General features: G+C 67.8%; 89 protein-coding genes, 2 tRNA genes, 4 pseudogenes and 1 riboswitch (1 of these 96 only partly in view). Of the genes and pseudogenes, 28 read left to right on the top strand and 67 right to left on the bottom strand.

The features are described 5' to 3' along the window. Together HMPREF1008_RS04445 and HMPREF1008_RS04440 are read left to right on the top strand one after the other, a co-directional pair. A protein-coding gene (locus HMPREF1008_RS04445; RefSeq protein ID WP_009278644.1) for an RNA polymerase sigma factor crosses the window boundary here: on the top strand, positions 1-79 show its final stretch. Its footprint begins 449 nt before the window's first position; the window shows 79 of its 528 coding nt (coding positions 450-528); its start codon lies off the left edge, out of view; the stop codon is at positions 77-79. Beyond that, positions 60-1,184 carry a DUF4179 domain-containing protein gene (locus HMPREF1008_RS04440; RefSeq protein ID WP_083823480.1) on the top strand — a complete coding sequence of 375 codons (1,125 nt, stop codon included), beginning with the start codon at positions 60-62 and terminating at the stop codon, positions 1,182-1,184. The genes HMPREF1008_RS04445 and HMPREF1008_RS04440 overlap by 20 nt, the downstream gene beginning before the upstream one ends. 127 nt (positions 1,185-1,311) lie before the next feature. Here HMPREF1008_RS04440 and HMPREF1008_RS04435 read toward each other — a convergent pair whose 3' ends face one another. The 4 genes and pseudogenes from HMPREF1008_RS04435 to HMPREF1008_RS04425 all read right to left on the bottom strand — a co-directional run bounded on the left by HMPREF1008_RS04435 (position 1,312) and on the right by HMPREF1008_RS04425 (position 3,891). After that, the gene (locus HMPREF1008_RS04435) at positions 1,312-2,547 is read right to left on the bottom strand and encodes a cell wall metabolism sensor histidine kinase WalK (RefSeq protein WP_009278642.1); all 1,236 of its coding nucleotides are present in this window, start codon (positions 2,545-2,547) and stop codon (positions 1,312-1,314) included. Between the two features lie 13 nt (positions 2,548-2,560). Beyond that, positions 2,561-2,887: a helix-turn-helix domain-containing protein gene (locus HMPREF1008_RS11065; RefSeq protein ID WP_369750398.1), complete on the bottom strand. Its 327-nt coding sequence runs from the start codon at positions 2,885-2,887 to the stop codon at positions 2,561-2,563. A gap of 15 nt (positions 2,888-2,902) precedes the next feature. Continuing rightward, positions 2,903-3,229 (bottom strand): annotated as a pseudogene (locus HMPREF1008_RS11060) (response regulator transcription factor); the annotation flags it as partial. Beyond that, on the bottom strand, positions 3,226-3,891 hold the full coding sequence (locus HMPREF1008_RS04425; RefSeq protein ID WP_009278640.1) for a GTP pyrophosphokinase family protein: 666 nt from the start codon (positions 3,889-3,891) through the stop codon (positions 3,226-3,228). The pseudogene HMPREF1008_RS11060 and the gene HMPREF1008_RS04425, both read right to left, overlap by 4 nt. A gap of 235 nt (positions 3,892-4,126) precedes the next feature. On the opposite strand from HMPREF1008_RS04425, the gene HMPREF1008_RS04420 reads away from it, so the two are divergent. After that, positions 4,127-4,399, top strand: a complete 273-nt coding sequence (locus HMPREF1008_RS04420; protein ID WP_009278639.1) for a hypothetical protein — start codon at positions 4,127-4,129, stop codon at positions 4,397-4,399. Here HMPREF1008_RS04420 and HMPREF1008_RS04415 read toward each other — a convergent pair. From HMPREF1008_RS04415 to HMPREF1008_RS04385, 7 genes are all read right to left on the bottom strand, one after another. After that, entirely contained in the window at positions 4,396-5,739 is a 1,344-nt protein-coding gene (locus HMPREF1008_RS04415) for an ATP-binding protein (RefSeq protein ID WP_009278638.1), read from the bottom strand. The genes HMPREF1008_RS04420 and HMPREF1008_RS04415 overlap by 4 nt on opposite strands. A 172-nt stretch (positions 5,740-5,911) precedes the next feature. Beyond that, positions 5,912-6,964, bottom strand: a complete 1,053-nt coding sequence (locus HMPREF1008_RS04410) for a Gfo/Idh/MocA family protein (protein WP_009278637.1) — start codon at positions 6,962-6,964, stop codon at positions 5,912-5,914. Positions 6,965-7,037: 73 nt separating this feature from the next. Further along, complete coding sequence (locus tag HMPREF1008_RS04405; RefSeq protein WP_009278636.1) at positions 7,038-7,703, bottom strand: phosphoribosylanthranilate isomerase; 666 nt, start codon at positions 7,701-7,703, stop codon at positions 7,038-7,040. A gap of 88 nt (positions 7,704-7,791) precedes the next feature. After that, complete coding sequence (nudC, locus tag HMPREF1008_RS04400; protein WP_009278635.1) at positions 7,792-8,655, bottom strand: NAD(+) diphosphatase; 864 nt, start codon at positions 8,653-8,655, stop codon at positions 7,792-7,794. A 287-nt stretch (positions 8,656-8,942) separates the two neighbouring features. Next, positions 8,943-10,421 (bottom strand): xylulokinase, encoded by a 1,479-nt coding sequence (gene xylB / locus HMPREF1008_RS04395; protein WP_009278634.1) that lies wholly within the window; start codon positions 10,419-10,421, stop codon positions 8,943-8,945. Between the two features lie 223 nt (positions 10,422-10,644). Then, entirely contained in the window at positions 10,645-11,163 is a 519-nt protein-coding gene (locus HMPREF1008_RS04390; protein ID WP_009278633.1) for a PTS glucose transporter subunit IIA, read from the bottom strand. A 377-nt stretch (positions 11,164-11,540) separates the two neighbouring features. Further along, complete coding sequence (locus tag HMPREF1008_RS04385; RefSeq protein WP_009278632.1) at positions 11,541-13,052, bottom strand: flotillin family protein; 1,512 nt, start codon at positions 13,050-13,052, stop codon at positions 11,541-11,543. 404 nt (positions 13,053-13,456) lie between these two features. Here HMPREF1008_RS04385 and HMPREF1008_RS04380 point away from each other — a divergent pair, with 404 nt between their 5' ends. Beyond that, complete coding sequence (locus tag HMPREF1008_RS04380; protein ID WP_009278631.1) at positions 13,457-14,455, top strand: LacI family DNA-binding transcriptional regulator; 999 nt, start codon at positions 13,457-13,459, stop codon at positions 14,453-14,455. A 78-nt stretch (positions 14,456-14,533) separates the two neighbouring features. Next, a complete protein-coding gene (locus HMPREF1008_RS04375) occupies positions 14,534-15,673 on the top strand; it encodes a toxic anion resistance protein (RefSeq protein WP_009278630.1) in 1,140 nt (379 codons plus the stop codon). A gap of 155 nt (positions 15,674-15,828) precedes the next feature. Here the strand turns inward: HMPREF1008_RS04375 and HMPREF1008_RS04370 are convergent, their stop codons facing one another. From HMPREF1008_RS04370 to HMPREF1008_RS04335, 8 genes and pseudogenes are all read right to left on the bottom strand, one after another. Beyond that, entirely contained in the window at positions 15,829-17,022 is a 1,194-nt protein-coding gene (locus HMPREF1008_RS04370; protein ID WP_009278629.1) for a 5-bromo-4-chloroindolyl phosphate hydrolysis family protein, read from the bottom strand. 171 nt (positions 17,023-17,193) lie between these two features. Then, positions 17,194-18,603 carry a hypothetical protein gene (locus HMPREF1008_RS04365; protein WP_009278628.1) on the bottom strand — a complete coding sequence of 470 codons (1,410 nt, stop codon included), beginning with the start codon at positions 18,601-18,603 and terminating at the stop codon, positions 17,194-17,196. A gap of 322 nt (positions 18,604-18,925) precedes the next feature. After that, a pseudogene (locus tag HMPREF1008_RS04360) lies at positions 18,926-19,258 on the bottom strand (heme-binding protein); the annotation flags it as partial. Positions 19,259-19,276: 18 nt separating this feature from the next. Continuing rightward, a complete protein-coding gene (locus HMPREF1008_RS04355; RefSeq protein ID WP_009278626.1) occupies positions 19,277-20,467 on the bottom strand; it encodes a Gfo/Idh/MocA family protein in 1,191 nt (396 codons plus the stop codon). A gap of 16 nt (positions 20,468-20,483) precedes the next feature. Next, positions 20,484-21,518, bottom strand: a complete 1,035-nt coding sequence (locus HMPREF1008_RS04350) for a Gfo/Idh/MocA family oxidoreductase (protein ID WP_009278625.1) — start codon at positions 21,516-21,518, stop codon at positions 20,484-20,486. A 181-nt stretch (positions 21,519-21,699) separates the two neighbouring features. After that, on the bottom strand, positions 21,700-22,086 hold the full coding sequence (locus HMPREF1008_RS09840) for a cupin domain-containing protein (RefSeq protein WP_009278624.1): 387 nt from the start codon (positions 22,084-22,086) through the stop codon (positions 21,700-21,702). Between the two features lie 153 nt (positions 22,087-22,239). After that, on the bottom strand, positions 22,240-22,485 hold the full coding sequence (locus tag HMPREF1008_RS04340) for a hypothetical protein (RefSeq protein ID WP_009278623.1): 246 nt from the start codon (positions 22,483-22,485) through the stop codon (positions 22,240-22,242). A 402-nt stretch (positions 22,486-22,887) separates the two neighbouring features. Then, positions 22,888-25,398, bottom strand: a complete 2,511-nt coding sequence (locus HMPREF1008_RS04335) for a phosphoketolase (protein WP_009278622.1) — start codon at positions 25,396-25,398, stop codon at positions 22,888-22,890. A 330-nt stretch (positions 25,399-25,728) separates the two neighbouring features. On the opposite strand from HMPREF1008_RS04335, the gene HMPREF1008_RS04330 reads away from it, so the two are divergent. Continuing rightward, positions 25,729-26,775, top strand: coding sequence for an aldose epimerase family protein (locus HMPREF1008_RS04330; protein ID WP_009278621.1), 1,047 nt, complete (start codon positions 25,729-25,731; stop codon positions 26,773-26,775). A 365-nt stretch (positions 26,776-27,140) separates the two neighbouring features. Here the strand turns inward: HMPREF1008_RS04330 and HMPREF1008_RS04325 are convergent, their stop codons facing one another. From HMPREF1008_RS04325 to HMPREF1008_RS04285, 8 genes are all read right to left on the bottom strand, one after another. Then, on the bottom strand, positions 27,141-28,136 hold the full coding sequence (locus HMPREF1008_RS04325; RefSeq protein ID WP_009278620.1) for a 2-keto-3-deoxygluconate permease: 996 nt from the start codon (positions 28,134-28,136) through the stop codon (positions 27,141-27,143). A gap of 90 nt (positions 28,137-28,226) precedes the next feature. Next, positions 28,227-28,982: an SDR family NAD(P)-dependent oxidoreductase gene (locus HMPREF1008_RS04320; RefSeq protein ID WP_009278619.1), complete on the bottom strand. Its 756-nt coding sequence runs from the start codon at positions 28,980-28,982 to the stop codon at positions 28,227-28,229. Between the two features lie 671 nt (positions 28,983-29,653). Continuing rightward, entirely contained in the window at positions 29,654-31,261 is a 1,608-nt protein-coding gene (locus HMPREF1008_RS04310) for a xylulokinase (protein ID WP_009278618.1), read from the bottom strand. Between the two features lie 100 nt (positions 31,262-31,361). Next, complete coding sequence (gene araA / locus HMPREF1008_RS04305; protein ID WP_009278617.1) at positions 31,362-32,858, bottom strand: L-arabinose isomerase; 1,497 nt, start codon at positions 32,856-32,858, stop codon at positions 31,362-31,364. Between the two features lie 82 nt (positions 32,859-32,940). After that, positions 32,941-33,930, bottom strand: coding sequence for an ABC transporter permease (locus HMPREF1008_RS04300; RefSeq protein ID WP_009278616.1), 990 nt, complete (start codon positions 33,928-33,930; stop codon positions 32,941-32,943). Positions 33,931-33,942: 12 nt separating this feature from the next. Further along, positions 33,943-35,436 (bottom strand): sugar ABC transporter ATP-binding protein, encoded by a 1,494-nt coding sequence (locus HMPREF1008_RS04295; protein WP_009278615.1) that lies wholly within the window; start codon positions 35,434-35,436, stop codon positions 33,943-33,945. Between the two features lie 16 nt (positions 35,437-35,452). After that, positions 35,453-36,403 (bottom strand): ABC transporter permease, encoded by a 951-nt coding sequence (locus tag HMPREF1008_RS04290; RefSeq protein ID WP_009278614.1) that lies wholly within the window; start codon positions 36,401-36,403, stop codon positions 35,453-35,455. A gap of 155 nt (positions 36,404-36,558) precedes the next feature. After that, entirely contained in the window at positions 36,559-37,755 is a 1,197-nt protein-coding gene (locus tag HMPREF1008_RS04285) for a substrate-binding domain-containing protein (protein ID WP_009278613.1), read from the bottom strand. A 524-nt stretch (positions 37,756-38,279) separates the two neighbouring features. Between HMPREF1008_RS04285 and HMPREF1008_RS04280 the strand changes: the two genes are divergently transcribed. Both HMPREF1008_RS04280 and HMPREF1008_RS04275 read left to right on the top strand, forming a co-directional pair. Beyond that, on the top strand, positions 38,280-39,644 hold the full coding sequence (locus HMPREF1008_RS04280; RefSeq protein ID WP_009278612.1) for a PFL family protein: 1,365 nt from the start codon (positions 38,280-38,282) through the stop codon (positions 39,642-39,644). A 12-nt stretch (positions 39,645-39,656) separates the two neighbouring features. Further along, entirely contained in the window at positions 39,657-40,637 is a 981-nt protein-coding gene (locus tag HMPREF1008_RS04275) for a serine hydrolase (protein ID WP_009278611.1), read from the top strand. 88 nt (positions 40,638-40,725) lie between these two features. Here HMPREF1008_RS04275 and murB read toward each other — a convergent pair whose 3' ends face one another. Further along, positions 40,726-41,649, bottom strand: a complete 924-nt coding sequence (gene murB, locus HMPREF1008_RS04270) for a UDP-N-acetylmuramate dehydrogenase (RefSeq protein WP_009278610.1) — start codon at positions 41,647-41,649, stop codon at positions 40,726-40,728. A 279-nt stretch (positions 41,650-41,928) separates the two neighbouring features. Then, a riboswitch (FMN riboswitch) is annotated at positions 41,929-42,072 on the top strand. Between the two features lie 4 nt (positions 42,073-42,076). Between murB and HMPREF1008_RS04265 the strand changes: the two genes are divergently transcribed. From HMPREF1008_RS04265 to HMPREF1008_RS04205, 13 genes are all read left to right on the top strand, one after another. Continuing rightward, positions 42,077-42,655, top strand: coding sequence for an ECF transporter S component (locus tag HMPREF1008_RS04265; protein ID WP_009278609.1), 579 nt, complete (start codon positions 42,077-42,079; stop codon positions 42,653-42,655). Between the two features lie 8 nt (positions 42,656-42,663). Next, positions 42,664-44,484, top strand: coding sequence for an ABC transporter ATP-binding protein (locus tag HMPREF1008_RS04260; RefSeq protein ID WP_009278608.1), 1,821 nt, complete (start codon positions 42,664-42,666; stop codon positions 44,482-44,484). After that, positions 44,484-45,290: an energy-coupling factor transporter transmembrane protein EcfT gene (locus tag HMPREF1008_RS04255; protein WP_009278607.1), complete on the top strand. Its 807-nt coding sequence runs from the start codon at positions 44,484-44,486 to the stop codon at positions 45,288-45,290. The genes HMPREF1008_RS04260 and HMPREF1008_RS04255 overlap by 1 nt, the downstream gene beginning before the upstream one ends. Before the next feature lie 490 nt (positions 45,291-45,780). Beyond that, the gene (locus HMPREF1008_RS04250; protein ID WP_009278606.1) at positions 45,781-49,512 is read left to right on the top strand and encodes a phosphoribosylformylglycinamidine synthase; all 3,732 of its coding nucleotides are present in this window, start codon (positions 45,781-45,783) and stop codon (positions 49,510-49,512) included. A 481-nt stretch (positions 49,513-49,993) separates the two neighbouring features. Beyond that, on the top strand, positions 49,994-52,027 hold the full coding sequence (locus HMPREF1008_RS04245; RefSeq protein ID WP_009278605.1) for a TerB N-terminal domain-containing protein: 2,034 nt from the start codon (positions 49,994-49,996) through the stop codon (positions 52,025-52,027). Continuing rightward, the gene (locus HMPREF1008_RS04240) at positions 52,024-53,457 is read left to right on the top strand and encodes an ATP-binding protein (protein ID WP_009278604.1); all 1,434 of its coding nucleotides are present in this window, start codon (positions 52,024-52,026) and stop codon (positions 53,455-53,457) included. The genes HMPREF1008_RS04245 and HMPREF1008_RS04240 overlap by 4 nt, the downstream gene beginning before the upstream one ends. Before the next feature lie 12 nt (positions 53,458-53,469). Next, positions 53,470-55,929, top strand: a complete 2,460-nt coding sequence (locus HMPREF1008_RS04235) for a DEAD/DEAH box helicase (RefSeq protein WP_009278603.1) — start codon at positions 53,470-53,472, stop codon at positions 55,927-55,929. Positions 55,930-56,256: 327 nt separating this feature from the next. Next, a complete protein-coding gene (locus tag HMPREF1008_RS04230) occupies positions 56,257-56,772 on the top strand; it encodes a nitroreductase family protein (protein WP_009278602.1) in 516 nt (171 codons plus the stop codon). A 70-nt stretch (positions 56,773-56,842) separates the two neighbouring features. After that, a complete protein-coding gene (locus HMPREF1008_RS04225; RefSeq protein ID WP_009278601.1) occupies positions 56,843-57,061 on the top strand; it encodes a hypothetical protein in 219 nt (72 codons plus the stop codon). A 141-nt stretch (positions 57,062-57,202) separates the two neighbouring features. Further along, positions 57,203-58,060 (top strand): TIGR00730 family Rossman fold protein, encoded by an 858-nt coding sequence (locus HMPREF1008_RS04220; protein WP_009278600.1) that lies wholly within the window; start codon positions 57,203-57,205, stop codon positions 58,058-58,060. A gap of 399 nt (positions 58,061-58,459) precedes the next feature. After that, positions 58,460-59,515: a UDP-glucose 4-epimerase GalE gene (galE, locus tag HMPREF1008_RS04215; protein WP_009278599.1), complete on the top strand. Its 1,056-nt coding sequence runs from the start codon at positions 58,460-58,462 to the stop codon at positions 59,513-59,515. Positions 59,516-59,527: 12 nt separating this feature from the next. Further along, positions 59,528-60,565: a polyprenyl synthetase family protein gene (locus tag HMPREF1008_RS04210; RefSeq protein ID WP_009278598.1), complete on the top strand. Its 1,038-nt coding sequence runs from the start codon at positions 59,528-59,530 to the stop codon at positions 60,563-60,565. A gap of 68 nt (positions 60,566-60,633) precedes the next feature. After that, complete coding sequence (locus HMPREF1008_RS04205) at positions 60,634-61,545, top strand: peptidoglycan-binding protein (RefSeq protein WP_009278597.1); 912 nt, start codon at positions 60,634-60,636, stop codon at positions 61,543-61,545. A gap of 58 nt (positions 61,546-61,603) precedes the next feature. On the opposite strand, the gene HMPREF1008_RS04200 is transcribed toward HMPREF1008_RS04205, so the two are convergent. The 9 genes and pseudogenes from HMPREF1008_RS04200 to HMPREF1008_RS04165 form a co-directional block, all read right to left on the bottom strand. After that, positions 61,604-62,626 carry a sensor histidine kinase KdpD gene (locus HMPREF1008_RS04200; RefSeq protein WP_009278596.1) on the bottom strand — a complete coding sequence of 341 codons (1,023 nt, stop codon included), beginning with the start codon at positions 62,624-62,626 and terminating at the stop codon, positions 61,604-61,606. A gap of 5 nt (positions 62,627-62,631) precedes the next feature. After that, positions 62,632-63,369, bottom strand: coding sequence for a response regulator transcription factor (locus HMPREF1008_RS04195; protein ID WP_009278595.1), 738 nt, complete (start codon positions 63,367-63,369; stop codon positions 62,632-62,634). Between the two features lie 73 nt (positions 63,370-63,442). Further along, positions 63,443-64,408: a DUF975 family protein gene (locus HMPREF1008_RS10615; RefSeq protein WP_009278594.1), complete on the bottom strand. Its 966-nt coding sequence runs from the start codon at positions 64,406-64,408 to the stop codon at positions 63,443-63,445. Positions 64,409-64,884: 476 nt separating this feature from the next. Then, entirely contained in the window at positions 64,885-65,388 is a 504-nt protein-coding gene (locus HMPREF1008_RS10975; RefSeq protein WP_255348650.1) for a 4-alpha-glucanotransferase, read from the bottom strand. Further along, a pseudogene (locus HMPREF1008_RS10405) lies at positions 65,282-66,394 on the bottom strand (4-alpha-glucanotransferase). The gene HMPREF1008_RS10975 and the pseudogene HMPREF1008_RS10405 overlap by 107 nt, the downstream one beginning before the upstream one ends. A gap of 139 nt (positions 66,395-66,533) precedes the next feature. After that, a complete protein-coding gene (locus HMPREF1008_RS04180; protein ID WP_009278590.1) occupies positions 66,534-67,733 on the bottom strand; it encodes an ABC transporter ATP-binding protein in 1,200 nt (399 codons plus the stop codon). A 55-nt stretch (positions 67,734-67,788) separates the two neighbouring features. Beyond that, entirely contained in the window at positions 67,789-68,628 is an 840-nt protein-coding gene (locus tag HMPREF1008_RS04175; RefSeq protein ID WP_009278589.1) for a carbohydrate ABC transporter permease, read from the bottom strand. Beyond that, positions 68,628-69,482 carry a carbohydrate ABC transporter permease gene (locus HMPREF1008_RS04170; RefSeq protein WP_009278588.1) on the bottom strand — a complete coding sequence of 285 codons (855 nt, stop codon included), beginning with the start codon at positions 69,480-69,482 and terminating at the stop codon, positions 68,628-68,630. The genes HMPREF1008_RS04175 and HMPREF1008_RS04170 overlap by 1 nt, the downstream gene beginning before the upstream one ends. An 88-nt stretch (positions 69,483-69,570) precedes the next feature. Further along, positions 69,571-70,890 (bottom strand): ABC transporter substrate-binding protein, encoded by a 1,320-nt coding sequence (locus tag HMPREF1008_RS04165; protein WP_009278587.1) that lies wholly within the window; start codon positions 70,888-70,890, stop codon positions 69,571-69,573. Positions 70,891-71,236: 346 nt separating this feature from the next. Between HMPREF1008_RS04165 and HMPREF1008_RS04160 the strand changes: the two genes are divergently transcribed. After that, complete coding sequence (locus tag HMPREF1008_RS04160; protein WP_009278586.1) at positions 71,237-71,956, top strand: GntR family transcriptional regulator; 720 nt, start codon at positions 71,237-71,239, stop codon at positions 71,954-71,956. A gap of 258 nt (positions 71,957-72,214) precedes the next feature. Here HMPREF1008_RS04160 and HMPREF1008_RS10780 read toward each other — a convergent pair whose 3' ends face one another. Further along, entirely contained in the window at positions 72,215-72,487 is a 273-nt protein-coding gene (locus tag HMPREF1008_RS10780) for a PTS transporter subunit EIIB (protein WP_232202877.1), read from the bottom strand. 282 nt (positions 72,488-72,769) lie between these two features. Further along, a pseudogene (locus HMPREF1008_RS10775) lies at positions 72,770-73,759 on the bottom strand (PTS transporter subunit EIIC); the annotation flags it as partial. A 318-nt stretch (positions 73,760-74,077) separates the two neighbouring features. On the opposite strand from HMPREF1008_RS10775, the gene HMPREF1008_RS04150 reads away from it, so the two are divergent. Together HMPREF1008_RS04150 and HMPREF1008_RS04145 are read left to right on the top strand one after the other, a co-directional pair. Then, positions 74,078-74,152 (top strand) — tRNA-Gln (locus HMPREF1008_RS04150). Between the two features lie 147 nt (positions 74,153-74,299). Next, entirely contained in the window at positions 74,300-75,349 is a 1,050-nt protein-coding gene (locus HMPREF1008_RS04145; RefSeq protein WP_009278583.1) for a low specificity L-threonine aldolase, read from the top strand. A 501-nt stretch (positions 75,350-75,850) separates the two neighbouring features. Here HMPREF1008_RS04145 and HMPREF1008_RS04140 read toward each other — a convergent pair. From HMPREF1008_RS04140 to cysK, 10 genes are all read right to left on the bottom strand, one after another. Continuing rightward, positions 75,851-77,614, bottom strand: coding sequence for an ABC transporter ATP-binding protein (locus tag HMPREF1008_RS04140; RefSeq protein WP_009278581.1), 1,764 nt, complete (start codon positions 77,612-77,614; stop codon positions 75,851-75,853). Further along, a complete protein-coding gene (locus HMPREF1008_RS04135; RefSeq protein ID WP_009278580.1) occupies positions 77,608-79,479 on the bottom strand; it encodes an ABC transporter ATP-binding protein in 1,872 nt (623 codons plus the stop codon). Before HMPREF1008_RS04135 ends, HMPREF1008_RS04140 begins: the two co-directional genes overlap by 7 nt. 166 nt (positions 79,480-79,645) lie before the next feature. Beyond that, the gene (locus tag HMPREF1008_RS04130) at positions 79,646-80,596 is read right to left on the bottom strand and encodes an AraC family transcriptional regulator (RefSeq protein WP_040656946.1); all 951 of its coding nucleotides are present in this window, start codon (positions 80,594-80,596) and stop codon (positions 79,646-79,648) included. A gap of 13 nt (positions 80,597-80,609) precedes the next feature. Then, positions 80,610-82,070, bottom strand: a complete 1,461-nt coding sequence (locus HMPREF1008_RS04125; protein ID WP_009278578.1) for an ABC transporter ATP-binding protein — start codon at positions 82,068-82,070, stop codon at positions 80,610-80,612. Next, positions 82,067-82,792: an energy-coupling factor transporter transmembrane component T gene (locus HMPREF1008_RS04120; RefSeq protein ID WP_009278577.1), complete on the bottom strand. Its 726-nt coding sequence runs from the start codon at positions 82,790-82,792 to the stop codon at positions 82,067-82,069. The genes HMPREF1008_RS04125 and HMPREF1008_RS04120 overlap by 4 nt, the downstream gene beginning before the upstream one ends. Continuing rightward, entirely contained in the window at positions 82,792-83,442 is a 651-nt protein-coding gene (locus HMPREF1008_RS04115; protein ID WP_009278576.1) for an MptD family putative ECF transporter S component, read from the bottom strand. Before HMPREF1008_RS04115 ends, HMPREF1008_RS04120 begins: the two co-directional genes overlap by 1 nt. 688 nt (positions 83,443-84,130) lie before the next feature. Further along, complete coding sequence (locus tag HMPREF1008_RS04110) at positions 84,131-84,763, bottom strand: DUF47 domain-containing protein (protein WP_009278574.1); 633 nt, start codon at positions 84,761-84,763, stop codon at positions 84,131-84,133. 78 nt (positions 84,764-84,841) lie between these two features. Further along, positions 84,842-85,891 (bottom strand): inorganic phosphate transporter, encoded by a 1,050-nt coding sequence (locus tag HMPREF1008_RS04105; RefSeq protein WP_009278573.1) that lies wholly within the window; start codon positions 85,889-85,891, stop codon positions 84,842-84,844. A gap of 172 nt (positions 85,892-86,063) precedes the next feature. After that, positions 86,064-86,756 carry a serine O-acetyltransferase gene (gene cysE, locus HMPREF1008_RS04100; RefSeq protein WP_009278571.1) on the bottom strand — a complete coding sequence of 231 codons (693 nt, stop codon included), beginning with the start codon at positions 86,754-86,756 and terminating at the stop codon, positions 86,064-86,066. 141 nt (positions 86,757-86,897) lie between these two features. Beyond that, on the bottom strand, positions 86,898-87,809 hold the full coding sequence (cysK, locus tag HMPREF1008_RS04095; protein ID WP_009278570.1) for a cysteine synthase A: 912 nt from the start codon (positions 87,807-87,809) through the stop codon (positions 86,898-86,900). Positions 87,810-88,675: 866 nt separating this feature from the next. On the opposite strand from cysK, the gene HMPREF1008_RS04090 reads away from it, so the two are divergent. Beyond that, complete coding sequence (locus HMPREF1008_RS04090; protein ID WP_009278569.1) at positions 88,676-89,497, top strand: HAD-IIB family hydrolase; 822 nt, start codon at positions 88,676-88,678, stop codon at positions 89,495-89,497. Positions 89,498-89,510: 13 nt separating this feature from the next. On the opposite strand, the gene HMPREF1008_RS04085 is transcribed toward HMPREF1008_RS04090, so the two are convergent. From HMPREF1008_RS04085 to HMPREF1008_RS04010, 16 genes are all read right to left on the bottom strand, one after another. After that, positions 89,511-90,545, bottom strand: a complete 1,035-nt coding sequence (locus HMPREF1008_RS04085; protein ID WP_009278568.1) for a YeiH family protein — start codon at positions 90,543-90,545, stop codon at positions 89,511-89,513. A gap of 236 nt (positions 90,546-90,781) precedes the next feature. Next, on the bottom strand, positions 90,782-92,593 hold the full coding sequence (locus HMPREF1008_RS04080) for an ABC transporter ATP-binding protein (protein WP_009278567.1): 1,812 nt from the start codon (positions 92,591-92,593) through the stop codon (positions 90,782-90,784). 518 nt (positions 92,594-93,111) lie between these two features. Next, positions 93,112-93,187: transfer RNA gene (locus tag HMPREF1008_RS04075), tRNA-Thr, on the bottom strand. 122 nt (positions 93,188-93,309) lie between these two features. Further along, positions 93,310-94,533: a purine-nucleoside phosphorylase gene (locus HMPREF1008_RS04070; RefSeq protein WP_009278566.1), complete on the bottom strand. Its 1,224-nt coding sequence runs from the start codon at positions 94,531-94,533 to the stop codon at positions 93,310-93,312. A 94-nt stretch (positions 94,534-94,627) separates the two neighbouring features. Then, complete coding sequence (locus HMPREF1008_RS04065; RefSeq protein ID WP_009278565.1) at positions 94,628-95,617, bottom strand: hypothetical protein; 990 nt, start codon at positions 95,615-95,617, stop codon at positions 94,628-94,630. Between the two features lie 69 nt (positions 95,618-95,686). Then, the gene (locus HMPREF1008_RS04060) at positions 95,687-96,268 is read right to left on the bottom strand and encodes a hypothetical protein (RefSeq protein ID WP_009278564.1); all 582 of its coding nucleotides are present in this window, start codon (positions 96,266-96,268) and stop codon (positions 95,687-95,689) included. Between the two features lie 16 nt (positions 96,269-96,284). Then, positions 96,285-97,061 carry an NYN domain-containing protein gene (locus HMPREF1008_RS04055; RefSeq protein WP_009278563.1) on the bottom strand — a complete coding sequence of 259 codons (777 nt, stop codon included), beginning with the start codon at positions 97,059-97,061 and terminating at the stop codon, positions 96,285-96,287. Between the two features lie 206 nt (positions 97,062-97,267). After that, a complete protein-coding gene (locus HMPREF1008_RS04050; RefSeq protein ID WP_009278562.1) occupies positions 97,268-98,308 on the bottom strand; it encodes an NAD(P)-dependent oxidoreductase in 1,041 nt (346 codons plus the stop codon). Positions 98,309-98,385: 77 nt separating this feature from the next. Further along, complete coding sequence (locus HMPREF1008_RS04045; protein WP_009278561.1) at positions 98,386-99,432, bottom strand: DegV family protein; 1,047 nt, start codon at positions 99,430-99,432, stop codon at positions 98,386-98,388. Between the two features lie 10 nt (positions 99,433-99,442). Then, positions 99,443-100,030 carry a ribosome hibernation-promoting factor, HPF/YfiA family gene (gene hpf, locus HMPREF1008_RS04040; protein ID WP_009278560.1) on the bottom strand — a complete coding sequence of 196 codons (588 nt, stop codon included), beginning with the start codon at positions 100,028-100,030 and terminating at the stop codon, positions 99,443-99,445. Positions 100,031-100,171: 141 nt separating this feature from the next. After that, on the bottom strand, positions 100,172-101,164 hold the full coding sequence (locus tag HMPREF1008_RS04035; protein ID WP_009278559.1) for an ABC transporter substrate-binding protein: 993 nt from the start codon (positions 101,162-101,164) through the stop codon (positions 100,172-100,174). 521 nt (positions 101,165-101,685) lie between these two features. Beyond that, positions 101,686-102,468, bottom strand: a complete 783-nt coding sequence (locus tag HMPREF1008_RS04030) for a ComF family protein (protein ID WP_009278558.1) — start codon at positions 102,466-102,468, stop codon at positions 101,686-101,688. A 98-nt stretch (positions 102,469-102,566) separates the two neighbouring features. Continuing rightward, positions 102,567-103,595, bottom strand: a complete 1,029-nt coding sequence (locus tag HMPREF1008_RS04025; protein WP_009278557.1) for a TatD family hydrolase — start codon at positions 103,593-103,595, stop codon at positions 102,567-102,569. 217 nt (positions 103,596-103,812) lie between these two features. Then, positions 103,813-104,823, bottom strand: coding sequence for a 16S rRNA (adenine(1518)-N(6)/adenine(1519)-N(6))-dimethyltransferase RsmA (gene rsmA / locus HMPREF1008_RS04020; protein WP_009278556.1), 1,011 nt, complete (start codon positions 104,821-104,823; stop codon positions 103,813-103,815). A 9-nt stretch (positions 104,824-104,832) separates the two neighbouring features. Further along, positions 104,833-106,437 carry a methionine--tRNA ligase gene (metG, locus tag HMPREF1008_RS04015; protein ID WP_009278555.1) on the bottom strand — a complete coding sequence of 535 codons (1,605 nt, stop codon included), beginning with the start codon at positions 106,435-106,437 and terminating at the stop codon, positions 104,833-104,835. Between the two features lie 238 nt (positions 106,438-106,675). Beyond that, positions 106,676-108,334 carry a helicase HerA-like domain-containing protein gene (locus HMPREF1008_RS04010; RefSeq protein ID WP_009278554.1) on the bottom strand — a complete coding sequence of 553 codons (1,659 nt, stop codon included), beginning with the start codon at positions 108,332-108,334 and terminating at the stop codon, positions 106,676-106,678. A gap of 418 nt (positions 108,335-108,752) precedes the next feature. Here HMPREF1008_RS04010 and HMPREF1008_RS04005 point away from each other — a divergent pair, with 418 nt between their 5' ends. Next, complete coding sequence (locus HMPREF1008_RS04005; RefSeq protein WP_009278553.1) at positions 108,753-109,880, top strand: 5-methyltetrahydropteroyltriglutamate--homocysteine S-methyltransferase; 1,128 nt, start codon at positions 108,753-108,755, stop codon at positions 109,878-109,880. Positions 109,881-109,941: 61 nt separating this feature from the next. Here HMPREF1008_RS04005 and rsmI read toward each other — a convergent pair whose 3' ends face one another. Together rsmI and HMPREF1008_RS03995 are read right to left on the bottom strand one after the other, a co-directional pair. Next, positions 109,942-110,940 (bottom strand): 16S rRNA (cytidine(1402)-2'-O)-methyltransferase, encoded by a 999-nt coding sequence (rsmI, locus tag HMPREF1008_RS04000; protein WP_009278552.1) that lies wholly within the window; start codon positions 110,938-110,940, stop codon positions 109,942-109,944. After that, positions 110,940-111,983, bottom strand: coding sequence for a glycoside hydrolase family 5 protein (locus HMPREF1008_RS03995; RefSeq protein ID WP_009278551.1), 1,044 nt, complete (start codon positions 111,981-111,983; stop codon positions 110,940-110,942). The genes rsmI and HMPREF1008_RS03995 overlap by 1 nt, the downstream gene beginning before the upstream one ends. 553 nt (positions 111,984-112,536) lie before the next feature. Between HMPREF1008_RS03995 and HMPREF1008_RS03990 the strand changes: the two genes are divergently transcribed. Together HMPREF1008_RS03990 and HMPREF1008_RS10160 are read left to right on the top strand one after the other, a co-directional pair. After that, positions 112,537-113,313 (top strand): SDR family NAD(P)-dependent oxidoreductase, encoded by a 777-nt coding sequence (locus HMPREF1008_RS03990; protein WP_009278550.1) that lies wholly within the window; start codon positions 112,537-112,539, stop codon positions 113,311-113,313. 454 nt (positions 113,314-113,767) lie between these two features. Next, complete coding sequence (locus HMPREF1008_RS10160) at positions 113,768-115,159, top strand: glycoside hydrolase family 25 protein (protein WP_009278549.1); 1,392 nt, start codon at positions 113,768-113,770, stop codon at positions 115,157-115,159. Positions 115,160-115,343 lie beyond the last annotated feature (184 nt).

Below are 115,343 nucleotides of genomic sequence, written 5' to 3'. Positions count from 1 at the left end.
AGCCGTGACCAAGCGTCTGAGCCGCGCCCGCCAGATGCTGAGGACCAGATTGGGGGAGCATGATGAACGAGCTGTTTGACGACTACGCCAAGGGAATGGGCAAGTACTCGCTCTCTGAGGACCAGAAGGACCAGATGGCACGGCGTCTGGCAGATGCGGTGCTGGCAAGGGAGAGGGACAGCGCGAGCGCGGTGGGGACCGCATCCGGCGTCACGCGTCCTGCCACCCGCAGGCACGCCTGGTGGCGCGCCGCCGCGGCGGCCGCGGCGCTGACGGCGGCCCTGGGGCTGGGCGGGGTGGCCTATGCCACCGGCACCCTCACAGACGTCCAGGGGATCTTCGACGACATCTTTGCCGGCGCCCCTGCCGCGACCGAGGTCGTGAACAAGGTGGGACACCCCCTCGACGCAACGAGCTCGGGCGGCGGCATCACCGTCACCGCCGACGCGGTCATAGGCGACCGCTCCAACTACGTCGTCGTGCTGAGCCTCGCCAAGGACGACGGCACACCCTTCGAGGGTCTGAGCGCCACCAAAGACGGCAAGCTCAACCTCATGTTCGGCACGGAGGACGTGATGGTGGACGGGGTCCGCGGCGCCTACGGCAGCAGCTACTTCTACGACCGCGACCCCAGTGACAACTCCATCCAGTTCGTGCGCCAGATCTCGCTCGTGGACAGCCAGAGCCTCGTGGGCAAGACCATGCGCGTGAGCCTGGGCGACCTGCGCCTCCTCGACGACTTGGGTTCCGTCAGCACGCTCGCCGACGGCAGCTGGAAGCTCAAGTTCAAGATGGACTACGAGGACAGCAGCATCGACCTGCCCGCAGGCCAGGGCATCGAGGTCGGTGGCATCAAGGGGCAGCTCAAGAGCGCGTCCCTCTCGTCCATCGCGCTCAAGCTGGGCTACGAGCTCGACGAGGCGGCCAACGTCCCCGAGGGTCCCAGCGGCAGGATGGGCGACCAGATGTCCGCGCGCATGGACCAGCTCCTCGACCTGGGCACCGTGACGCTCAACATGAGGGACGGCACGACGGTCGAGGTCTCCGACGACGGCGGCGGGAGCTTCGACGGCAACTCCGCGACGTCGACCACGGTGGAGAAGAGCATCTTCCTCCCCCAGGCCATAGACCCCACGCAGGTTGAGTCCGTATCCCTGGCGGGAGCCACCATCCCCGTGACGTAGGGACACAGGAGACAGGCGGCAGCGTGGCAACGAACGATGACGCAGCGCCACGCAAGTGCAAAGAACAGGCGAGAGGGACCGCGCGTCCCTCTCGCCTTCCCCTTGCCCCAGATTCGGTGGCCTCTCCCTAGAAGATGACGGCAGTGAGGCTGACCACGCCATCCTTCCAGCCCGCCCGGATGCCGCCCTCGTACTGCTCGCAGATGCGCTGCGCGATGGAGAGGCCGATCCCGTAGCCCTGTTGGTTGCTGTGGGCCTCGTCCGCACGGTAGAAACGCTCGAAGAGGCGCGACCAGTCGTGACCCTCCCCCCGGGCAAAGCTGTTGGAGACCACGATCCTCGCGCCCCGCCTCCTGCGACCCGAGAGCGCGGCGCGCCTCACGGGGGACACCGACACCTGGATGCTGCCGCCCTCGTCGCAGTACTTGCAGGCGTTGTCCACCAGGAGGCGGACGAGCTGCACCACGCGCTCCACGTCCGCGAGGGCCATGACCCCGGGCTCGAGCTCGCTCGCCAGGCTCACGCCGCGCCGCTGCGCCACCGACTCGAAGGGCTCCAGCGCCTCGCGTGCGGCGGCGGAGACGTCCACCTCGCAGAGCTCCTGGGAGTCCGCCCACTCGTCGGCGCGTGCGGTGTCAACCAGGTCCCTCACCAGACCGTCCAGGTAGTCGACCTGCCTCAGGGTCGAGCTGGTCCACTCTCCCTCGCCACCCAGGGCCTCGAGTATCTCGGTGTTGGCGCGGATCACGGCAAGCGGCGTCTTGAGCTCGTGGCTCGCATTGGTCACGAACTCGCTCTGGCGACGGGCCGCCTCGAGCTCGGGCTGGATGGCGCGACGCGAGAGGAACCACACGATCACGAACGAGAGCAAAAGCCCCGCCGCCAGGAAGTCCAGGGTGAGCGAGAGGACCTCCCTGCCCTCCCCCAGCTCCACGCTGCCGTCCACGAAGGCCACGACGTGCCCGCCGCCGTCGGCCTCGGCCACCTTGTAGTAGTAGTCGCCAATCGAGCCGGAGCGCAGGAGCGAGGGGATGACCGCCTGGGCGAGCTCCTGGGCTTTCTGGACGTCCATGTCCTCGTCGTAGCCCCCCACCAGCGAGCTCAGCCTGCCGTCGGCGTCAACGGTCACGAGCAAGTAGCGCAGGACACGCTGCGACTCAACGAGCGAGCGGCCGTCCACGGGCTCCTCGATCACGCCCCCGCCCTGGATGATGGCGTCGAGCACGCGGTCCATGCGCGACTGCGCGAGCACGATGTGGGCGCCGTTGACCAGCACGGCGATGAGGAGCATGGCCACGAAGAAGGCGGCGAGCATGATGGCGATGATCTTGATCCTGAGCCGCTGTATGGCACGTGCGCCCATCGATCGCTGCCCCCTACTCCGCGCTGAGCCTGTAAGAGCCGTCCTCGTCGCGCACGATGGTGGCCTTGGACGCCACCGAGGCGAGCTTCGCGCGCAGGTACGAGACATAGAGCGCCAGGGTGTCCTCGTCCGCCTCGTCCTCCCCCTCCCAGACGCGTCCCAGGATGAAGCCGGGTCCCAGCGGTCGGTCGGCATTGAGCACGAGCAGCTGCAGGAGCTCCATCTCCTTCACGGAGAGGCGCACCGTGTTCTCGGCTGACAGCTCGAAGCTGTCAGCCCTGAGGCGCAGGTCGGCGTAGCTGAGGTCACGCGAGGAGTAGTCCGAGCGACGCTTGGTCATGGCGCGCACTCGGGCGAGGAGCTCGCGCATGGCGAAGGGCTTGGGCAGGTAGTCGTCCGCGCCTGCGTCGAGCCCCGCCACGCGGTCGTCCACCTGGGCCTTCGCCGTGAGCAGGAGGACCGGCGCCACCACGCCGCGACGGCGCATCTCGGCCAGTGCGGCAAGCCCGTCCATGCGCGGCATCATGATGTCCAGGATGATCGCATCGAAGCTCTGGGACATGACCAGGTCGAGCGCCTCCTGCCCGTCGTAGGCGGGGACCACCTCGTAGCCGTTCTGTTCCAGGATCGCCTGGAGCGCGCGGTTGAGGTCGCGCGTGTCGTCCGCAACCAGGAGCCTCATCGCCCCTCCCCTCCCGTGGCGCGCTCGCCGCGGATCATGTCGCGTATGGCCTGCATCGAGAGGTCCGTCGAGGCGAGCTCGTCGGCGCAGCGCTTGAGCTCGCTGGTTATGAGCCTGAGGTCCCCGTCCAAGTCACGCTTGTACTTGAGCTGGTGCTCCAGCGAGGCCCAGGTGTCCATCGAGACGGTCCTGACCTGGACCTCGGCGAAGAGGCCCGATTCGAGCCTCAGCAGCAGATGGTAGCTGCGGTAGCCGTTGGGCTTGACGTGGCGGATGTAGTCCTTCTCGCCCACGACCTCCGCTCCCGGGAGGCGCGCGATGGCGTCGCGCATGAGGTAGACGTCGCTCAGGAAGGCACAGACGACGCGCACGCCGATGATGTCCCTCACGTGGGCGAATGCAGACTCCGCGCTTGGCTCGAGGCCCTTGCGCAGGCACTTCTCGCGTATGCTCTGGGGCGTCTTGACGCGGCCCAGGCAATGCACCACCGGGTCCTCCCCACGGGAGTCCCTGAGCTCCGCGCGCAGGCGGTCGATGCGTTGGATGAGGGAGGCGAGCTCTGACTCCAGCTCGCCCAGGCGACCCCCGTAGATGGGGTCCTCCGCGGTCGTGGCCACGGCGTCGGCTTGCGTCGGGCCCTGGCCCGTGTTGGTCTGCGTCATGAATCAGCCCCTTGCGCTTGAGGTGTGAGAAGAACATACCCAAGGTCCTTGCGCCCGTGTCGGGCCAGCCGGCGAGCGATGCAATCGCCACAAGGGATAGACTGGTTGGACCCGCACCCATAGTCCGTTGGGGTCGCACCAAGAGACCATCAGGAGCCGCACCCAAGAACCGCCGGGTCCCTCACCCAGGACGCCGGGCACGCGGCCCGGCGGCATGCTTCGCAAGGAGACGCGCATGAGAATCACGCTCGCCATAGGACTTCTGCTCGCGGCCATAGGCGCCTACCTGCTGGTCACCGCCAAGAACCCACTCGCCCGCCAACGCGAGGGGGCCCTTGCCCGACAGGACCGCATCGGCGCGCGCACCAGCGGGATCATCGACCTCTCCGCTGCGGCGGGCCTCGTCGTGCTGGGAGTCTTTCCGCACGCGACGATAGCCGCCTCCGCCGTGATAATCGCCGGCTTCGCGGTGGCCTTCGTCTACCAGTCCCAGGCCCGCCGGGGCTAGGCCTCGAGGAACCACTTCCACGCGGGGACCTGTCGTATCCTCCGGTTCCCCTGGACGTAGGACGCCTCGTCGCCCCCCGCGACGACGAGCGTGGCCTCCTCGAGCCCCGTCTCCTCCAGCGCCTCCCAGAGCGCGCGAAGCTCCCTCGTGCGCGTCGTCTCGTCCTCGACGCCCACGCTGACCTGCACGAGCTCCAGCGCATCCTGGAACATCACGTCCCCCACCACGAAATCGACCTCGTAGCCGTGCCCCCTCGTGACGAAGGAGGAGACCGACTCCGCACGCGTGCCCACGTTCCTACGCCTCAGCTCGAGGTACACGGCGTCCTCCAGGCGCTGCCCGAGCTCGTTGGAGTTGGCACGCCCATTGGCGAGCGCCAGGCCCGGGTCGATCGCATAGACCTTGGGGGGCTTTCTCGTGCCCTCGGCCAGGGCATACGAGAACTCCTGAACGCGAAAGACCAGATAGGCCTGCTCGAGGTAGTCCAGCAGGGTGGCGAGGAGGGCACGACTCGTAGGAAGCCCAAGCGCTCTGAGGTCGCCCTCGGCGCGGCGGACCGAGAGCGTCTTGGCATTGGTCCCCAGCACCCGACGCGCGAACACGCTCGCCACGCGCGGACGGGCGAGGGCATGGCGGTCGACGACATCCCTCACCACGACGCGCTGCACGTAGCCCTGCAGCAGCGACACGCGCTGCGCCGTGGGCAGCCCCAAGGCGGCCGGGAACCCGCCCTCCTCAAGATAGGCATCGAAGAGCCGCCGCAGGCTCAGCCGCTCGAGAGTCGAATGCGCCGGACCAAGCGAGAGCCCCGGCTCCTTCGCCCCGACGTATTCCCTGAACGAGAGGGGAAGCAGCTCGAAATCGATGGCCCGGCCCCTGAACTCCGTCGATATCTCCTGCGAGAGCATCTTGGACGACGAGCCGCTGACGTAGATGGTCGCCTTGGTCGTATCCACGACGCGTCGCAGCCACGCGCCCCAGCCATCCATCTCCTGCAGCTCGTCCAAGAAGAGGTAGGCCCCCTCCTCCAAGGCCGAGGGGCAGGTCGAATAGAACGTCTCGAGGACCTCGTCGCCTATGGCGGGCGTGACGGGGTCGAGCCTGTCATCCTCGAAGTTGAAGTAGCAGATGCGATCCCATGGCACGCCGGACTCGTGGACCCGAAGCATCTCCTGGAAGAGGCGATAGCTCTTCCCGCTGCATCGCATGCCCACGACGACCTTGACGAGGTTTCCCCTGCGTGGCGGCAGCGGATCGCCCAGGTCGAGCATGCGTTCGTGGATGGGCAGGTAGTCTGCTATGTCGAAGCCCCTGATCTGCTCGGCTATGAGTTCGTTCATGTTCATCCCTCCCTATCTGGCAATATAATCTTACCAGTTAGATTTTAAACTGGTAACTTCATCTTGCCAGTTAGGTATTGTTGCAGGTAGAGATGGGCAAAAGCCGGCGTGGCGAGAGTCGCTTCGGCCCGCCGCCCGGAACCGCCGCCCACATGCGCCGAGCGCGCGGCCCCTACTCGTCGTCCGGGAAGCGCACGCCCGCCTGCCTGCGCGCCTCGTCCATTACGGCGAGCGAGTCCAGGGTCACCCGCTCGAAGCGGGCCACCCGTGCGAGTGCCGCCTCCTCGCCCCGCGCTGCCGCGGCAAAGAGCTCCAGCTCGCAGACCATGTCGTTCTGGGGCACGTCCGCACGCACCAACTCCTCGCTCCCGCCCACCGTCGAGTAGGCCATGCCCACGTCCTCGTGGTGGACGAGCCTGAGGTCGCGGGGGCAGCTCGTCTCGTCCCAGAGGAGGGTCGCCTCGTCGCCCATGACCTGGGATCCCAGGAGGTCGTCCCCCACCTTGCTGTAGCTGAGCTCTACCACCTTGTCCGCGTACTCCAGGGCAATGCTGCCCGCCAGGTCAACGCGCTGATAGGGGGACTCCGACCCCCAGGGCACGTCGATGGTGACCAGCGAGGCCCGCACCGCCTCCGGGCGACCGAAGAGGGCCACCGCCGGCTCGACGCAGTAGACGCCTATGTCTACGAGGGCGCCCTCGCCGAGCGCCGGGTCGAACTGGTTCACGTGCTCGCCGGCGCGCAGCCTTCCGATGCGCGAGGTGACCTTGCCGAAGCGCAGGCTTGCCTGGGTCACCCTGCCCAGTCGCCCCAGCGCGCCCTCGATGTTGTCGAAGCCCTGGGTGTGCAGGTTGCGCATGGCCTCCAGGCATACCGCGCCGTTGGTATGCGCGGCGTCGAAGAGCTCCTTGGCACGTCGCTGGTTGGGGGCCAGGGACTTCTCCACCAGGACGTGCTTCCCGGCGGAGGCGAGGACGAGTGTCTGCGGGACGTGCAGGCCGTTGGGAGAGGCGACGTAGACAGCGTCCACCTCGTCCGACGCCGCAAGCGCCTCCAGGTCGTCGAAGAAGAGGCGCGCGCCGCGAGGGCGACCGAAGCCCTCGGCCCGCGAGAGCTCGCGGGAAAAGGCAGCGACGTACTCGACGTCCGCCACCTCACCCACGGCCTCGACGAGCCGCTGAGCGATGGCGGACGTTCCGATGGTGGCTATGCGTAGGGCTGGCATGGTGGCTCCTCTCGCTTGGGTGGATGGGAACGCAGCCGGGACGCGGCGAGTGCCAGCCCGGCCCGTGGCGTCACTACTTGGATGCGCCGCGGGCGGCAGCGACGGCCGCGGCCATCTTTGCCGGGTCGTTGAGACGGTCGGTCTCTATGCCCGTGTTGAGGGCGACGCCCCAGGGCGCAAGCCGGCCGATCGCGCCACCCAGGTTCTGGGGCGTGAGGGCGCCGGCCAGGATGTAGGGACGGCACACGCCCCCGGCAAGCTCCCAGTCGAAGGCGACCCCTGCCTGCCATCCGCCATAGAGCATGACCAGGTCGGCCTTGCTCTGGTTGGCGCGCTCCACGTCCTCGGGGCCGGCCATGCGGATGGCCTGCACGATGGGAATGTCCACCAGCTCCCGCAGGAAGGTGATGTAGGGGTTGCCTTCGTTTCCGTGCAGCTGCACCACGTCCAGGACCTCGTCCGCGAGCTCGCTCACGTAGCCCAGGGGCTGGTCGACGAAGATGCCCACGGCGGGGATGGTGGGGTCCAGCTTGCCCACGAGCTCGCGCAGGCGGTCGCGGTCCACGTGTCGGTGGGAGCTAGGGTAGTTGACCACGAAGCCACAGAGGTCGGGCCTGAGTTCGTTGACCGTGGCGACGTCCTCGTCGCGGAAGATGCCGCAGAGCTCGACCCTCGTGTAGGGGTCGGGGTTGTAGAGGATGTCGTGCGTGACGATGGTGGTGATCCTGCGGCCCAGCATGCAAAGCCCCTCTCGCCAAGAACGAAGCGTGCGCACCCCTGCATCATCGCACGAGAGGGAGCCCGGACGGGCGAGAGGGGCGGGCGGCCTAGGCGCGCGGCTCCCCTCCCCTGGCGAAGAGCGCGATCATCTCGTTGGTGAGGCTCGAGTCGTCGGCGGGATCGAGGGGGACGTCGGCGCGGCGGACCCAGCCACCCAGCTGGAGCTCGTCGTGGTCGACGTGGATGGTGGGGTCTCCGTCGACGTCGCAGAAGAAACCGGCGAGGAGGGTGTCGGTGAAGGGCCATGGCTGGCTCTTGTAGTAGCGGACGTTCTTGACCCTGAGACCCACCTCCTCCCTGACCTCGCGCGCAACGCACTGCTCCAGAGTCTCGCCCACCTCGACGAAGCCGGCCACCAGCGCGTAGTGGTTGTAGGCGCGGCCGGCGTACTTGGTCATGACCAGCTCGTCGCCGTTGGTGATGCCCACGATCACGGCGGGGCAGATCTTGGGGTAGAGAACGTTGCCGCAGGCGGGACAGGCGAGCTCCCGGCTGGTGGCGACGTGGCCCAGCTCGCTGCCGCAGTGCCCACAGTAGCGGTTGGAATGGTACCAGTTGCGCAGCTGGTAGCCAGTTATGCCGGCGAAGGCCAGACAACGGGGCCGAAGGAAGCGGAACTGGTTCACGGGCTCGAGGCGGAAGCCCTCGGGCAGCTCCTCGCTGCCACGGGGGCGCGGATTGCGCTCGGCCATGAAGAAGCGACGGTCGTCGATCGAGAAGAGGTAGCGTGGGGCGAGGTCGGGGGCGGAAAAACCCCAGTCGCGCAGGCGCGGGAGCTCGAGCTCGCCCGTGCCGCCATCCAGGCGCACGACCGCCTGGCCGCGACCGTAGGCCAGCACGTAGTCCTCGGGCCGCGCCTCGAGCGGTCGATAGGCGTTGTCGAAGGCGTAGCTGCCGATGTCCTGGATCACAGGTCCTCCCCCGTTGGCTGTCGGGGAAACATGATACGTCTGCCCGCGACCACGGGGGGCAGGTGTGGGAAAGCACAAGCAAATCGACGTCTTGGGGCATCTGGGGAGAGATGGCTGCGGTTTGCTTGTGGGCTGCGGCTTGCTCGTGTTTCTCAACGGTCCAAACACAAGCAAAGCGGCGTCTCACGCCCCATAAAGCAGAAACGGCGCAGTTTGCTCGCGTTTCTCTCCCAATGAAACGCGAGCAGACCGCGCCACCACAAGCAGACCGCTCCCGCGCCGTGGCCCTACAGCATCTGCCGGTAGATGTCCTTCAGCGCGGGATACATGCTGTGCCAGGTGCTGTAGTGCCCCCGATAGAGCGCGATGATCTCCTTGTTGGGAAAGACCGTCTGCTCCTCCACCCGCGCGAGGCGGTGCGCGCACTCAGCCACGTCGGGAAAGGCCCCGCAGCAGACGCTCGCGAGCATGGCCGCGCCGAAGGCCGGGGCCTGGGGCGTCTGGGGAATCTGCAGGGGGATTCCCAGGACGTCGGCACAGATGGCCCTCCAGAGCGGGCTCGTGGCGCCGCCGCCGCAGATGGTCGAGGCCATGACCTCGACCTCCTCCGCACGGGCAATTTGCAGGCAGTCGCGCAGGGCGAAGGCGACGCCCTCCAACACGGCCTGGGTCATGTCGGCGCGGGTGGTGTCCATGCGCAGGCCCACGAAGGCGCCGCGCGCACGCGGGTCGTTGTGGGGGGTCCTCTCGCCCATGAGGTAGGGCAGGAAGTAGACGTCGTTCTGGCCCAGCTTGCCGCCGGCGACCAGCGCCTGCTCCGCGTCGTAGGAATCGGCACCCAGGATGTCGTCCATCCACCACTTGTTGCAGCCGGCGGCGGTGAGGATGCAGCCCATGAGGTTCCAGCCACCGTCGGCCGAGCAGAAGGAGTGCAGGGCGTTGTGCTCGTCCACCACGCAGCCGTCGGTGGTCATGAGGATGGTCCCGGCGGTCCCCATCACGATGTTGCAGCGGCCCGGGCCCACGGCGCCCGTGCCGACGGCGGCGGAGGCGTTGTCTCCCGCGCCGGCGCAGACCAGCGTCTCCTCGGGCAACCCCAGCTCGCGCGCCACCCCGGGAAGGAGGGTCCCCAGGGGCTCCCAGCTCTGGTGCAGCTGAGGGAGCTGCCGCTCGCGCAGGCCGCAGATAGAGAGCATCTGACGGCTCCAGCAGCGGTTGCGCACGTCGAGCAGGAGGGTGCCCGAGGCATCAGAGAAGTCCGTCGCGTGCACGCCCGTGAGGCGGAAGTTGACGTAGTCCTTTGGGAGCATGACCTTGCGGATGCGGGAGAAGTTGACGGGCTCCTCCTCGCGCATCCACAGGAGCTTGGGCGCGGTGAAGCCCGCGTAGGCCACGTTGCCGGTGTAGGAGGCGATGGTCCTGCGGCCCACCTCGCGGTTGAGGTAGTCAACCTGGTAGCGGGTGCGGCTGTCGTTCCAGAGGATGGCCGGGCGGATCACCTCGTCGTCCTTGTCCAGCACGACGAGGCCGTGCATCTGGCCGCAGGCGCCGATGCCGGCCACCTGGCTGGCGTCAAAGCCCCGAAGCAGCTCGGGGATGCCCTGGCGGACGGCGTCCCACCACAGGATCGGGTCCTGCTCGCTCCAGCCCGGCTCGGGGAAGCTGATGGGATAGCTGCGGCTCCTGATGTTGAGGACCTCGCCGTCCTCGTCCATGAGCAGGAGCTTCGTCGCCGAGGTGCCGATGTCCAGTCCGATGAAGTACATGGGACGCCCCCTTAAGGCAGCTGCGGCAGATGAGCGGTGGGGCCGTGGCCTCGCCGCGCCGTCCCCCATTCTATGCCTGCTGGAGCCGCGGATGCTTCTTGTGCCACACCGCACGCGGCACCGACGAGCCCCGAACAATGGAAGACCGCCCATCCCACGCCGGAGACAGGCGGTCCCACATGACCGCAGGGCGGCCGGAATCGCAGCTGGGAAGAGGTTCAGACTACTGTGCGTAGCTCACGACGGGCTTGCCTGCCTCGATGGCGCCAGGAGCGGTGAGCTCGACGGACGAGAGGTCGTCGGAGTTGGTGATCGCCATGATGACCACGTCGTCGTGCCCGGCCGCCTTGATCTTCTCGCTCGAGAACTTGATGAGGGGCTCGCCGGCGCTCACGTGCGCACCCTTGCTGCCGAAGACGGTGAAGCCCTCGCCCTTCATCTCGACCGTGTCGACGCCGATGTGGATGAGCACCTCGGCACCGTCGTCGCACACCATGCCCAGGGCATGGAAGTTGGGTGCGCCAATGGCGCTCAGGGTCCCTGCCGCAGGCGCGTAGACCGTGTCGCCTTCGGGGAGGACCCCGCAACCCTTGCCCATGGCACCACTGCTGAACACGGGGTCGCTCACCTCGGAGAGGGAGACGGCCTTGCCGGTGACGGGAGCCAGCAGGGTGCCCGCAGGGGCGCTGACGCCCAGGGCGGCCGGCTTCGAAGGCTTCTTGAACATGTCGAACAGACCCATTGAATACCTCCTGACCCGAGGGTCCCCCCTCGTCGCGACCCCGATGGTATGGCCTCTGGCCCGATCGCTATATGCATTATCCCACTAAGTCCCCTCCCGGCGTAAGCCAAAGTGAATAACGCCGCCCATTCGACCTCTTGTGGGCAGACGGTCTTGCCACCAAAAAACTGCGCACGGAATTTGGAATCGAGAGAAGCGACCTGGGCAAACGCCGCTCGTCTCCATAATTCGAGGCTACCGTGCGCAGTTTTTGGCCGGCCCGCACGCATCAGTCGGCATCCACACGTGACAGCAAGAGGCCCGGGGCGTCAGCCCCGGGCCTCTCTCGTCCTATGGATCATGCACTGGCCGGCGCAAGGTGCGCCGACCGGACGCACCTACTCGCTCTCGGCGCCCTTCTGACCCGCTCCGTCGGCCTTAGGCGCGGCACCGGCTGCATCCGCGACCTTCCGTGCCGCGTCCGCAACCTCGTCTAACCCGTCTGCGTCGATGCTCACCCTGCGGTTCACCTTCGCGTCGTAGGTGTCGGCGCGCATGACGTCGGCCAGGTCGACGCCCGTCACGCTCTTCACCATGTCGAAGGCGGCCTTGATGGACTGCGGAGCCATAGACGTCACGCCCGCGGCCGGGGAGCCCTCCCCTTCGCCGCCGACGGTCGAGTAGATGTTGATGGCGTCGATGCCCTCGATGGGCTTGGAGGCCGCGGCGATGATGTCCGGCAGCACGCCGATGATCTGCTGGGCAAGGGCGGCCTGGCCGTACTTGCGCAGGGCCTCTGCCTTCTTGTCCATAGCCTCTGCCTCGGCGATGCCCTTCGCGCGGGCCGCCTGGGCCTCGGCCTCACCCTTGGCGCGAATCGCCTCGGCGGCCTTCTGCGCGGAGTAGAGCTCTGCCTCGGCGGCCTTCTGCCTGGTCACGAGGTCCGCCTGCGCGCGCTGCTCGGCAGCGTAGCGGTCGGCGTCCGCCTGCTTGCGGATGGAGGCGTCGAGCTCCTGCTCCTTGACGGCGACCTCCTTCTGCTTCAGCTCGGCCTCGCGGTCGGCCTTGGCGATCTCGGCGTTGACCTGCTCGGTATTGATGGCCTTCTGCTGGCGCTGCGCCTCGATGCCCTTGGCGGCGTCCGCCTTCGCGGCCGCGGTGTCCGCCTCGGTCTTGAGCGAGGCCTGGCGCAGGGCCAGGGCGTTGTTCTGCTCGGCGATGGCCGTCTCGGACGTGATGCGGGCGTCGTTGGCGATCTTGTTGGCCTCGGCGCGGGCGACCGCGATCTCCTTCTCGGCGTTCGCCTTCGAGATCTGGGCGTTCTTCTGGATGGCCACGGTGTTGGCGATGCCCAGGTTCTCGATCACGCCGATGCCGTCGTCGTCGATGTTCTGGATGTTGAACGACACGATGTCCAGGCCCATGCGCTGCATGTCGGTCATCGCGTTCTCCTGCACCTTCGCGGCGAAGGTCTTGCGGTCGTTCATGATCTCGGTCAGGCGCATGCCGCCGATGATCTCGCGGAGGTTGCCCTCCAGCACGTTGACCACCATGTCGTTGATGTAGTCGGAGTCGCGGTTGAGGAAGTTCTCCGCCGCCTTGGCCAGGCCGTCCTCGGTGTTCGAGATCTTAACCACGGCGACGGAGTCCACCATGATGTTGATGTAGTCGAGGGTGGGGATGGTCTTCGTGGTCTTGACGTCGACGGAGAGCATGCGCAGAGAGAGGCGGTCGACGCGCTGCAGGAAGGGGATCCTGACGCCGGACTTCCCGATGAGGTAGCGGGGCTTCTTCCCGCCGCCCGAGATGATGTAGGCCTGGTCGGGCGGCGCCTTCACGTACCCGGAGGCGATGATGACGAGCACCGCGATCACGACGATGCCGATGAGGACGAACCTTATGAGCTCCATGACGCACGCTCCCTTTCTGGAGGCAACGCCAGCCCGACGCGGGTGGCGGTCCTGGCCGGCCACGAACAGAGGAGATGTTATCTGATTGGAGAGGGACAACGTCCCGGCCGGAAGGCCGGACCATCCGGAACCACATCTGCGCCACAGATGCCACGACCCATCTGACCTGGTCGTTTACAGTTTCAATCGTCCACTCTGCGCCAGGGTGGAGCGGGGTCGGCCCCTTGGCACGAACGTGCCCCGGCATCCCCCGCCATAGCAAAACACCATCCAAACACAATAGGAGCCTCTCCCCGAAAATTAGCGACTTCTTGCTTGAAATCATCTCTCCCATTCGAGAAATGCCTGTTTCGTTGCGGTAAGTTGGTACAAAACAGTGCGACTAAACTTTTGGGGATGATCAGATGAAGGTAGGGGTCCGGGACATCAGCCGCAAGACCGGCTACTCCCCCGCCACGGTCTCGAACGCGCTCAACCACAAGCGCGGTGTGAGCAAGGAGACCGCCGAGGCCATCCTCAGGGTCGCGCAGGAGCTGGGCTACCAGCGCCCCAGCCGCCTCGACCGCATCCAGTTCGTCGTCGTGCGCAAGAGCGGCAAGGTCCTCGACGAGTCGGACTTCCACCCCGCGGTGGTGAACGGCGTCGAGCGCGAGGCGAAGCTCCACGGCCTCACCACGAGCTACGTCACCATCGACCTCGCCGACCCCGGATCCCATTCCCAGCTGCGCGAGCTCTGCCAGGACACCACCAGCGGCATCGTCCTCCTGGGCACCGAGATGATGGAGGAGGACTACGAGCCCTTCTACGGCTCCGCCGCCCCCCTGGTCATCGTGGACGGCTGGTGCTACCACAGCTTCATCGAGTCCATCGTCATCTCCAACGAGAGCTCCGCCTACCGAGCCGTCCACTACCTCATCGGCAAGGGCCACACGCGCATCGGCTACGTCAGGGGCAACCCCGTCATCCGCAACTTCCCCCTGCGTGAGCGCGGCTGCCGGAGGGCGCTGGAGGAGGCGGGTCTCAGCTGGAACGACGACTACTGCGTGACCGTGGGGACGAGCCTCTCCACCGCCTACGCCGCCGCCAAGGAGTGGCTCGAGGGCGACCCGGAGCTCCCCACCGCCTTCTTCGCCGAGAACGACGTGATGGCCTGCGGCATGATGCGCGCCCTCCTCGAACGCGGCGTCAAGGTGCCGGAGGAGGTCTCGTTCGTCGGCTTCGACGACCTGCCCGTCGCCACCGTGATGCTCCCCGCCCTCACCACCCTGCACGTTCCCAAACACGACATCGGCGCCATGGCGGTCCAGAAGCTGATCGCACAGGTCAAGGCCCCGAGGGGCTTCACCTGCACCACCCACGTCTCCACCACCTTCGTAGAGCGGGACAGCGTGGCACAGCTGTAGGCACCTCTCCCCTCCGTGGGATAGAATCGCCTCATTCACACAAGCGCGCGCGGCCGGTCGGTCGCGGGAGGAGGAGCCATGGCAGCAGAGAACACGGACTTCCAGACGGACGCGCCCGAGCCCGAGCTCGAGTTTGGCGACGCGGCGCCCGAGGTCAGGCTCGACGAGCCCGCCGACGCGGACCCCGTAACCGCCTCCCTCACCCCCCAGGAGCTGGAGAAGGTCTCGGCCTTCGTCCAGAAGATCGACATCACCGACACCGCCGGTGTCCTCGCCTACGGCGTGGGCTCCCAGCGCAAGGTCTCGGAGTTCTCTGAGCGGGCCCTGGCGGGCGTGCGCGGCAACGACCTGGGCGAGGTGGGCGACCAGATTACCTCGCTGGTGGTGACGCTCAAGAACTTCGACCCCGAGCAGAAGGAGGGGGGCTTCCTGGGCCTCTTCCACAAGACTAAGAACAGCCTCGAGGCCCTGAAGGCGCGCTACAGCGATGTGGAGAAGAACGTGCGCTCAATCTCTGACGCACTCGAGGGCCATCAGGTCACCCTGCTCAAGGACATCTCGATGCTGGACCAGCTCTACGCTCTCAACGAGTCGTACTTCAAGGAGCTGACCATGTACGTGGCGGCCGGCAAGCAGAAGCTCGAGGGGGTGCGCACGGGCGAACTCGCCGAGCTGCAGGCCAAGGCGGCGAGGACGGGGCTCGCCGAGGACGCCCAGGCCGCCCGCGACCTTTCGCAGAAGTGCGACCGCTTCGAGAAGCGCATCTACGACCTCGAGCTCACCCGCCAGGTTGCGCTCCAGACCGCGCCGCAGATTCGCATGGTCCAGGCCTCGGACGCCGTCATGGCCGAGAAGATCCAGTCCACGGTGGTCAACACCATCCCCTTGTGGAAGAACCAGATGGTCATCGCCCTGGGCATCGAGCACGCCAACCAGGCCGCCCGCGCCCAGCGCGAGGTATCGCAGATGACCAACGACCTCCTGAGGAAGAACGCCGACCAGCTCAAGGTGGCCACCGTCGAGGCCGCCAAGGAGGCCGAGCGCGGCGTGGTGGACCTCGAGACCCTGCGCCACACCAACGAGCAGCTCATCTCCACCCTGGATGAGGTCGCGCGCGTCCAGGCCGAAGGGCGCGAGAAGCGCCAGCTTGCCGAGGAGGAGCTCACGAAGATCGAGGGCGAGCTCAAGACGAAGCTCCTGGAGGCCTCGCAGCGCTAGGCTCGCCCAGTCAAGGGGCGTGGACGCAGGCGAGAGTCCCCGCATGCGAGCCCGCAAGCGCAGTCATGAGGGGCGGCGTCACGATCGCTCGTGGCGCCGCCCCTCTCGCCTGTCTTGGGAAAGCCTGGTGACGCCGTCGGTCGGGTCGACCGCCGTCAGGGACGCAGCTCGTCCCCCGTGGAGGTGAGCCCATCCTGCTCGAGCATGGTCCTCATGACCTTGAGGTCGCCCGTGAGGTCCATGCTCTGCTCCTGCAGGAGGTTGTCCAGAGTCCGGGAGAGCCCCTCGTCCACCATCTGCAGGGTCTGGGCCAACTCCGCACGCACGGACTCGACCCCGGCACCGCCAGAGCCGCTCTGCTCGAGCTCGGCGTAGGACGCGGCGAGCTTCGAGGTCTGCGGCAGGTAGTAGTTGGCGACCCGCCTGAGCTGTGACGCGCACTCGGGATGCGACCTCAGGTACGACGAGAGCTGCTGCGTGCGCACGACGATGGACTCGAGCGAGGACCTGAGGCCCTCGTCCACGATGCGCGCGCGGGACTCCTCGACCATGCGACCGAAGTCGGAGAACACCCCCAGGAGCTCTCGAATCTCGGGAGTCAGCCCGTCGTCCACGGACTTGGCCTTCTCACCCTGGGACCCTTTCTGGCTCTCCTTGCGGCAGTTCCACTCCTTGCGAGCCCTCTTGTAGGAGCCGTCGGTGAGGTAGAGGGTCGTCCCGTCTCCCAGCGAGGCGATGTGCCCCTGCGGGATGAGTCCCTGGGAGATGGCCTCCTGAAGCAGGGGCTGCAGCTCCTTCACGGTGAGCTCGACCCTACCGCCCAGATCCCTCAGGCGCATGCTCGTCTCGTCTCCCACGGCCTTCGAGAGCGCGAGGCAGAGACGTGCGATCTTCCTGCGCCGGGCGCCCTTCGCGAAGGACTTGACCGCCCCCGTGCCCAGACCGACGAGAACCGCCAGACCAACGAGGAACGAGACGAGGCCGTCGAAGGCCATCATGATGGTCGGGACGATCATCATGATGGCCAGGTAGCCCAGGATGATCCCGCCGATCAGGTCCTTGGCGCGGACCTTCTCGTCGCCATGCCGACACACGACGTAGGGAGAAGAATCCACCTCCGCCATGCCCAGCTGCGCGGCGACGGCCGCGGCAGCGCGCTCGATGGAGCTGGCGATGCCATCGAAGTCGACCTTTGACATCAGCTCGCCCGCCTTCTCGGCGGCTGCGGGAATCTCTCTGTTGAGGACGTCACCCACCTGACGGGCGACGTCGGTGCCCTGGCGGACGAAGTCGTCCGCCGAGGTCCGGGGGTCCTTGGGGCCCCTCTCGTCCTGTGCGTCGTTGTCCATGGCGGCCATCCTCTGGGTTTGGCTGAAGTCACATGCGAGAAACCACCCTATGAAGGTACACGATGGCCGTGAATCCCGTGTGCTCGAAATGTCGGCAAGTCGTCACTGCCACGCCATGCAGGACGGCCCTGCGCCTACCGCAAGCGACACCCGCAAGAGGCAGACCCTAGCCTATGGCCTGAGCTCGTCCGCATCCTTGGTGAGCCCGTCCTGGGCGAGCATGGTCCTCATGACCTGGATGTCTCCCGCGAGGTCGATGCTCTGGTCCTCGATGAGCTCCTCCTGGAGCCGCGCGAAGCCGTCGTCAACCATGCGGAGGGCCTCCCTGAGCTCGCCCGTCACCTCCCGAGCGCGTTCGCCCTCGGCGCCGCTGCGCTCGAGCTCGAGGTAGGAGGCAACGAGCTTCGCCGTCTGGGGCAGGTAGTAGCCGACCGCACGCCCAAGCTGGCCAGCAAGCTCCGGATGGGCCTCCACGTAGCTCGCGATGAGGCCCGCCCTGCGCGCGATGCCCTCCATGGAGCCGCGCGCCGACTCGTCCGCCGCCTGGCTGGCCCGACCCGCAAGGACCTGGCCGAAGTCCCTGAAGGCGTCGACCACCTCGCGCTGCTCGCGGGTGAGAGGGGCATCGGCCGTCGTCGTGGCAACGTCCTCCCCGAGGCCGGTGCCCCGCGGCTCGGAAGCGGAAGCGGGAGCGGCGGAGAGGGCCCTCTCGTATGCCTCGTCGCTCAGGTAAAGCGCCTGCGCGGCGTTGGAAAGCGTCTTCACGCGCCCCTGGGGAAGGGAGCCCTGGCGGATGGCCTCCTCGCAGAGGCCGGCAAGATCGTCCTGCACGATTCCCGTGCGCTCGGCGAGCTCCGCCAGGGGCACGACCTCCCGATCGGCGGCGAAGCGCGAGAGCATGGCGAGCATGGCGGCGAGACGCCTGCGACGGCGAGAGCCGAGGAGGCACTTCGTGGCGAAGGCGAGACCCGCCGCGCCCATGCCAAAGAGGAGGACGGAGGCGGGTACGGAGGCGCGGAACACGGGGAAGCCCAGCACGAGGAGGAGCAATCCCATGTAGCCGAAGAACGCGACGCGGGGGAGCTCCCCGGACCGCCAGGCGGCGTCTTCCTCGACAAGCAGGACGTAGGGCGACGCCTTCTGCGGCTCCGACGCCGGTGCCGCTTCGGCGGGAGTGCCAGTAGCTGCGTCGGTGACATCGGCAGAGGCAGAGGCAGAGGCGATGGCGGCGCAATGGTCGTCGGCAGGGGCAGCCAGCTCAGGTTCCGCCTCCACAGTCTCGGCGGCGACCTCCTCCGGCGCCTCGGCAGGCGCCGGTTCCGCGGTGACGTCCTCCACGTTCTGGGGAGAGGGGCTCGGCTGCGGGGCCGTGGGCGCATCGCCTTGGCGCGAGCCGAGGACGACGGGGGCCTCGTCACGTCCCGGCACCTCCTGGCGCAGCTCGTCGACGGAGGTCGCGAGGCTGGCGAAGTCCACCAGGGCGAGGAGGTCAAACATGCCATGGGCGAACCGCATGCCGTCGGCGCGTGAGCCCTGGCGCGCCATCCTTGCCTCCAGCTCCCGCAAAGCCTTGTTCTCCATGAGAGCACGCCCTCCACACGACCGGGGGCGATACTCTCGCCCGGAACCAGACGTTTTCCAGTATACGGACAAGTCACGACACCAGCCTTCGCGGGCGATACGTGCCGCATGCTTCTCTGCGCTTGCTGGCCTCGCTCCTCTCCACCGGCCCAATCTTGTGGTTGTGGACAGAATTGCCGCCGGAGGGCAAGAAAAGTGTCCACGTTTGTAAGATTGGACGTCGCGCCAGCAGGCAGCCACGGCCCCGACCTGTGCGTAGCGTGCGTGCCGTGGGGCTTGGACGTGCCGTGAGAATCCGACTTCGCAGCCCTACGATCACCCGCTACCTCGCCAGCCAGGCGTAGACGGGGACGTCCCGCCCGCATTCCTTCCCCTCCGCCTCCGCGAGGGCGCGCACGGCAAGCTCGTGGTCGAGGCCCTCGTGGAGGCCGCTCACGCAGAGCGTGGCCAGCAGGGTGCCGCGCTCGTCTCGGATGGGGAAGGCCCCGGCCACCGGACAGGCGAACTCGGGCGTGCCAAACTTGTCGGGTGTGCTGCGGTCGACGAGGTCCTGGAAGCTGCCGTCCACCTCGTGTGCCACGTCAGCCCATAGCGAGGAGTGGCCGCAAGCGAGAGACGCCCGACGCTTGCCCTGGGCGAACTCCTGGTTGCGTGGCGCCTTGTCGTCCGCGGCTCACTCGAACATAGCCAGGCCATCCGGCTCGCGCACGACGCGCACGGTGACGCCGCGGTCGTACTCCCGTGACAGGCGCGCAACGGCGTTGCCCAGCTCGAGTGCGTCGGAACTGGTGAACTCGCCGTGCCAGCGCAGTGCCCCTTCCTGAACCTCGAGGGCGCGCAAGGCGTCCCGACCAAGCGAGAAGCGAGCCTTGACGGCGTCGACGATGCGCGCGCAACGCACCGTAGCCTGGAGCGGCATCACGTCGCTCTCTTCTGCTCCGGCGGCTACGAGCTTCGTGAAGTGCAGCGCCTCTCCGTAGAAGTCGTCCACCTCGTAGGGGGCGTCTATCACGCGCGGCTCGCATCCGTCCGCGTACACCGTCGCACGCTGGCAGCGATGCAACTCCTCGATCACGACACGCCCCCTCGTGCCCACCAGCACGGCCTGGCGGGGCTTCGCACGGTCGAAGGCGCACTCGAGCGTGGCGCTCAGCCCTGCGACCTCGAGCGTGGCGCTCGCGTACATGTCGATGCCCTGGTCATTGGCGATGCCCGCGAAGGCAGTCACCTGCGCCTCTCCCGCCGGCAGGAAGTCATCGAGCCAACTCGCGCAATAGATGCCGCAGTCGAGGAGCACCCCTCCCCCCACGGGTTTGCTGTGGTACGTCTTGCCAGATCGGACGAGCTCGCGCATGTCGTTGCAGAGGGTGGTCTCGACATGAACCACATCGCCTATCTCGCCTTTGTCCACCAGCTCGCGCACCGTCCGGTAACAGGGGGTGAAGCGCGCCTTCATGCTCTCCATGAAGAGCGAGCCACACTCGCGTGCCACCCGCGCCACGTCGGCCGCCTCCTCGGCGCCCAAGCAGGCGGGCTTCTCGCAGAGCACGGCCTTGCCGGCACGAAGCGCCCGGATGGCCCAGTCGTGGTGCAGGGCATGCGGGAGCGAGAGGTAGACCGCGTCCACGCTGGGGTCGGCGAGCAGGGCCTCGTGGGCGGCGCCCGGCCTGCCCAGCGACTCGTCGGACAGGGCACCGGAGGGTGCGATGCCGTGCTCTTTGGCAAAGGCCTGCGCCTTGTTCGCTGAGCGACAGCTCAGCGCCACCAGCTCAGCACCCTCCACGTGCCTCAGGCTGCTCGCGAAGCGACGCGCGATGTTGCCGGCACCCAGGATGCCCCAGCGAACAACTCCCTCTTCTGCCATGCCCGTCTGCCCCCTCCTACGCCAGCTGGCCCATGCCGTCCTCGAGGATGCGCATCTGCGCCAGGGTCTCCTCGGGGGTCACGAGCTGGGGTGCGCCGTTGGCGACGGTATGGAAGAGCGCGTCGTACCACTGCGAGTAGGAGCTTCGCTCGGAGGGCACGCGCTCCTCGTGCAGCCCGTCCTCGTCCTGGTAGCGCAGGGTCCCCCACTGCTCGGGCGCGTCCAGGCCGAAGTCGGGATGACCCGCGGGCAGGTAGAAGTGCTTGAGGTCCCGCTCCTGCTGGTCCTTCTCGAACTTGACGTACGCCCCCTTGTCACCGTAGATCTCGAAGCTCGGACGCTGGATGGCCATGCGGTAGTTCGCGTGAGCGGTGGCCTTGACGCCCAGCTCGTCGTAGTACAGGTCGTAGTCGAAGTAGTCGCAGACCATGCCCGCGCCCTGGAGCTGCCGCAGGTCGGAGTGGACGCGGTCGGGCGTCCCGAACCAAGAGATGATCTGGTCGAGACAGTGGCTCGCATGTCCGTAGGGGGCGTTGTTGACGGGGTCGTTGGCCATGCCGTCCATCATGGTCGGGCGCCAGTAGTCGTAGCTGGTGACGACTTCGAAGACCTTGCCCAGCTTGCCTGACTCCACGACCTTCCTGGCCGTGAGGTAGTCAGAGTCGAAACGGCGGTTCTGGTAGCACTGCACGGTGACGCCGTTCTTGGCTGCCAGGTCGAAGAGCTCGGCGGCCTCCTCGTAGGTGGCCGAGAAGGGCTTGTCCACCGTCACGTGCTTGCCTGCCTCGAGCGCGCGCTTGGCCATGAAGTAGTGCAGCGCCGAGGGGGTGGTGATCTCCACGACGTCGATCTGGGGGTCGCCCAGGATCGCCTCCGTGTCCGTGACGTACTCGACGCCGGGGATGGCCGCCCAGGCGGAGTGGTCGACATGGCGGGCCTGCATCGTCTTGATGCGGAACTTGTCGCTCCGGTCGAGGACGTACGGGGCATGGTAGCGATTGGCGCTCTTGCCGTTGCCGATGTAGCCGACGATGACCTTGCCGTCCTGCATGGTGAGTCCTCCCTGGGTGACGTGCTACGTACGATTCTCCTGCTTGTTGTTGCCATTGTAGGGTGCGGTCCGGCGACGACGGTCCCTACCCGCGAAGTGGGAACAGAGGTTCACGGCCTCCCGCCCCTGCAGCAAGCTTGCCGCACCTTTTTTCCAAGAGGCGATCGCATCCGAAGGCCTGCTACACCCTCTCGACGTCACCGGTGTAGGAGATGTCGAAGGGACCGTCCATGATGAAGAGCACGTCGACGTCCTCGGCGGCCGTCGCGCCGTGGAACATCGGAGTGCCCGCGTCCCACCAGACGAAGCTGCCGGCGGGCAGGTCGCCCTGATCGGTGTGGAGCGTGCCGCGCAGCACGTACATGCCCTTGCCGCTTTCGTGGGTGTGAACCGAGAGCGGCATGCCCTTCTCGTAGCGCGTGAGCTGCACGTTCATACCGGTCTTGGGATCGTCGTGCAGGGTGATGGCCTGGTGCTTGGCACCCGAGCGCGGACTCACGAAGACGTGTTCTGCCGGGTTCAGGTCTTGGGGGAGAAACACCGTGACGCCGTTCTGACTCTTGCCCATTCGTTCCCCTCTCTTGGCGGAGGCGCGGACAAGATCCGTCGTCTCACGCCGATTGACGGCCGCTCAGGGCAACCAGTCGCCTTGTCACCGACAAGCCAGAGGCCCACCGGCAGGAAGCTGTCGGTGGGCCAGGAAGTTGAGCTTGTTCGGACGCTACGCCGTAGCCTTCTCGACTCCGGCCTCGGCCTGCTCCTTGGTCACGCCGAAGAAGTAGTTGATGCCGAGCGAGAGCGCGAAGCCGATGCCGCCCGCGATGGCCGCGAAGACGACGTTCATGGGCTTGTCCGGGGCGATGAAGTTGAGCAGGCTCAGGATCGAGGTGGCGCCCATGTTGTAGAAGTACACGTGCGTTATGCCGATGAACAGGCCCGCGACCGCGTTGGCGATGGAGACGCCCACCAGGCAGCGAGTGTACTTGCTTCCGGCACCTCGGCCTTCCGTGTCTTCCCTCCAGCTAGAAGATAGCCAGCAGCAAGAGGCGATCCGAAACGGTTCTCATTGCTGGACGGCAGGTCCGCAATGGGCTGGGGCAACCGTCCGATGGGCGGACAAAATGTCCAGGCGGGACGCGACTCACCCCATCGCGCCTCTCGCGGCGTATTACCAAGTTCGTGCACACTAACCAGGCGAGAGGGGCGCGCATTCGCCGCGCCGCCGGCGGGTCCTGGCGCGCGGCGGGCACGACGCGCCGGGGGGCGTGCGCATACGGCGAGGGGCCGCCCCCAGCCTGAAGCTGGAAGCGGCCCCCGGAGCGGACGCTGTGTCACTCTCGCCTAGAGGGCGAGCTCGACGAAGTAGGCGCTACTCGTCGTTGTCTCCGCCGGTCGAGGACATGGCGGCGGCACTGTTGTCCTGGTGGCCCACGACGTCACGCCAGACCCACTCGGTGAAGCGCGGGTGGTCGTAGCCGTTGTCGCAGGCGAACTGGAAGGCCTCGTCGCGGAAGGCGCGCCACTCGGCAATCTTCTCGGCGTACTTCTCGGTGTCCACGAGCTCGAGCGCGTGGGACGCGAGCGCCCAGCGGTCCATCTCGTTGAGGCGAAGCATGTCGTAGGGCGTGGTGGTAGAGCCCTCCTCCATGTAGCCGTGCACGTGGAAGTTGTCGTGGCCCGGACGGTCGAAGATCAGGCCGTGGATGGTGTGCGCGTAGGCATGGTAGGCGAAGAGCACGGGAACGTCGGTGCCGAAGAGCTCGGAGAAGCGCTCGTCGCTGATGGCGGCGTCGTTCTCGCCTGCGTTCTGGATGCTCAGCAGCTTGACCACGTTGATGAACTTGACCTTGAGGCCCATGTCCTGCAGGGCGTCGGACGCCGCGAGGAGCTCGAGGGTGGGCACGTCGCCGCAGCAGGCGAGGACGATGTCGGCCTTCTCGCCCTTCTTGACGTTGCCGGCCCACTCCCACTCGGCCACGCCCTCGGCCAGCTCGGCCTTGGCCTCGTCGATGGTCTGGAAGGTCGGCGAGGGCTGCTTGCCCGCGAAGATGGCGTTGATCTTGTTGGTGGACTTGTAGGCCTCCTCGCCCACGGCCAGCAGCATGTTGGCGTCGGCGGGATAGTAGGCCTCGACCACGTGGTCGTTGTGGAAGTTCTTGTTGAGGAGGACGTCCACGAAGCCGGGGTCCTGGTGAGAGAAGCCGTTGTGGTCCTGGCGCCAGACATGGCTGGTGAGCAGGATGTTGAGCGAGGCGATGGGCGCGCGCCAGGGGATGTGGCGCACGGTGGCCTCGAGCCACTTGGCGTGCTGGTTCACCATGGAGTCGACGACATGGATGAAGCTCTCGTAGCTCGACCAGACGCCGTGGCGGCCGGTGAGCAGGAAGCCCTCGAGAAGGCCCTCGCACTGGTGCTCGGAGAGCTGCTCGATGACGGAGCCCACGGAGCTCATGTGGACGTCGTTCTCGGGGTCGGCGTTGAAGCCGGCGTCCCACTGCTTATCGGTCAGCGAGTAGGCGGCCTGCAGGCGGTTCGAGGCCGTCTCGTCGGGGCCGAAGACGCGGAACTTGGTGAAGTTGAGCTTCATGACGTCACGGGTGTAGTCGCCGAAGACGCGCGACGCCTCGGTGGTGCCGAAGCCGTGGCCCTTCTCGGCGACGGGGATCTCGTAGTCGTGGATGTCGGGGAGCTCGAGCTCCTCGCGCACCACGCCGCCGTTGGCGTTGGGGTTGGCGCCCAGGCGCAGTTCGCCCTCGGGCATGAACTCGGTCACCTCGGGACGCAGGCTGCCGTCCTCGTTCCAGAGCTCCTCGGGCTTGTAGGAGCGCAGCCAGCTGCGCAGCACGCGGAAGTGCTCGTGCGTGTCCTTGGCGGACACCAGGGGCACCTGGTGCGCACGCCAGCTGTCCTGGGTCTTCTTGCCGTCGATGTACTTGGGGCAGGTCCAGCCCTTGGGGGTCTTGAAGACGATCATGGGGTACGCGGGACGCTCGGTCTCGCCGGCGAGGGCGCGCCACTTGATGTCGCAGATCTCGTTGAAGACCTGCTCGAGCAGGGCGGCGAAGCGACGGTGGATCGAGATCGGCGGCTCGTCGTCGAAGCCGGCGACGAAGGTGTAGGGGTGGTAGCCCATACCGCGGAAGAACTCGTTGCGCTCCTCGTCAGAGATGCGGGCGAGGATCGTGGGGTTGGCGATCTTGTAGCCGTTGAGGTGCAGGACGGGCAGGACGATGCCGTCGGTGAGGGGGTTGATCAGCTTGTTGGTCTGCCAGGAGGTGGCAAGGGGACCGGTCTCGGCCTCGCCGTCACCCACGACGGCGAAGGCGAGGAGGCTGGGGTTGTTGAGGACCGCACCATAGGCGTGGCTCAGGGTGTAGCCCAGCTCGCCGCCCTCGTGGATGGAGCCAGGGGTCTCGGGCGCGAAGTGGCTGGGGATGCCACCGGGGTAGCTGAACTGGCGGAAGAAGCGCTGCAGGCCAGCCTCGTCGTCCGTGATCTGCGGATAGCACTCGCGATAGGTGCCGTCGAGCAGGGACTGCGAGGTGCCGGCGGGTCCACCGTGGCCCGGCCCCATGAAGAACACGACGTTCTGGCCGTGGTCGTGGATGAAGCGGTTGACGTGGCCCATCAGGAAGTTGAGGCCCGGGGTGGTTCCCCAGTGGCCCACGAGGCGATGCTTGACGTCGGCACGGCCGAAGTCGCGGGGCTGGCCGCTCTTCTCGTCCACGAAGTCGTCGCGCATGAGGGGGTTGCTGCGCAGGTAGATCTGGCCGACGGACATGTAGTTGGCGGCGCGCCAGTACTTGTCGACCCAGGCCACCTCCTCCTCAGCGACGGGGGCGTCGAGCTTCTTCCAGGGGGTACCCAAATCTTCTGCCATGCGGACTTCCCTTCATTCGAACGTCCAGGTGACGCGCTTGCGCATAAACACTGCCAAAACGCAGAAAACGCCAATATGACTTTGTCCATTTTAGCCTACGAGTGGATAATCGTCCCCTCATTTTGACCGTTGGCCGATTGCTGCTGGCTAAATTTTGCTAAACATGGAATAGCGCGTTTAGTACCAGTGGGCGCGCCTCTCCCCCGCCGACAGCCCGTGCTGCCCCGCCGAAAACCCCACCAACCACGGACGCGGACCCTCCCGTTCGCGCTAGCCTACGGGTCAGCGGGCCTACCCGCTCATGCTCATTCCTTGGGGAGAGGAGCTCCTATGCCGGTTGCCACCAGACCGTTTGGCCACTGCGAGGATGGCCGGGAGGTCCACCTGTACGAGCTTCAGAACTCCTCGGGCATGCGCGCCTGCGTCACGGACCTCGGCGCCTGCCTGCAGGCGGTCGTCGTCCCCGACGGGAGGGGCAGCTTCGTCGATGTGACCCTGGGTTACGATGGCGCGCCCGGCTACCTGCACAACGGCGCAGACTTCGGGGCCATCGTGGGCAGAAACGCCAACCGCATCGCCGGCGCGAGCTTCGAGCTGGCCGGCACGACCTACCACCTCGCGGCAAACGACGGCCCCAACAGCCTGCACTCGGGCCCGCACTTCTGGTTCGAGCGCCTCTGGAAGCTCGCCGACGGCCCGCGCCAGAACGGGGACGGCAGCTGCCAGCTCACGCTCAACCTCCTGAGCAGGCCGGGCGACCAGGGATTCCCCGGTGCGCTCGACGTCTTTCTCACCTACCGCCTCTTCGAGGACGGCCGTCTCGAGCTGAGCTTCGAGGCCATGCCCTCCGCCACCACCATCGTCAACCTGACCTGCCACGCCTATTGGAACCTCAACGGACATGCCGCCGGCTCGGTCCTCTCGCACGAGCTCTGGCTCGACTGCGACCGCTACACCCCCTCCGACGCCCGACTCATCCCCACCGGAGAGCTCGCCGACGTCACGGGCACCCCGTACGACTTCCGCAGCACGAAGGTGCTGGGTCGCGACATATGGCTCGTTCCCGGAGGCTATGACACCAACTTCGTCCTGAAGAACGACGAGAGGGTGGAGAGGGTCGCCCGCCTCACGGGTGACCAGAGCGGAATCTGGATGGACGTCTGGACCGATGCCCCGGGCCTGCAGCTCTACACCGCAGGCGGGCTCGACGCCCTGGGCAAGGGCGGCGTGCATCATGGCCGCTTCGACGGCGTCGCCCTCGAGACCCAGTTCTTCCCCGACGCCATCCACCACAAGAACTTCCCCCAGCCGGTCTACGCGCCGGGACACCCCTTCGTCTCGCGCACGGTCTTCGCCTTCGGGCACGCCGAACGCTAGGGCCGCCAGCGCCGCAAGCTCCCTCATCGCATGCGCCACCCGTGCGCATGCCGTGCTCCGCCCGTGCACGAGCGCGTCCGACGCGTCCGCCTCGCGCTCGAAAGCGTCCAACGTGTGCGATACAAACGCGAAAACGTCCAACGCGTCTTTGAGCTCACCGCCAACTGGGCAAACGTGAGGCTCTCAGACGCGTTGGACGTACTCGGCGGGCATTCGGACGCATCGGACGTACTCGGCGGGCATTCGGACGCATCGGACGTACTCGGCGGGCATTTGGACGCATCGGACGTACTCGGCTGCAGGCTGCACGCGTTGGACGCCATCGCGAGACAAAGCGCACGTGGCGCCAGGCGAGAGTCGCCCGCCTACGCCGTCGTGGGCTGCTGCTCCGCTGCGTCCTCCACGTGGTAGCGCTTGTACACGTAAGCCGTGATGAGCGGTGTCAGGATGGCCGTCACGATGGCGGCTGCCGCCACCTGCGCCGTCGCCGTGGCCAGCACGGCCCCGCCGAAGCGCTCGGCGCAGACGGAGGCCATGGCCGCCGGGGTGGCCACGTTGGCACCCGCGCAGCTCGAGATGGCCGCGCCAGCCACGCCGGTACCGCCCGTCGCACGGTCGGCGGCGACGGTCACGAGCGCGCCGCCCACGGAGCAGATGACGCCCAGCAGGATGCCGGGAAGTCCCGCCTGCACGATCTGGCTCAGGGTCATCGTGGAGCCCATCGCGAAGAAGGTCAGGATGATGATGCCGGGAAGGCCGGCCGAGAGGGTCTTCTTGAGGCTGGGGAAGCAGTTGCCCAGCACGATGCCCAGCAGGATGGGCAGCACGGCACCTAGAAGGCTCCAGCCCAAAGGCGCCTGCCCGGCGGCACCCAGCACGATCATGGTGACGGGAGGGCCGACCACCAGGGTGGTCACGGCGACGGCACCACGCTCGACCTCGGTGCCGTAATCTCCCATAAGCCCCGCGTAGAGCGAGTTGTTCGCGCCGGAGCAGGCGGCAAGGATGACCATGGACGAGAGTCCCAGCAGGTTGTCGCCCAGAGCGAACTGCACGATGAGCGCCAGCGCCACGCAGAAGACGACCTTGGTCGCGATGATGATCGCGCCACGGACGGCGGCCTTCGGCGCCGACTCGAACGAGATTGTGGTGCCCACCATGACCAGGAAGGCGCCGACGAGCGCGCCCGTACCTCCGGTGGTCATGGCCGTGGTGAAGCTCCCCAGGGCGAAGACCTGTGGGAAGAAGGTGTTGATGGTGCAGGCGAGGAGCAGGGGCACGAGGATGTTGGCCCCGGGGATGCGGCCGAGCATCTTGAAGAAGCCGCCGCCCTTCTCCGCCTTGGTTGTTGCCTCGGACATGTACGCTTCCCTTCGGTTTGCCTGCGCATGCTTCGGGGCCCTGGCCGAGCCGGGCCCCAACTGGTCGTACGACGTGACGTGCGCGGGTGCTTACCCGTCCATCACGATTCCGCCGTCACAGTCCCCCACCTCGCCGTTGACGAAGCTCGCGAGGTCGGACGCGAAGAAGAGCACCATCTGCGCGGGCTCGGAAGGCTCGGCGGCACGGCCCAGCGGGATGATCGAGATGACCTTGTCGTGCTTGACCGGGTCCTCGCTGAGCGCAGTGGTCATGCTGGTCAGGGTGAAGGAGGGGCAGACGGCGTTGCACGAGATGCCGTACTTGCCGCCCTCCTTGGCGATGGCCTTGGTGAGACCGTTCACTCCTGCCTTGGACGAGGCGTAGGCGGCGGTGCCCAGCAGGCCCCCGCCGATCTTGCCGGCCACGGACGAGACGTTGACGATGCGCCCACCGCCGTGCTCCTTGAAGTAGGGAAAGATCGCGCTGCACATGGTGAAGGTGCCCGTGAGGTTGACGTCGATGGTGCGCTTCCACTCCGCGTCGTCGACCTGCTCGAAGGGCTTGGCCGAGATGACGCCCGCGTCATTGATCAGGATGTTGATGCCCGGGACCTCATCCAGAATCTGCGCGACGGTCGCGCGCACCGCAGCGGGGTCTCCCACGTCGAGCCGGTAGTAGTGGTTGCCCTCCCCCAGCGACGCCACGAACTCCCTGCCGCGCTGCTCGTTGAGCCCGATGACAACGACGTGGCCGCCACCCTCGACGATGCCCTTGCAGATCTCGGCGCCGATGCCACGGGTGCCGCCGGTGACGATCGCGGTCTTGCCCGTGAAGTCAAAAGCCATGCCCTGCTCCCTTCCATGTCGCAGCTTGTTTGCCGCAGAGAGCTTGGACCCTTTGGAGGCTGCATTTTATTCAGATTTGTAAACTATCGAATATTGTTCATGCGAAATTTGTATTCAGATTACTGGTCCTTTACTTCGTCCTCAAAGGTCAGCGTCCTTCTCGACAAGCACGATTCGCATGCATTCTTTTATGAGAGCCACTGCATAATTCATTCGTTCATATTTCCTACACAAGACACGCCGGCGACGCGCGACATCATGACGGATGGCTTTGAGCACCCACGACGTCAAACGCGCGTCTCTCAGCAAGAAATACGTCAAACGCGTCCGAAGCACTCACGTTTGCCCAGTTGAACAGGCGAGAAAAAACGCGTTGGACGTAGTCGGGCATTTTTCGCACGCGTTCGACGTAGTCGAGTGTTCCTTGCACGCGTTGGACGTAGTCGAACATTTTTCGCACGCGTTGGACGTATTCGGTGGAGAGACGCACGCGTTAGACGTAGTCGGACAACTCTCGCACGCGTTGGACGTATTCGGTGGAGAGACGCACGCGTTAGACGTCGTGGGTGGGCGGCGACGGCAACGCGAGGCGGGCGCCGACCAACCTGCGGCCGACGCCCGTGCGTCAATCAAATCTTCAAAGTGGTGAGTGGTAAGTGGTGAGACGTGGCCTACGCCAGCTGCGCCTCCGCGGCCTTCTCGGTCTCGTTGGCGCGCCTGAAGTCGGCGAGCCAGGCACGGTAGCCCGCGACGTCGTCGACATCGGGCTCCAGCGTCAGCTGCTCCATGCCGGCGAACACGCGCTCGTCCAGGAAGCTCGAGAGCGACTGTCCCTCGGCCCTGTTGACCATGTACGAGGCAGCGACCGCCTGGCCCCAGGCGCCTCCCTCCCCCGCCGTCGCCATGACGGTGACGGGTGCCTCGAGCGCCGCCGCGAGCAGGCCCTGCGCCACCTTGGGCGTCTTGAAGATCCCGCCGTGCCCGTAGAGCTTGTCGATACGCACGCCCTCCTCGCGCAGGGCCTCGTTGCCCGCGGCGAGGGCCCCGAAGGCCGCCATGATGTGACAGCGCATGAAGTTGGCCACGTCGAGGCGCGCGTTCTGCCGGCGCAGGAAGAGGGGAAAGCCCGTCTGGACGCCCATGACCGTCTCGCCCGAGACGAAGGGCACGGACACCAGGCCGCCCGCGTCCTTCTCGCCCTCCAGGGCCGCATTGAACAGGGTGGCGAAGATGCTGGCCTTGTCCGCCTCCTGGCCCATGACGCGCAGAAAGTCGGCGAGGAGGTCGACCCAGGCGTTGATGTCGGAGCTGCAGTTGTTGCAGTGGACCATGGCGACGGGGTCTCCCATAGGGGTGGTGACGAGGTCGATCAGCGGGTTGGAGGGGTCCTTGAGCGCGTGCTCGAGCACGACCATCGAGAAGACGGAGGTCCCAGCCGAGACGTTGCCCGTGCGCGGGGCCACCGCGTTGGTGGCGATCATGCCGGTGCCGGCGTCGCCCTCGGGCGGGCAGACGGGGCAGTCCGCCTCGAGGTCCCCGTCGTGGTCGAGGAAGCGCGCGCCCTCCTCGCTCAGGTGTCCCGCGACCTCCCCGGCAAGCATCACGCGAGGGAGAAGGTCCTCGGCCTTCCACACGACCCCCCTTTGGGCCACGAGCTCGTCGAACTTGGCCAGCATGCCCGCGTCGTAGTCCTTGGTCGCGGAGTCGATGGGGAACATGCCGGAGGCGTCGCCCACCGAGAGCACGTGCTCGCCCGTGAGCCTGCGATGCGCGTAGCCTGCCAGGGTGGTGAGGCTCGCGATGCGTCCCACGTGCTCCTCGTCGTCGAGCACGGCCTGGTAGAGGTGGCTCACGCTCCAGCGCTCGGGGATGTGGAAGCCGAAGAGGCCCGAGAGCTCACGGGCGGCGCGGGTCGTGGTTGTGTTGCGCCAGGTGCGGAAGGGCACCAGGAGCTCGCCTGCGGCGTCGAAGGGCAGGTAGCCGTGCATCATGGCACTCACCCCCAGGCCCGCGACGCGGCGCAGGGTCACGCCGTAGCGTGCGAGCACGTCCGCCTTGAGCGCGGCGTAGGCGGCCGCGATGCCCTCGTCCAGCTCCTCCTGGGCGTAGGTCCAGTAGCCGTCGACCAGGGAGTTCTCCCAGTCGAAGGCGCCGATGGCGACGGGCTGGTCGTCCGCGTCGTCCAGGACGGCCTTGATGCGAGTGGACCCGTACTCGATGCCCAGGGTGCACTTCCCCGCCTCGAGCTCCTGGGCGATCTGCTGTGTGGTCTTCGTCATGTCTCCTCCAAGGGAAGGACCGCAACCCGCGAGGGGCTGCGGCCCAGGTCAGCCAGAGATGGGGGCGGTGGCGGGCATGTCGGCCCGCCGTCCGCGGGGCCTAGCGGTAGTACACCTCGCCCAGCTTGAGGTCGCGCTGGAAGTCGCGGAGCCTGGTGTTCTCGTCGATCACCACGGCCTCGATGCCCATGGCCTCGGCCCAGTCGACCATCTGGTCGGCCGTGAGGTCGTAGGACATGGCGGTATGGTGCGCGCCGCCGGCATAGATCCAGGCGGTGGTACCCACCTTGAGGTCGGGGCGCGGCGTCCAGAAGACGGTGCCGGTGGGCAGGAGCGGCATGGGCTTCTCGACCTTCTTGCAGTCCACGTCCTGGATGATCAGGCGGAAGCGGTTGCCCAGGTCGACGAGGGAGGTGGCGATGGCGGGACCGGTCTTGGCGGTGAAGATGAGGCGCGCGGGGTCCTCGCGGTCGCCCATCGAGAGCGGGGTCGCGCGGATCGAGACCTTGCCGTCGGCCACGGAGGGGTCGACCTCGGCCATGTGGGACTCGAGTATGCCCTCCTTGCTCTTGACCAGGTTGTAGGTGTAGTCCTCCATGAGCGCGGAGCCCTTGGCGCCCGCCATGCCGGCGGTCATGACCTTCATCAGGCGCACCATGGCAGGGGTCTTCCAGTCGCCCTCGGGGCCGAAGCCGTAGCCCTTCTGCATGAGGCGCTGGATGGCCAGGGACGGCAGCTGCTTGAGCCCGCCCAGGTCGCCGAAGTGGTCAGAGAAGGCGTTGTAGCCGTGCTCGACCAGGAAGCGCTCGATGCCGATCTCCTGCGCGGCCTGCACCTCGACGTGACGGCGGAACTCCTCGGGGTCGCGGCCGTCCAGCACCAGGTCGTAGGTGTCGTAGTACTCGTCGGTCAGGGCCTTGACCTCGGCGTCCGTCACGCCCTCCACGTAGGGGACGAGGTCGTTCACGGGCCAGGCGTCGACGGTCCAGCCAAACTTGACCTCGGCCTCAATCTTGTCGCCGTCGGTCACCGCGACGTTGCGCATGGTGTCGGCGAAGCGGGCCACGCGGATGTTGCGGCTCTCGTTGACACCCACGGCCACGCGCTGCCAGGCACCGAGCTCGGCCTGGGCCTCGGGGTCCTTCCAGAAGCCGAAGACCACCTTGTGGTTCCAGCGCATGCGGGCGAAGATGTGCCCCAGCTCGCGCTCGCCGTGGGCGGCCTGGTTCTCGTTCATGAAGTCCATGTCGATGGTGTCGTAGGGGATCTCCTCGTTGTACTGCGTCGCGAACTGGCACAGCGGCTTGCGGAGGTCCTGGAGGCCCAGGATGTAGGACTTCGCGGGCGAGAAGGTGTGCGCCCAGGTGATGATGCCGGCGCACTCGTCGTCCACGTTGGCCGCGTTGAAGGTGGCGCGGATCACGTCGCTGGTGAGCAGGTTGGGCTTGAGCACGACCTCGAAGGGGACGAGCTCGCTAGCGTTGAGCTCGGCCACGACCTCGGCCGCGTGTTGGGCGACGTGCTCGAGCACCTCGTCGCCATAGAGGTCCTGGGTGCAGGGGCAGAACCAGAACTTGTACTGCTTGATCTTCAGCATGAAGAGCCTCCTTTTGCGAGCCGCGCTTTCGCGGCGATGCCGTTCGGGAGGGGAGGTCCCGGGAGGGGCCTCCCCCAGAGAGCTACTTGATGACCTGGTTGCCCTCGCGGTCAGAGAAGAGCGCCAGGAAGATCAGGAACACGATGCCCATGATGAGCTGCTTGGGCGCCGCCTCGAAGCCCATCATCGAGAGGCCGCGGTCCAGGATGCAGTAGGTCAGGACGCCCACGACGATGTTGGAGAAGCGCACCTTGGCGCCGCCCGAGATGGGCAGGCCTCCCAGGACGAGGGCGAGCATGATCTGGGTCTCCATCATGTTGCCGCCGGTGGCCGTGACCGAGCCGTTGCGGATGGCCAGGATGAAGGCGGCGAATCCCGTGATGCAGCCTGCCGCCACGTAGACCAGGACCTTGGTGCGCTGGACGTCGATGCCCGCGAAGCGCGCCGCCGTCTGCCCCGCGCCGATGGCCTTGAGGTTCGAGCCCAGCGGCGTGAAGGTGAACACGGCATAGAAGACCACGAGGCAGGCGATGGTGATGGCCATGAGCAGCGTGGGGTTGTTGAGGTCGGCCTGCAGGTAGCCGGCACCCTGTGCGGGCGAGTTGGTGGTGAGGAAGGCCACCACGCCGCGGAGCAGGAACATGGTGCAGATCGTGACGATGAACGAGGCTATCTGCCTCCGCACGTGGAAGTACGCGTTGACCGCGCCGATCGCGGCGCCTGTGGCGATTCCGCCCAGGACGGCCAGGACCGGGTTGACCTGCGAGAGGTAGCACACCACGATGCAGCAGACGCCAATCATGGAGCCCTGGCTGAAGTCGAGCGAGCCCATGGACATGATCATGAACACGCCGATGGCCGCGATCATGAGCACGTAGGTCGAGTTGAGGATGAGCCTGATGTTCTTGACCTGGACGAGCTTTCCGCCGGTGGCGACGGCAAAGAACAGGAAGATCAGGAGGAAGCCGAGCAGCGGCAGGATGGATCGCGCGTTGATCTTGGAGAGAAGTCCGGACTTGGTCTGCTCGTCACTCTCGCCTGCCACGGTGGCAACGCCGTTGGTTTCAGTCATCTTGTTCGCCTCCTAAACCATCAGAGAGATGAGGTCTTGCTCGCTCAGGTCGCGGGAGCGCTTGAGTTCGCCGTTGATCTTGTGGTCCTTCATCACGAGGATGCGGTCGCACATGCCGATGAGCTCCATGATCTCTTCCGAGATGACGAGGATGGCCTTGCCGTCCCTGCGCATCTGGTCCATGAGGGCGTAGATGTCGGCCTTGACCTTGATGTCGATGCCGCGGGTGGGCGAGTCGAGCAGGAGGATGTCGGACTCGGCGCCCAGCCAGCGCGCCAGGACGACCTTCTGCTTGTTGCCGCCCGAGAGCGCGGAGACGAACTGGCTCACGCCGACCATCTTGACCGACATGTCCTTGGCGTAGCGCTCCGCGAACTCGCGTTGCCTCTTTGCCGAGAGGGGCAACCCCATCTTGCGCAGCGAGGGCAGCGTGACGTTGTCCTGGATGGTATCGGCGATGAGGAGCGACTCGTTGTCGCGGTCCTTCGAGGCGTAGGCGATGGAGTGGTCGATGGCGCAGTTGATGCTGTCGACGCTCGTGCCGTCCGAGAGCGTGACCTCGCCCGTGCGCTCGTATGAGGCGCCGAAGAGGGCCTTGCCCACCTCGTGCATGCCGCATTCGGAGAGGCCACCGATGCCCAGGATCTCTCCCCTGTGCAGCTCGAGCGAGACGTCCTCGAGCTGGCCGGGGACGCTGACACCCCTCATGGAGAGGGCCACGCCCGCGGCGAGCGACTCGCCGTAGTCCTCGCGGTAGTAGTGACCGCTCATCTGGCGGCCGACCATGAGGGTCTTGAGCTCCTCCTCGGTCACGTCCTTGGCGCTGACGGTCTTGATGAACTCGCCGTCGCGCAGGATGCTGATCGTGTCGGACATCGAGAGGACCTCGGCCATGTCGTGGCTGATGAAGATCACGGTGCGACCGTCGTCGCGGACCTTGTTCATGACGCTGAAGAGCTTGTAGCGGCCGTTCTGGCTGAGGGCCGTGGTGGTCTCGTCCACGACGAGGACCTTGGGCGCGAACCAGGTGGAGCGCACGATCTCGACGAGCTTGCGGTCCTCGAAGTTGTAGTTCTCGATGGGGTCCGAGGCCTTGATGTAGTCCAGGCCATAGTCCGAGAGGAGCTCCTGCGCCTTCTTGTACATGGCGCGGGTGTTCTTGATCCCCCCGCTGATGAACTGGTCCTCGTCGCCGAGGAACATGTTCTCGGCGACGGTGAGGCCGTCGAGGGTGCCCTGCTCCTGGACGATGACGGCGGCGCCGTGGTGGTTGGCGTCGACCTGGTTCCTAGGGGCGATCTTCTGGCCGTCCAGCTCGAACGTGCCCTCGCCGATGGTGATGATGCCGGTGAGCATGTTGGTGAAGGTCGACTTGCCGGAGCCGTTCTCGCCTATGAGGGCGTGCACCTCTCCCTTGTAGAAGTCCAGGGAGACGTGGTCGACCGCGTGCGTGGGCCCGAAGCGCTTGTCAATGCCCACGGCATGGAGCATGATTTCCCTTGCCATCCTGCGTCCTCCCTTCCTACTTGACGACGGCGCCGTTGCGACGCTTGGTGGTGAGCGTGACGATGGCGAGCAGCGTCGCGCCGGTGACGATGTTGTTGACGGTTGTGGGCATGCCCAGGGCGACGAAGCCCGCGAAGATCATGGCCACGATGTACTCGCCGATGAGGATGGACACCACGGGGTGGCCGTACTTCTTGAAGGCCAGGCCGAAGAAGGTGCCCATGAGCGGCTGGAAGTTGAGCGCCTGCGAGAGCATGCCGGTCTGGGGCGTCTGCGCGGTGCCGTAGCCCAGGTAGAGGATGGACATGATGCCCATGAAGGTGCCGCAGAGCATGAAGGCGATGGCCTTGTAGCGGTCGACGTCGACGCCCATGTTCTTTGCCACGAGCTCGTTGGCTCCGATGGCGTTGGTGTAGGTGCCCACCTTGGTGTACTTGAGGATGAACCAGCAGAGCAGGAAGGCGAGCAGCGCCACCACGAGGTTCCAGGGGTAGGAGCCGAAGAGCTTGTAGGAGTCGCTCAGGCGCGTGCCGTTCACGTTGGCGATCCAGACGGAGAAGCTCTCGTAGATGAGCGAGAGGCCCGTGGTCACGATGATCGACGGGATGTGCATCTTGATGTAGGCGATGCCGTTGCAGAAGCCCAGGGCGAGGCCGACCAGGATGGGCACGACGATGACCGAGACCCAGCCGAGCTGGGGCGTCAGGGCGATGGCCGCGAGCTCCGAGACGATCAGGATGGAGCCGATGGAGAAGTCGAAGAGCCCCATGACGCAGATGAAGTACATGCCACAGCCGCCCACCGCGTAGATGAGGGCGGTCTGCAGGTACGAGGTGAGCTTGTCCGGCGAGCCGAAGGTGTCGGGAGACGAGACCTTGAACACAGCCCAGATCACCGCGGCGATGAGCAGGAGCAGCCCCACCCCGTACCACTGGCTCTGCCGGGCCTTATTCAGAAACGATTGCATCAATCGCCCCTTCCTCATGTTGCTGACAGGCGTTTCGCAGTGAATCGGAGGGAATCCGAGGACTCTCGGGCTCCCTCCGATTCGGATGCCGCTATGGTGCCGGCCTGGCCGACGTCAGGGACTGCCCGGGCGTTACGGGCCTAGGCGTGACGGGTCTAGGCGTGGCGGGTCTTGACGTCCTCGATGCTGAGCGACGTGGCGGCCTTGTTGAGGTCGTCGAAGCTCTTCTCCGCGAGTGCCTTGATCTCGTCGTCGGTGTAGGGGGCGTCGTTCACGAAGTACTTCTCGTAGTCGGCGTACTCATCGGAGCTCGAGACGTAGACGTAGGGGAACTTGATCTCGGCGCCGAACTCGCCCTCCTTGACCTCGAGCTTGCCGGTGCAGGCCTGGTAGGTGAGCATGAAGGCGTACAGGGGGTCGCAGAAGTGGCCGCCGGACTCGGCGAAGATGCCGCCGGAGGTGAGCTGGTCGGCGAGGTCGGAAAGGAAGTCGGTGGAGACGACCGAGATCTTGCCCGTGAGGCCCATGTTGGCGAGCTGGCCGATGGAGCCCACCAGCGGGTCGCCACCGCCGCCGGCGACGATCAGGGCGTCGATGTCCGGGTTGGTGTTGACGAACTGCTCGGTGACCTTGGCGCCCTCGGCCGAGGAAGTGTTGGCGTAGACGGGCTCGGTCATGGTCGCCTGGTCGCTGGGGTGAGCGGCGTTCCACTCCTCGAGGCCCTCCTTGTAGCCCTGCCAGCGCAGCTGGAAGGTGGCGTCGCCGACGGTCCATCCCTCGAGGCAGATGTGGCGGGCGCCGGTCTTGTTGGGGCCGCCCTTCTCGAGCAGGAGGCCCATCAGGGTCTTGCCGTTGAGGACCTCGTCCTCGTGGACGGCTCCGACGTAGTACTTGGAGCTCTTGGCCGCGGCGTAGACGTCGGGCGAGGCGGTCTCGGAGATGATGCGGTAGAACTGCGTGACGTACATCTCGTTCTCGTTGCAGGTGTTGATGACGGAGGTCATCTCGGAGTCCGCGGAGTTGCAGATGATCATGCCGTTGCAGCCGGCCGCGGCGAGGGTCTCGGCGGAGGCGGTGACCTGCTCGGAGACGTGGCCCTGGTCGACGACGGTGGTCTCGACGCCCAGGATGCTCGCGGCCTTCTTCACGATGTCGACCGAGAGGGAACCAAGTGCGTCGGTGGAGCTCCAGATGGAGACGCCGATCTTGACGTCCCTGCCCGACGCGTCGGAGCTGCCGGAGTCGGAGCTGCCGGACCCGCCGCTGCAGGCCGCGAGCACGGATGCCGCGCCCAGGCCCGCGCCGGTGACGCCCGAAAGCTTGAGGAAATCGCGCCTAGAGAGATTGCCCATTCCAAGTACTCCCTTCAAGAACCTTCCCGACCAAACAGTCGCCTTCGTGGGTGCCGTGGCACCCGTCTGCGGACCCTCTTGCCTGTCGTCCCCTGGCCCCTGTTGTTTAGGTCTCTGTTTACTGCCCACAAGAGAGAAAAACGACGGTCCGGACCTCGAAGAACGCCCCCCATGTAAGAAAGTGCCGCAGAACATGCGGGTCAATGTGACGTGTTTCGTTCATCGACCCTTTGCCTAACAACGTTGTAGCCTCTCTGGCACGTTCGCGAAACTCATTTGCCCGCGAACGGTTACAAAACAGTTGTGAACGGAGAAACATCAGTTAAATGGCAGTGTGTGAGGGCTATTTTAGTAATTCGAAACTGAACATTTATGGCTTTGTTCACCTAACAATTTGGATGGGTGCCAGAGAGTTGGTCTGGCAGGAGGAGCCCGGGAGGAGTCGGGCCCCTCTGCCCCACATGCGGCCCGCCAATACGCAACAATAGCCAGTGCAATAGAGCGCGGAAGAGAGAAGGAGCCCCATGGCAATCACCCCCGAAGAGGTCCGCGAGACCCTCGACATGGTCTCTCGCCAGAACCTCGACCTCAGGACCATCACCATGGGCGTCTCGCTCTTCGGCTGCGCCGACGAGGACATGGCGCGCATGTGCACCAAGATATACGACCGCATCACGACGACGGCCGAGCGCCTGGTGCCCGTCGCCAGCGAGCTCGAGCGCGAGTACGGCATCCCCATCGCCAACAGGCGCGTCTCGGTCACCCCCGTGGCGCAGATCGCTGCCGCCTGCCCCGACCGGGACCTCTCGCCCATCGCGCGGGCGATGAACCGCGCGGCCGAGACCCTGGGCATCGACTTCATGGGCGGCTTCTCGGCGCTCGTCCAGAAGGGCATGGGAGCCACCGACCGCCGCCTCATCGACTCCATTCCCACGGCGCTGGCCTCCACCGAGCGCGTCTGCTCCAGCGTCAACGTGGCCAGCCTGCGCGCCGGCATCAACATGGACGCCGTGCTGCTCATGGCCCAGAAGATGCTGGAGTGCGCCGAGCTCACCCAGGACATCGACTGCTACGGCGCCGCGAAGCTCGTGGTCTTCTCCAACATGGTAGAGGACTCCCCCTTCATGGCGGGCGCCGTCCATGGCGGCGGCGAGGCCGACGCGGTCATCAACGTGGGCGTCTCGGGCCCGGGCGTGATGGCCGCAGCCCTCGGGGAGCTGCCACCGGACGCGGACCTCACCGAGGTGGCCGAGCGCATCAAGCAGACCGCCTTCAAGATCACCCGCGCCGGGGAGCTCATGTGCCGCGAGGCGGCGCGGCGCCTAGGCGCCGAGAGGGGCATCGTGGACCTGAGCCTGGCGCCCACCCCGGCGGCGGGCGACTCCGTCGCGAAGATCCTCGAGATCATCGGCGTGGGCGAGTGCGGCGGCCCCGGCACCACCTGCGCCCTCGCCCTCCTCAACGACGCCGTCAAGAAGGGCGGGGTCATGGCCAGCTCCATCGTGGGTGGCCTCTCCGGCGCGTTCATCCCCGTCTCGGAGGACGCGGGCATGATCCGCGCCGCCCAGGACGGGGCACTCAGCCTCGAGAAGCTCGAGGCCATGACCTGCGTCTGCTCCGTGGGGCTCGACATGATCGCCATCCCCGGCGACACCTCGGTCGAGACCATCGCCGGCATCATCGCCGACGAGATGGCCATCGGCGTGATCAACGCCAAGACCACGGCCGTGAGGCTGATCCCCGCCATAGGCAAGCGAGAGGGCGACGTCCTCGAGTTCGGCGGCCTCTTCGGCTCCGCCCCGGTCATGCCCGTGAACCGCTTCGCGGGAGACGTGCTGGCGCATCGCGGCGGCCGCTTCCCCGCCCCGCTCAACTCGCTCAAGAACTAGCCCGGGGCTGGGATGGAGCCCAGGCCGAGGCCGAGGGGACCCAAGGGCCGCGAGCCCCTGCTCCCCTACAACTTCCTCGAGGTGTCGCTGGTGACCCTCTCCATCGCCGCCCTGAGCCTCGCCTGGCCCCTGGGTCTGGGCGAGCTCGTGGTCGGGACGCACGACGGGACGGAGGCTGCGGCCGCAGACCCCGACGAGTCGCTGCCCTCGGACGAGCTCCTCTCGCTCGAGCTCCCCGACGCGTCCCTCACGGCTCTGGGGCATCCCCGACCGCAGGCCATAGCCTGCATGAGCGCCGTCCAGGAGGAGATCGTCCGCCTCGCCGCGCAGGGGGTGGACGTGGGCTTCTGCCTGCGCGACCTCGACGGCAACGAGTTCGTGGCCTACCAGGCGAACAGGGACTTCTACACCGCGAGCAGCATCAAGGGGCCCTACGTGGCCTCGCTCCTCGAGCGGCGCGTGGACGAGGGCGACCTCCCCCTGGGCGACGTCGCCTCCCGCGTGAGGAGCATCGTCCTCTATTCGGACAACGACGCCTACGCGAGCCTGGTCGACCAGTACGGCGAGGAAGGCTTCGCAGGATGGCTCGAGGAGGCCGGCGTCGACACCGGCGTCTACGACGACCTCGGCGCGTACGCGGAAACGAAGTACCCCCGAAGCACCCCCTCGCAGCTGGCAGACGAGTGGGAGGGCATCCATGCCTACCTGGGCCACAGGACGAAGGCCTCCGAGCTCCTTGCGGGCCTCTTCGAGGAACGCGAGACGAGCCCCATCAGGGATGCGCTGGGCAGCGACGCGCGCAGCTGGTCGAAGGCGGGCTGGTTCCCCACGCGCGAGAGCGATCTCGTGACCCCGGCGGCCAACGACGCCGGCATCGTGCTCCACCGGGACGGCAGCGGCTACGTGCTCGCCGTCATGTCCACCTCCCCGGCAGACCTCGACGTGCTGGAGGGCCTCATCCGCGCCCTCGACGAGCTGAGCCTCTGCCTCTGACCTTCCCGCGGCATGGCAGGGACTCGCGGGCCAGGCGCCCGCGGTCCTCTCGCCCGGCGCACCCTTGTCTGCCGAGGCGTCGGCACCCCTAGCCCAGGAAGAGCACCTCGGGCTCGAGCCTCACGCCAAACTGGCGCATGACCTCGTCCTGCACGTGCTCGATCACGGCGTGGACGTCGGCCGCGGTGGCGTTGTCCACGTTGACCACGAAGCCCGCGTGCTTGGTCGAGACCTCCGCCCCGCCCGAGCGCCAGCCCTGCAGGCCCGCGTCCATGATCAGCTTGCCAGCAAAGTGGCCCTCGGGGCGCTTGAAGGTCGAGCCGGCGCTGGGAAGCTCCAGGGGCTGCTTCTCCTCGCGACGGTGGGTGAGGTCGTCCATCGTCGCGCGAATCCGGGCGGGGTCCAGAGGCTCGAGGTCGAAGGTCGCGGACACGACTACCAGGTCGTCGGTGCGGATGCGGCTGGTGCGGTACCCCAGGGCGAGCTCGCCTGCGGGGATGGTGGCCAGGCTACCGTCGGGCATGACCACGCGCACGCTCGCGAGGACGTCGGACATGCTGCCGCCGTAGGCTCCGGCGTTCATGAAGCAGGCACCGCCGATGGAGCCGGGAATGCCGCAGGCGAACTCGAGGCCAGAGAGCCCCAGCTCGCAGGCCATCTCGGCGGCCTCCTTGAGGGTCACGCCTGCCTGGCAGGTCATCTGGGTGCCGTCGACGGACACGTTGACCAGGCCTTCGGCCATGGCCACGATGACGCCGCGGTAGCCCTCGTCAGAGACGAGCAGGTCGCTCCCGCGACCGAGGACGAAGTGGGGCACCCCCGCCTCGCGGCAGGCGGCGAGCACGTCACGCAGCTCCTCGACGTCCTCGGGGATGACATAGAGGTCGGTAGGCCCGCCGATCTGGAAGCTGGTGTGCCGGCTCATGGGCTCGTCTTCCAGGACGTTCTCCTCGCCCACGATGGAGCGCAGCCTCCAGGCGAGTCCCTGCAAGTGGTCGCCGCTCTCTGACATCCCGAATCACTCTCCCCGGCGCGCTCCCCGGCGCGGCTCGTCTGGTACGACGCCCTCGTGGCGCCGCCGTCGCAGCAGATTATAGGTTGCCTGGCGATGGCGGGGGCCGTTTGAGACGACCGTACTCGGACACCCCGCCAAAAACTGCGCACGGAAGCTCCGAATTATGGAGAGACGCATTGTGTACAAAGTCGCTAGCTGGACATATGCAGCAAGACGTCCCTCTTGCGAAAATCCCGTGCGCAGTTTTTCTCGGCACGAGAAGTGCTATAGTCACGCAGACAGTTTCGGGGCGGGGTGAGATTCCCCACTGGCGGTGATGGGCGCGAAGTTCGCCCGAGTCCGCGCGCCGCACAGAAAAGAGCGGCTGACCTGGTGAGATCCCAGGACCAACGGTCAAAGTCCGGATGAGAGAAACGAGGCCACCATGGCACAGGACTCCACCATGCGTCACGACACCCACTCCACCACCGAGCAGCGCGGCTGGTCGACCAAGCGCATCGCCGTCACGGCGCTCTTCTGCGCCGTCGCTGTCATCGCCACCCTCTTCCTGGAGTTCCCCATCCTCCCGGGCGTGTCCTGGCTCAAGTACGACCCCTCCGGCATCGTGGCCCTCATCGCGGGCTTCGCCTTCGGCCCCGCCACCGCTGCCGCGGTCTCCGTCATCCCCTACCTGGTGCATCTGGCGACGGCCAGCGGCATCTACGGCGTGATCATGGCCGTGCTGGCCACCTTCTCGCTCGCGATGCCCGCTGCCCTCGTGTACCGCCGCGACACCAGCCTGCGCGGCGCCATCCTGGGCATGGTCGTGGGTGCCGTGGTCTGCCTGGTCGCCTGCATCCTGGGCAACGTCGTCATCACCCCCTTCTACGCGGGCATGCCCGTCGACACCGTCGTCGCGCTGATCGTCCCCGCGCTCCTCCCCTTCAACCTGATCAAGATCGCCCTCAACTGCGTGGTGTGCGCACTGGTCTACAAGCCCGTCACCAAGGCCCTGGGCAACTAGGCCGCGACTTGGAATCTGCCGCCGCAAAGGACGTCACGGGCGACCCCGTGCTGAGACTCTCGCACGTCACCCTCGACTACGAGGGCGGCGTGCGAGCGCTTGATGACGTGTCCCTGGAGGTCGCGCGAGGCGAGCGTCTCTGCGTCCTGGGCGCCAACGGCTCCGGCAAGTCGACGCTCGCGAGCGTGCTCTGCGGCCTGCTCGCACCCGACGCGGGCGACGTCGAGCTGGTGGGGCGGCGCGTGCTTGTGGGCGGAAAGGTCGACTTCGCCGCCTACCGCCTGGCCCGGCGCAGCCTGGGCCTGGTCTTCCAGAACCCGGACGACCAGATCGTGACCTCCGTGGTCGCGGAGGACGTCGCCTTCGGCCCCGAGAACCTGGGCGTCCCCTCGGAGCAGATTGGCGAGCGCGTAGCCCGGGAGCTCCACCGCGTGGCCCTGGACGACTTCGCCCAGGCCGACCCGACCCGGCTCTCGGGAGGGCAGAAGCAGCGCGTCGCCATCGCCGGGGCGCTGGCCATGGAGCCCGAAGCCCTCGTCCTGGACGAGCCCGGCGCCCTCCTCGACGTGCGCGGACGCCGCTCGATCATGCGCGTCATGGCACGCCTCGCCACAGCCGGGACGACCGTCGTCCACGTGACCCACTTCATGGAGGAGGCCCTGGAGGCCGACCGCGTCGTCGTGATGTCCCACGGGAGGGTCGCGCTCGAGGGCACGCCGACCGAGGTCTTCTCGCACGCGGGAGAGCTTGCCGAGCTGGGGCTCGAAGAGCCCTTCGCGGCGCGCCTGGCGGAGGCGCTGCGCGAACGCGGGCTCGCCCTGCCCTGGACCTGCGACGGAGAGCAGCTGGCGGGGGACGTACTCAGGCTCTGCGGGCGCGGCGACCGCACGCCGCAGGACGGCGGGCGAGAGGATCCTCGGCAGGTCTCGCCCGCGCCCGCCCAGGTGGCGGACGCCGGGGAGCCGGCCGCCATCGAGCTCTTGCACGTCCGCTACTCGTACCGCGACGAGGACGCCCGCAGCGACGCGCGGCCGGCGCTCGACGGGGTGTCGCTGCGCGTCGCGCGTGGCAGCACCTGCGCCATCGTGGGCCAGACCGGCTCGGGGAAGTCCACCCTCCTGCGCATCGTCTGCGGCCTGGAGGCACCCGATGCGGGCGAGGTCCGCATCGGGGGAAGGGCCATCGCCACGCGCCGCGACCGCCTGCGGCTGCAGGGGGGCATCGGCTACGTGATGCAGCATCCCGAGCGGCAGCTCTTCGCCCAGACCGTCGCCGAGGACGTGGCCTTCGGCCCCCGCAACCTCGGGCTTCGCGGCAGGGCCCTCGACGAGAGGGTCGCGCTTGCACTCGAGCTCGTGGGGCTCTCGCACAAGACCGAGGCCTCGCCCTTCGAGCTCTCGGGCGGGCAGCAGCGCATGTGCGCCATCGCGGGCGTGCTCGCCATGCAGCCGGAGGTCCTGGTCCTGGACGAGCCCACCGCAGGCCTCGACCCGAGGGGGCGCAGGAAGCTGAGGCGGCTCCTCGACGAGGTCCACGCGCGAGGCGTGACCGTGGTGCAGGTCACCCACTCCATGGAGGACGCCGCCCGCTGCGAGCGGGTCGTGGTGCTCGACCGCTCCCACGTGCTGGCGAGCGGAACGCCGCGCGAGGTGTTCCGCGGCGCCAACGAGGCGCGGCTGCGCGAGGCGGGCCTGGGTCTGCCCCGCGCGCTCGAGTGGGCACGCACGCTCGAGTCGCGGGGCGTCACGGACCTGGGCGAGCCCCTCGTCCTGGACGAGCTCGCCGACCGGCTGGTCGCGCTCCTGCCGACCGGGGGAGGCGAGGCCTGATGGCGCTCAGGATACGCATGGGCCAGTACTACCCCGGAGACTCCCCCATCCATCGCCTGGACCCGCGTGCCAAGGTGACCGCCGCGCTGGCCGTCATGGTCTCGGTCTTCGCCATCTCGACGCCGCTCCAGCTCGCCTTCGGCTTCGCGTTCGCGCTCGCCCTCCTGGCCCTGGCGCAGGTGCCCGCGCACAAGGTCCTGGAGTCGATCCGTCCCCTGGTGGCGATGCTCCTCGTGCTGGGCCTAGTGAACCTCCTGGTCAACCAGAGCGGGGAGGTCGTGTGGCGGCTTGGCGTTCTGGCAATCACCACCGGCGGCCTGCGCGCTGCCTTCGTCTACAGCCTGCGCCTGGTCATCGCCGTGGTGGCGGCCGCCCTCATGCTGCTCACCACCACGCCCACCCAGCTCACGGACGCCTTCGACGCGGGGCTCGCGCCGCTCGCGCGCCTGGGGCTACCCGGCCACGAGCTGGCCATGGTCTTCTCGCTCATGCTGCGCTTCATCCCCACCCTCGCCGACGAGACCCAGTCCATCCTGGACGCGCAGGCGTCGCGCGGGGGACGGCTCCTCGCCGGCAGCCCGGTCCGGCGGATACGTGCCGTGGGGGCGATCCTCGTGGCGCTGCTCGCGAGCTCGATCCACCACGCGGAGGGCCTCTCGCGCGCGCTCGACGCCCGCTGCTACGAGGGCGGGTCCGAGCGCAGCCACTGGCACCCGCTGCGCATGCGTGGCGCGGACTGGCTCGCCGTGGGCGCCACGACGGCATACGTCGCGGTGCTGGTGGCGCTGGGACTCACGTCGCTGTAGCTCGCGGCGCTGTAGCTGCCAGGACAACGCACCCCGGCTGCAACCCTGCCTCAATCGCGTCCCCGCCGCCGGAAGCCGGGGCCACTCCTTGCCGCTGGGAGCCAGAGTCATGCCCTTGCCACCGGAAGCCAGATGTGGGTGGTTTTCTCGGAGAAAAACGCCCTGAACCACCCACTTCTCCCCTGCGGCGGCGGAAGAACCACCCACATCGAGCTCCTGGCGGCAGGACTTCTGGCGGAGGATCGCGTTTGGCGGCAGAACTCCTGGCGGCAGGACGTCCCGGCGGGAAGACGCAGGGCTCCTGGCGGCAGGGGCCGTAGCGGCAGGGCGCAAGACAGGTCACCAACGCGGCGCGCCCCTCTCCCCCGCCATCATTCTTTCACCCTCATGACAAGACCTCCGGCATCGCCCTTCCGCCGTCGCGCGGCGCGTATCATTGACTCGCTCGCACCTCATCGCTACAGCGACGAACTGACGGAAGGTAGGACCCATGGTCTCTCGCGTCTATGTGGAGAAGAAGCCCGGATTCGACGTCGAGGCACGGCAGCTCGAACGCGAGCTCAGGGAGATCCTGGGGGTGAGGGGGCTCGAACGCCTGCGAATCGTGAACCGCTATGACGTGGAGGGAATCTCGCGCGAGCTCTTCCGGCAGTGCATCCCCACCGTCTTCAGCGAGCCCCAGTCCGACGTCGCCAGCACGCGCCGTCCCGCCGCCGGCAAGGGCACGGCCGTCTTCGCCGTCGAGTTCCTCCCTGGCCAGTTCGACCAGCGCGCGGACTCCGCGGCGCAGTGCGTGCAGCTCATCAGCCAGGGAGAGCGGCCCCTCGTCGCATCAGCCAAGCTCTACTACCTCGAGGGCGGCCTCTCCGACGCCGACGTCGCCGCCGTCAAGGACTACGTGATCAACCCCGTCGAGGCCCGCGAGGCCTCGCTCGAGACCCGCAAGACCCTCAGGGGCAGCTATCCCAAGCCGCCCATGGTTCAGACCCTCGACGGCTTCCGCGAGCTGGGACCCGACGACCTCCAGGCCATGATCGACGACCTCGGCCTGGCCATGGACCTCGCCGACCTCGGCTTCTGCCAGGAGTACTTCGCCGGCGAGAAGCGCGACCCCACGATCACCGAGATACGGATGATCGACACCTACTGGTCGGACCACTGCCGCCACACCACGTTTGGAACCGAGCTTGAGGACGTCCGGATTGACGACGAGGTGGTCCGCGCCGCCTTCGACCGCTACCTGCAGATGCGCCACGAGCTGGGTCGCGACCAGAAGCCCCTCTGCCTCATGGACATGGGCACCATCGGCGCCAAGTGGCTCAAGTCCCGCGGCATCCTGAGGAACCTCGACGAGTCCGAGGAGATAAACGCCTGCACCGTGAAGGTGAAGGTCGACGTGGACGGCAACGACGAGGACTGGCTCTTCCTCTTCAAGAACGAGACCCACAACCACCCGACCGAGATCGAGCCCTTCGGCGGCGCGGCGACCTGCATCGGCGGGGCCATCCGCGACCCGCTGAGCGGCCGCAGCTACGTCTACCAGGCCATGCGCGTGACCGGAGCGGCCGAGCCGCTGGTCCCCGTGAGCCAGACGCTCGAGGGGAAGCTCCCCCAGCGCAAGCTCGTGACCACCGCCGCCGCAGGCTACTCCTCCTACGGCAACCAGATCGGCCTCGCCACGGGCCAGGTGAGCGAGCTCTACCACCCCGGCTACGTGGCCAAGCGCATGGAGATCGGCGCCGTGGTGGGCGCAACGCCCGCGAGCCACGTCCGCCGCGAGACGCCCGCGCCCGGCGACAGGATCGTCCTTCTGGGCGGGCGCACCGGCCGCGACGGCATCGGCGGCGCGACGGGCTCCTCCAAGGCCCACAACGTCGAGTCGCTCGCCAAGGACGGCGCCGAGGTCCAGAAGGGCAACGCCCCCATCGAGCGCAAGCTCCAGCGCCTCTTCCGCCGCGAGGACGCCTGCTGCCTGATCAAGCGCTGCAACGACTTCGGCGCGGGCGGGGTCTCCGTCGCCATCGGCGAGCTGACCGACGGCCTCCTAATCGACCTCGACCGCGTGCCCAAGAAGTACGAGGGGCTGGACGGCACCGAGCTCGCCATCAGCGAGTCGCAGGAGCGCATGGCCGTGGCGCTGGCCCCCGAGGACGTCGACGAGTTCATGGGCTATGCCGCGGAGGAGAACCTCGAGGCGACCGTGGTCGCCGAGGTCACCGAGGAGCGCAGGCTCCGCATGGGCTGGCAGGGCCAGACCATCGTGGACGTCAGCCGCGACTTCCTGGACTCCAACGGAGCGGCCAAGCACCAGTTCGTGCACGTCGAGCGCCAGGGCAGCTGGGCGCCGAGCTGGGAGGGGACGACCCCGGAGGAGCGCCTGCGCTCCGTCCTGCGCGACCTCAACGTCGCCTCGAACAAGGGACTCTCCGAGCGCTTCGACTCGACCATCGGCGCGGCCACGGTGCTCATGCCCTTCGGCGGCCGCACCCAGCTCACCCCCAGCATGGCCATGGTGGCCAAGCTCCCCGTCGACGGGCGGACCACCAGCGTGAGCGGCATGGCCTGGGGCTTCAACCCCTACCTCATGAGCGCCAACCAGTTCGCGGGCGCGTACCTCTCCGTCGTGGAGTCGCTCTGCCGCCTCGTGGCCGCCGGCCTCAGGAGGCAGGACGCCTACCTCACCTTCCAGGAGTACTTCGAGCGCCTGCGCGACGTGCCCGAGCGCTGGGGCAAGCCCGTCGCGGCGCTTCTCGGCGCGCTCATGGCTCAGGCGGACCTGGGCGTCGGGGCCATCGGGGGCAAGGACTCGATGTCCGGCTCCTTCGAGGACCTGGACGTGCCCCCGACCCTGGTCTCGTTCGCGACGGCGGTGGGCAAGGTCGACCACGTGACCAGCCCCGAGCTCAAGCGTGCCGGCTCCAAGCTGCTGCTGGTCAGGCCCCGCTACAAGGCCGACGGCATAACGCCCGAGGCCGAGTCGCTCCTGGCCGTGCTCGACTTCGTCCAGGAGCGCATCGGCTGGGGAGAGGTGCTTGCGGCCTCGACCCCCGGCTACGGCTGCCTTGCCGAGACCCTGTTCAAGATGGCCGTGGGCAACCAGCTGGGCATCCTGCTCGATGACGGGTTCGCGGCGGACGAGCTCTTCCGCCCGGCCTACGGCAGCCTCGTGCTCGAGCTGGGCGCGTCGACCTTCGTGCCCGCCGAGGCAGGTGACTTCGAGCTGCGCCAGATAGGCAGCAGCTGCGACGACTACGTCCTTGGCATCGAGGGAGGGCGCATAGGGCTCGCACCACTCCAGGAGGAGTGGGAGGCAAGGCTCGAGCCCGTCTTCCCCTACCGCGCCGCGGGCGAGGAGGTCGAGACGCCGAGCTTCGACGTCGCGCGAGCCGGCGTTACGAGGCCGGCGCCTGCCGTGAGGCTGGCGCGCCCGCGTGTGGTGATTCCCGTCTTCCCGGGCAACAACTGTGAGTACGACTCCGCGCAGGCCTTCGAGCGCGCCGGGGCCGAGGTCAGCACCCTGGTAATCCGCAACCTCTCGCCCGAGGACGTCGCCCAGAGCACCGAGGAGCTCGTGAGGCAGATTGGGCAGAGCCAGATCGTCATGATCCCCGGCGGATTCAGCGGCGGAGACGAGCCCGACGGCTCGGCGAAGTTCATCACCGCCTTCTTCCGAGCCCCCGCGGTCACCGAGGCCGTGCGCGACCTGCTGCAGGCGCGCGACGGCCTGATGCTGGGCATATGCAACGGCTTCCAGGCCCTGGTCAAGCTGGGCCTCGTACCCTACGGAGACATCCGCCCCATGGACGAGGACTGCCCCACCCTCACCTTCAACAGCATCGGACGCCACCAGAGCAGGCTCGTGCGCACGCGCGTCGCCTCGAACCTCTCGCCCTGGCTGTCCCGGTGCGAGGTGGGGGACGTGCACACCATCGCGATCAGCCACGGGGAGGGGCGCTTCGTGGCCTCCGACAAGCTGCTCTCACAGATGGTGGCCGCAGGGCAGGTCGCCACGCAGTACGTGGACGAGGCGGGCGTGCCGGGCATGGGGCTCGACGTGAACCCCAACGGCTCGGTGCTGGCCATCGAGGGCATCACCAGCCCGGACGGCCGCATCTTCGGCAAGATGGGCCACAGCGAGCGCTACACGCAGGGCAACTTCGCCAACGTCCCCGGCAACCACTACCAGCCGCTCTTCGAGGGTGGCGTGGAGTACTTCAAGTAGGGTTGAACTGAGCTGGAGGGCCTTGGGGCAGGGCACGAGGGGGTAACCTCCCGTGTCCCGCCTCCTTTGTTGCGCAAAAAGTGCGCTCGAGCGACCTATCGGACGACCGCCGGACGAGCTACCGAACAGGCAGGACCTCTGCGCAAGGAGGGCCCGTCGCCAACGCTAGGCAGATGTTCTTTACTGGCGACCTCGGATGGGAACCGGCCGAGAGCGGCCCAGTAAAGAACAGATTCCGTGCCGCATACCCGGCAGGTGTTCTTTACTGGCGGCCTCGGGGTGGATTGGCGCATATACGGGGCAGTAGAGAACAAAATCGTCCGACGCTTACACAAGCTCCCTGGCAGCGAAATCGGATTGGACGCAGAGGGACCGAGGGCCCACACCACCCGGGCGCCCTGGCATTCTTCGTACATGTGTTCCCTTCGTCCCGCGCCGTGAGTAGAATCGAGACAGGCCGCGACGAGGGAGGGAGGTGCGCATGGACGACCGGAGCAACGAGGCGGAAGGCAGGCCCCGAGCCGACCTGGACACGCTCGTCCAGGACATCGTCCAGCGCGTCCTCGAAGTCGAACGCCGCCGCGGGGGAGCGAGCTTCAGCGAGCGTTCGTACTCCGACCAGCCCATCCTCCGAAGGGGCTCCGACTGGCGCCGCGAGCGAGAGGAGCGGCCCGCCGGAGCGGGGCGGCCCACGCCAGCAGGGCAGTCCTCCTCGACAGGGCAGTCCGCCTCGGCAGAGCGGTCCGCGTCATCCGAGCGTCCCGCAAGCGCACGTTCCACCTCGGCGGGACGTCCCCTGCAGGAGCGCTCCATCGCCTCGACCCGAGCCGAGCGGGCGCGCAGGGCCTACCGGTCGCAGGCCCGCTTCGACCAGCAGCCCCTCCCACGCGACGCCCCCCGCCCCCTGCCCCATCCCGCCCTGCCCCCGACGCTCGCGCGACTCCGCTACCTCGAGGGCGACTGTGACGACCAGGGCGTCCTCCTGCGTGGGGGCAAGCTCTTCGCCGCACAGGCCCGCCTCGCGGCGGACTTCGAGGACGACCAGCCCTACCAGGGCGCCCTCCCCTTCCGCTACCTGCCCACCTATCAGGAGCTCAGCGACCGGGAGCTACGCGGGTACTTCAGCTGGCGCACGCTCTGGCGGCGGGGCGAGGCGTCGGACGCCCCCTCCACCTTCGTGCGGCTCCTCTCCTTCGAGCTCGTCAACGGCGTGGGCGTCGAGCCCGGCACCCCGGTGGCGCTCGAGCTCCGCCGCCTCGTCGACGCCTGCCGGGACCAGGCCGCGAAGCAACCGGGTGCCACGGGAGGGGGCGTGCTCGACCTCGAACGGCTGCTGCGCGACTACGTGGTCTGCCACCAGCTCGACCCCAAGCTCGCCACCAGCGAGGAGGAGCGCGCCTTCGCATGGGCGGTCTTGACCCTTCGTCTCGCCGAGCGGGCGCGTCTCTGCCAGGAGGGCCTCCGAGGCCTCACGCCCAGGGACCAGGAGGGCCCGGCGCCCACGGACAACGAGCTCTGGGAGGCCCTGGGAAGGGTCTCGTCCTACCCACCTGAGCGCTCGCCCTTCCTCAGGACGCACGCGGACGAGTCGGCCCAGGTGGTGGCCGGCGTCTTTGCCCGGCTGGTCCGCCACTGCGCCAAGCGGCGCAAGACCGACTTCATCGACAGCCTGGTGGGACCCGTCCAGGAGCACGCCTACTACCCCTTCGCCGGCGTCCCCCTCGAGGACGCCCCCAAACCGGAGGGCCTGCGCGTGCGCCTCACCGCCGCAGAGACGATCACGCACCGCTTTGGCCGTTGGAAGCTGCGCAAGGACTTCTCGACCAGCGGCAGGAGCCGCGAGCTGGGAAGGATCGTCCGCGGCATCGACCGCCAGATGCGCGACGACTGGGGCTTCGGCCGCCCCCTCAAGGAGAAGCGGCTTCCCGCCTATGTCGCACGCATGATCCAGAAGGAGAGCGCGCTGGCGCTCGAGCGCTCACAGGAGGCCGAGCGGCGCCGGATCAGCTTCGACCTCTCCAAGCTGGGCTCGATCCGCTCCGCCGCGGCCCTCACCCGCGAGGCCCTGCTGGTGGACGAGGAGCGCGACGGCTACCTGCCCGACGACCCACCCCGCGAGGCGCCGTCGTCCATCTCCGTGACGACGGTACCCCCCATGCCAGGCGAGAGGGACGCCACGTCCCCCGCTGCCACGTCCCCCGCCGACACGCCCCGCCCCGCGGCAGCGCCACCCGCCCCGACGGCCCAACCATCGGCCGGCACGCGGGACGGCAGCCCGGAGGGGGGCACGCCGTCCCCCTGTGGCCTCGACCCGGAGGAGCTCGGGCTCCTGCGCGCCCTGCTCGACGGGAGGCCAGGCCCCAGCGGCACCGCGCGCACGACGGAGATGCTCGCCGACTCCGCCAACGAGAAGCTCTTCGACCTCCTACAAGACAGCGCAATCGAGTTCGACGACCAGGGTCCCCACCTCGTGGAGGACTACATCGAAGACCTGAGAGGAATCCTCGAGCCATGACCGAGCCCAGCGCCAAGCCACGCGTCCCCCGCCGCATCGCGGCCGTGATCGTCAACTCGCTCAAGGGCGGCGTCGTCCCGCGCGTGGGCCTGCCCTACGTGACAGTGGGCCGCGAACGAGAGATCCAGGCCCTCCTCCACGACCTAGAGCTCGTGGCAGACGGGGGCGCCAGCTTCCGCTTCCTGGTGGGGCGCTACGGCAGCGGCAAGAGCTTCCTCCTCCAGACCATCCGCAACCACGCCATGGGCCGGGGCTTCGTCGTCTGCGACGCGGACCTGTCCCCCGAGCGGCGCTTCCAGGGTGGAAACGGCCAGGGCCTCGCCACCTACCGGGAGCTCATCCGCAACCTCAGCACCAAGACGCGTCCCGAAGGAGGGGCCCTCAACCTGATACTCGACCGATGGGTCACGAACGTCGAGGCTCAGGTGCGCGCCGAGGAGGGCATCAGCCCCGACGACGCGGGCTTCTCGCCTGCCGTGGAGGCGCGGATACTCGCCCTCGTGCAGTCGCTCCAGGAGCTCGTGCACGGCTATGACTTCGCCCGCCTCCTCACGTTGTACTGGCACGCCCATGTGGAGGGGGACGACGTCACCAAGGCCAACGTGACCAGGTGGTTCCGCGGGGAGTACCGCAACAAGACCGAGGCGCGACAGGAGCTGGGCGTCTCGGTGGCCATCGGCGACGACGACTGGTACGACTACCTCAAGCTCTTCGCCGCCTTCCTCAGGGGGGCCGGCTACCAGGGCCTCGTGGTGCTGGTGGACGAGCTGGTCAACCTCTACAAGATCCCCAACGCCATCAGCCGCCAGTACAACTACGAGAAGATCCTGACCATGTACAACGACACCCTGCAGGGCAAGGCGAGCCACCTGGGCATCATCATGAGCGGCACGCCCCAGACCATCCAGGACCGCCGTCGCGGGCTCTACTCCTACGAGGCCCTGCGCTCGCGCCTGACGCAGGGACGCTTCGCCCAGGGCGGCTTCGCCGACCTCCTGGCGCCGGTGATCGAGCTCCAGCCCCTCACTCACGAGGAGCTCCTGGTCCTCGTCGAGAAGCTCGCGGACATCCACGCCGGGCTCTTCGGCTACGAGCGCACGATCGGCCAGGACGACCTCATGGCCTTCCTCCAGGCCGAGTTCGGCCGCGTGGGGGCCGACACCCACCTCACGCCGCGCGAGGTCATCCGCGACTTCGTCGAGCTACTCGACATCCTGTTCCAGAACCCTCAGCTCGATGCGGCGGACCTGCTGGGGAGCGAGCAGTTCCAGACCCCCGTCGCAGCCCCGCGACCAGCGCCGACGCGTCGAGCGAACATGCCGGCGGAGGCAGTGGCGCCGACCTCCCTCGCGGCGGCGGGACAGGGACACGTGTCGCCCGCACAGGCGACACCGCGGCAACAGGACGAGTTCGCAGAGTTCAAGATCTAGGACGGGAGTGCCTTGGACGTCTTCGACCGCTATGCCCCCTTCATACAGGACTTCATCTACCAGCACGACTGGCAGAGACTGAGAGCCGTGCAGGTCGCTGCCGCGGAGGCAATCTTTGGCAGCGACCAGAACGTCCTCCTCACCGCCTCGACGGCCTCGGGCAAGACGGAGGCGGCCTTCTTCCCCATCCTCACCGAGCTCTGGGAGGACCCGCCCGCGTCGGTGGGCGCCATCTACATCGGACCCCTCAAGGCCCTGATAAACGACCAGTTCATCCGCCTCGAGGACCTCTGCGCCGAGGCGCGGATCCCCGTCTGGCACTGGCACGGTGACGTGTCGCAGTCCCACAAGGCCAAGATGCTCAAGCATCCCTCCGGCATCCTCCAGATCACGCCAGAGTCCCTCGAGGCCATGCTCCTGCACCGCCACGCCGCCATCGCGCGCACCTTCTGCGACCTGCGCTACGTGGTCATCGACGAGGTCCACTCGCTCCTGCGCGGCGACCGCGGCAACCAGACCCTCTGCTGCATCGAGCGCCTCTCGCGCATCGCGGGCGTGAGCCCCCGTCGCATCGGGCTCTCGGCCACCATCGGCGAGCCCGAGGCCACGGGCGCCTACCTCAGCTCGGGCACCGGGCGCGGCTGCCTCATCCCGCGCATGGACGCCCCACGCGAGAGCTGGCGCCTCAGCATGGAGCACTTCTATGTGAGCGGCCCCCAGGCGCCCGACCGCGGCGCCGACGGCCTGGGACACGGCGGGGCGTCGGTTGCGGAGGGGCCCGAGCCCAGCTACGAGATGCCCCTCTCCCCTGCCCAAGGCGAGAGAGTCCCCGCCCCCTCGGACCGGGCAGAGGACGTGGGTGCGAGGACGCCGCAGGGCCGCGACGCCACGTCCGCCAACGACACGGCACCATCCGCCGCAGAGGCGGACGACCTGCCCCCCACCCCCGAACAGCCCGACTGGGAGCCCTCCTCCGACGTCGCCCCCGTCTTCGCCGACCCCGGCCTCGCCTACGTCTTCGAGCACACCCGCAACCGCAAGTGCCTGGTCTTCGCCAACTCCCGCGAGGAGTGCGAGGAGGTCACCACCAGCCTGCGCCAGTACTGCGAGGCCAACGGGGAGGGAGACCGCTTCCTCATCCACCATGGCAACCTCTCGTCCAGCCTCAGGCTCTCGGCCGAGGACCTCATGCGCGACGACGACCTGAGCCTCACCACCGTCACTACCTCGACCCTCGAGCTGGGCATCGACATCGGCCGGCTGGAGCGCGCCTTTCAGATCGACGCGCCGTTCACGGTGAGCTCCTTCCTCCAGCGCATGGGCCGCACGGGACGGCGCGGGCAGCCCAGCGAGATGTGGTTCGTCATGCGCGAGGACGAGCCCGAGGCGCGAGCCCTCCTGCCCGAGACCATCCCCTGGAAGCTCCTGCAGGGCATCGCCCTGGTGCAGCTCTACCTCGAGGAGCGCTGGGTCGAGCCACCCAAGCTGAACGGCCTGCCCTACAGCCTCCTCTACCACCAGACCATGGCCACGCTCGCCTCCTCCGGCGAGCTGAGTCCCGCCGACCTCGCGCGGCGCGTGCTCACCCTCGCGCCCTTCTGGCGCGTGAGCCTCGACGACTACCGCGTCCTCCTCAGGCACCTCCTCGCGATCGACCACCTGCAGGAGACGGAGTCGGGTGGGCTCATCGTGGGGATCGCGGGCGAGCGCGTGACCAACAACTTCAAGTTCTACGCCACCTTCGCGGAGAACGAGGAGTTCACCGTCCGCAGCGAGTCCCAGGAGCTTGGGACCGTCGTGGCGCCGCCGCCCGTGGGCGAGCGCATCGCCATCGCCGGGGCCGTCTGGGTCATCGAGGAGATCGACTACAAGCGCCACCTCATCGAGTGCAGCCGCGTGAAGGGCAAGGTGCCCGCCTACTTCGGGATGTGCGCGGGAGACGTGCACACCCGCGTGCTCGAGCGCATGCGCCAGGCCCTGGGCGAGGAGGACGAGTACCCCTACCTCAGGCGCAACGCCCACGCGCGCCTGCTCCAGGCCCGTCATGTCGCGGCCAACGCCCACGTGGGCACGGAGCCGCTGGTCAACGTGGGAGGCACCGCCTGGTGCCTCTTCCCCTGGCTGGGGTCCTACGCCTTCCTGGCCCTCGAGCGCTTCATCAAGCTGCGCTGCGCCGACGAGCTGGGGCTCAAGGGCCTCGACTCCTCGCGCCCCTACTTCATGCAGTTCACCATGAGGGCCGACGCGAGCTGGTTCTACCAGGTGCTCAAGCGCGAGGCCGCGCGGGGCGTGGACCCCATGGAGCTGGTGTATCCGGGGGAGGTGCCTCGCTTCGACAAGTACGACGAGTTCGTCCCCGACGAGCTGGTGCGCAAGGGCTTCGCCCTGGGCGTCCTGGACGTGCGGGGCATGCTCGAGCGGGTGCTCTCCTGGCCGGATGGCGCGCTCCTCTCGCCTGCGCCCCTCCCCTAGGCCCGAGGCCTCGTTCTCTATGCCGATTGCCGGGCCCCCACCTCCTTCTCTATGCATTCTCCTGAACTCGCCCCTCCACCAACAGGGCTTTTACGACTGCGATTTCAGAGAATGGCATAGAGAACGTGGGGACGGCGGGCAGGCACGCTAGGGGGCGGACGCACGCAGATGGTGGCGCGAGTCGGCAGACGGAACAACGGACGGAAGCGAAGACGCGCGGAGCATGGCAGCGAGAAGGGCTACACTCAGGCTTAGCTGCAGTGTCGCAGCGGTCGCCCCGTCCGGAAGCGCACGGGATGACGTCACCCCAGGACGGGAGGCACCCAGATGTCAGACTTCCTCACGCTCGCTCGCGAACGCTATTCCTGCCGCAAGTTCAGCGACGCCCCGGTGGAACCCGATAAGGTCGACGCCCTGATCGCCGCTGCGGTCGCCGCCCCCACGGCCGTGGACAAGCAACCCTGGCACGCCTGGATCATCCAGAGCCCCGACGCCCTCGAGACCGTGCGAGAGAACACCCCCTACGGCTTCGGTGCCCCCCTCATCGTGGCCGTCGGTGCCAAGGAGGACGAGGCGTGGGTGCGCTCCTTCGACGGGCGCAACTTCGCCGACGTGGACGCGAGCATCGTGGCGACGCACATCATGCTCGCCGCGTACTCGCTCGACCTGGGCAGCACCTGGGTGGGCAAGTTCGACGCCGGGGCGCTGAAGCAGGCCTTCCCGCAGATGCAGGGCTACGACCTCATCGCGCTGTTCCCCCTGGGGTATCCCGCCGACGATGCCGAGCCCGCCCCGCGCCATACGATGCGCAAGCCTGCCGACGAGCTCGTGAGCCGCATCTAGCGAGCGGCAGGAGACCAGACGACCGACCACCCCCGGCAAGGGCATGGCCGGCGGAGAGGGGCCACATGCCATGAGGTCGTTACTCATCAAGGACACCACGCGCGTGGAGCGCATCCAGATCGTCCACCAGGGGCTGGACTTCTGCGGAGACTCGAGCTGCGAGAGCTGCAGCGGATGCAGCATGGGCGTGGGCTCCATAGACGCCATGTACCAGCCCTACATCGACGGCGAGATGGAACTCAGCGAGGTCAACATGCGCCACGCGGCCACCCGCTACACCCTCGGCTGAGAGCGCAAGGCGAGAGGCAACACGGCCTCAGGGCTTGGCCCAAGCTTGGTCCAAGGGCACCGCACGCGGAGAACGGACGCACCAGAGGGGGCCTTGGCGTAGCATCTTCCACCAGGAAGCGAAGATGGGAGACGCATGGGCATGGGCGAGAGGCGCCAACACGAGGAGCGGGACGGCTGGAACGAGCCTGCGGGACGTAGTGCGCGGGACGACGAGACGGCGGACAGGCGAGGTGCGGACGCCTACCACAGAGGTTCAGTGCTCCTCAGGGGCCAGATGATTCCCGAACGCACCACCACGAGCAGCCTGCTCGCACCAGACGACCCCGCCGACTGGATTCGCATGGACCCATGGCGCGTCATGCGCATAGAGGCGGAGTTCGTCGACGGATTCGACGCCCTCGCCAAGCTCGGGCCAGCCGTGAGCGTCTTCGGGTCTGCCCGCACGCCGCGAAGGAGCCCCGGCTACGACGCCGCGCTCGCCATGGGACGCCTCCTCGCCGAGCGGGGCGTGGCCGTCATAACGGGCGGCGGGCCGGGCGTGATGGAGGCGGCGAACCGCGGGGCGTCAGAGGCGGGCGGGACGTCCGTGGGGCTGGGCATAGAGCTTCCCCAGGAGCAGGGAATCAACCAGTGGGTCAACCTGGGCATGAGCTTCAGGTACTTCTTCGTGCGGAAGACCATGTTCGTGAAGTACTCGCAGGGCGCGATCATCTGCCCGGGCGGGTTCGGGACCCTCGACGAGGCCTTCGAGCTGCTCACCCTGGTGCAGACCCACAAGGTCGAGCGCACCCCCGTCGTCATGTTCGACCGCGAGTACTGGCAGGGGCTCTTCGAGTGGCTCAGGGGCACCGTCTCTGACTCCGGGAACATCTCGCCCCTCGACCCGTCCCTGGTCAGGCTCACCGACGACCCGGAGGAGGCGGTCGACGTCGCCACGAGCGCGCTCCCCGGAAAGGGGCACGGCGCGTCACGCGAGGACGGCGGGACCTCGAAGTAGGCCACATCCTGCGTCGAGAGAGCCCCACCCCCTCGACGCCAAGAGCGGGACAAGCTGGAGCATGATGGGACATGACGGGGCAAGCTGGGTCATACCGGGACATGCTCCGACATGCTCCGGCAAGCGTTCTCTATGCCATTCTCTGACACCGACCCAGCGCCAACAGGGCTTTTGTAGGCAGGATTTCCGAGAAATGCATAGAGAACCAAGCAACTTCAGGAAGTTGCATAGAGAACGGCGCCCGATCGCGCACGACGGCACCTGTCCTCCCCTGCCTTGCCCTCCCCCGCCCTGCCCTATACTGTTCATGGACGGTTGCGCCCGTCGCGCGGCGGCAGCCTGCGCCAGAGCACAGCCATCCCAGGAAGAAGCCTACCGTCCAGTAGACGAGGAGCACCCATGAGCGTCGAAAAGTCACCCCAGGACACCTGCGTCCTCGTCACCGGAGGCGCCGGCTTCATCGGCAGCCACACCGTGGTCGAGCTGCTCCAGGGCGGCTACCAGGTGGTCATCGTGGACGACCTCAGCAATGCCTCCGAGAAGGTGCTCGACCGCATCGACCAAATCGTGGGAGAGGAGGCGTCGGCAAGGCTCTCGTTCTACCGCGCCGACGTGGACGACCGCGACGCCCTCGAGGCCATCTTCGACGACAACGACATAGACCGCGTCATCCACTTCGCCGGCTTCAAGGCCGTGGGCGAGTCCGTCTCGAAGCCCATCGAGTACTACAGCAACAACCTTGGCAACACCCTGACCCTGGTGGACGTCATGCGCGAGCATGGCTGCAAGTCCATCATCTTCAGCAGCTCCGCCACCGTCTACGGCGACCCCGACAGCCTTCCCATCACCGAGGCGAGCCCCAAGAAGGCCTGCACCAACCCCTATGGCTGGACCAAGTGGATGATCGAGCAGATCCTCTGCGACCTCCACACCGCCGACCCCGAGTGGAACGTCGTCCTGCTGCGCTACTTCAACCCCATCGGCGCGCACCCCTCCGGACTCATGGGAGAGGACCCCAAGGGCATCCCCAACAACCTCCTGCCCTACGTGGCGCAGGTGGCCGTGGGCAAGCGCGAGTTCGTCCACGTCTATGGCAACGACTACGACACCCCCGATGGCACCGGCGTGCGTGACTACATCCACGTGATGGACCTCGCCTCCGGCCATGCCGCCGCCCTGGCCTGGATGAACGGCCGCACGGGCGTCGAGGTCTTCAACCTGGGAACCGGACGGGGAACCTCCGTGCTCCAGATTGTTAAGGCCTTCTCCGCCGCCTGCGGACGCGAGCTCCCCTACCAGATCGACCCGCGCCGCCCCGGCGACGTCACGGCCAACTATGCGGACTGCGCCAAGGCCAGGGAGCTCATGGGCTGGGAGGCCAAGTACGACATCGACGACATGTGCCGCGACTCCTGGAACTGGCAGTCGCACAACCCCAACGGCTACGAGGGCTAGGCAGCCCCCCCGATGTCTGACGGCAAGCTCTTCAAGAACTACCTGAGCGGGGTGCTGCCCCTCGTCGAGGGCTATCTTGCGAAGGTGGAGCCCCACGACCACGACGCGGCGTCGCATGGCCCCGAGCTGGAGCGCTACCTCTACGCTCCCTACGCGCACTTCACGCGTGCGGGAGGCAAGCGCACCAGGCCGGCCCTCTGCCTCCTTGCGGCCGAGTCCGTGGGAGGACAGCCCGAGGACGCCCTGGCGGTCGCCGCCGCCATCGAGCACTTCCAGAGCGCCGCCCTCATCCACGACGACATAGCCGACGAGGGAGAGACGCGCCGCGGCGAGCCCTGCACCTACCTCAGCGAGGGGACGGGCCCCGCCATCAACATGGGCGACCTGGGCATCGTGACCACCTTCCGCCTCGTCCTGGACGACGGGTCCCTTGGCGCGGACACGAGGCTGCGCCTCCTGGAGGAGCTCTCGCTCATGGAGCTCAGGACCGTCGAGGGACAGGCACTCGACCTGGGCTGGGTCCGCGACGGACGCTGGGACGTGAGCTCCGAGGACTACCTGCGCATGGCGACGCTCAAGACCGCGCACTACTCCGCCGCCGTCCCCCTGGCCACCGGCGCCATCTGCGGCGGCGGAAGCGGACGCCAGGTCGAGGCCCTGCACGCCTTCGGCATGGACGCGGGCCTGGCCTTCCAGATCCAGGACGACCTGCTCAACCTGGTGGGGGACGCAGGTGCCCAGGGCAAGGACTTCAGGAGCGACGTCACCGAGGGCAAGCGCACCCTGGTCGCCACCTGGGCCCTCGAGCACCTGGAAGGCGGCAGGCGAGAGGAGCTCCGCAGCCTGCTCGACGCCCATGCCACGGACGAGGCGTCTCTCGCCCGCGCGGTCCTCCTCATGGACGGGGCGGGGGCCATCGAGCATACCCGCTCGGTCGCGCGCGAGCTCTCGTCCAGGGCGAAGGGGCACATCGAGGGCGTCGGCCTCGAGGACGGCCCGTACGAGACGCTCCTCTCCATGGCAGACTTCTTCGTGGAGCGCCAGGGATAGCACGTAGCATTTGACACGCATCAGGCCTTGGGCCACATGCCCCAGGGCCTTCGCAACGGGAGAGACGCATGGAAGCTATACGTGAGGGCGCGAGCGGCGCCGCGGTGGAGGACATCCAGGAGCGCCTGGGAAGACTGGGCTACGAGGTGGAAGCCGCCGAGCTCGACGGCCATGCCTTCGGACCGACCACCGCGACCGCCGTGGCCAAGTTCCGGCTCGACCACCAGCTGCCCCTGGGCGGCGAGGTGGATTCCGCGACCTGGGCGGCCCTCGTCGACGCAGGCTACTCCATGGGCGACCGCACCCTCTACCTCCGCCTCCCCAACTTCCACGGCAGCGACGTGCTGGCCCTGCAGCACTGCCTCAACATCCTGGGCTTCTCCTGCGGCGAGCCCGACGGCTGCTTCGGCGTCTACACCGAGAGCGCGGTGAAGCAGTTCCAGGAGAGCCAGGGCATGCTGGCGGACGGCATGGCCTTCCAGGACACCTTCGACGCCATCGAGCGCCTGCACCACGTGTGGAGCGGCAAGCCCGCCTCGGGCCCGCACCCCATGGGCGGCATGGGCTTCGCCCGGGCCGCCGGGGTGCTCGAGAGCACGCAGCTCTCCATCACCGCCGAAGACCCCATCAGCCGCAACGTGGCGGGTCGCATCTGGAACCTGGCAAGCGCCACGAGCGAGAAGAGCGGCCTCGACCTCATCGAGAGCCCCCTTGCCGCGCGCGAGGGGGACCGTGCGGTGCTGGTGCTGGCCTCCACCCCCCTGCCCGAGGGCAGCAAGATGGCCAACCTCTCGACCGACGACGTCGACTCCCTGCCCCAGCGCCTGCGCACCACCTGCGAGAGCTCTCGCGAGGAGGTCCCCGTGGTGCGCCTGGAGCTTCCCCTGGGCCTTGACTACGACGGCACCTTCACCACGGGGGACGCACAGACCTTCGCGGTCATGCTTCTGGACGCCATCTGCGCCGCCTTCGACCTGTAGGCCGCGGGGCCCAGAGAACTGGCGGAACACGCGGGGCCGACCTGGCTGGCAGCTGGCGCTAGTCCCAGACGGGGCAGGTCAGCACGAAGGCCTTGGTCAGGCTGCCGTAGGGCTGCTCCAGGCGGATGGCGAAGCCGTGGAGCTCCGCGATGCGCCTGACGATGTAGAGTCCCAGGCCGCTCCCCTCTCCGCGGCGAGCCTCGTCCCCGCGCGAGAAGGGCTCGAAGAGTCGGTCCACGTCACCCGCTATGGGCATCCCGTCGTCCGCCACGACGACCTCGGCGACCCCGGCGCGCCGCACGAGCCGCACGTGGACGGCCGTCCCCCTGGGGCAGTGCCTCACCGCGTTGGCGATCAGGTTGGAGACGACCCTTCCCAGCTGCACGTCGTCCGCCAGCACCTCCAACGGCTGCTCGCTCACGTCCACCTCGAGGCTCATCCCCGCCGCCTCCGCGTCCGAGTAGGCGGCCGCCGCCTCCCTCAGCACGAGCTGGGGGAGGTCGCAAGGCCTGAGGTCCAACCTGAAGCCGTCACTCTCGAGCCGCGTGAAGTCGAAGAGCACGTCAGTGAGCCTCCCCAGCCGCTCCGCCTTCGAGCGGATGGAGGCCAGGTAGCGCCTCTGGTCGGTCGCATCCCTCACCAGCCCGTCGCCCAGGGCCTGTGCAAGCGAGAGGACGCTCATCACCGGGGTCCTGAGGTCATGCGCCATGTCGGTCACCAGGAGGTTGCGTCGCGCATAGAGCCTCTCGCGCTCCTGGTCGCGCTCCTCCTGGACCTGCGCCACCCTACGCTCCACCATCCGCGCGAAGAGCATGGCGCCCACCGCGAGCGGCAGTACGAACAGCACCATTCCCAGGGCGAGCATCGCAAGGCCGAGCAGCGCCCCCAGGACGTCACCAAGGCCGCCGACCACGATTCGCTCCAGCGCCAAGGGCACCAGCGTCCCGAAGGCGAGGGGCTGCAGCAATGCCTCTGCGGCAGCCATGGGCACGGCGACCATGAGGAAGCGACGAACCAGGAAGCCGCCCAACCCAGACGACCCCGCCGACTCGATGCGCTCGCCGTTCTCGCCTTCGCCCATGTCCCCTACCCCTCGAGCCGGTAACCCAGGCCACGCACGGTGCTGATGTAGGCGCCAGGGTCGTCCGAGAGCTTGCCGCGCAGCTTGCTGATGCAGACCATCACGTTGTTGTCTGCCGCGAGGTAGCTCTCCTCCCAACCTGCCTCATAGATCTGTTGCTTGGTGAAGACCCTGCCCGGATGCGACATCATGAGCTCCATGATCCGGTACTCCACGAGGGTGAGCTCGACCGCCTTTCCCGCCCGTGTGAGGCGGCAGGCGTCGACGTCCAGCTCCAGGTCACGCACGACCAGCCTGGGCGAGACGGGCAGGGGCGTCGCAGCCCCCACCATCCCCCCGCTTGAGGGCAGCGGGCGGGCGTCCATGTTGTAGACGCGGCGCATGAGCGAGTTGACCCGCGCCACGGCCTCAAGCGGGTTGAAGGGCTTCACCAGGTAATCGTCGGCCCCGAGGTCGAGACCCAGGACCTTCTCGGCATCCTGGCCCTTGGCGGAGATGAGCACCACCGGCGTGGGTCGCTCCGCGCGCAGCCGCCTCAGCACCTCGTAGCCGTCAGCCTCGGGCATCATGATGTCCAGGAGGCAGATGTCGATGGGCCCCTCGCGCAGCTGCCGTAGGGCCTCGCCGCCGTCCGCCGCTTCGACGACGTGGTAGCCAGCGTTCTGCAGGTAGAGGCGCAGCACCTCGCGAATCTCGTCCTCGTCGTCGGCGACGAGGACCGTGTGACGCGCTTCCTCAGCCATACCGCTCCCTCCCGAAACGCCGCCCGGACGCATGGCCCGGGCGGCTCTGCGCATCGATGGTAGCGCGGTGCGCCTAGTCCTGCTGCGCCCCGTCGCTCGGGGCCTCGCCGCCCTCTGACGCCATGGGCGCACCGGGGATGGACGCCTGCGGGAGCACGCGGGAGTCGCTGCCGTAGCGCAGGGCCTCATAGAGGGCCGCGTAGGTCATCTGCCTGTAGGGCGCCACGTAGAGGACATCGAGCAGGCCCAGCGTCAAAAGCGAGAGCAGGTCCCAGCCGATGAACGAGAGGTCGAGCACGAAGGCGTCCCACTTGTTGCCGTCCATGAGCGCCCTGCTCTGGGCGAAGGCCTCCTCGCGGGTCATGTTGGGGTCCTCCGCCAGGAGGTATGGGATCATGCGGTACTCGTAGCTCTTCACGATGCCAGGAATCACGAAGAGGAGGCTCCAGAGGCAGGTGTAGAGCTCCCGGAAGAACATGGTCTTCAGGTTCTGGACGTAGTTGCGGTCGAAGCCGCGCCCGCACTCGCCCACCTCGGCGCGCTGGTTGAGGTTCCTCAGGAAGAAGCGGGACACGCCCACCTGCAGGGGACCCAGGATCAGGATGTCGACGGCAATGAGCATGGCGACGGTGACGAGCATGACGAGGCAGACCAAGAGCGCGATGGACAGGGCCACGGCCGCGATCTCGGCGGGGTCTGCCGACTCGGGGCTGTCGCGGTGCTCGGCCACCGGAGTCGAGGTGGCGCCTTCCTCGGCCGAGGCTGCCGCGCGACCGTCCCCGCCTCCGTCCACGTCCCCCTCGTCCAGCCGGTTCGCCTCGACGCGGTCGACGAGCCCCTGGTTGACGTCCGTGCGCGTGACCGGAGCCATGCCCCCGAGGGTGACGATGCTGCCCACGACGACGCCTGACGCGCTGCCGGCACCGCCCACGCCGCTGCCAATCACGAAGGTTGCGACGATCGCCACCAGGACGGTCTTCCAATAGTTGGCCTTGAGGCTGGCCTTGCCCTTCTCCTTGAGCTCGCTACGCTCCCACATGTCGTCTCCTTGGACGTGGTCCCTCGATTGCAAGTCCCATGATGGGCCGCGACCCTGAGGGGAACGTGAGTCAAACCATAACGTTGCCTTAATCCACACGTGCGATGAAGTCGTCAGCCACGGGCGTGGTCACCTGGCGGGCGTGGTCACCTGGCGGGCGTGTTCACCTGGCGGGCGGAAACGCCAAGGCGGACGCAGGCAGTGGCTGCCAGGCACGGACGCGGCCTCCTCTCGACTGGACCAAGGACCGCAGCACGCCGCCAGTCTCGTCAGACGCGCCACCCGGAAGGACCATCTTGCATTCCGCCACGCTTTTGGACCGAAATCAGCGGATTTTCGTGGCAAAGGACAAGATGATAGAAGTGCCCCATACCTCGCGGCGGCCCATGACCAGACCCGCTGCCCAACACGGCTCGCCGACCGCCGAACGTGCCGCCCCCCGACACGACCCCACGACAATGGCCGAGCGCGCGGCCCTACTGCGGCAGAGGCGGGTCCCCCGCACCGGGGACGCGGCAGTAGGTGTGCGTCAGCTCCAGCAGCCGTTCGCCCAGCTCCTGCGTCAGCGACCCCTCTCGCATGCGCCAGCTCCAGTTGCCGCCCAGGGTCGACGGCACGTTGATGCGCGCCTCGTTGCCCAGGTCGAGGAGGTCCTGCATGGAATAGATGCAGGTGTCGCTCACGGACGCGGCGATGCCGCGATTCATCGCCGCAGACAGCGGCTCGCCGGGCGCCTGGTGCAGGTAGCGCCGCGCCTGGGCGAGCTGCTCGGCGCTGGCCGCGTCCCGTTCCCAGCCGCGCGCGGTCATGTTGTCGTGCGTGCCAACGTAGGCCACGGTGTTGCTCGCGTAGTGATGCGGGAGGTAGTACGAGTCATTCCGGCCGTCGAAGCCAAACTGCAGGATCTTCATGCCGGGATAGCCCGTGGCATCGCGCAGGGCCAGGACCTCCGGCGTCAGGAAGCCCAGGTCCTCGGCGATGATGGGGAGCTCCCCCAGCTCCTGCCTGACGCGCTCGAAGAGGGCCGTCCTCGGGCCCCTGGCGCCAGGAGCCCGCAGCCGAGCTCGCCACCCCGAAGGGCTCGCCCCAGTACGACTCGAAGCCGCGGAAGTGGTCGATCCTGACCAGGTCATAGAGCTCGAGGCTCGACCTGAGGCGCTCCACCCACCACGAGTAGCCGTCCTCCCGCATGCACTCCCAGTCGTAGATGGGGTTGCCCCAGTACTGCCCGGTGGCGCAGAACTGGTCGGGCGGCGTCCCCGCCACCAGCGCGGGCGCGCCCGTCTCGTCCGTCACGAAGAGCTCGGGAGAGGACCACATCTCGACCGAGTCGCGCGAGACGTAGATGGGGATGTCGCCTATGACGCGCACGCCGCGCCCGTTGGCGTAGCCCTTGAGGCGGGACCACTGGCCGAAGAAGAGGTACTGGGTCATCTGGTGGTAGAGGTAGCGCTCGCGCCGCTCTGCACAGAGGGCGTCGACCGCAGGGCCGGGGCGGCGGAACTCCTCCGGCCACTCCCAGAAGGGCCCGAGGCCGAACTCCTCCTTGCAGACCATGAACTGGCAGTAGGGCGCGAGCCAGGGGTCACTCGCGCGGACGAAGGCGTCCAGGTCCTCGGGCGGGGCGGCCAGGAAGCGGGGCAGCGCGCGCTCCAGCAAGATCCTGCGTCCGCGGAAGACGGCCCCGTAGTCGATGCGACAGGGGTCGTCCCCCAGCTCCGCCGATTCGAGCTCGCCCTCCTCGAGCCAGCCCTAGCGCACGAGCCCCTCGAGGTCGACGAGGTTGGGGTTTCCCGCATGCGCCGAGAACGACTGGTAGGGGGAGTCCCCGTAGCTCGTGGTGGTCAGGGGGAGCAGCTGCCAGTAGCGCTGGCGGCTCCGGGCGAGAAAGTCCACGAACTCTCTCGCCGTGCGCCCGAAGCCGCCGATGCCCCCCGGCCCGGGCAGCGAGAACGCCGGCAGCAGGATTCCGCCCGCACGCTCCATGTCCTAGCTCCTCTCGCCGCCCTGGACCCACGATAGCGGGACGCAGATGACGTCATCGCGTCGGTTTTTTCGAACGGTTTGGTCCCGGCCCGTCCATCCGGGCCGGGACCCTCGAGCCGAGCCGCACAGAGAGTGGCGGCTACGACCTGACGAGATTCTTGCTGCTCTCCTTGTCAAAGAGGTGGATGGCGTTCTGGTCGAACTTGAAGCTGATGCGCTCGCCGTCGGCAAAGCTGCCGCCCTCGCGTTCGAAGTCGACCGTGGGGATGACCAGGACGAGCTCGTTGCCCTCGACCGTCACATGCACGTGGACCGTGGAGCCCATGAGCTCCGAGACCTCCACCGTGCCCGAGATGGCGTCAAGGTCGTCCTCGCGTGCGAGCGAGATCTGCTCCGGGCGCACGCCGGCGACGACCTCGGAGGTGCCGTCGACCCAGGACTCGGAGAGGCGGTTGCAGGTCTGGGGAGCGAGCGCTATGTCGTGGTCGCTCGTCTCGAGGTGGTACTCGTTGCCCACATGCACCAGATGGGCGTCGAAGAAGTTCATCTGGGGCATGCCGATGAAGCCGGCCACGAAGAGGTTGGCGGGGTGGTTGAAGACCTCCTGCGGCGTGCCGATCTGCTGGACGTAGCCGTCCTTCATAATCACGATGCGGTCGCCCAGGGTCATGGCCTCGGTCTGGTCGTGCGTGACGTAGATGAAGGTCCCGCTCACCTTGTGGCGCAGCTTGATGAGCTCGGCGCGCATCTGGTTGCGCAGCTTCGCGTCGAGGTTGGAGAGGGGCTCGTCCATGAGGAAGACCTTGGGGTCGCGCACGATGGCACGGCCGATGGCCACGCGCTGGCGCTGACCGCCCGAGAGCGCCTTGGGCTTGCGGTCGAGGTAGGGGGTGATGCCCAGGGTCTCGGCGGCGTCGCGGACCTTGCGGTCTATCTCGGCGGGGTCGACCTTCTTGAGCTTGAGGGTGAAGGCCATGTTCTCGTACACCGTCATGTTGGGATACAGGGCATAGCTCTGGAAGACCATGGCGATGTCGCGGTCCTTGGGGGCCACGTCGTTCACGCGATGGCCGTCGATGAGCAGGTCGCCGGAGCTGATGTCCTCCAGACCGGCGATCATGCGCAGGGTGGTGGACTTGCCGCAGCCCGAGGGGCCCACCAGCACCACGAACTCGCCGTCGCCCACCGTGAGGTCGAGGTCCTGCACGGCCACGACGCCCTCGGAGGTGACCTCCAGGTTGCCCTTGCGCTCCTCCTCGCGACGCCTCCCGAAGAGGCCGCTGCGAGCCCTCTCGTTGGGGTAGACCTTCTTGATGCCCTTGAGGACGATCTGTGCCATCTTCCTTGCCTTTCTGCCCTGCGCCCGCATCCGGGCGCCCGTGGTAGTTGCGAGACTAGCCCTTGACCGCGCCCGAGACCACGCCGCTGATGATGTAGCGCTGGCAGACCAGGTACACCACGACGATGGGGACGATGACCATCATGATGCAGGCCATCATGGGCCCTAGCTCCACGTGGCCGTAGCCGCCGCGGAAGTACTGGATCAGGATGGGTATGGTCTTGTACTTGGTGCTGTCCAGAACCAGGTAGGGCAGGAGGTAGTCGTTCCACACCCACATGGTCTCGAGGATTCCTACCGAGATGTAGGTGGGCTTCATGATGGGGAGCACCACGTGGAAGAAGGTCTGCACGGGGTTGCAGCCGTCGATGGTGGCCGCCTCCTCGATCTCGAGCGGGATCGTCTTGACGAAGCCCGCGAACATGAAGACCGCCAGGCCCGCGCCGAAGCCCAGGTAGATGAAGCAGATGTTGAACGGCGTGTTGAGGCCCATGGAGTCGGCCACGTTGGAGAGGGTGAACATGAGCATCTGGAAGGGCACGACCATCGAGAAGACGAAGAGGTAGTAGAGGCCCTTGCAGAGTCGGCTGTTCACGCGCACCACGTACCAAGCGCACATTGAGCAGCACACGAGGATCAGCGCGACCGAGGTCACGGTGATGACGAGCGAGTAGGCGAAGGCGGAGGCGAAGCCCTGCTTCGAGAGGGCGCTCACGTAGTTCGCAAGCCCCGCCGCGTTCTGGGGTCCCACCAGCTCGAAGGCCGTGCTGGTCCCGATGCTCGACTCGTCCTTGAGCGAGTTCATGAGGATCATGAACATGGGGTACACCCACGCCAGGCTCAGCACGGTGAAGAAGGCCGAGAGCACGCGGTTGATGGTTCTCTCCCTTTGCATTACTGCTGCACCTCCTTGGACTTGGTGAGCCTGAGCTGGACGAGCGAGATGGCGATGACCAGAAGGCAGAAGATGACGGCCTTGGCCTGCCCGATGCCCATCCACTTGGTTCCTGCCCTCGAGTAGAAGGTGCTGTAGATGTTCAGGGCGAGGAGCTCGCTCGAGTGGCTCGGCTCTCCGCCCGTGAGCGCGAGGTTCTGGTCGAAGAGCTTGAAGCCGTTGGTGATGGTGAGGAAGAGGCAGATGGTGATGGTGGGCATGAGGTTGGGGATCTTGACCTTCCACAGCGTCTGCCAGGCGTTGGCCCCGTCCACCTTGGCCGCCTCGAGGTAGTCGCTGGGGATGGACTGCAGGCCGGCGATGTAGATAATCATCATGTAGCCGATCTGCTGCCAGAGGGTCAGGACCACCAGGCCCCAGAAGCCCGCATGGGTGTTGAGGGCCAGGAGCTGCTGCCCCACGTTGGCCAGGACGCAGTTGATGAGGATCTGCCAGATGTAGCCCAGCACGATGCCGCCGATGAGGTTGGGCATGAAGAACACCGTGCGGAAGACGTTGGTGCCCCTGAGGTGGCTGCGCGTGAAGGCCAGCGCGATGGCAAGGGCGATGACGTTGACCAGCACGGTGACCGTCACGGTGAAGAGCGCCGTGAGCCAGAAGGCGTGGGCGAACTGCGGGTCCGAGAGCGCCGCCACGTAGTTGCCCACGCCGACGAAGGTCGGGTTCGAGATGCTGATGAACTGGCAGAACGAGAGGTAGGCGCCCTCGGCGAACGGGATGACGAAGCCGAAGACGAACGAGAGCGCCGTGGGCAGCACGAAGAGCGGCCACCACTTCCTGAGTGACTTAACCATGCGCGCGTTCCCTTCGCAGGTCGCAGGGGGCGGACGGCGCGCGGGCCGCCCGTCCCGGGAATGACGTCGTCAGCAGAGAGGGGACGGCCTAGGCGGTCGCGGCCTTCTCCCTTGCCCAGCCATCGACGAAGGCTGCCTGGACGCCGTCCCAGCCGGCGGTTCCGGCGGCGTAGGCGGTCAGCGCGCTGGAGAGGCCCTTCTTCCACTCCTCCGAGGGGATGTGGACGAAGGCCCAGGTGACGGGCTCCTTGCCGTCCTCGACGGCCTTCTTGGCAATCTTGGCGAAGGGGTTGGCGGTCTCCTTGGCGGAATTGAAGGGGCAGGTGAAGCCCATGCCGTCGGCGAGGGCGGTGGTGCCCTTGTCGGAGGTGACGACCCAGTAGAGGAAGTCGAGGGTAGCCTGCTGGTCGTCGGCGGAGGCCTGGCTGTTCACGCACCAGTAGTTCTCGCCGCCGGAGCACATGCCCTGCTTCTCCTCGCCCGCAGCGCCGATGTAGAGGGGCAGCATGCCCAGCTTGTCGTCGCCCAGGGACTTGACGTCCTTGTAGGACCAGGTGCCGTTCTGGTAGAAGACGGCCTCGCCATTCACGAACTCGTTGACCGCGTCGTCGCCGGTCTTGGAGGCGAGCTGAGCGGGGTCGACGGTGCTATCGGTGATGTAGAGGTCGAAGATGTCCTTGTAGTTGGGCAGGTAGGTGCCCTTGATGGCGTCGGTGTCCTCCTCGCCGTCGGCCTTGAGCTCGTAGTAGATGGGCATGTTGGCGAGGTGGGTGGTGTAGCGCCAGTTGGAACTGGAGTCCATGCCCGCGCTGGTGAAGGCGCCCTTCACGCCCAGCTCGTCCCTGCGGGCCTGGATGTCGTCGGCAATCTTCTTCAGGCTCGCGAAGCTGGTGATGTCGGCCTCGGAGTAGCCTGCCTTCTGGAGCAGCTCCTTGTTGTAGATGATGCCGTAGTCCTCCTCGACGTAGTCGATGCCGTAGACCTTGCCGTCCGCCTTGAGCGCGAGGGCCGGGTTAGAGAGCTCGCCGTAGACCTGGCTGCCGCTGAGGTCGATGCAGTAGTCCTTCCAGTTCTGCAGGCCCACGGGACCGTTGACCTGGAAGAGGGTGGGGGCGGAGCTCTTGGACATCTCGCTCTGGAGCTTCTCCTCGTAGGTGTCGGACGCGGCGGTCACGACGGACACGGGAATTCCCGTCTCCTCCGTGTATGCCTTGGCCAGGGCCTGCCACTGCTCGTCCGCCTCGGGCTTGAAGTTGAGGTAGTAGACCGAGCCCTTCTTGGCGTCGCCACTGCCGGAGCTTGCGCTGCCGGCGTCGCCCGACTTGCCACAGCCCGCGAGCGCGAGGCCAAGGAGCCCCGTCGCGCCCATGCCGATGAAGCCACGCCTGCTGATGTCGTTCGCCTTCATGTCTCTCTCCTCTTCAGCACCCGCACCGGCACGCCCTGGCACCGGCATCCGCACGTCCTGGGACGCCTTGCGTCCCTCTTGCCTAAGGACGCCTCGCGTCTCTCTTGACTGCAAATATAGCTAGCCTGTACTACTTGTTTGAACAACTTAGACCTGAACGGTCGATTCTGCCGATAAACGGACTAAACGAGCTTTAGTGGACGTCTAGCCTAGGCGGGGGCGGACCCTGTCGCGCTACCATCTTCTGCAGTTTTGGAAGCCCTGGGTTGGATGTGCGCGGCGTCCGTCGCCGCAGAGTTAGGCTAGGGTGCGCGACGCGGACGGCGAGACGAGCAGGGAGAGTGGCATGCCAAGGGCGATCTTCGAGGGGATCTACCGTGACCTCAAGGGCAAGATCCAGGAGGGGAGCTATGCCTACCAGGAGTTTCTTCCCCCCGAGAGCACCCTCACCGAGGAGTACGGCTGCTCCCGCAACGCCCTGAGGCGCGCCCTCTCGATGCTCGCGGACGACGCCTACGTGCAGCCCATGCACGGCCGTGGTGTGCGCGTCATCTGGCAGCGCAAGGACCACAGCACCCAGGGCGTGCTCGAGGGCGTGGAGTCCTTCGGCGAGTACGCACGACGCAACGGTCTCGAGCCCAGCACCTCGGTCAAGTCATTTGAACATGTTGTCTGCAGCGCGGGGCTCGCGCATCGCACGGGCTTCGCCGAAGGCACGGAGCTCCTGCGCGTCGTCCGCGTGAGGTCGCTCGACGGGGTGGCACGACAGGTGGACCACGACTACTTCCTGGCCTCCGCCGCCCCCGGCCTCACCGCAGAGGTGGCCGAGGAATCGGTCTACTCCTTCCTGGAGGAGCGACTGGGCATGCGCATCCTCACCAGCAGACGCAGCATCACGGTGCAGCTCGCCACGGACGAGGACTGCAGCTACCTCGAGCTCGGCCCCTACAACTGCGTGGCGGTGGTGGAGAGCCAGTCGTACAACTCCGACGGCGTGATGTTCGAGTACACGCAGGTCAGGCACCATCCGGACGCCTTCTGCTTCAACACGGTCTCGAGGCGCTAGGGGCAGGTCCGAGGGCGCGGGGGCGGAATCGGCGAAATCGGCGAAACTCCCCGCGCGGGAGGGTGGCGGCGTCCCCGCGAAACTTCCCGCGCGAGAGGGCCGAAGTGGGTGGCTTGCGGAGGAGAGAAGCGCCCACAACGGGCTTGCGGCGGTTACTCTCACCCACATCGCCCCTGTGGCGGCAGGGAGGTCCACCCACATCATGTCTCCCGCGGCATGGCACATGAGCGAGAGGCGCGCGCAACCCCCGTATCGATGTCAGCCCTCGATGAGGTCGCAGAGGCGTTCGAGCACCGTTGCCACGGAGAGTCCCACCACGACCTGCAGGGCCTGTCCGCGGCGCATGACGCCGACGGCCCCGGCACACACGAACTCATCGTCCGCGGCGACGAGCGCAGGGTCTGCCACGCTCACGCGCAGGCGGGTGGCGCAGCAGCTCACGTCCTCCACGTTCTGCGGCCCTCCCAGGAGCTCGAGGAGGCGCGCCGCCAGCTCGTCTCGGTCGTCAGAGGGGACCGCCGGCTGCTCCATGCCGTGGAGCGAGCGGAAGGCGCCCTTGCTTCCAAGCTCGAACTCGGGCCCCACTCCCCTGCCGGGAGTCAGGAAGTCGAAGTGCAGGATGAGCGCACGGAACGTGACGAAGTACAGCAGGGCGAAGCAGACACCCACGCCAAGGGCCGCGAGGTAGGAGCCTCCGTGGGTGGCGGCGAGGGGGACGAAGTTGAAGGACGACATCTCTATCAGGCCACCCGAGAAGACACCGACGACCCCCAACAGGTTGATCGCCATCGAGAGCAGGGCCGCGAGGGCGGCGTGCATCACGAAGAGCGGCGGGGCCACGAAGAGGAAGGTGAACTCGAGCGGCTCCGTCACGCCGCAGAGCACGGCCGTGAGCGTGGCAGGCACGAGGAGCGCCAGGAGGCGTCGGCGGTTCTGGGGCCGGGCGGTGACGTACATGGCGGCGGCGATGCCCGGCGTCCCGAAGAGCTTGGACCAGCCCGTGGCCGTGATGGCGGCCCAGGGCGCGAGCTCCTTGAGCGGGGCCGTGCTGGCCGCGAGCTGGGGAAGGGCGTTGGCCCAGGCGGCATAGATGCCCCCGCTCACCACTACGTTGTCGTAGTATGCCGGCGCATAGAGGAGATGGTGCAGCCCAAAGGGGATGAGCACCCTCTCGAGGAAGACGAAGGCTCCCACCCCCAGCGTGCCCGCGCCAACGATGGCCGCCTGCAGCAGGCACATTCCTGCCTGGATGCGCGGCCAGACGAGCACCGCCACGCCAGCCAGGGGCAGCATGGCGCAGAACGAGAGCATGTACACGAAGGTCGAGCCCGAGAAGACGCCCAACCACTCCGGCAGACGGGTGTCGAAGAAGCGGTCGTGCAGGGCTATGACGATGCCCGAGACCACGAGGGCACCCACCATGCCCATGTCGAGGGTCTTGATCCCCGCCACGAGGGCGAGCCCCGAGGCGCCGCCGGGCTCCGCGGCGAAGTCGACGCCGAGCTCCGGACCCTAGGCGCCTAGAATCGCACCGACGAAGTAGTTGAAGCTGAGGTAGCCGACGAGTGTCTCCATGCAGCAGCGACTCGCCTGCTTGCGGGCGAGCCCAATGGGCAGCGATGCCGCAAAGAGCAGGGGGAGCTGGTTGAAGACGGTCCAGCCGCCGGCGAGGAGGACCCGCCAGAACTGTCCCCAGGCACTGGACTCCGCGGCGAGGGGACCCATGAGGCTGGACGTGGTGAAGAGCGTGCCAAGGCCTATGACCACCCCCGCGAAGGTGAAGAGCATCACGGGAACGAACATGGCGCCGCCGAAGCGCTGGATCGCCTTCATCATGAGCCGCCGGCCCCCTGCCCCTAGCGCGTCCGACCCCTGTGCCCGGACGTCCACACCTCGAACATAGCATGGGGAGAGGCCCGTCGGCACGAACTCGCGAATCGCAACGACGACGCGCGGCGAGCGGACCGGTCGGCACGTCCTGGCACGTCCTGGCACGTCCTGGCACGTCCTGGCAGGAGCGCCCATGCCCGTCTGGCGGACCGTCTGCCCAGCTGCTACAATCTGCCTGCTACACCTTGCTTGCGTGACTGGGGCGAAGCAAGCCCAGCGCGGCGAGCGCACTGGGGTATCGTCCAACGGTTAGGACACGGGTTTTTGGTGCCTGGAATGTGGGTTCGAATCCTACTACCCCAGCCAACGCGGCATCGGCGGCGGAGGGAAGGCCTCTCTCCGCCGCCTTTTTTGTTTCCTTTTGCCCCCCCGCCCGTCCGCACGATGTGCCCCTGCCCGCACGCACGGTGCCACCATGGACGGGACGAAACGGCAAGGCGAGAGGAGCGCGGCATGCGCATGTTCAAGAACGACTACTCCGAGGGCGCGGCACCCCAGATCCTGGACGCCCTCGTTCGCAGCAACGACGAGCAGTGCGTGGGATACACCGAGGGAGACCCTCACTGCGAGCGGGCCCGCGAGCTCATTCGCGCCGAGGTGGGCCGCGACGACGTGAATGTGGAGTTCTGCATCGGCGGCACCTCGGCTAACGTTGTGGGCGTGACCGGCATGCTGCACGACTGGGAGGGCGTCATCTGCACCAAGGACGCCCACATCAACGTGCACGAAACCGGCGCCATCGCCGCCTGTGGACGCACCGTGCTACCCACCCAGGACGCAGACGGCTTCCTCTCGGTAGAGCAGGCCGAGCAGGTGTACGCGCGACAGACCCTCACCGGGCGGCACATGACCCTTCCCAAGTTGGTCTACATCACCAACTCGACCGAGTTCGGGGGCGTGTGGAGTCGCGAGCGCTTCGACGCCATCTGCGACTGGGCCCAGGGACACGAGCTCAAGGTCTTCGTCGACGGGGCGCGGCTGGGCAGCGCCCTCACCAGCAAGGGCAACGACCTCAGCCTGACGCACATCGCCGAGTGCGCGAGTGCCTTCTACATCGGAGGAACCAAGAACGGCATGCTCTTCGGCGAGGCGATGGTCATCGCCAACCCCGAGCTCAAGCGGAGCTTCCCCTATCTGGTGAAGGAGAGGGGCGGCCTCATGGCCAAGGGACGCCTCCTGGGCGTTCAGTTCGAGGCAGCCTTCGAGCGCGACGGGAGCGGGGAGGCCCTCTACTGGAGGCTGGCGCGGCAGGCCAACACGTGCGCGGCGCGCCTCAGGGAGGGCATGGCCGGGCTGGGCTTCAGGAGCTACCTGGACTCCCCCACCAACCAGCAGTTCTTCGTGGTCTCGCCCGAGCAGGCGCGCGCCTTCGACGAGGCCGTCGGCTCCGAGACCTTCGCCGTCCTGCCCACGGGCGAAGAGGTCATCCGCTTCGTCTGCTCCTGGGCCACGCGACAGGAGGACGTGGACGAGCTGTTGGGGTTTGCTGCGACCCTGGCGTAGCTGTTGGGCGCAGCGGCCGCGAGGGCGTGCTCTTCTCCGCAGCGATGGCGTCTCGCACGTGCGAGGCTCGCAGCGATAGCGCCCGGCGCGCGTCTCTCGGCGCCGGCGGCGTCACGCGCACGTCTCTCGGCGCCGTGCACGCCGAGCGCGTGCGACGGCAGCTCGACGACGTCAAATGCGTCTCTCTCCGCATCGAGAGCGTCGAACACGTCTCCGTTTGCACCGAGAGCGCCCAACGCGCGCGGCGGCGTCGCGCCAACTGGGGCGATGCGGAGCGACAAGACGCGTTGGACGTTTTCGCGCTAATTCGAGACGCGCTGGACGTTGTCGAACAGGAGAGAGACGCATTAGACGTTTTCGGGCGCGCCAGAGACGCGCCGGACGTTGTCGAACAGGCGCGAGACGCATCCGGCGACGTCAACGCTGGACGCGAGGCGCGTCATGCACGCTCAACGCCGCAGGATCCTGGGGGCGGGAGCCCGTTCGGGCCCAGTCCGAAGCCTAGCCCAATCGCCAGCCCTCGGCCTGGGCACGTGCCTCCACGAAGTCGCGGTAGAGCCCCTCTCGCTCCAGAAGCTCCCGGTGCGTGCCCCGCTGCACTATGCGACCCTGGTCCATGACCAGGATCTGGTCGGCCTGCTCCACCGTGGGCAGGCGGTGCGCGATGACCACGACGGTCTTGTCGCGCGTCAGCTCCGTGAGCGCGAGCTGCACCAGCCTCTCGTTCTCGGGGTCCATGCTGGCGGTCGCCTCGTCGAGGATGACGATGGGAGCGTCCTTGAGCAGGGCTCGCGCGATGGAGACGCGCTGGCGCTCGCCGCCCGAGAGGGCACTCCCACCCTCTCCCACCACCGTGTCGTAGCCCTGCGGCAGCTGGCTCACGAACTCGTCGCACCGCGCGCGCCGCGCCGCCTTGACCACCTGCTCGTGCGTGGCCCCCTCGCACCCGAAGGCGATGTTCGCCTCTATCGTGTCGTCGAAGAGGTAGACGTCCTGGAACACCATCGAGAAGTTCTGCAGAAGGCTGTCGCAGGTGAACTCGCGCACGTCGTGTCCGCCCACGCACACCCTGCCGGAGTCGACGTCCCAGAAGCGCGCCATGAGGCTCGAGACGGTGGTCTTGCCCGAGCCGCTCGGCCCCACAATCGCGCAGGTCGATCCCTCCGGGACGTCCAGGCTCACGTCGTGCAGCACCTCTCGCCTGACGCCGTCGCGTCCCTCGTACGAGAAGCTCACGTGCTCGAGGCGTATGTCGTGGCGCTCCGGCACCACGTCCCGCCCGTCCCCGTCGATGAACGGGGCCTTCTCTATGCGCTCCAGGCGGTCGAGCACGTCATCGAGGTCGGCAAACATGTGGGCGGCGTCGGTCAGCCGTCCGATGGCACCGAAGATGGTGGTCGAGAAGAGCGCTATGCCCACGAAGCTCCAGAGCGGCACCTCCCCCGCCAGCGCCCCTGCGGCGGCGACCCCCAGCAGCGCCACCGAGGCGACTTCCAGGATGCCCTTGTGCAGCGCGTTGATGGGCGTGTAGGCCTTCTCTATGGAGACGCGCGTGGCGCTCAGCGCGTCGACGTCGTCCGAGAAGGGCCTCAGCACGGCGCCCGCATGTCCGTAGGACTTCGCCATGCCCAGCCCCCTGAAGAGCTCCACGACCGAGCCGGACAGGCGCTCCTGGTCGGCATGCGCCCGGGCGGCGAGGCGGGCGCTCGCGCGGTTGACCGCCCTCAGGGTGGGGAGGGTAGCCAGGACGGCGCACACCGACACCATGCCGCACCAGGGGCTCACCGAGAAGAGCCACGCCGTGATGACCGCGGCAGAGAGGTAGCCGCCCACCGCGGCGTCGGCCTGGCGCACGCCCTCCAGCTCGAGGGTCGAGAGGTTGGTGGTCACGGTCGAGAGTATGTCACCTGTGCTCACCCGCGAGAAGTATCCCAGGGGCACGCGCTTGAGCACGTCGCCGACCTCTATGCGGACCTCCGGCGCGCGCTCGTAGCCCACGCTCTCCTGGATGCGGTTCTTCGCGTAGGAGACCGCGAAGCGCAGGAGCACGCAGGCCAGGATCGCGAGCGCGCTCTGCCACACCAGGGAGGGGTCGGGCGGGGCTCCTCCCTGGGCGTCCTCGACCACACGCCCCATGGTAAGCGCCGCCACGAAGGCGGGCGACGCGATGGCAATCGCGCTCAGGACAGAGATGGCCATGCCCAGGTAGACGCGCCAGCCATACGAGCCACACCACGCGACGATCCTCCTGATGACCCTCAGCATGACCGGTCATCCCCCTTCTTGTCCGACGCTTCCGAGGCACCCGCTGCACCGCGCGACCCCGCCGCCCAGGAGCTGGCCCCCACGTGCGCCTGCCACATGCCCCGATACAGCTCGCAACCCTCCAGGAGCTGCTCGTGGGTGCCACGCGCAACTATCGCCCCCTCGCTCACCACGGCGATCTGGTCCGCCCCCGTGATGGTCGAGAGGCGGTGCGCGATGACCACCAGGGTCTTTCCCCTGGCCAGACGGGCCACCGAGGCCTGAATGCGCGCCTCGTTCTGGGGGTCGGCGAAGGCAGTCGCCTCGTCGAAGACGACGATCGGCGCGTCCTTGAGAATCGCCCGCGCGATGCAGATGCGCTGCCGCTCCCCGCCCGAGAGGGCATGGCCCGCCTCGCCCGCCGGCGTCTGCCACCCCTGGGGCAGGCGAGAGACGAACTCCTCGCAGCTCGCGGCCCGTGCGGCAGCCAGGACCTCCTCGTCCGTGGCGCCCGGCCTCCCCAGGCGCACGTTGTCGAGCAGGGTCCCTGCCAGCAGGTAGTCGTCCTGCGACACGTAGCTCACCAGCTCCGAGAGCTGGTCGAGCGGCATGTCGCGCACGTCTCGCCCACCTATGCGCACCGAGCCCGCAGTGACGTCCCAGTGGCGGGCGACGAGCCGCGCGATGGTCGACTTGCCCGAGCCGGAGGGGCCAACCAGGGCCAGGAACTCGCCCTCCCCCACCTCCAGGTCGACGCCGTGCAGCACCTCGTCGCGACCTTCCCCGTACGAGAAGCGCACGCCCTCGAGGACGAGTCCCCGCCCCCGCACGTCCGCACGGGCGCTGGGCTGGGGGAGCTCGGGAAGGTCGAGGAACTCCCTCGCGTCCGCGATGGCGTAGGAGACGTTGTTGGCGACGTTGAAGCTGGCGCCCAGGTAGGTGACGGGCATGACCACGGCCAGGGCGAGCACGCAACAGAGGGCGAACTGGGCGGCGTCGAGACTGCCTTCGAGGTAGAGCGCAAGGCCGGCGGGCACCACGCCCAGGAGCGTGGTGGGAATGACCGCCAGGGCGAGGTTCTGCGTGACCCAGGTCGCCTTGAACCATCCCAGCGTGTAGTCGCGAAACGCCCGCACGGCGTCCGCATAGCGCCTGTAGGACCCCGAGGTCTGGTTGAAGGCCTTCACCACGCGGATGCCCTCTATGTACTCGACCATCACGCTGTTGACGTGGTCGCTCGCCTCCATGTAGCCGGCGTACATCCTGTTGTAGCTGGCAAAGCCGCTCGCGAACACGAGGAAGCCCACGGGGACGGTCGCCGCGCAGGCCAGGGCCATGCGCCAGTCCACCGCCCACAGCCACGCGAGGATGCCCAGCGAGAGCAGCAGGTTGCCCGTGAGCTCGGGGATCATGTGGGCGAGAGGCACCTCGATGGACTCGATGCGGTCCACGAGCAGGTTTTTGAGCGATCCCACGCCCTTGGAGGTGGCGGTGCCCAGCGACGCGCGCATGAGCTTCCTCGCCACGTCGTAGCGCAGGTCGGCCAGGATGGTGTAGGCGGAGATGTGCGAGAGGAGCGTGGAGCCCGCGAAGAGCAGGCGTGTGGCGACGTGGGCCACGACCGCCACGACGAGCCAGGGCACGACCCCGTCCCAGCCGCCCCCCAAGAGCACCACGTCGAGCACGCGATAGATCGCATAGTAGGGCACCAGTCCCGCCCCCACGCTCAGGAGCGAGAGCAGCACCGAGGCCGCCATCTTGCCCCGGCAGCGTCCAGCGTACGAGAGGAGCGTGGAGACCCAGCCACGCGTGTCCCTTCTCCGTCCCTTTCCGCCCCCACCGTCAGGGACGCCAATCCTGCCACCGCTTCCGCTGGCCTCTGCCATACAGGCACCTCCATCGCCTCAGGAAGCCCGCCGACGTCTGCGGCGGGACAAGGAATCCGTCCTGACAGGGAACTCTATGTGCTTGGAGCTGGCACTTCCGCCCCATGTGGCCTCGAATGGCCCGTCCGGACAGGAAAGTTCCCGGGCCTGTGCCGCGACACGTGCCCTACTGCCCCCGGCGGTAGGACGTGGGGGTGAGCCCCATGACCGCCTTGAAGGCCGCGGTGAACTTGGACGGGCTGTCGTAGCCCACCTGGGCGCCGATGGCCGCGACGGACAGCTTGCCCGACCGCAGCAACGCGGCCGCCCGCTCCATGCGATACGAGCGCAGGTAGGCATAGGGCGGCAGGCCGAAGACGCCCTTGAAGCAGGCCTTGAAGGCCGTCGTCGGCATGCCGACGCAAGCCGCCAGCTCTCCCACGGTATGGATGCTCATGAGGTCCGCCACCATGATGCGGCGGGCCTCCTTGACCTTCTGCACCTGCGCGCACGTGAAGTACTCGACGGCATGGCAGGACTCGTCGTACTCCAGCTGCGAGAGCAGGAGCAGCAGCTCGAGCGCCCGGAGGCGGGCGAAGGGCCTGCGGATGGCCGGGCGCACGTGGTAGAGACCCGCGAAGACCTCCTCCGCCTCCGTGAAGTCATGCAGCACGTAGGGGCTCCCCCCGCGGCAGAATCGGCGGCGGAGCTCCGAGACGTCCGGGGCCTGGTTCCCGAGAGCCTCCCTCACGCCGTCGCTGCAGGCCGCGACGTCGAAGCCGATGCTGATGCCGTGGTAGTGCTCGACGGGGAAGACGTAGTTCCCCGCATGGTGCGAGATGTCGTCGAGCTTGAGGTCACCCGCCGAGGTGTAGGAGTAGGTCCCGCCGGGCATGAGCTGCTCGAGGCGCCCCTCGCGGCAGTGGTTGACGCTCAGGTAGTCGGAGCTCCGCGAGAACCCCGAGTAGCACTCGGCCATGTGGAAGTCGTTGTAGGTGAGAATGACGCCGGGCATGACCTCGTAGAAGAGCATCGACCCCGTGCCGGAATCGCTCTTCACCGTGATGCGGCAGCCCTCCCCCTCCCTGCTCACGCTCATGTTGTCGGCCTGGTCGAGCTCGTCCATCAGGAGCCGCATCGCGTCGTCCCCGTCACCCCGCCATTCCATCGCCCCGTCCCTCCAGCCTGAAGACCCGGTCGCAGCACCTGTCAAGAAGCTCCCAGTCGTGCGTCGCCACGAGCACGGCCGTCCCCGCGTCAGCGAGCCTCCTCATGAGGGCGCTCACCTCGATCATGTGACCGAGGTCCAGGCCGCTCGTCGGCTCGTCGAAGAGTGCGACGGGCCTGCCCGAGAGCATCGCGCAGGCTATTGCCAGGCGCTGCTTCTGACCGCCGGAGAGCGACATGGGGTGTCGCTCGGCGAGGTCCGTGAGGTCCAGCGACCGGAGCACGGCGTCGACGCCACCGTACTCCCCACGGTCGTCCAGGTCCCCGCGCGCCCGGCAGGAGAGCTCGCACTCCCCGCGCACGCTGTCGCTGAACAGCTGGTGGTTGACGTCCTGCATGACCATGGAGCAGCGCCTGCGCCGCCTGCGCCCCGACTGCGGGACGCCGTCGAGCGTCACGCGGCCCTGGGTCCGTCGCTCGAGGCCGGCCAGGGCGCGCAGGAGGGTGGACTTGCCGGCGCCGTTGGCACCCACGATTCCCGTGACCATGCCACGGGGAGCGTCGAGGCTCAGGGGAGAGAAGACCTGCCTGCCATGACGCAGCACGGAGAGGCCGCGAAGGGAGAGGCCCTCTCCCAGCGCCGGGGCGTCCTCGGACGGCACCGGGGCCACGTGGGGCGCGGGGACCTGGCTCGGCAGCGTCGCCCTCAGCCCCAGGGCCAGCCTCTCTCCCTCGGTGAGGGAGGCGAGCTCGCCCGCGCCCATCTCTCGCACGATGCGTCCGTCCTCGACCAGGAGCGCCCTGGTGACGAGGTCAGAGAGGAAGGCCAGGCGATGCTCGGCCACCACGACGGTCTTGCCCCGCGCGAGGACGGCGGCGATCTGGTCGTGGAGCACCGACGTCGCCCGTTCGTCCAGGTTGGCGGTGGGCTCGTCCAGGACGTAGAGCTCCGGGTCGGCCACGGCGACGGAGGCGAACACGAGCGCCTGCCTCTCTCCCCCGCTCATGCGGGACACGTCGCGGTCCAGGAGGCGTTCCAGCCCCATGTCCGACACCACCTCGCGCACGCGCGCGGCGATGCGGGCCGCGTCGGTCCCGCGGTTCTCGAGGCCGAAGGCGAGCTCGTCGGTCGACGTGAGGTGGTAGAACTGGGACCTCGGGTTCTGGAAGACGGATCCGACCACGCGCGCGAGCTCCCAGGTCTCGCACGACAGGGGCTCCATGCCCAGGACGCGTAGCTCGCCCGTGCGCTCGAGCCCCGGCTCGAGCGCGGGGACGAGGCCGTTCATGCACTTGGTGAGGGTGGTCTTGCCGGAGCCGGAGCGCCCGCAGAGCAGGACGCACTCGCCGGGCCCGACGTCGAGGCACACGTCCGCCAGGAGGGCCCTCTTTCCTGCGAGGCAGCCGACGTCCCGCAGCGACGCCACGGGGACCGGCGCGCTCACAGGAGCACCCCGCTGCGCACCACGGCCACCGCGAGCGCCGCCGATGCGAGCGCAGCCCAGTCGGCCATGCGCATGCGCAGGCCCTCGGTGTCCGTCACGCGCGAGGGGTCCTCGATGCCCCGGCACACCGCCGCACGCGAGAGGTCGTCGGCCGTGTTGGTGGCGCAGACCATGAGGGGCACCACGAAGGCCTCGAGGCGCTCGAGAGGAGGGATGTCGCGCAGGGCCATGGCGTCGCGGATGTGGCCGGCGTCCCGCACGAGAGTCGGGAAGTAGCGCAGGGTGGTGGAGAACGGAATGATGAGGGGCTCGGGCGCATGCAGGGCACGCAGCGCTGCTGCGGCGCGATGCACGCTGCACTCCGCGACGATGAGGGCGCAGCACATGCCGCACAGGAAGACGGAGCGTGCAAGCGAGAGGGAGTAGGTGAACGCCGAGACGAACACGATGCCCAGCCGGGCCAGCACGAGGTCGAGCGTAGCGACCACGACGACATACGTCACGACGGAGCGCACGGCGAGCGCCGCATGTCCGCAGGCCGCCTGGAGGAGGGCAAGCACAAGGACGAGGGTCGCCTCGAGCCACAGGGGAAGCCCGAGGAACGAGAGCAGCGTCGAAGCCACGAGGAGCCCCAGGAGCGTGCGCGGGTCGAGCCTCAGGAGCCCGCCGCGCCCCTCTCCCCCATGCCCCTGCCGCGAACGCGAGGTGGCAGGGAGTCCCACTATACGAGCCCCGCCCTCTCGAAGTGCTTCCTGAACAGCGCGCGCGTGAGCAGGGAGCCAAGGCACGCGCACGCGACGGTCGCCCCTATGCAGGCCGCCATCCAGATGGGGTCGGAGACCGAGACGAGCTGCGCGACGTACTCGGCCGGCATGCCCGCCTGCGCGATGTGGGCCGCGAAGGCGTCGTGGAAGAGCCAGATGGGCAGGGGCGACCCCAGCCAGCCCAGGGAGAAGAACGCGAAGGCGACGGCGTTGCCCAGGTAGCGCTCGTAGTGGGTCAGGTAGCGCGCGAGCTCCGCCAGGAGAGCGCCGCCCACGAAGAGCCCTACGATGAGGGGCGTGAAGCTGCCTGTGAGGGTGATGAGGCACATCACCGAGCCCATGATGAGGATGGCGAAGGGCTTCCGCACGCGCGAACACAGCAGCATGAAGGGAACGGACCCCAGGATGGCTGCCATGGCGGGGAAGAACGCCCAGACCATGGGGTGGATGCCCGAGACGAACATGGGAATCATGGTCAGCGCGAAGTAGAGGGCCGTGAAGATGCCGATGGTTATGAGGTCGCGCCCCTTGAGGCCCAGGTCTGTGGAGGGGGTGGTGGAGGCGGCGCCGGCGTTTGCGTCGCCGTTTGCGGGTATGCGTGCGCTCATGAGTCTTCCTTTCCGAGAAGCCCTGCGAGCCAGCCCGATGGGACTCGCAAGGAGTTAGCTTAGGGTTACTGTTGGAAGAGCGTAGCATCTTGCCTCGCACCTCCCTAGTCCGTTAGGACGCGAATGGTCCATTTGGACAGGAAGCGCGAGTAGCTCGCACGCGGAGGCGCTACGAGTTGCTTCCTCGTTCTCCGCCGCGGGGCCTGTCGCGGGGGCGCCCGACGCATGCCACTCGACGCCGGCGGCGTTTCGTGCGCGCCACTCGACGCCGTGCACGCCGAACGCGTGCGATGGCGCCTCTGCGACGTCCAATGCGCCTCTCTCCGCGTCGAGAGCGCCGAACGCGTCTCCGCTTGCGCCGAAAGCGCCCAACGCGCGCGACTGTCGCGCGCCAACTGGGGCGATGCGGAGCGACAAGACGCGCCGGACGTTGTCGCGCGAACTCGAGACGCGTTGGACGTTGTCGAGCAGGCGAGAGACGCGTTAGACGTTGTCGGGCGCGCCAGGGACGCGCTGGGCGTTGTCGGACGTTGTCGAACAGGCGAGAGACGCGCCGGACGTTGTCGCGCGAACGCGAAGACGCGCCGGGCGTTGTCGACGCTGGACGAGAAACGCGTCGGACGCTGTCGAGCGAGCGGCCGCAGGCCCGAAGCCGAGCCCCTCTCGCCCAGCCCCTGCCCTGCCTGCCCTACGCGCTCTTCATGATCACGGAGCGCACGACGCCCGCCGCGGCGTCGCAGGCGTCCAGGCAGCCCTCCATGCGATCGAAGACGCGCATCCAGCCCACCACGTGGCCGCGACGCGCCTCGTCCAGGGTGTCGTCGTGGAAGAGGTTGCGCAGGCCCTGCTCGTAGACGTTGTCGCCCTCGTCCTCGATGTTGCCCACGGCGATGGCCTTCTCCATGACCACGGGGTCGCTCTTGTAGTCGGACAGGTGGTCGAACATCACGCAGAGCTCCTTGATGGCCTGCAGGGTGAGCTCGGCCATCTGCCGCGCCTCGACGCGGGTGCCACTCATGTTGAAGAGGTCCAGACCCGTGCAGACGCCCTCGATGTAGTCCACGATGTCATCCATCTTGAGGGCCAGGTCAGAGATATCGTTGCGATCGAAGGGGGTGATGAAGGAGGCATAGAGCTCCTTCATGATCTTGCGCACGTGCTCGTCCGAGCACCCCTCGTGGAGCTTCATGGCGGGAATCATGGTGATGGAGTCGGGGTAGCCCTCGACGAACTTCACGTAGTCCTCGGCGGTGGCAAGGATCTCGGTCGAGAAGTCTCTCAGCAGGGTGTAGAACGGGTCTTCCTTCTTGATGCGAGCCATGTCCCTCTCTTTTCTGCGCGTGGTCCGTTGGTCGTTGGAGGCCCGGCTGCCGCTCGGGCCACCGGTCAATGCGTGCCCCTAGAAGAGCACGAGGAAGAGCCGGGCGAGGAGGTACCCGATGAGCCCGCAGCCCGGGAAGGTGAATACCCAGGTCAGGACCATGTCCTTGGCGATCGCCCAGTTGACGGAGCGGACGTTCTCGGCCGCTCCGGCACCCATGATGGCCGCCGTCTTGGTGTGCGTGGTCGAGACGGGAAGGCCTGTGAGCGTGGCGACGAGCAGTGACGCCGTGGCGCTGATGGACGCGGCGAAGCCCTGGTACTTGTCCAGCTGCACCATGCTCATGCCCACGGTCTTGATAATCTTCTTGCCACCCACGGCGGTGCCCAGGGCCATGACGCCGGCGCAGAGCACCTCGATCCACAGGGGGAAGCCGCCCACGTCCGAGACGCCCATGTTCGCGGCGAGCGCGATCGCCACCATGGCGGTGGACATGAACTTCTGGCCGTCCTGGGCACCGTGCATGAGGGCCACGCCCGCGGCGCCGACCACCTGCATGCGGCCGAAGAAGTCGTTGGCGCGACGGCGGTCGGCGTTCCTGCAGGCAACGGGGATCAACTTGGCTATGCCCCAGCCTGCCAGGTAGCCCAGGACGGTGGAGAGGACCAGGCCATAGACGACCTTGACCCACTCGCCCATGTTGACGCCGCCCAGGCCGCCGTGCACGGCGAGCGCGGCGCCGGTGAGGCCGGCGATGAGGGCATGGCTCTCTGAGGTGGGGATGCCAAAGACCCAGGCCCCCACGCCCCAGGCCACGATGCCCACCGTGGCGGCGGCGAGCGCGATGAGGGCGGCGTGCGTGTCCCCGCCGAAGTCGACCATGCCGCTCATGGTGTCGGCCACGGCGGTGGAGATGAACGACATCGCCACCAGGCCCACGAAGTTGCAGACGACGCTCATCGCGATGGCCTCGTTGACGCCGATGGAACGCGTGCCCACCGGCTCGGCGATGGCGTTTGCGGCGTCCGTCGACCCGTTGACGAAGATGGTGCCCAGGATGAGCACCATCACGACCGCCAGGAAGGGGTTCGAGGCGAGTATCTGCAGGAATTGGGGGAAGCTGATCATGGGTCACCCTTCTGTCGGGTCAGGCAGACGCAGGCGGCGCAAGGCGGCCAGCTCAACCGCCCTGGTGACCTGGAGGTGTAACCATGCCCCAGCGGCACCAGGTCAGATTATATAGCCTCGGAACGGACCGTCGCGCCAAGGACCGCAAATGCAGGGACGTCCCCGAGGACGGCTAGAGTGAGCAGGACCAACGCAGGTTCTCGTCGTCCGCCTGGGCCACCACATCGGGGACGAGCGAGAGGCGCCCGGCCTCCCAGCAGCGGTGCTCGCGCACGACGGAGGCGGGGACGCCGGCCACGGTCACGTCGTCGGGCACGTCGTGGAGCACCACGGCGCCGGCCCCGACCTTGGAGCCGTTGCCTATGCGAATGTCGCCCAGGATGGTGGCGCGCGCTCCGACCATGACGTTGTTGCCCAGGGTGGGATGCCGCTTGCCCGCATGCTTGCCCGTCATGCCCAGGGTGACGCCCTGGTAGAGCATCACGTCGTCGCCTATCACCGCCGTGGCACCGATAACCACGCCCATGCCGTGGTCTATGACGAAGCGGCGGCCTATTGTCGCAGCGGGGTGGATCTCGACCCCGAGGCGACGGCGCGTGCGCTGCGAGAGGTAGGTGGCAAGCCTGCGCGCACCGTGCTCCCAGAGCCAGTGGTTGCGCCGGTACGACCACACAGCATGCAGGCCCGTGGCAAAGAGGACGACGTCGCGGGCGGAGGTCGCACTGGGGTCGCGGTCGAGCACCGCCTGGACGTCCTCGCGCAGACGCTCGCGCAGGGTCAGGCGCGGCCGGTCCTGCGCGGCGGCGCCAGACGCCACGGACCCGCGGGTACCGGCGAGCTGGTGGCCTGCCTCTATAAGTTCCATGATGTCCCTCTCCCCCGACCTTGCCTTGCGCGCTCCCACGTGCCTCGGTCCCCGTCGCGCTGGGCCTCCCCCGAGGCCCGTTCACGTGCCTGGTAGGACGCCAGGCGCCGGAGTCGCAGGCGCGGCTCCGGCAACCACCCCCTAGAGCTCCATCGAGAGGTAGCGCTCGCCCGTGTCGGGCAGGATGGCGACGATGACCTTGCCCGCGTACTCGGCGCGACCGGCGAGCTCGACTGCCGCCGCGACCGCCGCGCCGGACGAGATGCCCACCAGGAGCCCCAGCTCGTCCGCAAGGCGCTTCTTTGTCTGGATGGCGTCGTCAGAGCTCACGGGAAGGACCTCGTCCACCACGGAGGCGTCGTAGTTCTTGGGGACGAAGCCCGCCCCGATCCCCTGGATGCGATGACCGCCGGCCGGCTTGCCCGCCAGCACCTGCGACTCCTCGGGCTCGACGGCGATGGCGCGGACGTCGGCCCTCCGCTCCTTCAGGTAGCGCGCGGTGCCCGAGATGGTCCCGCCGGTGCCCACGCCCGCGACGATGGCGTCCACCTTTCCGTCGGTGTCGGCCCAGACCTCGGGGCCGGTGGTCTGGTAGTGGGCACGGGGGTTTGCCGGATTCTCGAACTGACCGGCGATGATGGAGCCGGGGATGCTGGCGCGCAGCTCCTCGGCACGGGCGATGGCGCCCCTCATGCCCAGTTTGCCGGGGGTGAGCTCGATGCGCACACCGTAGCTCGCGGCGAGCTTGCGGCGCTCGACGGACATTGTCTCGGGCATGACCAGGATCATGTGGTAGCCGCGCGCGGCGCTGAGCATGGCCAGGCCGACGCCGGTGTTGCCGCTGGTGGGCTCGATCACGGTGCCGCCGGGGCGCAGGCTGCCGTCGGCCTCGGCCGCGTCGAGCATGACTCGGGCGACGCGGTCCTTCACGGAGCCGCCGGGGTTGGTGGCCTCGTACTTGCCCAGGATGGTGGCCTTGCCGCCGGCAAGCACCGACAGGTCGACGAGCGGGGTGCCGCCGATGAGGGCGTCGATCTTCTCTGCGTAGTTCATGGTTGTTCCTCTCGGATCGAAGGGCGCTTGGTGCCCCTGGTGGTGTGGCTTGAGTTGGGTCCGTGGTAGGAGCTGGGTTGGGTCGCGACCCTCATGGCGCGTGATGCGTTCGCATCTGCCACGCCCCGCGTCCTGCCGACATAAAAAAGCGGGGACGCAGCACGTCTCCGCTCGATTCGCGATCTGTCGCCGAAGTCCTGCTCCGGCAGTTGGGTCGTTCCGGACTATGCGCGGGCGACCCGACATCGACGTCGAGGGAGACGTGGGATGGAACGACAACAGGCGCAGGTAATGATGTGAAGGCTCTGGCTCACGCTCGCTCCCCTCCCGCCCGCTCGGGCACGTCGCTGCGGCATTTTGCTGCGGTGCCTAATTCCTAGTATGACAGTAGGTATTAAAGGACTCGACAGGAGCTTCGTCAAGCGAGAACGGCGTTTTCCCATCGCGCGCAATACATTCGTAACACGCGGGGCTGAGCGAGCGGGCGGAATCCACGATGGGGGGCTCGCCGGGGTACTGGCGGCGCGGGCTGGCATGCAGTGCCGGCTGGCATGCAGCGCGGGCTGGAGTACGGCGCAAGCTGGCGTGCGACGCGAGCGAGCCTGCAGGCACAATGGCGCTGGAGGTACGGACGGGCATGGGATGGTGACAGCATTCTGTGAGATTTGCTGTCTCCTCTCCCCGAATCCTGGGCAAACGCGAAAATCGCCCGCATTCTGCGCAAAATGCTGTCGTCCAACCCGCCACGCGACCTGCCGGCCGGTCCGTCATCCAACCCGCCATGCGACCTGCTGGCCGGCCCGACACCCCACGCCGGCGCCATCATCTAGACTCAAGCGAGAAGTGACACGACCTCGGGAGGAAAGATGCTCGCCAAGCCCCGGCTCCTCGCGCTCGACATGGATGGCACCCTGCTCAACTCGCAGAAGCGCGTCTCGCCTCGAACGCTCTCTGCCGTGCGAGAGCTGGCGGACTCCGGCGTCGTGGTCGCCCTCTCGACCGGACGGGGCCTGGCAGAGATCGCGGACTACTCCCGCGAGCTGGCCTTCCTGACCCATGCCTCGCTCGACAGCGGCGGCCTCGTCTATGACCTGCGGGCGAGGCGACAAATCCACCTCTCCCCCATCCCTCGGGAGGAGCTCGTGGCCTGCCTCGACGCAGCCGCCGCGCAGGACGCCATGGTCCACCTGGCGACCTGCGCGCTCTCCGTCGTGCAGCGGGGGCTCATCGCCCGCTGCCCCGAGTTCAACGTGGGGGTCTACCGCCCCATGTTCGAGCGCAACTACACGGAAGTGGACGACCTGCGCTCCTACGCGCTCGCGCACGCGGACGAGGTGGTGAAGGTGGACATCCACCACCACGACGCCGCGGCACGCGATCGCAGCCGGGCCACCCTCGAGGCGACCACCACCCTTGCCCTGGCAGACGCGGAGGTCGGCTCCCTCGAGTGCACGCCGCGAGGCGTGAACAAGGCATCGGGGCTCAGGCGCCTCTGCGAGCTCCTGGGCGTGCCCATGGAGCTCGCCGTGGCCGTGGGCGACGACGACAACGACCTCGCCGTGCTTCGCGCCGCCGGCATGGGCGTCGCCATGGGCAACGCCAACGAGCGCGTCCGCACGGCCTGCGACCTGGTCGTGGCGGACTGCGACCACGACGGCATCGTCGAGGTCATCGAGCGACTCTTCTGAGGGACGCGACCACCTACCAGATGCCCAGCAGGTGCTGGGACACGAGACTCATGGCTATGATGCCGACCCAGCAGCAGAAGCCCAGGGCGATGGGCTTGCCCCCAGTGCGCACCAGCTTGACCACGTCGGTGTTGAGGCCTATGGCGGCCATGGCCATGACGATGAGGAACTTGCTCAGGGTCTTGAGCGGCGCGAAGGCACTGGCGGGGACCCCGGCGGTCGCGGCGACGGTGGTGACGAGCGACGCCACGACGAACCACAGCAGGAACATGGGGAAGGCGCGCCTGAGGCTGAAGGAGCTGCCTTCGCCACCCCGCTCCCTACGGGCGCGCAGCAGCGCCAGCACAAGGGTGATGGGGATGATGGCCAGGGTGCGCGTGAGCTTGACGGTCACCGCCTTGTCCAGCGTGGCAGTGCCCAGCCCATAGAGCGAGTCCCAGGTCGAGGCGGTGGCGGTGACGGAAGAGGTGTCGTTCACGGCCGTGCCGGCAAAGATGCCGAATGCCTCGCCGCTCGTGGTGCTGAAGCCCAGCGCCGCCCCGATGGCAGGAAACACCAGAGCCGCGATCAGGTTGAAGAGGAAGATGACCGACATCGCCTGCGCGACCTCGGCGTCATCCGCGTCCACGACGGGCGCGGTGGCGGCGATGGCCGACCCGCCGCAGATGGAGGAGCCCACGCCGACGAGGGTCGAGATCTTGCTCGGCACGTCCAGGAGGCGGTGCATCGCATAGGCCACGACGAGCGAGGTGCCGATGGTCAGCACGATGATGGGCAGCGACTGGGCACCCGTCTGGAGCACGACGCGCAGGTCGAGGCCGAAGCCCAGGAGCACGACGGCGGCCTGGAGCAGCTTCTTCGAGGTGAACGAGACGCCCGCGTCAAGGCTGCCGCACTCCTTCAGGAAGAGTGCCACGACCATGCCCGCGACGATGGAGAGCACGGGCCCTCCCACGACGGGGACGGCCGTCCCCACGATCCAACAGGGAATGGCGATGGCCAGGCAGAGGAGGATGCCCCTGCCGTTCTCTCTGGCGAACTGAGTCATGCTCGTGCCTCTCTGACTGCGGGCGCCACGGAGGCGGGTGCCACGGGACCGTACCCCACGACGCCATGCCCGCTCGGCTACAAAACCTCGATAGCGTACACCCAAGCCGAGCCCGGACGACGTGCGCCAGCACAAACCCCATCCAAAAAGGGAGAGGGGCGACCGCCACGGCAGCGCGCCCCTCTCGTCCGCTTGGCCCCCATGGCCGCCTATGGTCGAAGCCCCCTTGAGAGGCCCTACTCCGCACCCTCCAGAAAGCCGCCGGTCTGGCGGTTCCAGAGGCCAGCGTACTCGCCGTCCGCCTCGACCAGCTCGTGGTGGGTGCCGTCCTCCACGATCCTGCCGTCCGAGAGCACGACGATGCGGTCCAGCGACGCCACGGTCGAGAGGCGATGCGCGACGACGATGGCGGTGCGTCCGCGCATCAGGTTCTCGAGCGCGCCCTGGACCAGCGCCTCCGACTCGGAGTCGAGCGCACTCGTCGCCTCGTCCAGGACCAGGATGGGCGCGTCCACCAAGATGGCGCGGGCTATGGCCACGCGCTGGCGCTGTCCGCCGCTGAGCTTGACGCCCCTCTCGCCCACCATGGTGTCCATGCCCTGTGGCAGGCGGTCTATGAACTCGAGGGCGTTCGCCTCGGCGGACGCGGCGCGAATCTGCCCCTCGGTGGCGTCAGGCCGGCCGTAGGCGATGTTCTCCCTGATGCTGCGGTGGAAGAGCAGGGCCTCCTGGGGCACGTAGGCGACCTGCTGGCGCAGGGACTGCTGGGTGCAGCGGCTCACGTCCTGGCCGTCCACGAGCACGCGGCCCTCCTGAACGTCGTCCAGGCGCAGGAGCAGCTTGGTGAGGGTTGTCTTGCCGGAACCCGAGCGACCCACGAGCCCGACGCGCTGGCCAGCGGGGATGTGCAGGTTGAGGTCGCGGAAGACCTTGTCGTCCTCCTGTGCGTCGGCGTAGTGGAAGCCGATGTGCTCGAAGTCGATGTCACCCTCGCCCACCACGAGCGCGCCCGCGCCCTCGTCGTCCGCCACGAGGGTGGGCTCGTCCAGGACGCGCGTCATCTCGGCCGCGTCACCCAGGGCGCGGTTGATGCGCTGCATCATGGAGTTGAAGTAGTTGAAGCGCATGGTCAGGTTGTAGGTATAGGTGAACATCATGACCAGGGTGCCCGCGCTGATGCCAAACCAGGCATTGCCGCCCGACACGAAGATCGAGACCACGAACATGATCACCGTGATGAGCGCCGAGGTCGTGAAGCCGCGACGCATGGTGGCGCGCATGTTGGCGTTCTCGGCCGCCATGGCCTCGCGGTCGGCCGTGGTGAAGGTCTGGCGCTCGAAGTCCTCGCGACCGTAGGTCTTGACGGCCAGGATGTTGGTCACGGCGTCCGAGAGCACGCCCGAGAGGCGGTTCTGGGCGGTCGACGCCTGCGCGGCGAGGGGAAGGATGCGCTTGTACATGCGATACGCCAGGACCACGTAGACCACGAGCATGACCATGAGGATGGCCACGAAGCTGGGGGCCACCGGCGCGAGCATGCCCACGGTGAGCACGATCGAGGCCAGCGTGGGGTACAGGCTGTAGGTCACCACGTCGACGAGGCCCGAGTAGCCCGAGACGAAGCGTGAGGTCTGGCTCACCAGGCTACCCCCGAAGCGGCTGTTGTGGAAGGTCATCGACTGGTTGGAGAGGGTGTCAAAGCAGAGGCGCGAGAGCTGGTAGTTGCCGTTTATCTCGAGCTGGTAGACCGAGAGGTCCTGCAGCTTGGAGAGGGTCTGGCCCAGGGCGTTGACCAGGAGGAGGGCCAGGATGTACGGGCCGAACACCGAAAGGACCTGGTCGGGCGCGACGGGCGAGGCCTGAACGCGGTCCACTATGAGGCCCATCACGTAGGTGTTGGCAAAGGTGAGAAGGGCGGTGTACCCCACCGAGCTGACCACCGAGAGCGCGAAGGCACCGGGACGCTGGCGGGTGACCCACCAGAAGTAGTGGAGCGTGCGCCTGATGGTGCCGCGGTCATTGGAGTTGGTGGTGCTGCGAAGGCCCATGTGCTGCTCCTGCTTGCGTCGGTCGGGAAGGCTCGCGCACGAGCCTTCTGGCAGGATGCCCATTCGGGCGGGTGCTTATGCCCAGGACGAAATCTCTAGATGACCGTGCGGCGCGCCTGGGGCGGCCGCAGGGAGCGTCAAGCCGGCACGCTGGCATCCCAGCTGCCGCTTGCGGCGAAGCTCCGCCTGCATCGGAGTGCTGCCCACATCGGAGCGCTACCTGCATCGGAGCGCTTCTTGCGGCGGAGTTGTATGCGGTTTTCTCGCCTGAAAAACTACCGCAATCGGATGGGGCTTTCTATTTGCGCAGGTAGATGAGTCACTTGCATATTTCATTGTTTGTGAGAACCGCATACAACTCCAAAACCGCACGCAGCTTCCGGCTGCGGTGTCCGGCTGCGACGCGTGCCCAACGCGATGGACATCCCCGTAGACCATCCGTGGACTAAGCCGGAAAACGGCTTGGAAAAGGAAAGCAGGCCGGAGAGGAAACGACCCCTCCGACCTGCGACTTTACATGGAGCCAGCAATCAGACTCGAACTGATGACCCCCGCTTTACGAGAGCGGTGCTCTACCAACTGAGCTATGCTGGCAACCCTATGGCTGCCTTGCAGCAGATAGGATACTACATGGAATCCCTCGCCCTTTTCAAGCGCGAATCCCGCATTCTCTCGCTCCGGCACGCGAATCCCACCCAAGGCAGGCGCGACCTGCGCTAGAGCAGGCGCAGCACCCCGCGCACCAGGCGCTCGAAGTCGTCAGCGTGCCTCTCCGCCGCCTCGAGCACGCTCTGGTGGGACATCTTGGGGTCGCCGCTCTCGTTGGACGCCAGCGTCATGCCCAGGACGTTCATCCCCAGGGCGTGCGCCAGGATCACCTCGAGCGCCGTGGAAAAGCCGGTGTACGAGACATCCATCCCTCTCAGCATGGCGACCTCGGCAGGGGTCTCGAAGCAGGGCCCCATGACGCCGGCAAAGACGCCCTCCTCGACAGTGATGCCCAGGTCGTCCGCCACGCCCCGTGCCAACGTGCGCAGGTAGGGCGTGTAGGCGTCGGTCATGCCCACGAAGGGGGTCTCCACGTCGCGCAGGTTGGAGCCAGCCAGGGGGTTCTGCCCCGTGAGGTTGACCTGGTCGGTCAGGATGCCCAGGCCCACATGGGCGTTGCCGGGCACGGCACCCGTGGCGCAGGCGAAGAAGATGTCACGGCAGCCCAGGCGGTGCGCATGGCGCACCAGCGCGGTGACCTCCTCGGCGCTGTAGCCCTGGTACAGGTGGATGCGTCCGGGATACACGACCACGGGGACCCCGTCGATGGTGCCGATGGTGGCCTCGAAGCTGTGCCCCCTCACGGGCCGGGCGTCCCTGGGGAAGCCCTCGATGTCGTGATAGTCAATCCTGCGCACGGGCTTGACCAATGCGGCAAGGTGGCCCAGGCCGGTGCCCAGGACGATCGCGACGGGATGCTCCACGGAGGGCTTGCAGCTCTCCACCATATCCTCGCTAACCACGCAGACTCCCTCCCTCCGGAGGAGACGGGCAAACACGCCGTCGCCCTCGGCCAACGTATGGGTGTGTGTTCCATCGTAGATTACGCCGGAGCCGCAGGAGGGGCTCTTTGCCTTCAGTATGGCGAGCGGCGGCAATCCCCCGCGGGCGTCCCAGGGCGCGCTGGCGTCGCAGCGAGCCGACGAGAGGCAGGACGCGGCACCATGCTCGAACTCCTCCGTCACGTCGGTCCCGTCCGAGAGGAGCACGCGCTCCCCCAGCAGCTCGGCCGGAAGCCGCGGGACAGGAAGCCCCGCCGCTCGCTCGGGGCACACGCCGATGGGCTCGACGCCCGGCCTGGAGCAGAGCTCGCACACCGCGGCATCGAGCTTCGACCCACCGTCGAATCGGCAGGGCACGCCCCGCAGGCACTCGCTCACGACCACACGCATGAGGGCCCCTCGTCCGTAAGGGGCGGGCGAGGCCCGAAGGCCCCGCCCGCAGCGTCAAATCCTTGCAAAGTCCGCGCCCGACGCGCCCCTCGCGCTACGCGTTCAGCCCGGAGATGCTGATGCTCGCGTTGCTGAGCAGACCGTTCACGAAGTCGGTCCACTGCGAGGCGCCCTCGGAGGCGGCTGCGGAGTACTTCTGGTAGGCCACGTAGTAGGCCGCCCGCGCGGCCTCGTAGGTTGCGGAGTCGTTGGTCACCGTGTAGTCGGCGAGCGCGGTGGCGTAGGCGCCGTCAGAGGACTTCCAGGCGTTGGCGTCACTGTCCCACTCGTCGCCGGCGAGGCCGATAACGTACTGGGCGTAGGCCGCGGTGGCGTCCTCCTCCTTGCCCGCCTCGGGCTTGTCGGGGGCCGTGGGCTGAGTGCCGGCGTCGGAGGTCACGACCTGGCTGCGGAGCTTGGCGAGGCCTGCGGACTGCGTGACCATCTGCTTCACGGAGTCGGCGTCCATGCCGTAGCTCGAGGCGATGCTGTCGTAGTCCGTGGAGCCGATGTACTGCGTGGCGAAGGCGTCACGGTCCTCGTCGCTCACCTCTATGCCGCGCTTCTTGACCTCATCGGCAAGAATCTGCGAGCGGGCTGCGGCCAGGACGTTGTCGGCGGTGGGCATCGCGTAGCTGCCGTCGTCCTTCTTAGCGGAGTCGAGCGAGGTCTGCGACGTGAGGACGTCGCGGGCGCTCAGGTCGTGGCTCTTGCCGTCGTAGACGTAGGTGGCGACGGTGGTGTCGAGCTCGGACTCCTGGAGGGTCTTCTTGCCCAGGGCGCTGCCGGAGCCCCCGCCCAGGAGGAACTTGCCCACCAGGATGCCCAGCACGACGCAGGCAACGGCGACGGCGATCCAGGCCGGGACGCCGAGGGTCGCCAGCGCCGCGGCGGGACCTGCCTGCCCCTCCGCGGCACCCGACGCGACCTTGGCGTCCTTGGCGTCCTTGGCGTCCTTGGCGTCCTTGGCGTCCTTGGCGTCCTTGGCGTCCTTGGCGTCCTTGCCCTGCGTCTCGACGTCCTTCTCCTCGTTCTTGTTCGCCATACGCGAACCTCCTTGAATCCTGCGGCCGCCCTCGGGGCTGCCGTCCGTTTGCACGTCGCCCGACGCCGCCTACCTGGCCAGCGCCGCCGCGATCTGCTCCGAGAAGCTCCTGATGTAGCCCCTGCCGTTCTCCGCGTCGAAGCCCACGCGGGCGGCGAGCGCGTGGCTGGTGGCCTCCGAGAGCTCGCCGTGCGCGAAGTCCAGGAGGCAGGCCAGCATGTCACGGTACTCGGGGTCGCCGTGGTAGCACTGCACCGCCTCGTCCAGGAGCGGCCACGCCTCGTCGGACATGCGCGCGCCGGTGGCCCCGAGGCGCGCGAGGAAGCGGAAGGCCGCAAGACGTACGGTAGCCGAACCCTCGTCGAAGAGGGACGACTCCGCCCCCTCGAAGGCGTCCGTCACCGCATTGGCATCTACCTGCACCATCTCTGAGAGTGCCGAGAGCACCTCCCAGCGCGTCTGCGCCTCGGGACGCCCAAGAGCCTCGATGAGCTTGCCCACATGGGGTGTCAGGCGCTCGGGGCTCACCCTGGCAATGGACTCGATGTCGTGGGCCGCGTCCTGTCGGCTGCGACGGCTCGCCGCCGACAGCTGGTCGACGAGAACCGCCAGGGCCGCCGCGGCCTTCTCTTCCTCAGTGGATTCGGACATGCGCACTTCCCTTCTGCTACTCGGCAAAGCCGTCCACCATGACGGTGCCGCTCTTCGTATCCTGGTGAATCTCGATGAATCCCAGCTTGGAGGCCTCGCGCAGGAGGTTGCTGAACGAACGGTAGCCGTAACTGCGCTCGCTGAACTGGGGGCGCTTGCGCTTCATGGTGTCCTTGAGGCGCGAGGCGAGGACGGCGCTGTCGCTCTCGCCCTGGAGGGCGTCGATGGTCTCGAAGAGGAGCTGGTAGGCCTCGTGTCTCTCCTTGGGGACCTTCTGCGAGTAGTCGGGGACGCCTCCCTGGCTCACGATGTCCTCGTAGAAGATGAACTCGTCGCAGACCTCGGCCAGGAGACTGCTCGTGGACTCCTTCATGCCCACGCCGATCACCGTCTTGCCGAACTCCTTGAGCTTCGAGACCAGGGGCGAGAAGTCGGAGTCGCCCGAGAGGATGGCAAAGGTGTCGATGTGGTCCTTGGTGAGGCACATCTCGACCGCGTCCACGGCCAGACGGATGTCCGCCGAGTTCTTGCCGGTGTAGGCGCGGTCGGGGATCTCTATGAGTTCGATGCCCAGCTCGTGCAGGGGCGTGATGGCGTCGTCGAAGCGCTGCCAGTCGCAGTAGGCGCGCTTGGCCGTGATGCGGCCCTTGTCCACCAGGCGCTCGAGGATGCGCTTGACGTCGGGACGGGGGCCGGGATCCTGGTGGCCGTTGCGACGCCTCTTGCCCGTGCCAAGGGCAAGGTTCTCGTAGTCGATGAGGACCGCCATCGACCTCTGGGTCAGTTCGTTCATGTGGGGGACCTGTTCCTTTCTGCGCGATGCGGGCAGGTCTTGGGCCCGGCACGCGTGCGTGTTGGCACTAGGGGTGGGAATGCGACGCCGTCGAACGGCGCAACCCGGCCCCAACTGCCCTTTTATACCCAAAAGTCAGGCGAGAGTAACCCGGGGCGTGGCTGGCGCCCCGTCCCAGTCGCGGCAGGGCCTTCTCCCGGGCTCCCCTACTCGTGGTGATGGTGCCCGTGGCCGTCGCCGTGACCGCAGCCGCACTCCCCGTCGCCATGGTCGTGGCCGCAGGAGCACCCGCCGTCCTCGCAGTCGCAGCCGTCCTCGTCGTGGGCGGGCTGCGCCCGGGACCAATCGAGGCCCGCCGCCGCGCCCGCCTCCTCCTCGGCATAGAGGAGCGAGAGCGCCTGGGTGCCCAGACGCGAGCCGTCCACCTGGCAGAGGAGGTCGAAGAGGTTGAAGGCGGTGTCGGTCGAGGGAAGCGAGATGCCCATCTGCTCGGCCTCGTAGAGGGACAGCCTGAGGTCCTTGAGCAGGTGCTCGGCCATGAAGCCGGGCTTCCAGTCGCCCGCGAGGGCCTTGGGCGCCAGCATGTCCATGGCAACCGAGCCGCCCATGCCCGAGCCCACGGCCTCCAGCATGGTCCGCTCGTCCAGGCCTGCCGCCTCGGCGAGGGCCATGGCCTCGGCATAGCCCATCATGCAGGACGCGAGCGAGACCTGGTTGCAGTGCTTCGCCGTCTGGCCCATGCCGGCCCGGCCGAAGTAGAAGACCTTGTCAGAGAAGCACTGGAGGAGCGGCAGCACGGGAGCCGCGGTCCCCTCGTCCGCGCCCACGAAGAGCGTGAGCGTGCCGGCCTCGGCCCCCGCCTGACCTCCCGTGACGGGGCAGTCGAAGGCGTGCTTGTCCTCGACCTCGGAGGCGTCGTGGATGTCGCGGGCGAGCTCGGCCGCGCTGGTGCTGAGGTCGATCAGGTAGGCGCCCTTCCTGCTGGCGCGGATGATGCCGTCGCTTGCCAGGTAGACGTCCTCCACGTCGGAGGGATAGCCCACCATGGTCAGGACCACGTCGGCGTCCCTTGCGGCCTCGGCGGGGCTCGAAGCCCAGTGGGCGCCCCTCTCAACCAGCGCCCTCGCCTTCTCGGGCGTGCGGTTGTGGACGGTGAGGTCAAAGCCCGCGTCCAGGACGTGCCCCGCGATGGGAGCCCCCATGATGCCGGTGCCGATGAGGGCGACCCTCTTGATCTTGTTCGTCATGCGTTCGTGCCTTTCTGGCATGGGCATGCCACCAGGCACCTCGGGCACCCGGTGGCAGCGAACCCTGCGATCGTGCGCTAGCCCTCCTCGGGGCCGCGCGCACCCTTCTTCACCTTGCGGGCGATGCGGTCGGTGAGGGAGATCTTCTCCCTCCGGTCCTTGCCCCAGAAGACCAGCGCCACCATGCCGGGCCCCACGTGCGCGCCCAGGATGGGCGACACCGTGCTATGGATGATGGTCAGGTCCTCGCAGCCCTTCTCCTTGCGAATCTGGGCCTCGAGCCAGTCGGCGTCCTTCTGGGCGTCGGTCGACACGATGCCCACCGGGAGCGACGTGTCGTGGGCGTAGTTCTCCCTGAAGTCCTGGACTATGGCGCGCAGGGCCTTCTTGCGGCCGCGGCACATGCCGCGCAGGGAGAGGGCGCCGTTGAGGTCGTACGAGAGCTCCGGCTTGATGTCCAGCTTGCCACCCACGTTGGCCGCCGCGGGCGGGATGCGCCCACCTGCGGCAAGCGTGTCGAAGCTGTCCAGCGTGAAGTAGCCATGGATGAAGTAGCGCGCGTCCCGGGCCCACTCGTAGAGCTCCTCCGCCGTGAGGCCCAGGGACGCCTGGCGCACCACCTCGATGGCCAGAAGCTGGCCTGCCGCGGAGTCGCAGCGCCTGTCCAGCACGTAGAGCTCGAAGTCGGGATACCTCTCGCGGATCATCTGAGCCGCCTGGCGGGCGGAGTCGATGGAGCTCGAGAGCCCGGCCGGAAGCCCCATGTAGATGGTGGGCAGCCCCTCCTGTGCGGCGCGCTCGAAGACCTCGAAGTAGCGTCCCGGCGTGACCGCCGCGGTGTGGAAGCGCGCGTCCGGGTTCTTGCGCATGTGCTCGTAGAACTCGTGCGGGTCCTGCTCCTGCCAGCGGTCGTCCTGGTGCTCGACGCCGTCGGCGTCCACGTAGCTGAAGGGGATCACCTCGACGCCCAGCCGCTCGGCGACGCCGGTGGCGAAGTCCGCGGTGGAGTCCATGATGATCTTGACGTTGCGCTTCTGATGGTAGGCCCTGCCCACGTTCCTCACGTCGGCCGGCGCCTCCGCCGTCTTCCCGTCCTTGGGTGAGCTCTGATCGCCCTGGCTCATGCGAACCTCGCTATGCCTCGCCGTCTTCGGTCTCGATCTTCGGCTTGATGATGCCGTACCCACCATTATGGCGGTGGTAGATGACGTTCACGAGGCCGGTCGTGGCATTCTCGAAAACATAGAAGTCGTGGCCCAGGAGGTCAGTCTGGACGAGCGCCTCCTCCTCGGTCATGGGCGTGAGGTCGACGTACTTCTCGCGCACCAGCTGGTCGTCGAGCTCCTCCCCCTCGATGAGGTCGTCCAGGTCGCCCAGGGGCACGCCCTCGCGGATGGTCTGCTGCGAGCGCTGCTTGCGGTCGATGACGCGCGTCTTGTACTTGCGCAGCTGGCGGGTGACCTTGTCCGCCGCGTCGTCGATGGCGGCGTACATGTCCTGGTTGCTGGCCTCCACGCGCACCACGTTGTCACGGACGAACACCGTGATCTCGCAGGTACGGCGGTCGGGGTTGGAGGGGTTCTTGTCGACGCGCAGGACCACGTCGCAGCTCATCGGCTGGATGTCAAACACCTTGAGGGACTCGCCCACCTTGTCAAGAACGTGGTCGCGCATGCCATCAGAAACGGAGACCTTGCGTCCCGAGATCTTGATGTCGACCATCAGTACCTCCTCGCTTCGCGTGACTTGCGTGGGCCCTCTCCGAGAGCCCACCGTGACTCATAGATACCCCAGGAGGGGGCTCTTTGGCAGTCGCTTTCGCCAAGCGGCGGGCGCAGGCCGCGACGCCTGCGGCATCCGTCCCTACACGCTGGCCGCGTTGGAGCCGGCCTCGGCGGGAGCGGCCTCCTCGGCCGGCTCCTCCTGGACGGGGGCGGGGACTTCCCTCACCTGGCTGGTGTCACCCAGCTGGGGCATGCCGCCCAGCCAGCGCGAGCGGATGCCGTCCTCGATGCCGTTGGACTGCAGCGTGTCGAGGGCGGACTTGATGCCGCCCTGCAGCTCCGTGTTGGTGGGGAGCACGCCGATCCCCTGTGTGACGGGCGCGTCCAGCGTGCCCGCGAAGGCGATGTCCTTGCAGCCCATGGAGAGGAAGGCTCCCGAATAGGCGTCGCAGAGCACGTAGTCGACGCCTCCCACGTCGAGCGCGGCAAAGGCCTCGTTGAGGTTGGCGAAGGTCTTCTCCTCCATCACCAGGCCCGTCGAGCGGAGCGCCTTCTGCGACACGGAGCCGTCCTGCAGGCCCACCGTCTTGGACGAGAGGTCCTCGACCTTTGCCACGCCCGTCTGGCCCTTGTGGAAGAAGGCCGTGGCGGACTGCGCGTAACCGCCCACCGCGGCTGCGGAGCTCGAGTCGCCGGCACGGGTGTCCATGACCACGTCGCAGCTCTTGCCCAAGGCACCGCTCGCGCTGGGGACGCTCACGAAGCTCACCTTGAGGCCGAGCTCGTCGGCTACGGCGGAGGCGAGGTCGACGTCAAGCCCGACGAACTCCCCTCCCTCGAGTTGCGCACAGAAGGGGATGCCCACCGACGAGGACTTGAGGCCCACGGTGAGGGTGCCGGGCGTCACGAGCGCCGCGTCCGAGACCTGGGGCGACTTGGTGGCCCGGGCGGCGAGCGCCTCCTCCACGCCGGTCTTCGCCAAGGGGTCGGGAATGCCCTGGGCGAGCCCCGCCAGGCGGTCAGGCACGGAGGCGAGCTGCGACACGTCAGGCGCGTCGCAGCCCCCCAGGGCAAGCGAGAGGAGCAGCCCGGCCATAATTGGAGCGACCACCTTTGACGTCTGGGACCTCATCTTGCACCTCTCGCCTTCTTCGAGCCCCTGCCTGAACTTGCCGACGCACGCTGCCGAGACCTCGTCCCTTGTCCCGGTCCTGGTGACGCAGCTCCGCCTTACCCAGCTGACCTGGTATTTGACCCCACACTCGCGCACTGGGGCTTTTGCCGTGACCGCCGCGGCGGCCCTGACTGGAGGCCCTCTCGCCCGCGAGGCCGTATGCCTCTGAGTATGACGGGCGGTGCGACTTACCTCTAGGACGAGCCATGCTCGCCCGGACGCGCACGCCCGGACTTACGTGGATCCCTTTGGCCTCGTCTGCCATGGACTAGGGCGCTGGCGCCCGCAACCACAGACCTGGGTAAGGCTTCGCACAGTATACCAGCATGTTTGCCCGCTTAAGGCCAGCTGGACGACGGTCCAGCTGGCGGACGGGGATGCGCCGCCAGCGTGACGGGCGGGCGGGGCCTGACGGCCTTCCGCCCCATCGGGCGACGCGTCGGGCGTCGCGACATCCGACGCGACGGCGCCGACGCCCCTCACCAGACGCGGGCGACGGAGCAGGCAGTGACGCTCCTCGCGCCCCGCCCGAGGAGGGCCCGGGCGCACTCGCGCACGCTCGCCCCCGTGGTGATCACGTCGTCGGCGAGTAGGAACGAGAGGCCGTCCACCCTCTCCAGCACGTCAATGCTCCCCGCCAGGTTGGAGGCGCGCGCCTCTCGCCCGAGGCCTCTCTGGTCGCTTGACGAGCTGCGGCTGAGGACGTCAGCCAGCGGAAGCCCCAACTGCGCCGCAAGCGAGCGCGACACCAGCTCCATGTGGTCGAAGCCGCGCCGGAGGTAGGCCTGCGGCGTGGCGGGGACGAAGCAGACAGCGTCCAGGTCAGCGCGGTCGAAGCGGGGACGTCCGTCCTCCGCGGGCCAGGACGCGGCCTCGTCGAGCGAGCAGAGCATGAGCGCCGCGAGCACGGGGGCAAGCCGCAGCTCGTGGGCGTCCTTGAGGCCCGTGACGAGGCGAGAGGCGACGCCGCCAAAGGGCAGCGAGCTCACGCAGGCGCGGGTCTCCCACGCCTCGTCGCACTCGGTGCAGGTCATGAAGCCATGAGGCGCCCCGCAGTTGGGGCAGGCCCAGGCCTGGGCGACCCAGGGAAGGGACGCCCGACAGTCGGGACAGAGGAGCTCTCCGCCCAGGTCGCAGCCCAGGCAGCGGGTGGGCCAGAGAAGCTCCTGGGCGCCCTCCGCAAGGGCGTGCGCGGCATGGGAGAGGAACGGGCCATCGGACCTGACGGTCGGGATGACGTGCGGGAGGCGGTCGATGCGCATGGCAGGCCTTACGCCGGGGCGCACGAGGGGTCGTTGGCTTGTGGGGCGATGGTAGCACGCCTGGGATGGGGCGCGGGTGCGGAGGGTGCCGCCCTCCGTCAGGCGCGGTACCGCGCGGATGGCACGAGGAGCCCGAAGGCGTTGCGGAGCATCGCTTCGTAGCTGCGGGCGCGCGGGGCGACGTCGGCCTCCTCGCGCACGCGGGCCACGCAGTCGGCACTGAAGGCGACCATCGCAGGTTCGCAGCGAAGGCCGCGCAGGGGGACCGGCGCCATGTAGGGGGCGTCCGTCTCGCTGAGCAAGAGCTCCTCGGGACAGGACGTCGCGGCGGCGCGGATGTCGTCCGAGCGGCCGAAGGTCGCCGCCCCACCGAAGGCGACGTGGCAGCCCAGCTCCACGAAGGGAGCCATGACCTCGGGACCCTGCGTGAAGCAGTGGAGGTCGCAGCCAACGGCGGGAAGGCCGCGCTCGGCCAGGACGCGTGCGGCGAGCTCGTGGGCGAGCGTGTCCTGGGCACCGTCCCGGATGTGGAGCTCCACGGGCAGCTCGCGCTCGCGGGCAAGTTCGAGCTGGAGGCGGAAGGCGCGCTCCTGGACGTCGACGGGCAGCTCGTTGTAGGGACCGAGGTCGAGGCCGATCTCTCCCACGCCCACGGCACGCGGGCTCGCAAGGAGCTCGTCCAAGCGCGCGAGGGCCGCGCCGTCCAGCTCCGCCGCGCCATAGGGATGTGCCCCGGCGACGATGCGCAGGTTGTCGAGGAGGGACGGGAGCCCCTCGTAGCCCAAGGCGCCGGGCGGCAGGATGCCGCGCGCCGCGCAGGCGTCGAGCAGCTCGCGCGCCTCGTCCACCTGGGCGTCGATCCAGCCCAGCAGCTCGCCGGCACTCCCCCACCTGCGGGGGATCTCGTCCACCGGGTCGACGGGAACCACGAGCAGGCGCAGGCCCGCAAGCGCGGCCCGCACGAGGACGGCAGGCGCGTCATGGCCGAGGAAGCCGGTCAGGTGTCCGTGGCTGTCCGCGAGGGGCGCGGGCGCGGAGGGAAGCGCCACGGGACGGCCCTTCTTGTCGTGGAAGAGAGTCCCGTCCTCGTCGACGCCCAGCCTCTGGAGCAACTCGTCTACCGCCATGTGCGTGTCTCTCTCTTGTGGTCGTTCACGGTCGTTGCGGCCGTCCGCAAGGTGCTCGGCCACCTATGCAAAAGGCAGCATTCTGTGCGAAATGCTGTCGAATTTGACGTTTTCCCAGTTGAGGTGAGAAAAAGTCAGCAAATCTCACAGAATGCCGCTCGGCGTTGCCACCGCAGCATCGCCAGAGCCGTGGAGCCTGCCGCTGCGACCCCCAACGCTACCAGCCCAGCGCCTCCGCCAGGCGCACGAAGTCGGCGGTCGCAAGCCGCTCCGCGCGTGTGGTGGGAGCGATGCCCGTGGCGGAGAAGGCGGCGTCCAGGCGCTCCCGGTCGAAGCCCAAGGCGCCCATGGAGTTGCGTATGGTCTTCCGGCGCTGCGCGAAGGCGGCGTCGATCACGGCCGCGCACGCCGCGACGTGCTCGGGCGAGAGGGGCGTGCCGTCCGGTCCCAGGCAGGGACGGCGGTCGATGCGCACGACGGCGCTCTGGACGTGGGGCGGCGGCATGAAGTTGCCGGGACCCACCTCGAAGCGCCCCGTGACCTGGGCATAGAGTCCCAGCTTGGCCGTGTACGCCCCGTAGTCCCTGCCGCCCGGCGTGGCCGCGATGCGGTCGGCGACCTCGGCCTGGACCATCACGACCTCGCGGCGGACGCGGGGCATGTGCTCGAGCGTGCGCAGGATCACGGTGGCCGCGACCTGGTAAGGCAGGTTGCTCACCAGAAGGCGCGGCTCGGGGTCGATGCCCGCGAGGCCAAGCGCGGCGACGGCGGACGAGAGGCCCTCCGCGTCCACGCGCAGGGCGTCCCCCATCACCAGGGAGAAACGCTCGGAGTCCCTCTCACAGGTCTGGGCGAGCACGGGCTCGAGCGCGCGGTCGGCCTCGACCGAGACCACGGCTCCCGCCTGCCGCAGGAGCGCCACGGTGAGCGTCCCGATGCCGGGTCCGACCTCGAAGACGACGTCATCGGGACCCAGCTCGGCGAGCCGTAGGATCTTCGCGACGACCCCGTCGCTCACCAGGAAGTTCTGTCCCAGACGGTGCTTGGCGAAGAGGCCGAAGGCGTCCAGGACTTCGCGGGTCGAGCGGGGGTTGGCCAGCCAGGAGCTGGGCGTGGGATCAGACGTCGCGCCACACGACCCAGCCGCCTGGCTCGAGCCGGGCGCGCCTCCGTCCGGCAAGGCGCCACCGGAAAGGCCGACGCCCCTCTCGCCTGGCTCGATGCCCACGTCGCCCCCTTACTTCTTCGCGGCGAGGCGCGGGAAGAGGGCGTCGCCCTTGGTTACCTCGACGCCACCGACGAGCCCTCCCCAGGCGCAGGCGGCCGCGAGGTCGTCGCAGGAGGCCTCGTCTCCCAGCGCCATGCGACGCAGGACCTCGGCCGAGGTCTGGGGCATGAAGGGCGCCAGCAGGTGGGCGCAGATTCGGATGGACTCGAGAAGGTTGGTGATGATGTCGGCGAGCTCCTGGGCGCGGGCGGGGTCCTTCGCAACCGTCCAGGGGGCGGAATCCTCGACGTAGTGGTTGGCGGCGTGGACGAGCTCCATCACGACGTCCTTGGCCCCCACGTAGTCCAGGCGGTCCATGCGCTCGGAGTAGCGCCCCTCGATGCCCAGGGCGATGTCGCGCAGGGGGTTCTGGCGTTCGGCCCAGCCGTCAGCGAGCTCCGGCGTCCTGCCGTCGAAGTACTTGGCGCACATGTTGAGCGCGCGGCTCACCAGGTTGCCCCAGCTGTTGGCCAGGTCGGCGTTGTAGACCTGCTCCATGCGGCTGAAGCTGATGGCGCCGTCCTCGCCGGGGTTCACGTCGGTCATGAAGTAGTAGCGGTAGCCCTCCACGCCCAGCATGTCGATGACGTCCTGGGGCGCGATGGCGTTACCGCGGCTCTTGGACATCTTCTCTCCCTTGCCGGTCTCCTCGTTGCGCACCATGAGGAAGCCGTGGGCGAAGACGTGCTCGGGCAGGGCCTCGCCCACGGCCATGAGCATGGCGGGCCAGATGACGCAGTGGAAGCGGATGATGTCCTTGCCCACCACGTGGAACTGGGCGGGCCAGCGACGAGCCAGCTCGGCGGCCGCCTCGTCACCACCCTGGCCGTAGCCCACGGCAGTCATGTAGTTGAGGAGGGCGTCGAACCACACGTAGGTGACGTGCCTCTCGTCGAAGGGCAGGCGGATGCCCCAGTCGAAGCTCGTGCGGCTCACGGAGAGGTCCTGGAGCCCGCCCTCGACGAAGGTCCTCACCTCGCGCATGCGGAAGTCGGGCTCGACGAAGTCGGGATGCTCGTCGTACAGCCTGAGCAGGCGGTCCTGGAAGGCACTGAGCTTGAAGAACCAGGACTCCTCCTGGACGCGCTGCAGGGGACGGCCGCAGTCGGGGCAGAGGTGCTGGCCCTCGGTGTGGTTGGCCTCGTCGGACTTGCTCACCTGGGTCTCGGTGAAGTAGGTCTCCTCCGGCACGCAGTACCAGCCGTCGTAGGAGCCCTTGTAGATGTAGCCAGACTCGCGCATGCGCTCCCACAGGTACTGCACGGCCTTGACCTGGCGCGGCTCGGTGGTGCGGATGAAGTCGTCGTTGGAGATCTCGAGGGTCTTCCACAGTCCCTCGAAGAGGGGGGCCTGGGAGTCGCACCACTCCTGGGGGCTCACTCCGTGCTCGGACGCCGCCTCCTCGACCTTCTGACCGTGCTCGTCCATGCCCGTGAGGAACTTCACGTCATAGCCCTTTGAGCGGCGATAGCGCGCCTGGACGTCGCAGAGGACAGTGGAGTATGCGGTGCCCAGGTGGGGGGCGGCGTTGACGTAGTAGATGGGCGTGGTGATGAAGAAGGACGGCTTGTCCATGCGATCTCTCCTGACGACGGTCCTGATGGCGGACGCCCATCTCGGTGGCGAATGCCAAAATGAGCAACTAGGCATTGTACATCAGGCGAGAGGGGCGCCCTTCGCGGCCGGGCGCGACGACCGGGTCGAGGCCCGGTGGCGGCCGGGACTAGGCGGCAGCAGCGGGACAACCGCGACAGCTGCCCCCCGACGGACAGGCGCGCGGCATACGGGCGCGACGGCCTCGCGGCCCACCTCCCTAGCGGCGCTTCAGCGAGTTGAAGAGACCGCGGGTGAGCTGACGCGTCGCCTCGCGGCCGAAGGTGCCCAGGATGGAGTTGGCGAAGCGACCCACCTGCTTGGCCATCTGCTCCTGCTTCCTCTGGGCCTCCCGCTCGGCGCGCGCCTGCTCCGCCGCCTCGCGCTTTGCGGCGGCCTCCGCCTCGCGCTCGAGCTGCCTCTGCTGGCGCTCCTGCTCCCTCTGTGCGGCCTGGGCGGCCTTCTCCTCCGCCTTCTGGCGCTCCCTCTCCGCCTTCTGCGCCTCCTTCTGTCGCTGGGCCTCGAACTCGGCCTTCTCCTTCTCGAAGGCGGCGCGCTCCGCGGCGAGCTTGGCATTGGCCTCTGCCTCCGCGTTCTGGCCCTCGATGGTCTCGTAGGCGCTCAGGCGGTCCACCGCGGTACCGTACTTGTCCATCAGGTTGCCCTGACCGGCAAGGACGGACTGCATCACGTCGGCGTCCGCCGCGGCCATGCGGCACTGGGGGAAGAGCACCTTGGCGCGCTGCACCACGCTGGGCTTTCCCTCCTCGTCAAGGAGCGAGACCAGCGCCTCGCCGGTCCCCAGGTCCTGCAGGGCCTGGGCGGAGTCGAAGGCGGGGTTGGCGCGGAAGGAGTCCGCGGCGGCGCGCACGGCCTTCTGCTCCGCGGGGGTGTAGGCGCGCAGGCCGTGCTGGATGCGGTTGGAAAGCTGGGCCAGGACCTCGTCGGGAATGTCCGACGGGGACTGGGTGATGAAGTACACGCCCACGCCCTTGGAGCGGATGAGCTTCACGACCTGCACGATCTTGTCGCGCAGCCCCTTGGGCATGCCATCGAAGAGCAGGTGCGCCTCGTCGAAGAAGAAGACGAAGCGGGGCTTGTCGGGGTCGCCCACCTCGGGCAGCCCCTCGAAGAGGGACGAGAGCATCCACAGCAGGAACATGGCATAGACCTGCGGACTTTGGATGAGGCGGGAGGCATTGAGCAGGTTGACGTAGCCGCGGCCGTCGGGCGCGCAGGCAAACCAGTCATCAAGCTCCAGGCTGGGCTCGCCGAAGAAGACGTCGCCTCCCTGGTCCTCGACGGCGATGAGCGAGCGCTGTATGGCGCCCACCGACTGGGCGGACACGTTGCCGTACGTCGACTGGTACTCCTTGGCGTGCTCCAGGACGTAGGCGAGCATCGCGCGCAGGTCCTTGAGGTCGATGAGGAGGAGGCCCTGGTCGTCGGCCACGCGGAAGACGATGTTGAGCACGCCCTCCTGCACGTCCGAAAGGCCCAGGAGGCGGCTGAGCAGGGTGGGGCCCATGTCAGAGACGGTGATGCGCACGGGGACGCCGTCGCCACCGAGCATGTCCCAGACGCGCATGGGGCAGCCTTGGAAGGAGAACTCGTCCTCCTTGATGCCAAAGAAGTCCATGCGCTGGCGCAGGTTGTCAGAGATGGCACCGCCCTGGGCCATGCCCGTGACGTCACCCTTCACGTCTGCCATGAACACGGGGACGCCCGCGTTGGAGAAGCCCTCGGCCAGGACCTTGAGGGTCACCGTCTTGCCCGTGCCCGACGCGCCGGCGATGAGCCCGTGGCGGTTGGCCTGGTTGAGGAGCAGGCAGCAGGGCACGTCCCCCTGGGCGGCCCAGATCTTGTCGTTCACGAGCATGGGCATCCTCCGATTGGTGCGGGCTGGTCATGGGCCAATTGTACGACGGGGGTGGGACGCGGGTCCGGCCGGGGTCGCTGGCGTAGCTGTGGCGGGTGGGATGGATGAGGCGTCTGGGCAGCCGCGACTCTCGCAAAAAACTTTGTTCGTGCGAGAAGAGCCCATCCCCAACTGGACAAACGTCGGCGATGCTCACATCTTTGCGGGGATGTGCGAACGGCACGGCTGGGGGCACGGAACGGCCGCACCTCTCGCCTGGCAGACCAGCCGTCGCACCGAGTCGTTATTGCTTCAATCGATAACCAGGTGTCCCAAAAGCGACGTGCCACCATGTCTCTTGAGCTGCCACAATGTGCAGTCGAGAAGAACCGTGCGCCTGCGCGGCAGGCCCGGGCGCAAAGACGAGGAGGCACGAGCGATGGCAATTCCGTATGACAAGAGGACCCCACACCGCTTCGACGTGGTGGGCAGCTTCCTGAGGCCGGCGGAGCTCCGCCAGGCACGTGCTGCCTTCGAGGAGGGCCACCTGGGGCAAGATGAGCTCACCCACATCGAGGACGCGGCGATCCGCGAGCTGGTGGCCAAGGAGCAGGCGGCGGGCCTCGGCACCATCACCGACGGGGAGTTCAGGCGCCTGACCTGGCACCTCGACTTCATGTGGGGCTTTGCGGGCATCGGCCACAGCAAGACCAAGGACGGCCTGCCCTTCCATGGCGAGGCAGCCAAGATCGACGACACCTACCTCACCGGCAGCCTCGCCTACAAGGGGCACCACCCCTTCGTGGACCACTTCCGCTTCGTGCAGGACCTGGAGGACGCCAACACGGTGTCCAAGCTCACCATCCCCGCACCCGCCCAGTTCCTGGAGCAGCTGGCCATGCCCTTCGCGCTCCAGAACACCCGCCGCTACTACGCCGACGACCAGCGCCTCGAGGACGACCTCGTGGCCTGCTACCAGGCCTTCATCCAGGACGTATACGACGCCGGCTGCCGCAACCTCCAGTTCGACGACTGCTCGTGGGGCCTGTTGGTCGACCCCCACGCGGAGCAGTTCTTCGGCACCGACGCGGCGGGAATCGAGCGCACCAAGGAGCGCTTCCTGCAGGTCAACAACCGCGTGCTGGACGCCCGCCCCGAGGGCCTCACCATCAACACCCATGTCTGCCGCGGCAACTTCCACTCCACCTGGGCCTGCGAGGGTGGTTACGACGACGTGGCGGGCACGCTCTTCGCCCGCGAGCACGTGGACAACTTCTTCCTGGAGTTCGACGACGACCGCTCAGGAGGCTTCGAGCCCCTGGCGCAGGTCGCAGATGGCAAGAAGGTCGTCCTGGGCCTCGTCACCACGAAGTCGGCGCAGCTCGAGGACCGCGGGCAGGTCGTGGCGCGCATCCACGAGGCGGAGCGCTACCTCCCGCTCGAAAGGCTCTGCCTGTCCCCGCAGTGCGGATTCGCCTCGTGCGAGATTGGCAACAAGCTGAGCGAGGAGCAGCAGTGGGCCAAGGTCGCCCTGGTGAGGAGCATCGCCGAGGAGGTCTGGGGCTAGGCGAGACCAACGACAGGGTCGCGCGGCACCTCGTCGACGCGGGCGAGAGAGGCGGGCTCCGCTATTGTTCGGCCGTCCTCAGCACCAGGTCGTAGACCTCGGAGCGGGGGCGGCCGAACTCCTTGGCGAGCCGCTTGGCAAGGCCGCTCTTGGGCTCGTCGGCCGCAAGCGCCGCCGCGATGGCGTCCTCCAGCGTCGCCGGCCCGGAGCCCGCCGCGTGAGCGCGCTCGAGGAGCTCGTCCTCGCTGGGGGCGCCTATGACCACCACGCACTCCCCCCTCAGGCTCTCGCGGTCGGCGACCTCCTCCGCGACCTGGGCAGCTGGCCCGCGCACGACCTCCTCGTGCAGCTTGGTGAGCTCGCGCACCAGCGCCACCTGCCGCGTCGGAAGGACCCGGGCCACCACGGCGAGCGTGGATGCAACGCGATGCGGCGACTCATACACCACGAGCGCGCCCGGCACCTGTGCCAAGGCCTCGAGACGCGCCGCCATGGCCCCCTCCCGCCGAGGCAGGAAGCCCTCGAAGAAGAAGTGCTCCATGGGAAGTCCCGAGGCCACCAGGGCACAGGTCACGGCAGAGGGACCGGGGATGACCTCGATGCGCAACCCGCGGTCGAGCGCCGCGTCCACCAGCTGCTGGCCGGGGTCCGACACGCCGGGCATGCCCGCGTCGGACACGAAGGCCACGCGTTCGCCTCCCTCGACGCGCGTGAGGATGCCCTCGACGCGCTGGGCGAGGACGTTCTGGTCGGCCCTCTGCAGGGGGACGCGTATGCCAAAGTGGGCCAGGAGCTTGCTGGTCACGCGGGTGTCCTCGCAGAGCAGGAGGTCAGCCTCGGCCAGGGTGCGCACGACGCGCGGCGAGGCGTCCTCAAGGTTGCCGATGGGCGTTCCCACGACGGAGAGAAGCCCCTCTCCCCCGCCCTCGCAGCCTGTCGTGCCCGCACTCGTGCCCGCACCTGCCCCCACGCCGGGACGCGCCCCCTTGGGCGATCGGTCAGTTGCCCGGTCGTTTGGTTGGCCACCCGGCTGGCGGGACGGCCGCAAATCGAAATCCATCACACGAGCATCCTTCGCTCGAAGGTTGCCAGGGACACGCGGGCGTCCCAGCCCGAGAGGCGACCCTCCGTCTTCCAGGTCTGGAAGAACCAGGCGGGGCAGCCCTTGAACGCCGCGATCTGCTCGGACACGAAGACGCGCTCCAGGGCGATCCGGCCTTCGGGCGTGGTGGCGGAGTCCGAGAAGGGCAGCGACCCCGACCACTTGCCCACCATGACGGGAAGCCCGCTCCTGCCCGCGAGCTCCAGCGCCTTCTGCGAGCTCAGGGCGAGCTTGCGGATGCCGGAGGGCCCGGCACTCTCCACCTTGTCGAAGTAGTGGTAGAGGTGACAGTCGAGCCAGACGTTGTGGTAGCGGCGCGGGGCCATGAAGCGACTCCAGGCGCCGTGACGACCTGCGTCCGGCACGATCACGGCGACGTCGTCGCCCGCGTTCTGACGCACGGCCTCGTATGCCTCGCGGTAGTAGTTGCGCAGGGTGTGCAGGGGGACGCCGTCCGTGAGGCTGAGGCCATGGCGCTGCTGCGCCACCGGGTCGTCCGCCACCTCGATGCCGGCGAAGGCGACGCGCAGGGCATAGCGACGGGAGAGCGCGGCCACGACGCGCAGCATGTCGTCCTTGTAGCGCGAGAAGTCGCCCCGGTTGCGCAGCATGTCCGCCTCGGCGCTGGGCACGCCGGGAGAGATGGCCAGCGCGAGGACGATCTTGAGGTCAATCTCCTCCGCCCACTCGAAGGCCTTGTCCACGTAGTCGACGCACGAGACGAAGGGCCCCGGCTCGGGGCCGGCGTGCCCGAAGGCGTACCAGGGCACGGGCAGGCGCACGGCGTTGAAGCCGCGTGCGGCGATCTGGACGAAGTCGGCCTGCGACATGAAGCCCTCGCGGTGACGGAGCACCAGCTCCCGGTAGCGCTCGCGGCCGAGGGACGAGACGAGCCGCTCCTCCTCGAAGACACCAGAGTCGGCGAAGAGGGACGGCGTGACCCAGGGCTCGAGGACGAGCCAGCCGGTGAGGTTCACACCGTGTAGGGCACGCTCTGCCATGGGACGCTCCGATTCGCAGGTAAAGGGGGCAAAATCACTTGCTGGTCACTTGCTGGTTCGAGTATAGCCCGAGGATGGGACACATTTGCCAGCGTCGTAACCACCCACTTCTCGCCTGGCGCGCGAAAGGGGCGATGTGGGTCGTTGCAAGCGCCCCTCTCGCCCAGCGACCACCCACTTTGGACGTCCCGCAGCGTCGTAACCACTCACTTCTCGCCTGGCGCGCGAAAGGGGCGACGTGGGCGAACGCAGGTCTCCCGTATCACCCACATCTCCATCGAGGCGGAGAGAAACGCCCACATCTCTGCCGTGACGGCAACCCAACCACCCACTTCGTCTTTGCCGCGCGGAAGGGGCGGTGTGGGTGGCTCGCCCCGGTCGCAGCACAAGCCGCCCTCGCCCCGCCCGCAGCACGCGACCCGTCCACGCCCCGCCCGGAAGTGAAATGCTGCCGTTCGTCTAGTAATTGGTCATTCTCGCCTGGACGGGGGGACGCCACAGGGAAGCACGACCACCCATGCCGGCCATGTTGGACAAGGAAGGGAGTCTCCCCATGGACAGGAACTACTTCGACCTCAAGGACAACGTCGCCATTGTCACCGGCTGCTCCGGCGGCCTGGGCGTGCAGATGGCCAAGGCCCTCGCATCCCAAGGCGCCAGCATCGTCGCCGTCGCGCGCCGCAAGGAGCGCATCGAGGCGGTCGCGAACCAGATCGCAGAGGAGTTCGGCGTGCCCACCTTCGCCGTCCAGTGCGACATCAAGTCGACCGATGCCGTCGACGCCATGGTCGATGCCGTCATCGAGAAGTTCGGGCGCATAGACATCCTGATCAACAACGCCGGCACCGGCGCCATCGGCAACGCCGAGGACATCACCGACGAGCAGTTCGAGAACGAGATGCAGATAGACCTCTTCGGCTCCTTCCGCGTCGCGCGCGCCGTCGCGAAGAAGGCGATGATTCCCGCCAAGTACGGCCGCATCATCAACATCGCCTCGATGTACGGCCTGGTGGGCAACATGGTCGCCGGCTCCACGCCCTACCACGCGGCGAAGGGCGGCGTGGTCAACATGACCCGCGCCCTGGCAGCCGAGTGGGGCAAGCATGGCATCACCGTCAACGCCATCTGCCCCGGCTACTTCTACACCGACCTCACCACCGAGACGCTGAACTCCGACTTCTTCCAGCAGCACGCGAAGGTCACCATCCCCGAGCAGCGCTATGGCGACGAGGGGGAGCTCGATACCGCCGCCATCTTCCTGGCCTCCCCCGCCTCGAGCTACGTCACCGGCGTGCCCCTGGCCGTCGACGGTGGCTACACCTGCATCTAGCGCCTAGCGTCTGGCGTCTGGCGGCGACATCACAATCGCCCACTACGGCCTTCCCGCGCGAGAGGGGCGACGTGGGTCGTTGCGGGCGCTCCTCTCGCCCAAGGGCCACCCACTTCGGACGCCTCGTGACGTCATAAACGCCCACTTCTCGCTTGCCGCGCGCGAGGCGAGAAGTGGGTGTACCAGTTCTGCGGCGCAAGCAGCCCAGCACGCCCGCCCCGCGGCGCAGCTTCGCCTGCGCGTCACATGGCGTGGTCGGACGAGAGATAACAGCTCTTCTCCACCCCCCGTCTTCGATTACATGGGATACTCTCCACATACGAAGCGGTGGCGGTGGCATATGCCGGCCGACCCAAGAAACCACGCCAGCCAGGGGGGGAGGGCGCATGACGCGGCACGGATGCACGCGTGGGTTCGTCCCGCGTCCAGGCTCCACGGGCGGGCAGGTGACCCGATGAGCCCCCGCAAGCCCACCAGGCGCGATGGTGGCAGGTCCGGCTCCCGCCCGTCCAACTCCAAGCAACCCGCCAGGCGCGGCGCGAGCGGGCGGGACGGTGGGTCTCGCCGCCGGGGCACCGGCAGTCCTAGCTCCGCCAGCGGATCTCCGCACCAGGTCCGCGGCACCACCTCGACGCGCCATGGCTCCGCCCGCACGGAGGCCGCCCGCACGGGACTCCCCTCCCGCCGCGGCGCCACGACCTGGACCGCAAGCTCGCGGGGCATCACCACCCGCGCCGCAGGCAACCACGGACAGATTGGCCGCGGGGGCACCAGCCGAACCGACGGCCCTTCCATCACGCGCACCGGCTCCCCGCGTCGCGGCATGTCGCCCATGGCGCCGCCCACGCCCTCCGACCCGTCGGACTCCCGCCGAAGGATCAACAAGGCACGCCGGGACGCCCAGGCGAAGCGGCGCGAGGCGTCGGGGAAGAAGGAACGGCGCAAGCCGCCCAAGGAGAAGCTCATGACCGCCTCGGCCATCGTCGTGGTGGCCGCCGCGCTCGTGGCGTCAATCGCCTACTACGTGACGCACCCCACAAATTCGGCAAGCCCCACCGAGAGCTACGCCGAGCCCAAGGTCGAGGTCGTGAACCACGCGCCAAACGCCGTGGACACTTCCGCGGGAGACGCCTCGCTCGCGCGCGACAACAGCGTCTTCGACTGGTCAAGGCTCGACAGCTCCGACCCCAACCACTACGCCTACAAGTTGGACGGGACCACGGTGTCCAAGCTGGGCGTAGACGTATCCGAACACCAAGAGGAGATCGATTGGGAGAAGGTCAGGGCAGACGGGGTCTCGTTTGCCTACCTGCGCCTGGGCTATCGCGGGACCGTGGCGGGCAACATCGTGGTGGACTCTCTCTTCCGCAAGAACCTGCGCGGCGCAAAGGCCGCCGGGCTCAAGGTGGGAGCCTACTTCTACTCCCAGGCAACGACCGCCGCAGAGGCCGAGGAGGAGGCCGACTTCGTCCTCAAGCGGCTGGACGGCAACGAGCTGGACTATCCCGTGGCGTTTGACCTGGAGCCGTCCGACGTCATGGCCGGGCGCTCCTCTCAGATGAGCGCCCAGGAGCTTGCCCAGGTTGCGCTGGCGTTCTGCAAGCGCATCGAGCAGGGCGGATACACGGCGATCGTCTATGGCAACCAGGTCGACCTAGGCTATTACGACCTGGAGGAGCTCGCGTCCTACGGCTACTGGTACGCGGAGTATGGCTCCACGCCCAGCATGAGGCTGCGCTTCGCGCTGTGGCAGTACAGCAACGCGGGCACCATCGACGGCATCGACGGGCCGGTGGACGTCGACCTGGACCTCACGTCACTGCTGCACGACGGGGCGGAGGGATAGGACCGGGCCGGCGCGCAACGGGCGGCCGCGGCGGGTCGAGGACGAGCGCCTCTCTCTCGCCTGGCACACGCACCGTCACGCATACGTCCGCTCACGCGCGTGCTCGCACTCGCCGCGCACGCTCCCGGTCGCCGCGCACGCCGTTGCGCACGTGACATTCATCGAGCACGCTATTACGCACGTG

It is taken from the genome of Olsenella sp. oral taxon 809 str. F0356, assembly GCF_000233535.1.
Lineage (GTDB): Bacteria > Actinomycetota > Coriobacteriia > Coriobacteriales > Atopobiaceae > Olsenella_I > Olsenella_I phocaeensis.
This window is presented reverse-complemented; position numbering and strand designations above follow the sequence as displayed.

Bases quoted from the DNA above. Each gene is read 5' to 3' on its own strand.
- HMPREF1008_RS04070 (WP_009278566.1), bottom strand. From the start codon at position 94,533: ATGCGTGTGGTCGTGAGCGAGTGCCTGCGGGGCGTGCCCTGCCGATTC.
- HMPREF1008_RS04105 (WP_009278573.1), bottom strand. From the start codon at position 85,891: ATGATCAGCTTCCCCCAATTCCTGCAGATACTCGCCTCGAACCCCTTC.
- HMPREF1008_RS04230 (WP_009278602.1), top strand. From the start codon at position 56,257: ATGTCAGACTTCCTCACGCTCGCTCGCGAACGCTATTCCTGCCGCAAG.
- HMPREF1008_RS04135 (WP_009278580.1), bottom strand. From the start codon at position 79,479: ATGGCAGAGGCCAGCGGAAGCGGTGGCAGGATTGGCGTCCCTGACGGT.
- HMPREF1008_RS04415 (WP_009278638.1), bottom strand. From the start codon at position 5,739: ATGAACGAACTCATAGCCGAGCAGATCAGGGGCTTCGACATAGCAGAC.
- HMPREF1008_RS04275 (WP_009278611.1), top strand. From the start codon at position 39,657: ATGGAGCCCAGGCCGAGGCCGAGGGGACCCAAGGGCCGCGAGCCCCTG.
- HMPREF1008_RS04175 (WP_009278589.1), bottom strand. From the start codon at position 68,628: ATGCAAAGGGAGAGAACCATCAACCGCGTGCTCTCGGCCTTCTTCACC.
- HMPREF1008_RS04085 (WP_009278568.1), bottom strand. From the start codon at position 90,545: ATGACTCAGTTCGCCAGAGAGAACGGCAGGGGCATCCTCCTCTGCCTG.
- HMPREF1008_RS04405 (WP_009278636.1), bottom strand. From the start codon at position 7,703: ATGCTGGGCCGCAGGATCACCACCATCGTCACGCACGACATCCTCTAC.
- HMPREF1008_RS04005 (WP_009278553.1), top strand. From the start codon at position 108,753: ATGGCAATTCCGTATGACAAGAGGACCCCACACCGCTTCGACGTGGTG.
- HMPREF1008_RS04220 (WP_009278600.1), top strand. From the start codon at position 57,203: ATGGGCGAGAGGCGCCAACACGAGGAGCGGGACGGCTGGAACGAGCCT.
- HMPREF1008_RS10160 (WP_009278549.1), top strand. From the start codon at position 113,768: ATGAGCCCCCGCAAGCCCACCAGGCGCGATGGTGGCAGGTCCGGCTCC.
- HMPREF1008_RS04250 (WP_009278606.1), top strand. From the start codon at position 45,781: ATGGTCTCTCGCGTCTATGTGGAGAAGAAGCCCGGATTCGACGTCGAG.
- HMPREF1008_RS03995 (WP_009278551.1), bottom strand. From the start codon at position 111,983: ATGGCAGAGCGTGCCCTACACGGTGTGAACCTCACCGGCTGGCTCGTC.
- HMPREF1008_RS04335 (WP_009278622.1), bottom strand. From the start codon at position 25,398: ATGGCAGAAGATTTGGGTACCCCCTGGAAGAAGCTCGACGCCCCCGTC.
- HMPREF1008_RS04080 (WP_009278567.1), bottom strand. From the start codon at position 92,593: ATGGGCCTTCGCAGCACCACCAACTCCAATGACCGCGGCACCATCAGG.
- HMPREF1008_RS04280 (WP_009278612.1), top strand. From the start codon at position 38,280: ATGGCAATCACCCCCGAAGAGGTCCGCGAGACCCTCGACATGGTCTCT.
- HMPREF1008_RS04295 (WP_009278615.1), bottom strand. From the start codon at position 35,436: ATGGCAAGGGAAATCATGCTCCATGCCGTGGGCATTGACAAGCGCTTC.
- HMPREF1008_RS04420 (WP_009278639.1), top strand. From the start codon at position 4,127: ATGAGAATCACGCTCGCCATAGGACTTCTGCTCGCGGCCATAGGCGCC.
- HMPREF1008_RS04110 (WP_009278574.1), bottom strand. From the start codon at position 84,763: ATGGCTCGCATCAAGAAGGAAGACCCGTTCTACACCCTGCTGAGAGAC.
- HMPREF1008_RS04050 (WP_009278562.1), bottom strand. From the start codon at position 98,308: ATGACGAACAAGATCAAGAGGGTCGCCCTCATCGGCACCGGCATCATG.
- HMPREF1008_RS04065 (WP_009278565.1), bottom strand. From the start codon at position 95,617: ATGGCGAACAAGAACGAGGAGAAGGACGTCGAGACGCAGGGCAAGGAC.
- HMPREF1008_RS04255 (WP_009278607.1), top strand. From the start codon at position 44,484: ATGGCGCTCAGGATACGCATGGGCCAGTACTACCCCGGAGACTCCCCC.
- HMPREF1008_RS04160 (WP_009278586.1), top strand. From the start codon at position 71,237: ATGCCAAGGGCGATCTTCGAGGGGATCTACCGTGACCTCAAGGGCAAG.
- HMPREF1008_RS04130 (WP_040656946.1), bottom strand. From the start codon at position 80,596: ATGCGGCTCCTGATGGACGAGCTCGACCAGGCCGACAACATGAGCGTG.
- metG (WP_009278555.1), bottom strand. From the start codon at position 106,437: ATGGACAAGCCGTCCTTCTTCATCACCACGCCCATCTACTACGTCAAC.
- HMPREF1008_RS04240 (WP_009278604.1), top strand. From the start codon at position 52,024: ATGACCGAGCCCAGCGCCAAGCCACGCGTCCCCCGCCGCATCGCGGCC.
- HMPREF1008_RS04350 (WP_009278625.1), bottom strand. From the start codon at position 21,518: ATGCAGGACGGCAAGGTCATCGTCGGCTACATCGGCAACGGCAAGAGC.
- HMPREF1008_RS04410 (WP_009278637.1), bottom strand. From the start codon at position 6,964: ATGCCAGCCCTACGCATAGCCACCATCGGAACGTCCGCCATCGCTCAG.
- HMPREF1008_RS04200 (WP_009278596.1), bottom strand. From the start codon at position 62,626: ATGGGCGAAGGCGAGAACGGCGAGCGCATCGAGTCGGCGGGGTCGTCT.
- rsmI (WP_009278552.1), bottom strand. From the start codon at position 110,940: ATGGATTTCGATTTGCGGCCGTCCCGCCAGCCGGGTGGCCAACCAAAC.
- HMPREF1008_RS04165 (WP_009278587.1), bottom strand. From the start codon at position 70,890: ATGAAGGCGAACGACATCAGCAGGCGTGGCTTCATCGGCATGGGCGCG.
- araA (WP_009278617.1), bottom strand. From the start codon at position 32,858: ATGCTGAAGATCAAGCAGTACAAGTTCTGGTTCTGCCCCTGCACCCAG.
- HMPREF1008_RS04385 (WP_009278632.1), bottom strand. From the start codon at position 13,052: ATGGAGCTCATAAGGTTCGTCCTCATCGGCATCGTCGTGATCGCGGTG.
- HMPREF1008_RS04425 (WP_009278640.1), bottom strand. From the start codon at position 3,891: ATGACGCAGACCAACACGGGCCAGGGCCCGACGCAAGCCGACGCCGTG.
- HMPREF1008_RS09840 (WP_009278624.1), bottom strand. From the start codon at position 22,086: ATGGGCAAGAGTCAGAACGGCGTCACGGTGTTTCTCCCCCAAGACCTG.
- HMPREF1008_RS04285 (WP_009278613.1), bottom strand. From the start codon at position 37,755: ATGGGCAATCTCTCTAGGCGCGATTTCCTCAAGCTTTCGGGCGTCACC.
- HMPREF1008_RS04300 (WP_009278616.1), bottom strand. From the start codon at position 33,930: ATGACTGAAACCAACGGCGTTGCCACCGTGGCAGGCGAGAGTGACGAG.
- HMPREF1008_RS04030 (WP_009278558.1), bottom strand. From the start codon at position 102,468: ATGCGCATCGACCGCCTCCCGCACGTCATCCCGACCGTCAGGTCCGAT.
- HMPREF1008_RS04325 (WP_009278620.1), bottom strand. From the start codon at position 28,136: ATGTCCGAGGCAACAACCAAGGCGGAGAAGGGCGGCGGCTTCTTCAAG.
- galE (WP_009278599.1), top strand. From the start codon at position 58,460: ATGAGCGTCGAAAAGTCACCCCAGGACACCTGCGTCCTCGTCACCGGA.
- HMPREF1008_RS04195 (WP_009278595.1), bottom strand. From the start codon at position 63,369: ATGGCTGAGGAAGCGCGTCACACGGTCCTCGTCGCCGACGACGAGGAC.
- hpf (WP_009278560.1), bottom strand. From the start codon at position 100,030: ATGGTCGACATCAAGATCTCGGGACGCAAGGTCTCCGTTTCTGATGGC.
- HMPREF1008_RS04435 (WP_009278642.1), bottom strand. From the start codon at position 2,547: ATGGGCGCACGTGCCATACAGCGGCTCAGGATCAAGATCATCGCCATC.
- HMPREF1008_RS04440 (WP_083823480.1), top strand. From the start codon at position 60: ATGATGAACGAGCTGTTTGACGACTACGCCAAGGGAATGGGCAAGTAC.
- HMPREF1008_RS04145 (WP_009278583.1), top strand. From the start codon at position 74,300: ATGCGCATGTTCAAGAACGACTACTCCGAGGGCGCGGCACCCCAGATC.
- HMPREF1008_RS04365 (WP_009278628.1), bottom strand. From the start codon at position 18,603: ATGGAGAACAAGGCTTTGCGGGAGCTGGAGGCAAGGATGGCGCGCCAG.
- HMPREF1008_RS04330 (WP_009278621.1), top strand. From the start codon at position 25,729: ATGCCGGTTGCCACCAGACCGTTTGGCCACTGCGAGGATGGCCGGGAG.
- HMPREF1008_RS04055 (WP_009278563.1), bottom strand. From the start codon at position 97,061: ATGAACGAACTGACCCAGAGGTCGATGGCGGTCCTCATCGACTACGAG.
- HMPREF1008_RS04210 (WP_009278598.1), top strand. From the start codon at position 59,528: ATGTCTGACGGCAAGCTCTTCAAGAACTACCTGAGCGGGGTGCTGCCC.
- HMPREF1008_RS04265 (WP_009278609.1), top strand. From the start codon at position 42,077: ATGGCACAGGACTCCACCATGCGTCACGACACCCACTCCACCACCGAG.
- HMPREF1008_RS04205 (WP_009278597.1), top strand. From the start codon at position 60,634: ATGGAAGCTATACGTGAGGGCGCGAGCGGCGCCGCGGTGGAGGACATC.
- HMPREF1008_RS11065 (WP_369750398.1), bottom strand. From the start codon at position 2,887: ATGACCAAGCGTCGCTCGGACTACTCCTCGCGTGACCTCAGCTACGCC.
- HMPREF1008_RS04390 (WP_009278633.1), bottom strand. From the start codon at position 11,163: ATGGGTCTGTTCGACATGTTCAAGAAGCCTTCGAAGCCGGCCGCCCTG.
- HMPREF1008_RS04060 (WP_009278564.1), bottom strand. From the start codon at position 96,268: ATGTCCGAATCCACTGAGGAAGAGAAGGCCGCGGCGGCCCTGGCGGTT.
- HMPREF1008_RS04370 (WP_009278629.1), bottom strand. From the start codon at position 17,022: ATGGACAACGACGCACAGGACGAGAGGGGCCCCAAGGACCCCCGGACC.
- HMPREF1008_RS04310 (WP_009278618.1), bottom strand. From the start codon at position 31,261: ATGACGAAGACCACACAGCAGATCGCCCAGGAGCTCGAGGCGGGGAAG.
- HMPREF1008_RS04170 (WP_009278588.1), bottom strand. From the start codon at position 69,482: ATGGTTAAGTCACTCAGGAAGTGGTGGCCGCTCTTCGTGCTGCCCACG.
- HMPREF1008_RS04090 (WP_009278569.1), top strand. From the start codon at position 88,676: ATGCTCGCCAAGCCCCGGCTCCTCGCGCTCGACATGGATGGCACCCTG.
- HMPREF1008_RS04245 (WP_009278605.1), top strand. From the start codon at position 49,994: ATGGACGACCGGAGCAACGAGGCGGAAGGCAGGCCCCGAGCCGACCTG.
- HMPREF1008_RS04025 (WP_009278557.1), bottom strand. From the start codon at position 103,595: ATGGCGGTAGACGAGTTGCTCCAGAGGCTGGGCGTCGACGAGGACGGG.
- HMPREF1008_RS04045 (WP_009278561.1), bottom strand. From the start codon at position 99,432: ATGAGCCAGGGCGATCAGAGCTCACCCAAGGACGGGAAGACGGCGGAG.
- HMPREF1008_RS04225 (WP_009278601.1), top strand. From the start codon at position 56,843: ATGAGGTCGTTACTCATCAAGGACACCACGCGCGTGGAGCGCATCCAG.
- HMPREF1008_RS04180 (WP_009278590.1), bottom strand. From the start codon at position 67,733: ATGGCACAGATCGTCCTCAAGGGCATCAAGAAGGTCTACCCCAACGAG.
- cysK (WP_009278570.1), bottom strand. From the start codon at position 87,809: ATGAACTACGCAGAGAAGATCGACGCCCTCATCGGCGGCACCCCGCTC.
- HMPREF1008_RS04320 (WP_009278619.1), bottom strand. From the start codon at position 28,982: ATGGCTTTTGACTTCACGGGCAAGACCGCGATCGTCACCGGCGGCACC.
- HMPREF1008_RS04115 (WP_009278576.1), bottom strand. From the start codon at position 83,442: ATGAGCGCACGCATACCCGCAAACGGCGACGCAAACGCCGGCGCCGCC.
- HMPREF1008_RS10615 (WP_009278594.1), bottom strand. From the start codon at position 64,408: ATGTGGGAGCGTAGCGAGCTCAAGGAGAAGGGCAAGGCCAGCCTCAAG.
- HMPREF1008_RS04375 (WP_009278630.1), top strand. From the start codon at position 14,534: ATGGCAGCAGAGAACACGGACTTCCAGACGGACGCGCCCGAGCCCGAG.
- HMPREF1008_RS04290 (WP_009278614.1), bottom strand. From the start codon at position 36,403: ATGCAATCGTTTCTGAATAAGGCCCGGCAGAGCCAGTGGTACGGGGTG.
- murB (WP_009278610.1), bottom strand. From the start codon at position 41,649: ATGTCAGAGAGCGGCGACCACTTGCAGGGACTCGCCTGGAGGCTGCGC.
- HMPREF1008_RS10780 (WP_232202877.1), bottom strand. From the start codon at position 72,487: ATGGAGCAGCCGGCGGTCCCCTCTGACGACCGAGACGAGCTGGCGGCG.
- HMPREF1008_RS04380 (WP_009278631.1), top strand. From the start codon at position 13,457: ATGAAGGTAGGGGTCCGGGACATCAGCCGCAAGACCGGCTACTCCCCC.
- xylB (WP_009278634.1), bottom strand. From the start codon at position 10,421: ATGTACTTCATCGGACTGGACATCGGCACCTCGGCGACGAAGCTCCTG.
- HMPREF1008_RS04140 (WP_009278581.1), bottom strand. From the start codon at position 77,614: ATGCTGAGGGTCATCAGGAGGATCGTCGCGTGGTGTGGCTCGTATGGC.
- HMPREF1008_RS04355 (WP_009278626.1), bottom strand. From the start codon at position 20,467: ATGGCAGAAGAGGGAGTTGTTCGCTGGGGCATCCTGGGTGCCGGCAAC.
- HMPREF1008_RS04035 (WP_009278559.1), bottom strand. From the start codon at position 101,164: ATGAGGTCCCAGACGTCAAAGGTGGTCGCTCCAATTATGGCCGGGCTG.
- cysE (WP_009278571.1), bottom strand. From the start codon at position 86,756: ATGGAACTTATAGAGGCAGGCCACCAGCTCGCCGGTACCCGCGGGTCC.
- HMPREF1008_RS03990 (WP_009278550.1), top strand. From the start codon at position 112,537: ATGGACAGGAACTACTTCGACCTCAAGGACAACGTCGCCATTGTCACC.
- HMPREF1008_RS04010 (WP_009278554.1), bottom strand. From the start codon at position 108,334: ATGCTCGTGAACGACAAGATCTGGGCCGCCCAGGGGGACGTGCCCTGC.